At 28.6% G+C, this 109,525-nt stretch carries 114 protein-coding genes, 4 tRNA genes and 1 rRNA gene; 95 read left to right on the plus strand and 24 right to left on the minus strand.

Annotated elements, in window-relative coordinates; translation table 11 throughout:
• The 12 genes from IC214_RS06895 to dnaA all read right to left on the minus strand — a co-directional run.
• A 16S ribosomal RNA gene (locus IC214_RS06895) occupies window positions 1-67 on the minus strand; the annotation flags it as partial.
• A gap of 181 nt (window positions 68-248) precedes the next feature.
• Entirely contained in the window at window positions 249-1,022 is a 774-nt protein-coding gene (locus IC214_RS06900) for a SigB/SigF/SigG family RNA polymerase sigma factor (RefSeq protein ID WP_227436593.1), read from the minus strand.
• Window positions 1,022-1,429, minus strand: coding sequence for an ATP-binding protein (locus IC214_RS06905; protein ID WP_227436592.1), 408 nt, complete (start codon window positions 1,427-1,429; stop codon window positions 1,022-1,024). Before IC214_RS06905 ends, IC214_RS06900 begins: the two co-directional genes overlap by 1 nt.
• 3 nt (window positions 1,430-1,432) lie before the next feature.
• Window positions 1,433-1,750 carry an STAS domain-containing protein gene (locus IC214_RS06910; RefSeq protein WP_227436590.1) on the minus strand — a complete coding sequence of 106 codons (318 nt, stop codon included), beginning with the start codon at window positions 1,748-1,750 and terminating at the stop codon, window positions 1,433-1,435.
• Between the two features lie 11 nt (window positions 1,751-1,761).
• The gene (locus tag IC214_RS06915; protein ID WP_054272124.1) at window positions 1,762-2,022 is read right to left on the minus strand and encodes a hypothetical protein; all 261 of its coding nucleotides are present in this window, start codon (window positions 2,020-2,022) and stop codon (window positions 1,762-1,764) included.
• Window positions 2,022-2,318, minus strand: coding sequence for a YtxH domain-containing protein (locus IC214_RS06920; protein ID WP_227436588.1), 297 nt, complete (start codon window positions 2,316-2,318; stop codon window positions 2,022-2,024). Before IC214_RS06920 ends, IC214_RS06915 begins: the two co-directional genes overlap by 1 nt.
• Window positions 2,319-2,386: 68 nt before the next feature.
• A complete protein-coding gene (gyrA, locus tag IC214_RS06925; RefSeq protein WP_227436586.1) occupies window positions 2,387-4,813 on the minus strand; it encodes a DNA gyrase subunit A in 2,427 nt (808 codons plus the stop codon).
• A gap of 19 nt (window positions 4,814-4,832) precedes the next feature.
• Complete coding sequence (gene gyrB / locus IC214_RS06930) at window positions 4,833-6,734, minus strand: DNA topoisomerase (ATP-hydrolyzing) subunit B (protein ID WP_227436584.1); 1,902 nt, start codon at window positions 6,732-6,734, stop codon at window positions 4,833-4,835.
• Window positions 6,735-7,850 carry a DNA replication/repair protein RecF gene (gene recF, locus IC214_RS06935; RefSeq protein WP_227436582.1) on the minus strand — a complete coding sequence of 372 codons (1,116 nt, stop codon included), beginning with the start codon at window positions 7,848-7,850 and terminating at the stop codon, window positions 6,735-6,737.
• 16 nt (window positions 7,851-7,866) lie between these two features.
• A complete protein-coding gene (gene yaaA, locus IC214_RS06940) occupies window positions 7,867-8,073 on the minus strand; it encodes a S4 domain-containing protein YaaA (protein WP_227436580.1) in 207 nt (68 codons plus the stop codon).
• Window positions 8,074-8,210: 137 nt separating this feature from the next.
• Window positions 8,211-9,317, minus strand: coding sequence for a DNA polymerase III subunit beta (dnaN, locus tag IC214_RS06945; RefSeq protein WP_227436578.1), 1,107 nt, complete (start codon window positions 9,315-9,317; stop codon window positions 8,211-8,213).
• Between the two features lie 241 nt (window positions 9,318-9,558).
• Window positions 9,559-10,878, minus strand: coding sequence for a chromosomal replication initiator protein DnaA (gene dnaA / locus IC214_RS06950; RefSeq protein ID WP_255613010.1), 1,320 nt, complete (start codon window positions 10,876-10,878; stop codon window positions 9,559-9,561).
• 658 nt (window positions 10,879-11,536) lie between these two features.
• Here dnaA and rpmH point away from each other — a divergent pair.
• The 12 genes from rpmH to IC214_RS07010 all read left to right on the plus strand — a co-directional run bounded on the left by rpmH (window position 11,537) and on the right by IC214_RS07010 (window position 21,838).
• Window positions 11,537-11,674 carry a 50S ribosomal protein L34 gene (gene rpmH, locus IC214_RS06955; protein WP_003420485.1) on the plus strand — a complete coding sequence of 46 codons (138 nt, stop codon included), beginning with the start codon at window positions 11,537-11,539 and terminating at the stop codon, window positions 11,672-11,674.
• A gap of 77 nt (window positions 11,675-11,751) precedes the next feature.
• Window positions 11,752-12,096, plus strand: a complete 345-nt coding sequence (gene rnpA / locus IC214_RS06960) for a ribonuclease P protein component (protein ID WP_227436576.1) — start codon at window positions 11,752-11,754, stop codon at window positions 12,094-12,096.
• A 32-nt stretch (window positions 12,097-12,128) separates the two neighbouring features.
• Window positions 12,129-12,380: a membrane protein insertion efficiency factor YidD gene (yidD, locus tag IC214_RS06965; protein WP_227436574.1), complete on the plus strand. Its 252-nt coding sequence runs from the start codon at window positions 12,129-12,131 to the stop codon at window positions 12,378-12,380.
• A 31-nt stretch (window positions 12,381-12,411) separates the two neighbouring features.
• A complete protein-coding gene (locus IC214_RS06970; RefSeq protein WP_227436572.1) occupies window positions 12,412-13,119 on the plus strand; it encodes a YidC/Oxa1 family membrane protein insertase in 708 nt (235 codons plus the stop codon).
• The gene (gene jag, locus IC214_RS06975) at window positions 13,088-13,717 is read left to right on the plus strand and encodes an RNA-binding cell elongation regulator Jag/EloR (protein WP_227825086.1); all 630 of its coding nucleotides are present in this window, start codon (window positions 13,088-13,090) and stop codon (window positions 13,715-13,717) included. Before IC214_RS06970 ends, jag begins: the two co-directional genes overlap by 32 nt.
• A gap of 109 nt (window positions 13,718-13,826) precedes the next feature.
• Window positions 13,827-15,206, plus strand: a complete 1,380-nt coding sequence (gene mnmE / locus IC214_RS06980) for a tRNA uridine-5-carboxymethylaminomethyl(34) synthesis GTPase MnmE (RefSeq protein WP_227866425.1) — start codon at window positions 13,827-13,829, stop codon at window positions 15,204-15,206.
• A gap of 122 nt (window positions 15,207-15,328) precedes the next feature.
• Complete coding sequence (gene mnmG / locus IC214_RS06985) at window positions 15,329-17,224, plus strand: tRNA uridine-5-carboxymethylaminomethyl(34) synthesis enzyme MnmG (RefSeq protein ID WP_227831491.1); 1,896 nt, start codon at window positions 15,329-15,331, stop codon at window positions 17,222-17,224.
• Window positions 17,217-17,936, plus strand: a complete 720-nt coding sequence (rsmG, locus tag IC214_RS06990) for a 16S rRNA (guanine(527)-N(7))-methyltransferase RsmG (protein ID WP_227831490.1) — start codon at window positions 17,217-17,219, stop codon at window positions 17,934-17,936. Before mnmG ends, rsmG begins: the two co-directional genes overlap by 8 nt.
• Before the next feature lie 164 nt (window positions 17,937-18,100).
• Window positions 18,101-18,886 carry a nucleoid occlusion protein gene (gene noc, locus IC214_RS06995; protein WP_227436562.1) on the plus strand — a complete coding sequence of 262 codons (786 nt, stop codon included), beginning with the start codon at window positions 18,101-18,103 and terminating at the stop codon, window positions 18,884-18,886.
• A 135-nt stretch (window positions 18,887-19,021) separates the two neighbouring features.
• Complete coding sequence (locus tag IC214_RS07000; protein WP_227436560.1) at window positions 19,022-19,795, plus strand: ParA family protein; 774 nt, start codon at window positions 19,022-19,024, stop codon at window positions 19,793-19,795.
• A 1-nt stretch (window position 19,796) separates the two neighbouring features.
• Window positions 19,797-20,663 (plus strand): ParB/RepB/Spo0J family partition protein, encoded by an 867-nt coding sequence (locus IC214_RS07005; RefSeq protein WP_227436557.1) that lies wholly within the window; start codon window positions 19,797-19,799, stop codon window positions 20,661-20,663.
• Window positions 20,664-20,695: 32 nt separating this feature from the next.
• Window positions 20,696-21,838: an aminotransferase class V-fold PLP-dependent enzyme gene (locus tag IC214_RS07010; protein ID WP_227825083.1), complete on the plus strand. Its 1,143-nt coding sequence runs from the start codon at window positions 20,696-20,698 to the stop codon at window positions 21,836-21,838.
• 78 nt (window positions 21,839-21,916) lie between these two features.
• Here the strand turns inward: IC214_RS07010 and IC214_RS07015 are convergent, their stop codons facing one another.
• On the minus strand, window positions 21,917-22,498 hold the full coding sequence (locus tag IC214_RS07015) for a GerMN domain-containing protein (protein WP_227436554.1): 582 nt from the start codon (window positions 22,496-22,498) through the stop codon (window positions 21,917-21,919).
• Window positions 22,499-22,756: 258 nt separating this feature from the next.
• On the opposite strand from IC214_RS07015, the gene rstA reads away from it, so the two are divergent.
• From rstA to IC214_RS07110, 19 genes are all read left to right on the plus strand, one after another.
• Complete coding sequence (gene rstA, locus IC214_RS07020; RefSeq protein ID WP_227436552.1) at window positions 22,757-24,049, plus strand: toxin production/motility transcriptional repressor RstA; 1,293 nt, start codon at window positions 22,757-22,759, stop codon at window positions 24,047-24,049.
• A 104-nt stretch (window positions 24,050-24,153) separates the two neighbouring features.
• Window positions 24,154-24,741, plus strand: a complete 588-nt coding sequence (yedF, locus tag IC214_RS07025) for a sulfurtransferase-like selenium metabolism protein YedF (RefSeq protein ID WP_227436550.1) — start codon at window positions 24,154-24,156, stop codon at window positions 24,739-24,741.
• A 78-nt stretch (window positions 24,742-24,819) separates the two neighbouring features.
• Entirely contained in the window at window positions 24,820-25,083 is a 264-nt protein-coding gene (locus IC214_RS07030; RefSeq protein WP_227436548.1) for a DUF3343 domain-containing protein, read from the plus strand.
• Between the two features lie 14 nt (window positions 25,084-25,097).
• The gene (locus IC214_RS07035) at window positions 25,098-25,283 is read left to right on the plus strand and encodes a DUF951 domain-containing protein (protein WP_054275506.1); all 186 of its coding nucleotides are present in this window, start codon (window positions 25,098-25,100) and stop codon (window positions 25,281-25,283) included.
• 102 nt (window positions 25,284-25,385) lie between these two features.
• Window positions 25,386-26,582, plus strand: coding sequence for a PLP-dependent aminotransferase family protein (locus IC214_RS07040; RefSeq protein ID WP_227851740.1), 1,197 nt, complete (start codon window positions 25,386-25,388; stop codon window positions 26,580-26,582).
• Window positions 26,583-26,801: 219 nt separating this feature from the next.
• Window positions 26,802-27,080 carry a 30S ribosomal protein S6 gene (gene rpsF, locus IC214_RS07045; RefSeq protein WP_227436544.1) on the plus strand — a complete coding sequence of 93 codons (279 nt, stop codon included), beginning with the start codon at window positions 26,802-26,804 and terminating at the stop codon, window positions 27,078-27,080.
• 36 nt (window positions 27,081-27,116) lie between these two features.
• Entirely contained in the window at window positions 27,117-27,551 is a 435-nt protein-coding gene (locus tag IC214_RS07050; protein WP_227436543.1) for a single-stranded DNA-binding protein, read from the plus strand.
• 18 nt (window positions 27,552-27,569) lie between these two features.
• A complete protein-coding gene (rpsR, locus tag IC214_RS07055; RefSeq protein WP_021386573.1) occupies window positions 27,570-27,797 on the plus strand; it encodes a 30S ribosomal protein S18 in 228 nt (75 codons plus the stop codon).
• Window positions 27,798-27,938: 141 nt separating this feature from the next.
• Window positions 27,939-28,259, plus strand: coding sequence for a MazG-like family protein (locus tag IC214_RS07060; RefSeq protein ID WP_227436541.1), 321 nt, complete (start codon window positions 27,939-27,941; stop codon window positions 28,257-28,259).
• Window positions 28,260-28,266: 7 nt separating this feature from the next.
• A complete protein-coding gene (locus IC214_RS07065; protein ID WP_227866426.1) occupies window positions 28,267-29,223 on the plus strand; it encodes a YybS family protein in 957 nt (318 codons plus the stop codon).
• Window positions 29,224-29,233: 10 nt separating this feature from the next.
• Window positions 29,234-31,228: a DHH family phosphoesterase gene (locus IC214_RS07070; RefSeq protein WP_227436537.1), complete on the plus strand. Its 1,995-nt coding sequence runs from the start codon at window positions 29,234-29,236 to the stop codon at window positions 31,226-31,228.
• Window positions 31,229-31,678: a 50S ribosomal protein L9 gene (gene rplI / locus IC214_RS07075; RefSeq protein WP_054275501.1), complete on the plus strand. Its 450-nt coding sequence runs from the start codon at window positions 31,229-31,231 to the stop codon at window positions 31,676-31,678. It abuts the gene before it with no gap.
• Window positions 31,679-31,696: 18 nt separating this feature from the next.
• The gene (gene dnaB / locus IC214_RS07080) at window positions 31,697-33,025 is read left to right on the plus strand and encodes a replicative DNA helicase (RefSeq protein ID WP_227483326.1); all 1,329 of its coding nucleotides are present in this window, start codon (window positions 31,697-31,699) and stop codon (window positions 33,023-33,025) included.
• Window positions 33,026-33,229: 204 nt separating this feature from the next.
• Complete coding sequence (locus IC214_RS07085) at window positions 33,230-33,538, plus strand: hypothetical protein (protein ID WP_227436532.1); 309 nt, start codon at window positions 33,230-33,232, stop codon at window positions 33,536-33,538.
• Between the two features lie 81 nt (window positions 33,539-33,619).
• On the plus strand, window positions 33,620-34,909 hold the full coding sequence (locus IC214_RS07090; RefSeq protein ID WP_227866427.1) for an adenylosuccinate synthase: 1,290 nt from the start codon (window positions 33,620-33,622) through the stop codon (window positions 34,907-34,909).
• Between the two features lie 307 nt (window positions 34,910-35,216).
• Window positions 35,217-35,292: transfer RNA gene (locus IC214_RS07095), tRNA-Lys, on the plus strand.
• A 6-nt stretch (window positions 35,293-35,298) separates the two neighbouring features.
• Window positions 35,299-35,373, plus strand: a tRNA-Glu gene (locus IC214_RS07100).
• 4 nt (window positions 35,374-35,377) lie between these two features.
• Window positions 35,378-35,453 (plus strand) — tRNA-Val (locus tag IC214_RS07105).
• A 26-nt stretch (window positions 35,454-35,479) separates the two neighbouring features.
• A tRNA-Thr gene (locus tag IC214_RS07110) sits at window positions 35,480-35,554 on the plus strand.
• Between the two features lie 365 nt (window positions 35,555-35,919).
• Here IC214_RS07110 and IC214_RS07115 read toward each other — a convergent pair.
• Together IC214_RS07115 and IC214_RS07120 are read right to left on the minus strand one after the other, a co-directional pair.
• The gene (locus IC214_RS07115) at window positions 35,920-36,912 is read right to left on the minus strand and encodes an ATP-binding protein (protein WP_227436528.1); all 993 of its coding nucleotides are present in this window, start codon (window positions 36,910-36,912) and stop codon (window positions 35,920-35,922) included.
• Window positions 36,913-36,920: 8 nt separating this feature from the next.
• Window positions 36,921-37,979, minus strand: coding sequence for a DnaD domain protein (locus IC214_RS07120; protein ID WP_227436525.1), 1,059 nt, complete (start codon window positions 37,977-37,979; stop codon window positions 36,921-36,923).
• A 124-nt stretch (window positions 37,980-38,103) separates the two neighbouring features.
• Here IC214_RS07120 and IC214_RS07125 point away from each other — a divergent pair, with 124 nt between their 5' ends.
• The 6 genes from IC214_RS07125 to IC214_RS07150 all read left to right on the plus strand — a co-directional run bounded on the left by IC214_RS07125 (window position 38,104) and on the right by IC214_RS07150 (window position 44,339).
• On the plus strand, window positions 38,104-39,567 hold the full coding sequence (locus IC214_RS07125) for a M1 family metallopeptidase (protein WP_227831486.1): 1,464 nt from the start codon (window positions 38,104-38,106) through the stop codon (window positions 39,565-39,567).
• Between the two features lie 84 nt (window positions 39,568-39,651).
• Entirely contained in the window at window positions 39,652-40,449 is a 798-nt protein-coding gene (locus IC214_RS07130; RefSeq protein WP_227436522.1) for an MBL fold metallo-hydrolase, read from the plus strand.
• Window positions 40,450-40,461: 12 nt separating this feature from the next.
• On the plus strand, window positions 40,462-42,564 hold the full coding sequence (locus IC214_RS07135) for an EAL domain-containing protein (RefSeq protein ID WP_227866428.1): 2,103 nt from the start codon (window positions 40,462-40,464) through the stop codon (window positions 42,562-42,564).
• A gap of 68 nt (window positions 42,565-42,632) precedes the next feature.
• Window positions 42,633-43,112: a 23S rRNA (pseudouridine(1915)-N(3))-methyltransferase RlmH gene (gene rlmH / locus IC214_RS07140; RefSeq protein WP_227825079.1), complete on the plus strand. Its 480-nt coding sequence runs from the start codon at window positions 42,633-42,635 to the stop codon at window positions 43,110-43,112.
• A 204-nt stretch (window positions 43,113-43,316) separates the two neighbouring features.
• Window positions 43,317-43,598, plus strand: coding sequence for a hypothetical protein (locus IC214_RS07145; protein WP_227866429.1), 282 nt, complete (start codon window positions 43,317-43,319; stop codon window positions 43,596-43,598).
• 558 nt (window positions 43,599-44,156) lie between these two features.
• A complete protein-coding gene (locus IC214_RS07150; protein ID WP_227866430.1) occupies window positions 44,157-44,339 on the plus strand; it encodes a hypothetical protein in 183 nt (60 codons plus the stop codon).
• 86 nt (window positions 44,340-44,425) lie between these two features.
• Here IC214_RS07150 and IC214_RS07155 read toward each other — a convergent pair whose 3' ends face one another.
• Complete coding sequence (locus IC214_RS07155) at window positions 44,426-45,169, minus strand: PHP domain-containing protein (protein ID WP_227831484.1); 744 nt, start codon at window positions 45,167-45,169, stop codon at window positions 44,426-44,428.
• Between the two features lie 165 nt (window positions 45,170-45,334).
• Between IC214_RS07155 and IC214_RS07160 the strand changes: the two genes are divergently transcribed.
• From IC214_RS07160 to IC214_RS07200, 9 genes are all read left to right on the plus strand, one after another.
• A complete protein-coding gene (locus IC214_RS07160) occupies window positions 45,335-47,902 on the plus strand; it encodes a sigma-54-dependent transcriptional regulator (RefSeq protein WP_227825076.1) in 2,568 nt (855 codons plus the stop codon).
• Window positions 47,903-48,132: 230 nt separating this feature from the next.
• Entirely contained in the window at window positions 48,133-48,537 is a 405-nt protein-coding gene (locus IC214_RS07165) for a PTS sugar transporter subunit IIA (RefSeq protein WP_227436507.1), read from the plus strand.
• A 23-nt stretch (window positions 48,538-48,560) separates the two neighbouring features.
• Window positions 48,561-49,058, plus strand: a complete 498-nt coding sequence (locus tag IC214_RS07170; RefSeq protein WP_227436505.1) for a PTS sugar transporter subunit IIB — start codon at window positions 48,561-48,563, stop codon at window positions 49,056-49,058.
• Window positions 49,059-49,060: 2 nt separating this feature from the next.
• A complete protein-coding gene (locus tag IC214_RS07175) occupies window positions 49,061-49,462 on the plus strand; it encodes a PTS sugar transporter subunit IIA (RefSeq protein ID WP_227436503.1) in 402 nt (133 codons plus the stop codon).
• 17 nt (window positions 49,463-49,479) lie between these two features.
• Window positions 49,480-49,968 carry a PTS system mannose/fructose/N-acetylgalactosamine-transporter subunit IIB gene (locus IC214_RS07180; protein ID WP_227825074.1) on the plus strand — a complete coding sequence of 163 codons (489 nt, stop codon included), beginning with the start codon at window positions 49,480-49,482 and terminating at the stop codon, window positions 49,966-49,968.
• Window positions 49,969-49,995: 27 nt separating this feature from the next.
• Window positions 49,996-50,751, plus strand: a complete 756-nt coding sequence (locus IC214_RS07185; protein ID WP_003425166.1) for a PTS mannose/fructose/sorbose/N-acetylgalactosamine transporter subunit IIC — start codon at window positions 49,996-49,998, stop codon at window positions 50,749-50,751.
• Window positions 50,751-51,614 carry a PTS system mannose/fructose/sorbose family transporter subunit IID gene (locus IC214_RS07190; protein ID WP_227436499.1) on the plus strand — a complete coding sequence of 288 codons (864 nt, stop codon included), beginning with the start codon at window positions 50,751-50,753 and terminating at the stop codon, window positions 51,612-51,614. The genes IC214_RS07185 and IC214_RS07190 overlap by 1 nt, the downstream gene beginning before the upstream one ends.
• A 46-nt stretch (window positions 51,615-51,660) precedes the next feature.
• The gene (locus tag IC214_RS07195; protein ID WP_227436497.1) at window positions 51,661-52,140 is read left to right on the plus strand and encodes an L-2-amino-thiazoline-4-carboxylic acid hydrolase; all 480 of its coding nucleotides are present in this window, start codon (window positions 51,661-51,663) and stop codon (window positions 52,138-52,140) included.
• Window positions 52,141-52,204: 64 nt separating this feature from the next.
• Window positions 52,205-53,512, plus strand: a complete 1,308-nt coding sequence (locus IC214_RS07200) for a M20 family metallopeptidase (RefSeq protein WP_227436496.1) — start codon at window positions 52,205-52,207, stop codon at window positions 53,510-53,512.
• Window positions 53,513-53,820: 308 nt separating this feature from the next.
• Here the strand turns inward: IC214_RS07200 and IC214_RS21005 are convergent, their stop codons facing one another.
• The 3 genes from IC214_RS21005 to IC214_RS07210 form a co-directional block, all read right to left on the minus strand.
• Window positions 53,821-53,943: a hypothetical protein gene (locus IC214_RS21005; RefSeq protein WP_413926651.1), complete on the minus strand. Its 123-nt coding sequence runs from the start codon at window positions 53,941-53,943 to the stop codon at window positions 53,821-53,823.
• On the minus strand, window positions 53,940-54,173 hold the full coding sequence (locus IC214_RS07205) for a transposase (protein ID WP_255606218.1): 234 nt from the start codon (window positions 54,171-54,173) through the stop codon (window positions 53,940-53,942). The genes IC214_RS21005 and IC214_RS07205 overlap by 4 nt, the downstream gene beginning before the upstream one ends.
• A 108-nt stretch (window positions 54,174-54,281) precedes the next feature.
• On the minus strand, window positions 54,282-55,163 hold the full coding sequence (locus IC214_RS07210) for a LysR family transcriptional regulator (protein ID WP_227436494.1): 882 nt from the start codon (window positions 55,161-55,163) through the stop codon (window positions 54,282-54,284).
• 342 nt (window positions 55,164-55,505) lie between these two features.
• Here IC214_RS07210 and IC214_RS07215 point away from each other — a divergent pair, with 342 nt between their 5' ends.
• From IC214_RS07215 to IC214_RS07320, 22 genes are all read left to right on the plus strand, one after another.
• Window positions 55,506-56,894, plus strand: coding sequence for a hypothetical protein (locus tag IC214_RS07215; protein ID WP_227436492.1), 1,389 nt, complete (start codon window positions 55,506-55,508; stop codon window positions 56,892-56,894).
• A 26-nt stretch (window positions 56,895-56,920) separates the two neighbouring features.
• Window positions 56,921-57,877 carry a flavodoxin family protein gene (locus IC214_RS07220; RefSeq protein ID WP_227436490.1) on the plus strand — a complete coding sequence of 319 codons (957 nt, stop codon included), beginning with the start codon at window positions 56,921-56,923 and terminating at the stop codon, window positions 57,875-57,877.
• Window positions 57,878-57,927: 50 nt separating this feature from the next.
• Window positions 57,928-58,197 (plus strand): hypothetical protein, encoded by a 270-nt coding sequence (locus IC214_RS07225; RefSeq protein ID WP_227436488.1) that lies wholly within the window; start codon window positions 57,928-57,930, stop codon window positions 58,195-58,197.
• Window positions 58,190-58,702 carry a DUF1097 domain-containing protein gene (locus IC214_RS07230; protein WP_227436486.1) on the plus strand — a complete coding sequence of 171 codons (513 nt, stop codon included), beginning with the start codon at window positions 58,190-58,192 and terminating at the stop codon, window positions 58,700-58,702. The genes IC214_RS07225 and IC214_RS07230 overlap by 8 nt, the downstream gene beginning before the upstream one ends.
• 31 nt (window positions 58,703-58,733) lie before the next feature.
• Window positions 58,734-59,588: an acetyl-CoA hydrolase gene (locus IC214_RS07235; RefSeq protein ID WP_227436485.1), complete on the plus strand. Its 855-nt coding sequence runs from the start codon at window positions 58,734-58,736 to the stop codon at window positions 59,586-59,588.
• A 196-nt stretch (window positions 59,589-59,784) separates the two neighbouring features.
• Window positions 59,785-59,913, plus strand: a complete 129-nt coding sequence (locus IC214_RS07240) for a winged helix-turn-helix transcriptional regulator (protein WP_227436484.1) — start codon at window positions 59,785-59,787, stop codon at window positions 59,911-59,913.
• A 50-nt stretch (window positions 59,914-59,963) separates the two neighbouring features.
• The gene (locus tag IC214_RS07245; protein WP_255606536.1) at window positions 59,964-60,170 is read left to right on the plus strand and encodes a MerR family transcriptional regulator; all 207 of its coding nucleotides are present in this window, start codon (window positions 59,964-59,966) and stop codon (window positions 60,168-60,170) included.
• Window positions 60,171-60,398: 228 nt separating this feature from the next.
• Entirely contained in the window at window positions 60,399-60,920 is a 522-nt protein-coding gene (locus IC214_RS07250; RefSeq protein WP_227436482.1) for a cysteine hydrolase family protein, read from the plus strand.
• Between the two features lie 494 nt (window positions 60,921-61,414).
• Window positions 61,415-63,496, plus strand: coding sequence for a PTS sugar transporter subunit IIA (locus tag IC214_RS07255; RefSeq protein WP_227866431.1), 2,082 nt, complete (start codon window positions 61,415-61,417; stop codon window positions 63,494-63,496).
• Between the two features lie 15 nt (window positions 63,497-63,511).
• Window positions 63,512-63,799: a PTS sugar transporter subunit IIB gene (locus tag IC214_RS07260; RefSeq protein WP_227436477.1), complete on the plus strand. Its 288-nt coding sequence runs from the start codon at window positions 63,512-63,514 to the stop codon at window positions 63,797-63,799.
• A gap of 27 nt (window positions 63,800-63,826) precedes the next feature.
• Window positions 63,827-65,098 (plus strand): PTS ascorbate transporter subunit IIC, encoded by a 1,272-nt coding sequence (locus IC214_RS07265; protein ID WP_227436476.1) that lies wholly within the window; start codon window positions 63,827-63,829, stop codon window positions 65,096-65,098.
• A 63-nt stretch (window positions 65,099-65,161) separates the two neighbouring features.
• Window positions 65,162-65,764 (plus strand): KpsF/GutQ family sugar-phosphate isomerase, encoded by a 603-nt coding sequence (locus IC214_RS07270; protein WP_227436474.1) that lies wholly within the window; start codon window positions 65,162-65,164, stop codon window positions 65,762-65,764.
• A gap of 4 nt (window positions 65,765-65,768) precedes the next feature.
• Complete coding sequence (dapA, locus tag IC214_RS07275) at window positions 65,769-66,674, plus strand: 4-hydroxy-tetrahydrodipicolinate synthase (protein WP_227483334.1); 906 nt, start codon at window positions 65,769-65,771, stop codon at window positions 66,672-66,674.
• Between the two features lie 105 nt (window positions 66,675-66,779).
• On the plus strand, window positions 66,780-67,412 hold the full coding sequence (locus tag IC214_RS07280; RefSeq protein WP_227436597.1) for a ketohydroxyglutarate aldolase: 633 nt from the start codon (window positions 66,780-66,782) through the stop codon (window positions 67,410-67,412).
• Window positions 67,413-67,695: 283 nt separating this feature from the next.
• Window positions 67,696-68,121, plus strand: a complete 426-nt coding sequence (locus IC214_RS07285; protein ID WP_227483304.1) for a helix-turn-helix domain-containing protein — start codon at window positions 67,696-67,698, stop codon at window positions 68,119-68,121.
• 1,001 nt (window positions 68,122-69,122) lie between these two features.
• Window positions 69,123-71,633 (plus strand): diguanylate cyclase domain-containing protein, encoded by a 2,511-nt coding sequence (locus IC214_RS07290; protein WP_227831476.1) that lies wholly within the window; start codon window positions 69,123-69,125, stop codon window positions 71,631-71,633.
• A 326-nt stretch (window positions 71,634-71,959) separates the two neighbouring features.
• Window positions 71,960-72,304 carry a zinc ribbon domain-containing protein YjdM gene (locus tag IC214_RS07295; RefSeq protein ID WP_227436468.1) on the plus strand — a complete coding sequence of 115 codons (345 nt, stop codon included), beginning with the start codon at window positions 71,960-71,962 and terminating at the stop codon, window positions 72,302-72,304.
• Between the two features lie 104 nt (window positions 72,305-72,408).
• The gene (locus IC214_RS07300) at window positions 72,409-72,648 is read left to right on the plus strand and encodes a hypothetical protein (RefSeq protein ID WP_227436466.1); all 240 of its coding nucleotides are present in this window, start codon (window positions 72,409-72,411) and stop codon (window positions 72,646-72,648) included.
• A gap of 350 nt (window positions 72,649-72,998) precedes the next feature.
• On the plus strand, window positions 72,999-73,865 hold the full coding sequence (locus tag IC214_RS07305; protein WP_227483302.1) for a pentapeptide repeat-containing protein: 867 nt from the start codon (window positions 72,999-73,001) through the stop codon (window positions 73,863-73,865).
• 116 nt (window positions 73,866-73,981) lie between these two features.
• Entirely contained in the window at window positions 73,982-74,386 is a 405-nt protein-coding gene (locus tag IC214_RS07310; protein ID WP_227436462.1) for a YmaF family protein, read from the plus strand.
• 314 nt (window positions 74,387-74,700) lie between these two features.
• Window positions 74,701-75,150 carry a GNAT family N-acetyltransferase gene (locus IC214_RS07315; RefSeq protein ID WP_227483301.1) on the plus strand — a complete coding sequence of 150 codons (450 nt, stop codon included), beginning with the start codon at window positions 74,701-74,703 and terminating at the stop codon, window positions 75,148-75,150.
• Window positions 75,151-75,642: 492 nt separating this feature from the next.
• Window positions 75,643-77,478, plus strand: coding sequence for a glycerophosphodiester phosphodiesterase (locus tag IC214_RS07320; protein ID WP_227436458.1), 1,836 nt, complete (start codon window positions 75,643-75,645; stop codon window positions 77,476-77,478).
• A gap of 90 nt (window positions 77,479-77,568) precedes the next feature.
• On the opposite strand, the gene IC214_RS07325 is transcribed toward IC214_RS07320, so the two are convergent.
• Entirely contained in the window at window positions 77,569-77,895 is a 327-nt protein-coding gene (locus IC214_RS07325) for a winged helix-turn-helix transcriptional regulator (RefSeq protein ID WP_227436457.1), read from the minus strand.
• Window positions 77,896-78,127: 232 nt separating this feature from the next.
• Here IC214_RS07325 and IC214_RS07330 point away from each other — a divergent pair, with 232 nt between their 5' ends.
• The 6 genes from IC214_RS07330 to IC214_RS07355 all read left to right on the plus strand — a co-directional run bounded on the left by IC214_RS07330 (window position 78,128) and on the right by IC214_RS07355 (window position 84,054).
• Window positions 78,128-78,532 carry a pyridoxamine 5'-phosphate oxidase family protein gene (locus tag IC214_RS07330; RefSeq protein WP_227866432.1) on the plus strand — a complete coding sequence of 135 codons (405 nt, stop codon included), beginning with the start codon at window positions 78,128-78,130 and terminating at the stop codon, window positions 78,530-78,532.
• A gap of 278 nt (window positions 78,533-78,810) precedes the next feature.
• Window positions 78,811-79,719: a DUF2268 domain-containing protein gene (locus IC214_RS07335; protein WP_227834993.1), complete on the plus strand. Its 909-nt coding sequence runs from the start codon at window positions 78,811-78,813 to the stop codon at window positions 79,717-79,719.
• Window positions 79,720-80,192: 473 nt separating this feature from the next.
• Window positions 80,193-81,605, plus strand: coding sequence for a potassium/proton antiporter (locus IC214_RS07340; protein WP_227436450.1), 1,413 nt, complete (start codon window positions 80,193-80,195; stop codon window positions 81,603-81,605).
• 81 nt (window positions 81,606-81,686) lie between these two features.
• Window positions 81,687-82,499, plus strand: coding sequence for a MerR family transcriptional regulator (locus tag IC214_RS07345; RefSeq protein ID WP_227436449.1), 813 nt, complete (start codon window positions 81,687-81,689; stop codon window positions 82,497-82,499).
• A gap of 284 nt (window positions 82,500-82,783) precedes the next feature.
• A complete protein-coding gene (locus tag IC214_RS07350; RefSeq protein ID WP_227436447.1) occupies window positions 82,784-83,389 on the plus strand; it encodes a hypothetical protein in 606 nt (201 codons plus the stop codon).
• A gap of 47 nt (window positions 83,390-83,436) precedes the next feature.
• The gene (locus IC214_RS07355; RefSeq protein WP_227436445.1) at window positions 83,437-84,054 is read left to right on the plus strand and encodes a DUF488 domain-containing protein; all 618 of its coding nucleotides are present in this window, start codon (window positions 83,437-83,439) and stop codon (window positions 84,052-84,054) included.
• A gap of 159 nt (window positions 84,055-84,213) precedes the next feature.
• Here the strand turns inward: IC214_RS07355 and IC214_RS07360 are convergent, their stop codons facing one another.
• On the minus strand, window positions 84,214-84,666 hold the full coding sequence (locus tag IC214_RS07360; RefSeq protein ID WP_227436443.1) for a staygreen family protein: 453 nt from the start codon (window positions 84,664-84,666) through the stop codon (window positions 84,214-84,216).
• 511 nt (window positions 84,667-85,177) lie between these two features.
• Here IC214_RS07360 and IC214_RS07365 point away from each other — a divergent pair.
• From IC214_RS07365 to IC214_RS07385, 5 genes are all read left to right on the plus strand, one after another.
• Entirely contained in the window at window positions 85,178-86,536 is a 1,359-nt protein-coding gene (locus tag IC214_RS07365) for an MATE family efflux transporter (protein WP_227863207.1), read from the plus strand.
• A 272-nt stretch (window positions 86,537-86,808) separates the two neighbouring features.
• Complete coding sequence (locus IC214_RS07370; RefSeq protein WP_227436439.1) at window positions 86,809-87,189, plus strand: VOC family protein; 381 nt, start codon at window positions 86,809-86,811, stop codon at window positions 87,187-87,189.
• Between the two features lie 124 nt (window positions 87,190-87,313).
• The gene (locus IC214_RS07375) at window positions 87,314-87,514 is read left to right on the plus strand and encodes a hypothetical protein (RefSeq protein WP_003420681.1); all 201 of its coding nucleotides are present in this window, start codon (window positions 87,314-87,316) and stop codon (window positions 87,512-87,514) included.
• A 194-nt stretch (window positions 87,515-87,708) separates the two neighbouring features.
• Complete coding sequence (locus IC214_RS07380) at window positions 87,709-88,437, plus strand: ATP-binding cassette domain-containing protein (RefSeq protein WP_227436438.1); 729 nt, start codon at window positions 87,709-87,711, stop codon at window positions 88,435-88,437.
• Between the two features lie 21 nt (window positions 88,438-88,458).
• A complete protein-coding gene (locus IC214_RS07385; RefSeq protein WP_227436436.1) occupies window positions 88,459-89,376 on the plus strand; it encodes a SufB/SufD family protein in 918 nt (305 codons plus the stop codon).
• On the opposite strand, the gene IC214_RS21130 is transcribed toward IC214_RS07385, so the two are convergent.
• Complete coding sequence (locus tag IC214_RS21130) at window positions 89,368-89,475, minus strand: hypothetical protein (RefSeq protein WP_227436595.1); 108 nt, start codon at window positions 89,473-89,475, stop codon at window positions 89,368-89,370. The two genes, IC214_RS07385 and IC214_RS21130, sit on opposite strands and share 9 nt — an antisense overlap.
• Before the next feature lie 43 nt (window positions 89,476-89,518).
• Here IC214_RS21130 and IC214_RS07395 point away from each other — a divergent pair, with 43 nt between their 5' ends.
• From IC214_RS07395 to IC214_RS07415, 5 genes are all read left to right on the plus strand, one after another.
• The gene (locus IC214_RS07395; RefSeq protein WP_227436434.1) at window positions 89,519-90,703 is read left to right on the plus strand and encodes an amidohydrolase family protein; all 1,185 of its coding nucleotides are present in this window, start codon (window positions 89,519-89,521) and stop codon (window positions 90,701-90,703) included.
• A 98-nt stretch (window positions 90,704-90,801) separates the two neighbouring features.
• Complete coding sequence (locus IC214_RS07400; protein WP_227436432.1) at window positions 90,802-90,990, plus strand: ferredoxin; 189 nt, start codon at window positions 90,802-90,804, stop codon at window positions 90,988-90,990.
• Between the two features lie 150 nt (window positions 90,991-91,140).
• The gene (locus IC214_RS07405; RefSeq protein ID WP_227436430.1) at window positions 91,141-91,791 is read left to right on the plus strand and encodes an HAD family hydrolase; all 651 of its coding nucleotides are present in this window, start codon (window positions 91,141-91,143) and stop codon (window positions 91,789-91,791) included.
• 102 nt (window positions 91,792-91,893) lie between these two features.
• The gene (locus IC214_RS07410) at window positions 91,894-92,832 is read left to right on the plus strand and encodes an SDR family oxidoreductase (RefSeq protein WP_227436429.1); all 939 of its coding nucleotides are present in this window, start codon (window positions 91,894-91,896) and stop codon (window positions 92,830-92,832) included.
• Window positions 92,833-92,953: 121 nt separating this feature from the next.
• On the plus strand, window positions 92,954-93,709 hold the full coding sequence (locus tag IC214_RS07415; RefSeq protein WP_227855744.1) for a metallophosphoesterase: 756 nt from the start codon (window positions 92,954-92,956) through the stop codon (window positions 93,707-93,709).
• Between the two features lie 292 nt (window positions 93,710-94,001).
• Here IC214_RS07415 and IC214_RS07420 read toward each other — a convergent pair whose 3' ends face one another.
• Window positions 94,002-94,742 (minus strand): ATP-binding protein, encoded by a 741-nt coding sequence (locus tag IC214_RS07420; protein ID WP_227866433.1) that lies wholly within the window; start codon window positions 94,740-94,742, stop codon window positions 94,002-94,004.
• A gap of 124 nt (window positions 94,743-94,866) precedes the next feature.
• On the opposite strand from IC214_RS07420, the gene IC214_RS07425 reads away from it, so the two are divergent.
• The 6 genes from IC214_RS07425 (at window position 94,867) to IC214_RS07450 (ending at window position 101,385) form a co-directional block, all read left to right on the plus strand.
• On the plus strand, window positions 94,867-95,583 hold the full coding sequence (locus IC214_RS07425) for a M15 family metallopeptidase (protein ID WP_227831470.1): 717 nt from the start codon (window positions 94,867-94,869) through the stop codon (window positions 95,581-95,583).
• 131 nt (window positions 95,584-95,714) lie between these two features.
• Entirely contained in the window at window positions 95,715-96,407 is a 693-nt protein-coding gene (locus IC214_RS07430) for a response regulator transcription factor (protein WP_227436423.1), read from the plus strand.
• The gene (locus tag IC214_RS07435) at window positions 96,397-97,581 is read left to right on the plus strand and encodes an ATP-binding protein (RefSeq protein WP_227436421.1); all 1,185 of its coding nucleotides are present in this window, start codon (window positions 96,397-96,399) and stop codon (window positions 97,579-97,581) included. The genes IC214_RS07430 and IC214_RS07435 overlap by 11 nt, the downstream gene beginning before the upstream one ends.
• A 280-nt stretch (window positions 97,582-97,861) precedes the next feature.
• Complete coding sequence (locus tag IC214_RS07440) at window positions 97,862-98,317, plus strand: S-ribosylhomocysteine lyase (RefSeq protein WP_227436419.1); 456 nt, start codon at window positions 97,862-97,864, stop codon at window positions 98,315-98,317.
• A complete protein-coding gene (locus IC214_RS07445) occupies window positions 98,307-99,032 on the plus strand; it encodes a vitamin B12 dependent-methionine synthase activation domain-containing protein (protein WP_227436417.1) in 726 nt (241 codons plus the stop codon). Before IC214_RS07440 ends, IC214_RS07445 begins: the two co-directional genes overlap by 11 nt.
• On the plus strand, window positions 99,004-101,385 hold the full coding sequence (locus tag IC214_RS07450; protein ID WP_227436415.1) for a homocysteine S-methyltransferase family protein: 2,382 nt from the start codon (window positions 99,004-99,006) through the stop codon (window positions 101,383-101,385). The genes IC214_RS07445 and IC214_RS07450 overlap by 29 nt, the downstream gene beginning before the upstream one ends.
• A 203-nt stretch (window positions 101,386-101,588) precedes the next feature.
• Here the strand turns inward: IC214_RS07450 and IC214_RS07455 are convergent, their stop codons facing one another.
• Window positions 101,589-102,818 (minus strand): aminopeptidase, encoded by a 1,230-nt coding sequence (locus IC214_RS07455; protein ID WP_227483285.1) that lies wholly within the window; start codon window positions 102,816-102,818, stop codon window positions 101,589-101,591.
• Between the two features lie 367 nt (window positions 102,819-103,185).
• Between IC214_RS07455 and IC214_RS07460 the strand changes: the two genes are divergently transcribed.
• From IC214_RS07460 to carB, 5 genes are all read left to right on the plus strand, one after another.
• On the plus strand, window positions 103,186-104,103 hold the full coding sequence (locus IC214_RS07460) for a nitroreductase family protein (protein ID WP_227863209.1): 918 nt from the start codon (window positions 103,186-103,188) through the stop codon (window positions 104,101-104,103).
• Between the two features lie 23 nt (window positions 104,104-104,126).
• Complete coding sequence (locus IC214_RS07465; protein ID WP_227436409.1) at window positions 104,127-104,762, plus strand: DUF1847 domain-containing protein; 636 nt, start codon at window positions 104,127-104,129, stop codon at window positions 104,760-104,762.
• A 380-nt stretch (window positions 104,763-105,142) separates the two neighbouring features.
• Window positions 105,143-105,859 carry an orotidine-5'-phosphate decarboxylase gene (gene pyrF / locus IC214_RS07470; protein ID WP_227436407.1) on the plus strand — a complete coding sequence of 239 codons (717 nt, stop codon included), beginning with the start codon at window positions 105,143-105,145 and terminating at the stop codon, window positions 105,857-105,859.
• Window positions 105,860-105,884: 25 nt separating this feature from the next.
• Entirely contained in the window at window positions 105,885-106,928 is a 1,044-nt protein-coding gene (carA, locus tag IC214_RS07475) for a glutamine-hydrolyzing carbamoyl-phosphate synthase small subunit (RefSeq protein ID WP_227845260.1), read from the plus strand.
• A 52-nt stretch (window positions 106,929-106,980) separates the two neighbouring features.
• Window positions 106,981-109,525: carbamoyl-phosphate synthase large subunit (gene carB / locus IC214_RS07480; RefSeq protein WP_227866434.1), on the plus strand; the 2,545-nt coding region annotated here is incomplete at its 3' end.

The following is a 109,525-nucleotide window of genomic DNA, read 5'->3' on the forward strand; positions in this document are numbered from 1 at the left end:
GCTCAACTTGCATGTGTTAGGCACGCCGCCAGCGTTCATCCTGAGCCAGGATCAAACTCTCAAATAAAAGTTTATCAGGCTCAGATACTATTGTTATCTAAATATCTGGCTTTATGGTTTGTTTCTTAATATAAATTAACCTACTGTTTAATTTTCAATGTTCGTATTTTTTCTTGTTCCTTTTTTTCAAGGACAAGTAATACTATACCATCATTCAAACAGTAGGTCAATACTTTTTTTATTATTTTTTAGAAATTTTTTTCATATTCTTTTTTTAGCTTTTCTACGACCTTTTTTTCTAAGCGAGAAACAGTCATTTGAGATATATCTAATTCTTTAGCTATACTAGACTGGGTTTTATCGAAGAAAAATCTATCTTTAAATATTTTTACTTCTAACTCATTTAAAGTTTCAATAAACTTATTAATAAAATCTTCGTATTCTATACTTCCGAAATTACCTTCTTCTTTTCCTATTTTATCAATAAGAGTTATGTCTTTGTCTTCTGAATCATCATTACTTGATGAATCTAAAGACATAGGTTGATAACCATAAGATGCTTCCATAGCCTCTAGTACATCTTCTTCACTAACTCCTATATAGTCAGCGATATCTTTTACCTTTGGATGTTTTTTATTTTCTTGCTCTAGTTTAATTTTCGCATCACTTATCTTTTTGCTTAATTCTTGTATTCTTCTTGGTACTCTAAGTGTCCATACTTTATCTCTAAAATATTTTTTAATTTCTCCTACTATAGTTGGTGTTGCAAAACTGGAGAATTCAAATCCCTTTTCAACATCATATCTATCAATAGCATAAATTAATGCTAATGAAGCAACTTGATATATGTCTTCAAAATCAACACCCTTGTTTATATACTTTTTAGCTAACAACCTTGCTAAATATAGATGTCTTTCAATAAGAATATTCCTGATATCTACGTTTTTATTTGTATTATATAAATTAAATAGCTCTTTTGTATCCATATTTAGGTAATGTGTAGCATTAGCTACATTTTTCATTAAATATCAACTCCTAAATACTTAGTCATTTTTATTTTTGTTCCTTGATTACATTCTGATTCAATATCTACATCATCCATTAAAGTTTTAATTATAAATAATCCAAGACCACTTTCTTTTGGATTCTCTAAATCTGGTGTACTTATTGAGCTAACATCATATCCTTTTCCATTATCTTGAATCTCTATATTAATTGCATCGTCTAAAATATTAAATACTATATTGAATACATCATCATTACTATGTTTTATTGCATTGGTACATGCCTCTGATACTGCTACCTTTATATCTTCTATATCATCTATTGGAAACCCCATTTTATTTGCAATCCCAGACGCTGTTAATCTTATTATGCCTACATAATCTGGATTTGTAGTAATTTCCATCTTTATAGTTTCACAAGCCAAAATTTATCCCTCCACTTTAAATATTTTATCTAGACCTGTTATAGTAAAAATTTTCCTAACATTACTCTTAGGATTTACTATGTATATCTCTTTTTCATTTATTTTTAGTTTTTTTAAAACACCTATCATAGCTCCTAAACCTGTAGAATCTATATAATCTAAATCTTTAAGATTAATCTTTACATCCAACATGTTTCTTTCTATTAAACCATGTAAATGTTCTTTTAATTTATCTGCTGTAGAGACATCAAGTTCTCCATCAATACAAACATTCCAAAACTTATTTTGAGAATCTAAATTTGAATCTATATTCATAGACATGTAAAAACCTCCTATTTTCTCTTAATAATTTTAAATATATTACCTATACTCAATATCTTATTAATTACATAAACTATATCATCTATTCCCTTTGATATTGATGATGCATTTTCAACAATATCTTGTATATGTCTTTCATTGTAATCTACAATCTTATAAGCTTTTTCAACAACTTTATTTAAACTATTTAGAGTTTTAGCTAAATAAATTGCTACTATAAGAGCCGAACTACCTACTAACACTGCTCCTATTTGCCACCCCCATGCATTCATTAGTTAACATCTCCCTCGTCGTCAAAACTTTTACTTATTACTATATCTTCTTCTGAAATTTTTATATCTTCTTCATTATTATCATCATCTACTAAAGTTATTATTCTCTCTTTAACATCATTAAATGTTTCATGTAGAACTTCTTTTGGGTTTTCTTTCACTTTATCAAACTTATCTTTTGTCTCTTTTCTTAACTCAGAACCTTTTTTTGGTGCAAGAAACATACCAAATATAAAACCTAAAATGGCTCCTATTAATAAAAATCCACCTTTTTTACAACCTCTTTTATTACACATAACAACTACTCCTTTCAATTTTAAATTTTTATCTAAGTACATTATACAAAAAGAATAGGATATTTATCCTATTCTTCTTCAATATTTATTTTAGCAATCGAAACTACATTCACTTCTTCATTAGTCTTCATTAATTTAACACCACTTGTAACCCTTCCAAATAGTGAAATTTCATTAACTCTTATTCTAATAAGAACTCCATCAGAATTTATAATCATTATCTCATCATCTTCATTGACCATCTCTGCACCAACAATTGTACCAGTTTTTTCAGATATGTTATAAGTTTTAATTCCTTTTCCAGCTCTTATTTGGCTTCTATATTCTTCTATATTTGTTCTTTTACCAAAACCATTTCTACTGACAACTAATACATCTGTACCTTTACTACAAAGATTCATAGATACAACAAAGTCTTTTTTACTTAAAGTTATACCTTTTACACCCATTGCTGTTCTACCCATATATCTTATATCATTTTCATCAAACCTTATAGACATACCTTCATTAGTTACTAAAAGTACTTCCTGTTTTCCATCTGTTAGCTCTACTCCAATAAGTTCATCATCATCTCTTAAACCTATAGCAATAAGACCAGATTTGTTTATATTTTTAAACTCTTCTCGTTTAGTCTTTTTAACGATACCTTTTTTAGTTGTAAGTAATAAATATTCATTTTCATCATTACCATCTATAGGTATTAAAGTTGCAATCTTTTCGTCTGCTGACAATTGAAGTAAGTTTACTATAGCAGTACCTTTTGCTTGTCTCTTACCTTCAGGTATTTCATATGCATTTAATTTAAATACTCTACCCTTATTTGTAAAGAACAGTAATCTACTATGAGTAGTTGTAGTTATCAAATGTCTTACAAAGTCCTCTTCTCTAGTTGTAAGTGCTGAGATACCTCTTCCACCTCTTTTTTGGCTCTTATAAGTATCAGATGGAAGTCTTTTTATATATCCAAAGTGAGTAAGAGTTATGGCTATTTCCTCATCACTTATAAGATCTCTCATATCTATCTCGCCTTCAGCATGTCTTATTTCTGTTCTTCTTTCATCAGAATAATTTTCTTTTATTATTGTCATTTCATCTTTTATTACATTTAAAAGTAATCTTTCATCAGCCAAAATTTCTTTTAATCTATTTATTTTCTTTATTAAGTCTTCATACTCAGCTTCTATCTTATCTCTTTCTAGACCTGTAAGTCTTTGAAGTCTCATATCTAGTATAGCTTGAGCTTGAATCTCAGTTAGATTGAATTTTTCTACTAAACCTATCTTAGCTTCTTGGCCTGTTTTTGAAGCTCTTATCAAGCTTATAACAGCATCTATATTATCTAAAGCAATTTTTAATCCTTCTAAAATATGTGCTCTTGCTTCAGCTTTGTTTAATTCAAATTTAGTTCTTCTTGTAACAACATCTTCTTGATGTTTAATATAATGATATAGTATTTGCTTAAGATTTAAAACTCTTGGTTGACCATCTACAAGAGCAAGCATTATTATACTAAATGTATCTTCCATTTGAGAATGTTTATACAGATTATTTAATACTATATTAGCATTAGCATCTCTCTTTAATTCTATAACAATTCTCATACCATTTCTATTACTTTCGTCTCTTAAATCTGATATACCTTCTATTCTTTTTTCTTTAACTAACTCAGCTATTCTCTCAACTAATTTAGCTTTATTTACTTGATAAGGTATTTCTGTAACTATTATCTGTTGTTTTCCTTTTGGAAGTTCTTCTATAAAAGCTCTAGATCTAACCTTAACTTTACCTCTTCCAGTTCTATATGCCTCTGCTATATTCTCTTTTCCCATTATAATTGCAGCTGTAGGAAAATCTGGACCTTGTATAAATTTTATTAAGTCCTCAACACTACAATCTGGATTGTCAATCAAATGTACAGTTGCATCAATTACTTCAGCTAAGTTATGTGGAGGTATTGAAGTTGCCATCCCAACAGCTATACCATTAGACCCATTCACTAATAGATTGGGATACCTTGCTGGTAGTACTGAAGGTTCTTTTAATGATTCATCAAAGTTTGGTTTAAAATCTACAGTTTCTTTTTCTATATCTCTTAATAATTCTAATGATAATTTACTCATCTTAGCTTCTGTATAACGCATTGCCGCTGGTGAATCTCCATCAACAGAACCAAAGTTACCATGACCATCTACTAAAAGTGCTCTAGTTGAAAAGTCTTGAGCCATTCTAACCATTGCAAAATAAACAGCAGTATCTCCATGTGGATGGTACTTACCTAAAACGTCCCCAACAATACGGGCTGACTTTCTATATGGTTTATCTGGTGTTAAGTTTAATTCACTCATTGAGTATAGTATTCTTCTGTGAACTGGCTTTAGACCATCTCTAACATCAGGAAGAGCACGTCCAGCTATAACACTCATCGAATAATCGATATAAGATTTTTTCATTTCTTCCGCTATTTCAATAGGGAGTATTTTGTTATTTTCTTCCATGTATACTAATCCCCTCTCTCTATATATCTAAGTTTCTAACGAATCTTGCATTTTCTTCTATAAATTCTTTTCTTGGAGCAACCTTATCACCCATAAGCATTGAAAATACTTCATCTGCAATTGCAGCATCTTCTACAGTTACTTGCAATAAAGTTCTTGTATCAGGATTCATAGTGGTATCCCATAATTGTTCTGCATTCATCTCTCCAAGACCTTTATATCTTTGAAGTTCTGCACCATTTCTTCCAATTTCATCTAATAAAACATTTAATTCTTTATCTGAATAAACATAATGTTCCTTTTTTTGCTTTGTTACTTTATATAAAGGAGGTTGTGCTGCATAAACATACCCCTCATCTATAAGAGGTCTCATGTATCTAAAGAAGAATGTTAATAGCAAAGTTCTTATATGAGCTCCATCTACATCGGCATCGGTCATAATTATAATTTTATGATATCTAGCCTTATCTATATCAAAATCTTCTCCTATACCACAACCATAAGCTGTTATCATATTTTTTATTTCGTCTGAAGATAATATTCTATCTAGTCTTGATTTTTCGACATTAAGTATCTTACCTCTTAATGGAAGTATCGCTTGGCTATTTCTATCTCTACCTTGTTTTGCGGAACCTCCCGCTGAATCTCCTTCGACTAAGAATATTTCACTTTTAGCAGGATCTTTTTCTGCACAATCTGCTAATTTTCCAGGTAAAGATGTGCTTTCTAAAACACTCTTTCTTCTTGTTAATTCTCTTGCTTTCTTTGCAGCTTCTCTAGCTCTTTGTGCTCTCAAAGCTTTATCAACTATTATTCTAGCTGTTGCTGGATTTTCCTCTAAGAAAGAGCCAAGTTCATCAACTGTTACACTATCAACTACACCTCTCATAAAACTATTACCTAGTTTTGTTTTAGTTTGTCCTTCAAATTGAGGTTCTGGTAATTTAACTGATACTACAGCTGTAAGTCCTTCTCTTATATCTTCACCTAATAAGTTAACATCATTTTCTTTTAAGAATTTATTTCTTTTAGCATAATCATTTACAGTTTTAGTAAGAGCTGCTTTGAATCCACTTAAATGAGCTCCTCCTTCATGCGTATTTATATTATTTGCAAAAGAATATATGTTCTCTGTATAACCATCCGTATATTGCATAGCTAATTCGACAATACAATCATCAACTTTTTTATCTATATAAACTATGTCATCATGTATTCCAGTTCTAGATTTATTTAAATACTTAATATATTCTACTAGACCACCTGTATAGTGAAATTCTTTTCTTTTTTCTTGATTTTCTCTTTTATCTTCAAATACTATTTTTATTCCTTTATTTAAAAAAGAAAGTTCTCTAAGTCTATATTCTAATGTTTCATATTTAAACTCTATTTCATCAAATATAGTAGCGTCAGGCATAAATTGAATTATTGTTCCTGTACTTTGAGATTCTCCAACTATCTCAATCTTAGATGTTGGTAGACCTTTTTCATATGTCTGCTTATATATTTTTCCATTTAAATAAACTTCTGCTATCATCCATTTTGATAATGCATTAACTACAGAAACACCAACTCCATGAAGACCTCCAGATACTTTATATCCTCCGCCTCCAAATTTTCCTCCTGCATGAAGATTAGTTAATACTGTTTCTAAAGTCGATTTTCCAGTCTTAGGATGTGTTTCGACTGGGATACCTCTTCCGTCATCTTTTACTAAAATACTGCCATCTTCATTAATAGATACATATATATTTGAACAATAGCCTTGTAAAGCCTCATCGATACTATTATCTACAACTTCATAAACTAAGTGGTGTAAACCTCTTGGGCTTGTACTACCAATATACATACCTGGTCTTTTTCTAACGGCCTCTAATCCCTCTAATACCTGTATCTGACTTGCACCGTATTCTTGTTTCATTTAATTTCCTCCATTCTCTATGCTAATAACATTGCCGTTTTCAATATTAAATATTGTAACATCCTTTTCATCAAATATTTTTTTATGTGAAATTTCAGCACTTGTTATAAACATTTGAACATTGCTTAAATTATTTACTAAAAGTTTTTGTCTTGCTTCATCTAACTCACTAAAAACATCATCTAAAATTAATACTGGATATTCTTCAACCTCATTTTTTATTAATTCTATCTCTGATAGCTTTAATGATATTGAAGCAGTTCTTTGTTGACCTTGTGAACCAAAAAGTCTTGCATCTAAATCATTTATGAATATATTTAAGTCATCTTTGTGTATACCATATCTAGTAGTTCTAGATTCTATATCATTAGGTCTATTTGATGACAACTTGGCTAAAAATTTATTATATACTGTTTCTATAGTATCTTCGTCAGTTATATTTATTTGAGTTTTATATTTGATTGATAATTTTTCAACTCCATTAGTCAAATTCATATGCATATGTTCAGATATATTAGCTATCTTTTTTATAAAGTCTCTGCGTAAAATATAAATATAACTTCCGTATTTTGCTAGTGTATCATCATATACATCTAATAAAGCTTCATCAACATGCATGCTTTTTAGAACTCTACTTCTTTGAGAAAGTATTTTATTGTAATTAGTAAGATAATTATAATATTTAGGAATAATTTGGCTAATCTCTTTATCTATGAAAGTCCTTCTCTCTTTAGGACCTTCTTTAACCAGTCTTAAATCTTCAGGTGAAAATATGACAACATTTAAGTTGCCAAGTAATTCCTGCATTTTTTGCAAAGGAACTTTATTTATTCGTATCCCCTTTTTATCTTTTCCAATAATTAGCTCTATTAGACTATATTTATTATATTTTGAAAAACTTCCTCCAACATATAAATTTTCACTATTAAATCTAACCATTTCTCTATCTTTGTTGGTTCTAAATGACTTGCCAAAAGAAAGCATATAAATAGATTCTACTATATTTGTCTTTCCTTGACCATTTTTTCCAACAAGAAGATTCACTTTACCATTAAATTCCAGATGCAACTTTTCATAATTTCTAAAATTAACAAGCTGCAAACTTTTAAGTTTCACAAAAAGTTCTCCTTTTTTACAATACTTTTATTTTAGTTCCTTCTATCTCAACTATATCTCCTGATTTTATCTTTTTCCCTCTTCTTAATTCTATTTCATCATTTACAGTCACTAAACCTTCTTGAATTAAAAATTTTGCATGACCTCCGGTTGATGCAATCTCTGCTAGTTTTAGGAATTGATCTAACTTTATATAGTCTGATTCTATAGTTATTTCAGTCATAAGAGTTCCTCCTTGCCATTATTTTAGGTAAATAGGTATTAATATACTAAAAGTATATTATATCATAAAAATACTTGCAAAAGGAGTTGCCTAAGATTAGAAAAATTTTTCTACAAAAGACAACTCCTTAATATCTACTATATATTAGATGATATTCTTACTGGAAGTAATAAGTAAATATAATTAATATCATCTGTTGGTTTAATTATACAAGGATTTACATTTGTAGTAAATTCTATAAATATTTCCTCATTATCTATATTTTTCAATCCTTCAATAAAGTATCGAGAGTTAAAAGCTATATCTAAATAATCTCCATCTAAATCTATTTCAACTTCTTCATAGACATTTCCTTTTTCTGTATTAGAAGTAATTGCCATTACTTTATCCCTTATAGATAATTTTATAAGGTTATTTTTTTCTGATTGAGACAATAAAGATGCTCTTTCTATACTATTTAAAAGTTCTTTAGTATTTAACTTTACTCTACTATTATGCTCTCTTGGCAATAATTTTTTATAATCAATAAAATCTCCTTCAAGTAATCTTGTAATAATTTTTGTATCATTAATTATAAAAATAGCATTTTTTTCGTTAAATCCAACTTTAACATTATCTTCTCCAGAAAGCAAGCTATTTACATCTATAAGTGTCTTTCCTGGAATTATTACTTTTATATTTTCAGTTAAACTATCAACTGAACAGCTTTTTACAGCTAATCTATAGCCATCAATTGCTACTAGATTTAAATTTTTATCTACAATTTCTAGAAGTTCTCCCATTAAAACAGGTTTTGTTTGGTCTTGTGAAATAGCAAATACAGTTTGTTTAATCATATTTTTTAGGAGTTCTTGAGGTATGCTGTATAAATCTTCTTCATTTAATTCTGGTAGTTTAGGAAATTCTTTAGCTGCATATCCTTTAATTTTAAATCTTGAATTTACACAATTTATGTAAATATTATTTTCTGAATCTGTTTCTATCTCAACAAAAGAATCTGGTAATTTTCTAATTATATCTCCAAATAATCTTGCATCTACAACAACATCACCTTTTTCTATAATCTCTGCTTGTACATAAGTTTCTATTCCTATCTCCGCATCATATCCAGTAAGTTTTAACTGGCCTTCTTCTGTAGATATAAGTATACCCTTTAATAGTTCTATAGTTGTTTTTCCATTAATAGCTTTTTGAGCAATCCCGATTCTATTTGCTAGGATTTTTTGATTACAAATTATTTTCAATGTGGATAACCTCCTCTGGCTTTTTATATAAAAAAATAAGTTAAAATCATAGTAGTAATAGTAGTAGGTGTTGTTGATAATGTTAATAAGTACATGTAACATTATAAATGCAAAGATATCAACATGTGTATAAGATGTTGATATCTTTGTTATTTTATACTTAATTATTTGTTAATAAATTTTAATATAAAAAAGTATAAACAAGTTATTCAATAGATATAAACAGACAATTGTGTATAAATTATCCCTTTAAATCTGATATAATTTTGTCTATTTTAGTCTTAATTTCTTCGCTTTCTTCTATGTCTCTAGATACTTTATCATGAGCATGAATTACTGTTGTATGATCTCTTCCTCCAAATTCTTCACCTATTTTAGGGAGAGACAAATCAGTAAGTTCGCGCGTTAAATACATAGCTATTTGTCTTGGAAAAGCTATTGAACGAGTTCTTTTTTTAGAATTAAAATCTTCCATTTTTAAATTGAATACAGAAGAAACTTTTTCTTTTATTCTAAGCACATTGATTTCTTCATTTTTAGAAGTTGTTATAATATCTTTTAAAGCTTCTGTAGCAAGATCAAAAGATATCACTCTATTACTAAGAGAAGAGTAAGCAACTACTCTAGTTAAGGCACCTTCTAGTTCTCTTATATTTGACTTAATATTTTTTGCTATATATGACATAACTTCGTTTGGCACTTCTATACGTTCTAGTTGAGCCTTTTTTCTAAGGATAGCAATCCTTGTTTCAAAGTCTGGTGCCTGAATATCAGTTATAAGTCCCATTTCAAATCTCGATCTTAATCTATCTTCTAGTGTAGGTATATCTTTTGGTGGTCTATCACTAGAGATAATTATTTGTTTATTTGCCTCATGAAGAGTATTAAATGTATGGAAAAACTCTTCTTGAGTTCTTTCCTTCCCAGCTATAAATTGAATATCATCAATTAATAAGACATCTACATTTCTATATTTATTTCTAAATTCTTCATTTTTATCATCTTTTATAGAGTTTATAAGTTCATTAGTAAATTTTTCTGAAGAAACATAAACAACTTTTGAATCTTTTTTTTGGCTGACAATATGATGTCCAATAGCGTGCATTAAATGAGTTTTACCTAAGCCAACCCCTCCATACAAAAAAAGTGGATTGTAAGCTTTAGCAGGAGATTCAGCAACTGCAACACATGCAGCATGAGCAAATCTATTGCTATTACCAATAACGAACGTATCAAATGTGTATTTTGGATTCAGGTTAGGGTAAAGTACTCTATAATTTAAATCTGCACTATCAGAATTTAGGTCAGCAACTTCTTTTTCGCTCAATACAAATTTAATATTATACTTTTTTAATGACAGTTGATTTATAGCATCTTCAATTAAATGCAAATATCTATTTTCTAGAATATCTTTATTAAAATCACTAGGAGCTAGTAGTATCAAGTCATTAAGATGTATTTTTAATGGTACGATGTTTTTAAAAAAGGTATTAAAACTTACTGAAGTTAAGTCACCTTTTATTAATTGTAGGGTTTTGTCCCATAAAGAAACTATATCCATAATATAAACCTCCGAACAGAATAATTAATATTTTCCACAAAGTTATTAACAGAAAAGCAAAAATATATATAAATTTTACAGAATAACTAAATTTATGGATAATGGTGTTGATAAATTAATAATAGTATAAATTATTAAAAAAATATGAAAAGATATAAACAATATGTAGATAAAGTTATAAATAACATAAACATACAATAAATGGTGATTATAACTAGAGTATTGTCAGTAATCTTAAAAGTTATACACAAAAGTATCCACAAGCTGTGAATAATTTTTAATAAGTTGATAACATTTATACACATTATCAACAAGTATATTTATAATATCAAAATATATGTCAAACTTCAATGATTTGTAACTAATTTATCCACAATATTAACTAATTGTTGATAAAAATATAAACATGTTAAATTTGCTTTATTTGTGTATATAATTGAAAAAAATAATTTAGAATAAAATTAAATAGATTTTTACTAGTATTTTCAATAAAAAAAATACATAATATATATATGGTAGATTTTGTGATGCAAGCATACCAAAAACTCGTTGACAACGATAGTAAAAGTATTTATAATTATATGTGTTATGTTTACTTTGAGGGTAAAGTTATTATTTTTATAAACGGAAAATGAAATCTGAAAGGCGGTGCAAAATAATGAGTAAAAGAACTTATCAACCAAAAAAGAGACAAAGAAGTAAAGAACATGGTTTCAGAAAAAGAATGAAGACGTCTAACGGAAGAAACGTGTTAAAAAGAAGAAGAGCTAAAGGAAGAAATAGATTAACTCATTAATTACAAAAGGGCCGCTGCAAAGGTGGCCTTTTTGTGTAAATAATTACAATGCATAGCTGTGTTTATGGAGGTTAACTATGGACTTTAATAGGACAAAGGGGTTAAAAAAAGACTCTGATTTTAGAAAAGTATATAAACACGGCAAATCTTTTGCAAACAGATATTTAGTAATATATATACTTAAAAATAAATCAGATTATAGTAGAATAGGTATTTCTGTTTCAAAGAAAGTAGGAAAAGCTATCACTAGAAATAGAGTAAGAAGATTAATAAAAGAAGTCTACAGATTAAATATTGATGAAAAAATTAAGCCTGGATATGATATAGTATTTATAGCAAGAGTATCTAGTAAAGATGCTAGTTTTAAAGAGATAGACAAGTCTATAAAAAATTTAGTTAAAAGAACGGATATTTCTCTTTAAATTGTATGCTATAAATATGGAGGTTAATAATTTTGAATAAAATAATTTATATATTAAAGGAAATAAGTAGGTATTTATCGAATTTATGTATTTATTTAGTAAAATTTTATCAAAAGTATATATCTCCCTTAAAGGGACCTACTTGTAGATTCTATCCAACTTGCTCACAATATTCAATAGAGGCATTTAAAAAATATGGATTTGTAAAAGGTATGTACTTAACAATAAGAAGACTTCTAAAATGTCATCCTTTTCATCCAGGAGGTTACGACCCTCTAAAATAAAAGAGAGTAACTATTAGGAGGTATAAAAAAATTGAATATAATAGGAAATTTCTTAGGATTAATTCTTAAGGTAATATTTGAATTTGTTAACCACTATGGTATTTCTATAATAATTTTTACTATACTTGTAAAGATTATTTTACTACCATTAACAGTTAAACAGACTAAGTCAACAAAGGCAATGCAAGATATACAACCTCGTATAAAAGAGATACAAGAAAAATATAAAAATAAGCCAGAAAAACAAAATGAAGAAATTGTTAAGTTATATGGAGAAGCTAAAATTAATCCACTATCTGGTTGTTTACCTTTATTAATACAGTTTCCTATATTAATAGGATTATTTAGCGTTTTAAGAGAGCCAGTTGCTCATGGCGTTTTTGCAAATCAAGCTGCATTTATGGCAGCTGACAATGGGTTTTTATGGATAAAAAGTTTAACAGCACCAGATTATGTATTAGCAGTATTTTCAGGAGCAAGTGCATATGTAATGCAAAAGGTAATGACTCCAAAGGACCAACTACAAGGCTCTATGAAAGTAATGACATATGTAATGGCAGGGATGTCTTTCTATTGGGGATTTATATTCCCAGCAGGACTTACATTGTACTGGACAGTAAGTAACTTATTCTCAATAGCTCAGTATTACTTAATAATGAATCCTTTAAAAGCTAAGCTGGCTGCTAACTCTAAGGAGGAAAAAGTTAATGAGAAAAAGCCTAAAATTAATAAAAAGTAAAAGTAAAGAAGAAGCTATAAATAAGGCGATAGCAGATTTAAATTTAAAAGTAGAGGATATAGAGGTAGAAATACTAGAAAATCCAAGCAAGGGGTTTTTAGGTTTTATAGGTGCTAAAGATGGTACCTATGAAATTTTTGTTATTGAAAGGGAACTAGATGTAGCTAAAAATTTTATAGAGGTAATGTTGAAAAATGCAAATGTTGATGCCAAAGTCAATGTATCTCAAAAAGATAATTTAATCATGGTTGATATTGAAGGCAAAGAAGCTGCAAGTTTAATTGGTAGAAGAGGGGAAACTTTAGATTCTATTCAATTTTTAACTGGATTAGCTCTTAATAAAATAAATAAAGACTCTCATACAAGAGTACTTGTAGATATAGAAAACTATAGGTCAAAAAGAGAAGAATCTTTAATAAGATATGCTAATAAGGTTGCTAGAGAAGTAGCGAAAACAAGAAAAACTAAAAAATTAGATTATATGAATCCATATGAGAGAAGAATAATACATTCAGCCCTTCAAAATGACAAATATGTAATTACATATAGTGAAGGAACCGATCCATATAGAAGATTAGTAATTGAGTGTAAAAGATAAAATCAACCTCCTAAACATTAGGGGGTTTTATTTTTTAATCTTATTAAATCATTGTAATTGGTCAAAAATAAATCTATATGTAAAAATTATAAATTAAGAGGTGATAAATTTGTTTATAGATGATACAATAGCGGCTATAGCTACAGCACCTGGAGAAGGTGGTATAGGTATACTGAGAATAAGTGGAGAAAAAGCTTTAAAAGTTGCAGAAGAAATCTTTAAATCCATGTCAGGAAAGAGTATAAAAGATTATAATAAAAGAATATTAATATATGGAAATATTGTAGATAATGAAAATGCAATAGATGAAGTATTATTGGCATATATGAAGGGGCCCAATTCATACACAGGAGAAGATGTTATAGAAATAAATTGCCATGGTGGATTTATTTCAGTAAAGAAAATTTTAGAACTAATATTATCTAAAGATGTTAGATTGGCAGAAGCTGGGGAGTTTACTAAAAGAGCATTTTTAAACGGAAGAATAGATTTATCTCAAGCAGAAGCAGTAATAGATGTTATAAAGGCAAAAACTGATATAGCTCATGAAGTTGCTCAAAACCAGTTAGAGGGTTCTCTATCAAAGAAGATAAGAGACTTAAGAGATAAAGTTACTGAGATACTGGCACATGTAGAAGTTGCTATAGATTATCCTGAAGAAGATATTGAACATATAACATATCAAACGCTTAAGGATAAAACTGGTGAACTTAAAAAAGAAATTAAAAAATTATATGATACAGCTGAAAGTGGGAAAATACTTAGAGAAGGCTTGAAAACAGTAATTGTTGGGAAACCAAATGTAGGAAAATCTTCACTGCTTAACTCTATTTTGGGAGAAAATAGAGCTATAGTTACAGACATACCAGGAACTACTAGAGATGTTATAGAGGAATTTGTTAATATAAAAGGTATACCTCTTAAGATAGTTGATACAGCAGGTATAAGAGATACTGATGATATAGTTGAAAAAATAGGAGTTGAGAAATCTAAAGAATCATTTACAAGTGCTGATTTAATTATAATGGTTTTAGATGCATCAAGAAAGTTGTCAGAAGAAGATATAGAAATATTAAAGAAGCTTAAAGATAAACAAACAATAGTACTATTAAATAAAAATGACTTAAAACAAGAGATTGAAGAAGAAAAAATACTTAAATATGTAGAAAATAATAGTATAATAAGAATATCAGCTTTACAGCAAGAAGGCATAGAAGCATTACAAGATAAGATAGAGTCTATGGTATATAAAGGAAGTATCAAAAACAATTCTAGTTTAATAGTAACTAATTCTAGACATAAGGATGCACTTGGTAAGGCATATAAGTCTGCAACAGATGCTTTAATTGCTCTAGAACAAAGTATGCCATTTGACTTTGTAGAAGTAGATTTAAAAAATATATGGGACTACCTTGGATATATTAATGGAGATACAGTAACAGAAGATTTACTAGATAATATATTCCATAACTTCTGTATAGGAAAATAGGATGTAAAATACAAAAGGAAAGAAAATATAGAAGTAATAAATTTCATTTTTTATTGTAGAAATTATAGATATTTTATAGTGTTTCTCATGAAACATTAATATTAAAAAGAAAGGAATTATAAATGATAAAGTTTGAAGCAGGAAAATATGATGTTATAGTAGTTGGGGCAGGTCACGCGGGATGTGAAGCTGCTTTAGCTACGGCAAGAATGGGATATAAAACTTTGATAATAACAATGTCTTTAGATTCTATTGCATTAATGCCTTGCAATCCATCAATTGGTGGAACGGGTAAAGGTCAATTAGTAAAAGAGATAGATGCTTTAGGTGGTCAAATGGGACTAAATATAGACAAGACATATATACAAAGTAGAATGTTAAATACTGCTAAAGGACCAGCAGTTCATTCTTTGAGAGCCCAAGCAGATAAATTTAAATACCATGAAGAAATGAAAAAAACATTAGAAAATGAGCCAAACCTCGATATAGCTATGGATGAAGTTGTAGAAATATTACATGAAGGAAATGTTGTAATAGGTGTTGGAACTAAGCTAGGATGTTCATTTAAATCTAAAGCTGTAATATTAGCTACTGGAGTTTATTTAAATTCAAAAATATATATGGGTGAGGTGGCATTTTACGAAGGTCCTAATGCACTAGGATATGCAAAATACCTTACAGATAGTTTAGTTGAATTAGGTCTTAGAATGAGAAGATTTAAAACAGGAACACCAGCAAGAGTCCATAGAGATAGTATAGATTTCTCTGTAATGTCTCTACAAGAAGGTGACGAAAAAGTAACTCCTTTCTCATTTATGAATGAAAACATAGAGAAAGAGCAAGAACCTTGTTATTTAACAAGAACCACTGAAGATACTCAAAGAGTTATACTAGATAATTTAAAAAGGTCTGCCATGTATAGTGGAGTTATAGAAAGTACTGGGCCAAGATATTGTCCTTCTATAGAAGATAAAGTAGTAAGATTTAGTGATAAAACTTCACATCAATTGTTTATAGAGCCAGAGGGTTTGAATACTAAAGAAATGTATATTCAAGGGATATCAACTAGTTTACCTTTTGAAGTTCAACTAGATATGTATAAAACTATAAAGGGGCTTGAAAACTGTAAGATAATGAGACCTGCATATGCTATAGAATATGATTGTGTTGACCCAACACAATTAAAAATAAGTTTAGAAATAAAAGGTGTTGAAAACTTATTTAGTGCAGGGCAATTTAATGGAACTTCTGGATATGAAGAAGCAGCAGCTCAAGGGCTTATGGCGGGTATAAATGCTGTTAGAAAGATAGAAGGAAAAGAACCTTTTGTATTAGATCGTTCAGAAGCATATATAGGTGTATTATTAGATGACCTTGTTACTAAAGGAACTAATGAACCTTATAGAATGATGACATCAAGAGCAGAATATAGATTGTATTTAAGACAAGATAATGCGGATATGAGATTGACTCAAAAGGGTTATGAATTAGGCTTAGTTAAAAAAGATAGATATGAAAGATTCATAAATAAAAAGGATGCTGTTGAAAAAGAATTTGAAAGATTAAAGAGCGAAAGAGTTACACCAAAGGAAGTAAATAATTTACTAGAAGAAAAAGGTGCAACGCCAATAAAAGTTGGAATATCACTGTATGAGTTTTTAAAAAGACCAGAAGTATCCTATGAATTGCTTGAAGAAATAGGAAAAGATGCTGGTGAAGATGTTTCAAGAGAAGTTAAAGAACAATGCGTAATAATGACTAAGTATGAAGGTTATATAGACAAGCAATTAAAACAGATAGACCAATTTAAAAAGCTTGAGAATAAAAAATTAGATGAAAAAATAAATTATTCATCAATAGAAGGACTTAGATTAGAAGCAAGACAAAAACTAGATGACATAAAACCTATTTCAATAGGTCAAGCATCTCGTATATCAGGTGTTTCTCCAGCTGATATATCAGTGTTACTTATACACCTAGAACAAGTTAGAAGAACTAGAGGTGGAAAAAGTGAATAATATAGAACTTCTAGAAAATGGAATTAAAAATTTTAATATAGATACAAATGATGATATGTTACAAAAATTTAAAACTTATAGAGATATACTAGTTGATTGGAATCAAAAAATGAACCTTACAGGAATAGAGGATGAAAAAGAAGTATATATAAAACACTTTTTAGACTCTATTTCAGCTGTAAAAAATGGATATATAAAAAATGGTATGTCCATAATAGATGTTGGTACAGGTGCTGGTTTTCCAGGTATACCACTAAAAATATGTTTAGAGGAGTTAGAGTTAACCTTATTGGACTCTTTAAATAAAAGAATAAGCTTTCTAGAAGAAGTTGCTAGAGCATTAGAACTAGAGGGTATTAAATTTATACATGGAAGAGCTGAAGATTTTGGAAAAGATGAAAAGTACAGGGAAAAGTATGATATTGCTACAGCAAGAGCTGTAGCTGGATTACCAATTCTTATGGAATTTTGTGTACCATTTGTAAAAGTAGGAGGATATTTTATTTGTTTAAAAGGTCCAAATGCTAATCTAGAATTAGAGGAATCAAAAAAGGCTATAGATATTTTAGGATTAGAGTTTGTTGAAAAAATAGATGTAGAATTACCAGAAATAGATTTAAATCATAATATATTAGTTTTTAAAAAGATACATGAAACACCAGTTAAATACCCTAGAAAAGCTGGTAAGCCAGCTAAAAATCCTATTAAATAATCAAGATATTAATTAGTAGGCAACCTTAATCATTTCTCAGGAAATAATTAAGGTTGCCTCAAAACAAACAAAAATAAAGGAATTATTAAAGTAGATGCAGAAATAAAATTGTATGTACATATAGAGAACAAAAATATTTATATCTAAAATAAGAGAGGTATGTTATGGAAGATAAAAGAGTTATGGAGATACCTATAGAAGATATAGTTCCAAATCCATACCAACCAAGAAAAATATTTTCACAAGTTTCATTGGAGGAATTGAGCAATTCTATAAAGGTATATGGTATAATTCAACCTATAACAGTTAGAGCAAAAGATGGTAAATATGAACTAATTGCTGGAGAAAGAAGATTAAGAGCAGCTAAGTTAGCAGAGCTTAAAACTGTACCAGCAATTATAAATAATATGAACGATGAATCTTCTGCTGTTCTAGCGTTATTAGAAAATTTGCAACGAGAAGACTTAAATTTTATTGAAGAAGCAATTGGCTATGAAAACTTAATAAAAGAGCATGCTTTTACTCAACAGCAATTAGCAGAAAAATTAGGTAAAAATCAATCTACTGTAGCAAACAAGCTTAGAATATTAAAGCTTCCAAACGATATAAAAATGAAGCTAATAGAGAATAATTTAACAGAAAGACATGCTAGGGCATTCCTTAAATTACCAAGTGAAGATTTAATGAAAAGTGTACTAGAAAAGGTCATAAAGAATGAATTGACTGTTAAAAAAACAGAAAAACTGATACAAGATATACTAGAAGAAATTGAAATTCAAGAAGAGCCTGATAAAAAACAGAATATAAAGGGTGCTATGAGTATAAGAATTTACATAAATACTATAAAGCAAGCCTTTGATGCTATATCAAATACAGGAATTGATGCTAAGTATAATGAAATAGATAAGGGAGATTATATGGAAGTTGTTGTAAAAATCCCTAAAAAATAGAGATTACTGCTTACCAGTAATCTTTTTTTTTAAAACAAGCCTTGTAATATAAATTGATTTATAGACATTATTTATAATTATAAAAGCAACTAGTCAATATTTAAAATTAATTTGATTCTTAAAGGGGGGAACATCATGGGCAAAGTTATAGCTATATTTAATCAAAAGGGCGGAGTCGGAAAAACTACAACAAATGTAAATTTAAGTGCCAGTTTAGGAACCTTAGGAAAAAAGATATTAGTATTAGATTTGGACCCTCAAGGAAATACAACTAGTGGATATGGTATTGATAAAAATGAAGTAGAAAATACAATCTATGAGATTATGTTAGATGGTTTGCATATTAAAGAAGCAATAATAAAAACAGAGTTTGAAAATGTAGATGTAGTTCCATCAGCTACGGAACTAGCAGGTGCAGAGATAGAGCTTGCATCTATAAATAATAGAGAGTATATTTTAAAAAATTCCATAAAAGTAGTAAAGGATGAATACGACTATATATTTTTGGATTGCCCACCTTCACTTGGAATGCTTACAATAAATTGTCTAACGGCTGTAGATAGTGTTTTAATTCCTATACAATGTGAATATTATGCCTTAGAAGGTGTAAGTCAATTAATGGAGACTATAAAATTAGTAAAATCAAGATTAAATACAGATATAGAAATTCAAGGTGTTGTTTTGAGTATGTTTGATGGAAGAGCCAATCTATCAATACAAGTTGTTGAAGAAGTTAAAAAGTACTTTAAAGGTAGTGTATACACTACTCTAATTCCAAGAAATGTAAGACTTGCAGAAGCTCCTAGTCATGGTAAACCAGCAATTTATTATGATAAAAGATGTAGGGGGTCTGTAGCTTATTTGGAACTAGCAGAAGAATTTATAGATTTAGAAGAGGAGGAGTGGTAGTATGGAGAATAAGTCTAAAAGAAGTAATAGATTGGGTCGAGGTCTTAGTGCATTGATACCAGAAATTAAAGGAGAAACTTCAGATAAAGAAATAGTTAATATAGATATAGACAAAATATATCCAAACGAAGTTCAGCCAAGAAAGCAATTTGATGAAGAAAAAATAAAAGTATTATCTGAGTCTATAAAAAATTATGGTGTACTACAACCAATAGTAGTTAAAAGAGATGAAAACAATAAGTACATGATAATAGCTGGTGAAAGAAGATTTAGAGCATCAAAACTTGCAAATAAAAGTCAAATACCTGCTATAATTAAAGATATAGAGATGAAAGACATAATGGAGATAGCTTTAATTGAAAACTTACAGAGAGAAGATTTAAATTCAATAGAAGAAGCACTAGCATATAAAAGTTTAATTGAGCATTATAATGTAACTCAAGAAGAAATATCAGAAGCTGTCGGTAAAAGTAGACCTCATATAACTAACACTTTGAGACTTTTAAATCTAGGACAAGATGTTATAGACATGATAGATAGTGGTAAAATCACAGCAGGTCATGGAAAGGCTCTATTAAGAATTGTAGATAAAAAATTACAACTACAAATTGCAAAAAAGATAGAAGAGGAAGAACTTTCTGTAAGAGAAGTTGAAAACATTGCAAAAAAAATATCTGAAAATAAAGAAGAAGATATGCCAAAGAAGTCTAAGCCTAAAGATGTATTTATTTTAGATGTAGAAGATAAACTTAGAAATATTTTTGGAACTAAAGTAAATATTTCCAAAGGTAAGAAAAAAGGTAAAATAGAGATAGAATACTATAATGATGATGATTTAAACAGTATTGTATCAATGCTTCTTGAATAACACACAAATATAAAATAGAGAGGACGATGAATATGATTTATCTAGACAATGCTGCAACTACATATCCAAAACCAGAAAGAGTTTATGATGCTGTTTTAGATTGTATGAAAAACTATTGTGCAAATCCAGGAAGAGCAGGGCATAAGCTTGCTATGCGAGCTGCTAGAGAAATTTATGATACAAGAGAAAATATAGCTAAGTTATTTAATGTAAGTAATCCTATGAATATAGTATTTACGTCTAATGCAACAGACTCTTTGAATTTAGCAATAAAAGGTGTATTACAAAAAGGAGATCATGTAATAACAACATCTATGGAACATAATTCAGTAATAAGACCTATAAAAGCTCTTGAGAAAAAAGGGGTTGAAAATACTGTAGTAAAATGTGATGATGAAGGTTTTTTAGATTATGAAGAGTTAGAAAAATCAATAAAGGATAACACTAAGCTGATTGTAACTACACATGCATCTAATGTATGTGGAACATTAATAGATATAAAAAAAGTTGGAGAAATAGCTAAGAAACATAATATAATATTCTTGGTAGATGCATCACAAACAGCAGGTGTTTATGATATAGATGTGAAGAAATGTAATATAGATATGTTGGCTATGCCAGGTCATAAATGCTTATTTGGACCTCAAGGAACAGGTATCTTATATGTAAGAGAAGGCCTAAATTTGAATATATTAAAAGAGGGTGGAACAGGTAGTAAATCAGAAGAAATGGTTCAACCAGAACTGTTCCCAGATAAATACGAGTCAGGAACTCATAATACTCCAGGTATAGCAGGGCTTAACCAAGGTGTATTATTTATATTTGAAAGAGGAATCAACAATATAAGACAACATGAAGAAGAATTATGTCAATATATGCTAAATAAGTTAGAAGAAGTATCAGATATAAAGATATATGGACCAAAAGACAGTAAAAAAAGAGCCTCAGTAATAGCTATAAATATAGGAAACATGGATTCTGGAGAGGTTACTTTCTTATTAGATAGTGAATATAATATAGCAACTAGATCAGGAATACATTGTTCTCCATTAGCTCATACTACTTTAGGTACGTTAAAACAAGGTGCGGTAAGATTCAGTATAGGATATTTTAATACGAAAGATGAGATAGATAAAGCAATAGATGCCTTGAAGAAAATTTCAAAAAATAAATAGTATAAATTACAACATAAAAATAGTGTCAACTTTATAGATAGTTGACACTATTTTTGTAGCTTAATATAATTTAAAAACTTACTTTAAATAATCTCCATCTTCAAGAACTATATGACCACTTTCATAGTTAGCGCCATCAACAGTAAGCTTTATTTGTTCAACATTCATGTTTTTTATGTAAGTACGTGCAACTGAATCAAGCATTAAAGTTTCTGCATCACTACCTAAGTTTGATTTTGTAAAATCAGAGTTAACATCTAATATACCAGTTTTTACACCATCAATATCTTTTGTAGTAAATGAATTTAGTTTTGCAGATTCTGGAATTACTTTAAGCTTTTGTAGTTCAGCAAATAAAGTGTTTTCATCAATTTTTTCTAAATCAACCTTATTCTCAATTAAATCTGTTTTGTCTACATCAAAAGAATAAATAACAGCAGACTCCGTCTTTTTTTCTTCCTTTGGAGCTGATGTAGACTTTTTATTAGGAACTTCTTTTTCATCATTATTTTCTTTATTGTTTTCTTCCTTTGGTTGCTCAACATTTGTATTATTTTTAGTTTCTTTTTTAGTTGCTTCATTTTGAGCATTGCTACATCCAACTGCCAATATAGATATAGATAATATACTTAACACTAACATTATTTTCTTGTTTTTCATAAAAATTACTCCTCTCAAGATACTATTCTTATATATAATTATAATCGTTATGACTGAATATATGAATACAAAATAGTAACAAATTTAAAAAATGATTTATTTAAGTTAATTAAATACAAAATAAACTAAATATTAGTTATTTTTATGGGAAATCATTTGATGTATAGAGAAAATATTGTAAAATAAAAGTAGTGTTTTTAAAATAAATATAAGTTATAATTATATTATAAAAAAATGTCTTCAAAAGGTGGGAATAGTATGGAAATTTTGAGCTTAGGAGAAAAGATTAAGAAATTAAGAAAAGAAAAAAATATGACATTAAAAGAGTTAGCTGGAGATAGAATAACAGCAGCACAAATAAGCCATATAGAGAGAGATAAATCTCATACTAGTTATGAACTGTTGGAATATCTAGGTGATAAGTTAGATGTAAGCGTGGAATATTTATTAGAAACAAAAGAAATGCAGTCAAAAAAGATAACAGATAATTTAATACTGCAAAGTGAAATTTATATAAAAGAGAATGAGTTAAACAAGGCTGAGGACCAAATAAAAGAAGTTTTAGATATATGTAAGAGATACGATTTAATGGAGAACTATGGCAGATGCAATTTTCTTATGGCTAACATTAACTTAAAAAAATCTAATTACAATAATGCTATAGAAAACTTTGAAAAGGCTTTATTTTTCTTTATAAAAAACAATGATAGTGAAAACATACTAAAGTGCTATTTAAACATAGGAAAGATATATATGCAAGAAGACTTTTATAAAGGTGCGATAAGTCACTTTAATTTTGCAGAGGAAATTTTGTCAGAGAATAAGTTTGAGGATATTAACGTATATAAGGAATTATATAGTAAGATGGCATATTGTTATATAAAATTAGATAATCCAAATATGTCATTAAAGTACATAGATAAAATAAATGAAATAGATAATAAAAATGATAGAAAAGAAGATGTCGATATTTTGGTGTTAAAAGCAAACAACATGCTTGAGATTGGAAAATATGAGGAATCAAAAGAGTATTTTAAAAAAGCACTAAAAATACTTGAAAATGAAGATAATAAAACTGGAATAGCAAATGTATACTTAACAATTTGTGATGTTTATAGAAAAATAGGTGAGACAGATAGAGTTCTTGAATATTCTCAAAAAGTGTACAACATAAAGAAAAATGATGAAGACGAATATATGATGTCAGGTTTATTCAAGATAATAGAAGCGTACATAGATAAAGAAGATTATGATTTAGCTAGAAAATATTGTAAAATAGCTTTAGCATCATCAATAAAAAATAAAAATAAGTTTAATGAGTATAAGGCATTAAAATTCTATTCTAATATGTATAAGAATCAAAATGAAATTACTCTTGCTATTGAGTATTTAATTAAATGTATAAAAATAGTATCAGACTTAGGTAATAATAAGATATTAGCAAACTTGTACATAGACTTAGGTCAATTATATTCAAGCATATCAAAAGAGAAAGAATTAGAGTACTACCAAAAGGGAGTATTTATGTATAAAAATTTAGAGATAATGTAAGTATAATAAACCTATAATAGTATAGAAACAATCTATAACAAGCAAGATAATATCTATGATAAAATATAAATTGTATGAATAATTTTAAGGAGATGAATCAAACAATGAGTATAAAAATAGATGCTAGAGGGCTTGCTTGTCCTAAACCAGTTATAAATACAAAAAAAGAATTAGATAATATAGAAGAAGGCATTGTAGTTACAACAGTTGACAATGAAACAGCAAAAGAAAATATATTAAAGCTTGCTAAATCTTTAAATTGTGAAGCAAGGATTGTTGATGAAAAAGAAAACTTAATTTCTATAGAAATTAAAAAAGGTAATAATGTTGTAGTTCAAAAAGAAGAAAGCGAACTAGAAGATACATGTGTATTTATATCTTCAGATAAGATGGGATTGGGAAATGATGAATTAGGACAAGTATTAATAAAAGGTTTTATATATACTTTAACAGAATCAAAGCCATATCCTAAACATATACTTTTAGTTAATGGAGGAGTAAAATTAAGTGCTGAAAATGAAGCAACTATAGAAAATCTTAAAATACTTGAAGATGCAGGGGTAGAAATTTTATCTTGTGGAACCTGTTTAGATTACTATAATTTAAAAGAAAAATTACAAGTTGGTTCAGTTACAAATATGTACACTATAGTTGAAACATTAAAAAATGCATCAAATACTATTTCTATATAATGTATGTTTGTTTAACAATATAAAGTTAATAGGAAATATTAAACTAAAGAAAAGTAGATAGTCAGAAAGGATTAAGCAATGAATCAAATGTATATAGTATCATTTAATTCTACACATCATGCAATAAGGTCAGAAAAGCTATTTGGTGAAAATGGTTTAAAAGTAATGGCTCTTCCAACACCAAGAGAAATAACAGCAAGCTGTGGAATATCAATTAAATTTTCTTTTGAAGATATGAAAAAAATAAAGACAATTTTAGTTGAAAATAATGTAGATATAAAGGGAATTTACTGTATAAGTAAATTAGAGGATGGCTCAAGGGAAGCAAAGAAGTTAGATTAGGAGGCTAATTATTTATGCCAATGGATTTAAAAATAGGGGATATTGTTGAATTGAAAAAACAACATGCATGTGGATGTAAAGAGTTTGAAATCGTAAGAACTGGAATGGATATAAAGATAAAATGTACGAAATGTTCAAGGCTAATAATGCTTGATAGAGAGACATTAGAAAAGAGAGTAAAAAAGCTAATAAAAAAATGATATAAATTTAACATTTAAAAAATGTCAAATACCGTATATTAATATCCAAATTTTTGGTATAATAGAAATTGAAGAAAACATTTTCATGGGGGTGCTTTAATTATGGCAGTTAAATATGCAAAAAGAATGGAAGGTTTACAAGGATCTGAAATACGTGAGCTTTTAAAACTTACTCAACAACCACAAATAATATCTTTTGCGGGTGGAATGCCTGCTCCAGAATTATTTCCAGTTGAAGAAATGAAAAAAGTATCAGTTGCAGTGCTTGAAGAAAATGGAAGATCAGCTATGCAATATACTACAACAGAAGGATATGAACCATTAAGAGAAAAAATAGCAGCTAGAATGAATGACAAAAACAAAACTAATGTAAATAAAGATGATATATTAGTTACAAGTGGTTCTCAACAAGGTCTAGATTTTGCAGGAAAAGTATTTATTGATGAAGGTGATGTAATTTTATGTGAAAGCCCATCTTACATAGGAGCTATAAATGCATTTAAATCTTACCAACCTAAATTCATAGATGTTCCAACAGATTCTAATGGAATGATAATGGAAGAACTAGAAAAAATACTAGAAACAACTGATAGAATAAAAATGATTTATGTAATACCTGATTTCCAAAATCCAACAGGAAGAACTTGGCCACTTGAAAGACGTAAAAAATTCATGGAAATAGTAAATAAATATGAAATACCAGTAATAGAAGATAATCCATATGGAGATTTAAGATTTGAGGGAGAATCTTTACCATCTTTAAAATCAATGGATACAAAAGGATTAGTAATATTCTTAGGAACTTTCTCTAAAATATTCTGCCCAGGATACAGATTAGGATGGACTTGTGCTTCTCCAGAAATACTATCTAAATTTAACTTTGCAAAACAAGGTGCAGACTTACAAGCATCAACTATATCTCAAATGGAAGTAAGTAAATTTATGGATATGTATGACTTAGATGAACACGTTGATAAAATAAAAGCTGTTTATATCAAACGTAGAGATGTTATGCTTAAGACTATGGAAGAAGAATTCCCAGAAGGATTAGTATTTACTCATCCAGAAGGTGGATTATTTACATGGGTAGAGCTTCCAAGTAATTTAAATGCTAAAGAATTAATGCCAAAATGCTTAGAAAAGAATGTTGCTTATGTTGCTGGAGGAGGATTCTTCCCTAATGGTGGTAGAGAAAATACTTTCAGACTTAACTATTCAAATATGCCAGAAGAAAAAATAATAGAAGGTATCAAAAACATAGCATCAGTTTTAAAAGAAGCTATGGGTGTTGAAGCTTAATTAAAAATAATAACTTAAGATATATTATAAGGGATGGCAATAGCCATCCCTTGTTAATTTAAAAAATATATTTCACCTTATATTAAATATTAAAATTTGTCCAAAATTTAAATTGACATAAATAAGAAAAAATGATAAAATGTATAGGTATGAGATTTTAGTCTCATTTCTCTGCTCTAAGAGTGTAGAGCCGTTAAGTCCAAAGGGAGGTGAATTATAGTGAGAAATTATGAATTAGTTTATGTAGTAAAGCCAAACTCTGATGAAGAAACAAGAGAAGCTGTACTAAACAAAGTTAAGGAAGTTGTTGCAACTGAAGGAGAAATAGTTAAAGTTGATACTTGGGGAACTAAAAAATTAGCTTATCCAATAGCTAAGTTTACAGAAGGTTTCTATGTGTTAGTTAACTTCAAATCAGCAGTAGACGTTCCTAAAGAAATAGACAGAAACTTAAAGATAAATGAAAACGTAATAAGACACATGATAGTTGTTGCTTAACAACTAGTTTTATTATAAAAAATAGGTGGTGTTTTTATGAATCAAGTTGTATTAGTGGGAAGGTTAACTAAAGACCCTGAATTAAGATACATCCCAGGTACAGGAACACCAGTGGCATCATTTACAATAGCCATTGATAGAGACTATGTAAAAAAAGATGGATCTAAAGAAACTGATTTTATACCTGTTGAAGTAATGGGTAAATCCGCTGAATTTTGTGCCAACTACATAACTAAAGGTAGATTAGTTGCACTTCAAGGATCGATAAGAGTAGACAATTATCAGACACAATCAGGCGAAAAAAGAACTTTTACAAAAGTAAGTACTAGATCGGTACAAGCTTTAGATAGCAAGAATAAATCGGAAAATTCATATAAAGAGAGTGCTCCAGCTTTTGAGCCAAGCTTTGAACCTCAAGGGTTAGACCCACAAGGTTTCCAAGCTATAGATGATGACGATATACCATTTTAAAAAGGAGGGAAAAAAGTCATGATGAATAAAAAAAGACGTAAGAAAAAAAGAGTTTGTCAATTTTGTGCTGACAAAAACGCTAAAATAGATTACAAAAGTACTCAGAGATTACAAAAGTATATAACTGAAAGAGGAAAGATATTACCAAGAAGAATATCTGGAACTTGTGCTAAGCATCAAAGAGAATTAACAGTTGCTATAAAAAGATCAAGAAATATAGCACTTTTACCATATACATTAGATTAAAAAATGAGCCTTGTGCTCATTTTTTATTATAGATATTTATATAAGTAAATGAGACGAGCTATAACGCTCGTTTTTTTGTTTATATACTTAAATATATTATTATTTATGATATAATATTATATATTAAGGAGGGTTGCAAACGTGAAAATAGATAAAGGTTCTGAGATAACAAGAAACATAAAGATAATAGAGTGGATGAAAACAGAAATATTAATGAGTGTAAGTGATTTGTTTAACTTATTATTTAAAGGGGTAAAACCTTTAGATGAGGCAATTCAAGATACTCTAGCAAATATAATAATGATAACATATCTCTTAGCAAAGAGATTAGGAATTAGTTTTAGAGACGTAGATTATAAAGTCAAGGAAAAAATAAAAATTGGTATAGAGGAAGACCATAGTGTTGAAAGATGGTATGGAGATTTATCTAACTTAAAAAAACATATGGATAATAGGGAGTGATATTAAATTGAATAATAAAATTAGACTATCTAAAGCCATGTCTATAATAGTTTTAGCTATAATAATTGCTTTAGTAATAGCCTATATTCCAATGCTAGGAATGTTTAGCATATTAGCAGCTGTCCCATATGTAATTATAGGTGCCATCACTGATAAAAAGTATTCTTTTTTATCTATTTTGATTACATTTTGTGTGCTAGTTTTATTTGCAGACATTTCGTATGCATTAAATATATGTATAATGTATTCTTTGCCAGGCATAGCAATAGGAAAGATGCTAAAGAGAAGTTTTGAGCAAGAAGATAGTAATAAATTTGAACCAATATATGGAGGAACAATAATATTTGTGCTTGCAATGGTTGTGTATTTCTTTGTATTGAAGACATTTTTAAATGTAAATTTATTAGATGAAGTTTCTAAAATGATAACAGAAATCGTAAATATTCAAAAAAATAGTTTTTCTGCAACTGAGCTTAAAGTATTTGATAAAATGAAGCCAGATGAAGTTGTAAGTTATTTTACAAATATGCTACCAATGATGTTATTCTTACAAGGTTTATTATCAGCATTTGTAACATATTATTTAAGCGTATTCTTTATCAAAAGGATTACAAATTTGAATATAAGATTTCCTAAATTTGCTGACTTTTATTTACCAGGAAATGCTATAGTCACAACTTTTTTACTTTATTTATTAGTCTTATTTATTGAAATTATTGGCTCAAAATTATATACAGAATTAATAATGACTAATTTACAGCTAGTTTTTAACTTAATGTTTGTAATTCAAGGAATAGCAGTTTGTATTTATTATTTAAAGAAATGGATAAGACAAGGGCCAAATAAAATTATGTTTCTTTCAGGGATAATTTTATGTTTATTTGGATTTATGGGAATATCTTTTGTTGGTATGGTAGATAGTATAATTGACTTTAGAAAGGTGAGAAGTTATAAATCCACTTAGGAGGATAGAAATGAGTAATAAACAAACCTTTAAATTAAATATGCCAGAAATAAATTTATATATAATTATTATTGGTATTTCTAGTATAATTTTGCTTTATTACAACTTGTATGTAGGGTGTTTATTTTTCTGTATTTTTGCATATATGGTTTTTCACAATTGGAGAACAACTAATATTAGACGTCATGAATGGACAGAGTATATTCAAAATTTATCTTTAGATATAGATGAAACAACTAAGAAAGCTATAATAAATCTTCCAATACCACTATGTATTCTAGAATTTGATGGAAATATATCATGGTATAATGGAAAGTTTTATGATATGATTGGTCAAAAAGATTTACTTGATAAAAATATAGAAGATATAGTTAAAAATCTTAATTTAAGAAAAGTATTAAATGAAAATAAAGAGATGTACACTGAAATAAACTATAAGGATAGAGAATATACAATAGTTTATAATGTTATAAAAAATGATCAAGAAAAAAATCCTAAATATTTAATGATATTATACTGGATAGATAAGACAGAATATTTACAAGTAAAACAAGATTATGATGATGAAAAAGATGCAATGATGTTAATACAAGTAGATGGATATGATGAAGTATTAAAAAGTGCAGCAGAAGATAAGAGAGCTTTAATTAATGTTGAAGTAGAAAAAATACTTTCTGCTTTAGAATTAAATTCAAATGGTGCTTTGAGAAGGACTTCAAAAGATAAATTCTTCTTGGTAATGCATAAAAAAGAGTTAAAAAAATTGGAAGCTGAGAAGTTTTCTATTTTAGATACAATAAGACATATTGATTATGGAAATAATCTTCCTGTTACAATAAGTATAGGAATTGGTATAGATGGAGATACATTAAATGAGAACCTAAAACTTGCTACAGGTGCTCTTGATTTAGCACTTGGTAGAGGAGGAGACCAAGCTGTTGTAAAGACAAAAGATAAGTTTGTATTTTATGGTGGAAAGTCTAAGGCTGTAGAAAAGAAAACAAAAGTAAAATCTAGACTTATAGGTCATGCTCTGAGAGAGGTTATACAAGAAAGCGATCATGTTTATATAATGGGTCATAAATATCCTGACATGGACGCTATGGGAGCCGCAGTTGGGGTTTATGATATATGTAAATCTTGCAATAAGACAGCAAATATAGTTTTACAATCTGTAAATGAATCTATAGAGATATTTATAAACAAAATAAATGAAAGTAATTATTATAAGAAGTTGTTTATTGGAAAAGAGGAGGCTATTGATAACTGTACTAAAAATACACTAGTTGTTGTAGTTGATACTCATAGACCTAATTATACTGAATGTGAAGAACTCTTAAAGTTATCAGAGAAGGTAGTAGTAATAGACCATCATAGAAGAGGTGTAGAGTTTATAAATGATGCAGTGCTTTTATTCCATGAAATATATGTATCTTCAACATGTGAAATGGTTACAGAATTAGTTCAGTATATGGATGAAGAGGTAACAATCAATAAACTTACAGCTGAAGGTCTTTTAGCAGGAATAAGCTTAGATACTAAAAACTTTGCATTTAAAACAGGTGTGAGGACATTTGAAGCTGCTTCTTACCTTAGAAAAGTTGGAGCAGATACAATAGAAGTCAAGAAGTTTTTCAATTCTGATGTAAAAGATTTTATAATAAAGGCTGAAATAATTCAAAGTACAAAGATAATTAATAATAGAATATGTCTAGCATATTCAAGTACAGAAATAGATAGTATAAACGTCATAATAGCTCAAACTGCTGATGAGCTATTAAATATAAAAGAAGTAGAAGCCTCCTTTGTATTAGGAGAAAAAGATGATACTATATTTATAAGTGCAAGGTCTTTGGGGCAAATAAATGTACATGTACTTATGGAAAAATTAGGAGGCGGGGGACATATAGATATAGCTGGTGCACAGTTAAAAAATGTTTCTCTAAAAGAAGCTTACAAGATAGTAAATAAAATAATAGAGGAGTATTTAGAGGAGGAAGAATAGATGAAAGTTATATTATTAAAAGATGTAAAAGGAACTGGTAAAAAAGGGGAAATGAAAGAAGTAAGTGATGGATATGCAAGAAATTTCTTATTTCCTAAGAAAATGGCTGTGCAAGCAGATAGTGTAGCAATCAAGGAATTAAATGAAAAGAATAAATCTAAAGAAATAAAAGCTCAAAAAGAATATGAAGAAGCTGTTTTACTAGGAAAACAAATGGAAGAAATTAATATAGAAATATATTCAAAATCAGGTGAAGGTGGAAGATTATTTGGTTCAATAACAGCCAAAGAGATAGCTGAGCAATTGAAGAAACAAAAAGATATAGATGTAGACAAAAGAAAGATTTTATTAGATGAACCAATAAGAACTTTAGGTTCAACATTTGTAGAAATAAAAATACATCAAAAAGTAACTACTAAAATAAGAGTAGATGTAAAAGAAAAACAGTAATAACTAGAGGTGATAAAGATGGAAGACATGACGAGAATTCCTCCTCACAGTGTAGAATCAGAGCAGTCAATATTAGGTTCTATACTGCTAGACAAAGATGCTATAATAACAGTTACAGAAACTATAAGGCCTGATGACTTCTATAAAGAGGCTCACAAAATAATATATGAATGTATGATAACTTTAAGCAATAAAGGTGAGCCTATAGACTTAATAACATTGACAGAAGAGCTAAGAAAACAAGGGCATCTTAATGATATTGGAGGAATCAGTTATATTACAAGTCTTTCTACAATAGTGCCAACAACTTCAAATGTAAAATACTATGCTGATATAGTAAAAGAAAAGTCTGTACTTAGAAAGCTTATAAAAGCATCTAATGAAATAATAAATCTAGGATATAGTGGAGCAACGAAAATTGAAGATGTTTTGGAACAAGCTGAAAAGAGAATATTTGATATATCACAGGAAAAAACTAGTGACGATTTTAAATCTATAAACTTAGTTTTGATGGATGCCTATGATATGATAGAAAAATTATATACAAATAAAAGCGATGTAACTGGTATAACTACTGGTTTTAAAGATTTAAATAAAAAAATAAATGGGCTTCAAAGAACAGATTTAATATTAGTTGCGGCAAGACCTGCAATGGGTAAAACGGCCTTTTCTTTAAATTTAGTACAAAATGCAGCTTTAAAAGGAGATGCTTCTGTAGCTGTGTTTAGTTTAGAGATGTCAAAAGAACAGTTAGTACAACGTATGCTATCTTCGCAATCTAGTGTAGAATTGAAAAAGATAAAGACTGGAACACTTAATGATAATGATTGGCCTAGGATTATAGATGCAATGGCAGTACTGTCAGATGCAAAAATACACATAGATGATACTCCTGGAATAAAAATATCAGAATTAAGGTCAAAGTGCAGAAAGTTAAAGATAGAAAAAGGTCTAGATTTAGTGCTTATAGATTATCTTCAACTTATGGAAGGTGAAGGTAATAATGAAAGTAGACAACAAGAAATATCTAAAATATCAAGGTCATTAAAAGTATTAGCAAAAGAATTAAATTGTCCTGTAGTAGCATTATCTCAGTTATCACGTGCCCCAGAGCAAAGAGCAGACCATAGACCTATGTTATCTGATTTAAGAGAATCTGGAGCAATTGAGCAGGATGCAGATATAGTTATGTTTTTGTATAGAGATGAATACTATCATGCTGATTCTGAGAGTAAAAATATAGGAGAAATAATAATAGCAAAAAATAGACATGGTGAAACTGGTTCTGTGGAACTAGTTTGGCTTGGTGAGGTTCAAAGATTTGGGGATAAGTTGAGAGACCTATAATTTAACTAATATCCACAGAACATCCTTTCTTTCTACAGGAAAAATGTGGATACATGTCACTAAATATGTCTAAACCTTGAAATTTAGCTAAAAAATTATCCACACTATCCACAGATAGCCTGTTGATAAGTGTGAATAAGTAGATAAAGCAAGCTTTTAGCTTGCTTTATCTGTGTATAAGTATTAATTATCAGGAGGAATAATATGGAAAAAATAAGCTTAAAATGTATATATCCCAATATAATTAAAGTACTTGATGAAATAAACTTATTTAGGATAGTTGATAATAATTTAAAAGAATCAATTGTTGTTTATGCTAGTATTGTGGACAATCAATATCATATAAACATGACTAATACAAACTTTGGAAATATAATTAATGTATGTAAATTAGAAAAACTTTTAGACGTGGACAAGTTTATAGAAAAAGTTATAAAAAATAGCACAGAAATTAAAAAAATAGATGACTTTTCAAAAATAGAAGAGTATCTGTTAAATATTGGAGAACGTTAAAAAAGTTGAAAAAAATACGAATATTTGATAGAATAAATAAGTAAAGCGTTCGAGAGTATATAAAATATAGAGGTGAATTACATGAAAACAGTTGCAATTGTTGGTTCTCAATGGGGAGATGAAGGTAAAGGTAAAGTTATCGATTATCTTGCTACTCAAGCAGATGTAGTAGTAAGAGGACAAGGTGGAAATAATGCAGGTCATACATTAGTTGTTGAAGGTAAAAAATATGCATTACACTTAATTCCATCTGGAGTTTTAAATCCAAAGACAGTGAACATAATCGGAAATGGAATAGTATTTGACCCTAAAGGATTCTTAGAAGAATTAGAAATGTTTAAAGCAGATAATATAAATACAGAAAACATAAAAATTAGCGATAGAGCTCATGTTATATTCCCATACCATAAAGAGCTAGATGCATTATCAGAAGAAGCTAGAGGCGATTTAAAGATAGGTACGACAAAAAAAGGTATTGGACCTTGCTATATGGATAAGACAGAGAGATCTGGAATCAGAATATGTGATTTAATGGATAAAGATAAATTTGCCATAAAATTAAAGGCTCAGATAGAAGCTAAAAACAAATTAGTTAGAAACATATATGGAAAAGAAGAATTATTTGATTTTGAAGCTATATATAATGAATATATTGGGTACGCAGAACAAATAAAAAAATATGTAGCAGATACATCAGTTATTGTATATGATGCAGTAAAAGCAGGTAAAAAAGTGTTATTTGAAGGAGCACAAGGTACTTTATTAGACTTAGACTTAGGAACTTATCCATTTGTTACATCTTCTCATCCAATATCTGGGGGATTTGCTATTGGTGCAGGTATAGGACCAAATATGATAAAGGATGTTGTTGGTATAGTAAAAGCTTATACTACAAGAGTTGGAGAAGGTCCATTTGTTACAGAACAAATAAATGAAACTGGTGATAAGATAAGAGAACAAGGGAATGAATTTGGAGTAACTACTGGTAGACCAAGAAGATGCGGGTGGTTTGATGCTGTTATAGTAAAATATGCAGCTAGAGTTAATGGATTAACTAGTATTTCATTTATGTTATTAGATGTGTTAACTGGATTTGACAAAATTAAAGTTTGTACATCTTATAAAATGGACGATAAAATAATAACAGATTTCCCAGCTTCTTTAGATGATTTAGCAAAATGTGAACCTATATATGAAGAATTAGATGGATGGAATGAAGATATAACTCAAGTAGACAATTTTGATGACCTTCCAGAAAATGCAAAGAAATATATTGCTAAAATAGAAGAGTTGATTGGAGTAAGTGTAGATATGGTTTCTGTTGGGCCTAATAGAGCTCAAACTATAATAAGAAAAAACATATTTGCTTAGTATCTTAAGTAAGTGATTTAAATTATAAATGATTAAAAAAAGAGTATCTCAAGATAATACTTACAATTATTAGAGATGCTCTTTTATATTGAGTTAAAATTATTTATGTATATTTTAATAAAATTAAGGTCGAATTTGTCCCCTTGAATTAGATGTCTTATTTAGATGATTTTGTTGAAAATCAATGATTCAGGATTATTTTAATTATGTACTAAAAAAAATAAAAAAAACTGTTGACTAAAAGTTATACAGCAGTTATAATATAACTTGTGAGTGAAAGAAACGACGAAAAAAGTCGAAAAAATGTGGTCTATTAGCTCAGTCGGTAGAGCACCTGACTTTTAATCAGGGTGTCCCGCGTTCGAGTCGCGGATAGATCACCAAATCATGGCTCGTTGGTCAAGAGGTTAAGACACCGCCCTTTCACGGCGGTAACAGGGGTTCAATTCCCCTACGAGTCACCAATATGGGACTATAGCTCAGCTGGGAGAGCACCTGCCTTACAAGCAGGGGGTCACAGGTTCGAGCCCTGTTAGTCCCACCAGTTTTTAGATGAAAAATACTATATATGCTGGTGTGGCTCAACGGTAGAGCAGCTGACTTGTAATCAGCAGGTTGTAGGTTCGATTCCTATCACCAGCTCCACAAAATACATACATGTAAATTAATATAATTTTCTATGCTACAGGATACTTTTAGGTATCTTTTTTTTAATTGCGTCAAAAATTAATTATAATTAAATTTTTAAATATTATACAATATCATATATTTAGAAACAGAGTCTATAAATGTACTATAATAAATTTAAATAATGCAATATATTAAGAATGATATTAATATATATAAAATTACAAACTAGATAAATGATTAGTATATTAAAAGGTATATTAGGAATATAATTAGAAAAACTGAATGGATAATGTGATTATATAGTATAAGTTTTAAACAGAGAAGCAAGTATGTTCTTACCTCTCTATTTAAAAATAAAAAAATGTTTTTTAAGGGCTACGTTATTTAAATCTCTCCCATCTCAAATCATCTCCAGTAAATTCTAAAATTCTAAACTTATCTAAAATCCTAGATAGAATTCTTTGAGTATAAGTATTTCCTATTTGAGATGGTGTTAAGTTGGTTGATATAATAATCTTTTTACCAGCAACAAGTCTTGTGTTTACAATATTGAAAATCTCTCCACTAGTAAAAGAATTATTAAGTTCAGTGCCAAGGTCATCTATTATTAATAAATCACAATCAAACAAGTTTTTATAATTTTCTTCACTTATTTGATTGTTTGGGTCTCTTCTAAATTTATAGTCTTCAAGAATATCTAAAATTCTAAAAGATGTTTGATAAATTACAACATTACCTTTGTCTAACAATTCTTTTGCAATACAGTTACACATATATGTTTTACCTAGTCCAGTAGAACCATAAAACAATAAGTTTTCACTATTATCTACCTTAAAGTCATGAACAAAATTTTCGCAGATACTTAGATTATTTAACATATTTTCTCTTGGAGATATTTCTCCATCAGGACTCTTTTTAGGAGAAAATATATTCAAGTTAAAATTCGAAAAATTTTCCTGACTTAAAATTCTATCTAAATTAGACATTTTATAAGCCTCATTTACAATTTCTTGTTTTAGACAAGAACATTTTTCACCATTAGGTAAAAATCCTTTGTCTTTACAAGAGTCACATTGAAACTTTATTTCTAAGTAATCAAGAGATATGTTGTTTTTAACTAAAAGTTCTTCTTTTCTCAATTTTAAAGATTCTATAGTTTTCTTAGACTCATTTACAATTTCATCTTTAGATTTAGGATTTAAAAGAACTGTTTTAGCTAAGTTAAGACCTATTTTAGAAATATCATCATCTATAGATTTTATCTCAGGAATTCTATTATAGACCTCATTTTTTCTATGTTCCAATAGTAGCTCATTTTTATCTCTTTTATTGGCATATTTAGCCAGTATTTTTCTTATTTTATCTTCATTCATTTAATCACCTACTTAAACTTTTCTTTTTGACTTTTTTTAATAATTTCATCGAGTTCATCAGATGTATATTGAGTAAATGTTTCGTTGAAATTATGAAACTTAGTTTTCTTGTAAGTATTGTTGTTTTGAGTAGTATTAATCTGCTTCTTATTAATATTCTCCTTAACTATACGTTCTTCCTCTTTTTGCTTTAAATCATTTAAATTTTTTATATTTTTTTCGTGCCAATTTTTAATTATTCCATTTATATAAGATATACTTGGGTTTGGTATATTCTTAGATTTAGAACATGCATTTACTATTAAGTCCATATCCATGTCAAATTTATCAAACCAAGCATCCATGAGTTCTTTTTCTGATTTCGTTGCTTGTCTTGAAAATCCCAATTCATTGAAAATAGTTTTATATAAAATATATCGTTCACTTCTAATCAAGAAGCTGTCTTCAACATCTTTTGGGGTATATAAATTTGAATCATACCAGTTTCTAATAATGCCTTCGATGTATTTAACTGGTTTAGATGTACCAGTTTTATCTTTAACATATTCATAAGCACAAAGTATCATATCAGGGCCCATGTTGTATTTATTCATTATATCCATAATACTTATTTTTTCACTTGGGTCAAGATATCGACCAACTATTTTATTTATAGAATTGAACATCTTTCTAATACTTGGATTTTCAGAAGTAGATACAACTTTATCTGTATTAGATTTTACAGATGAATTATTACCTAATATATTTTCGATATAGAAATTTTTTAAATCTAAAAATTCTATTGAATAATTAAAATTATCATATTCTCCATTATCATGTATTTTTATAATCTTTTTTTCTTCCCAGAATTTCCAAGCAGATAGTACATCAGACAAAGGTATATTTAGGTTCTTGGCTATTGAGCTATTGTCAAACTTAGGATTAGAAGTAATATCACATGCCTGTCTATAGCCTAAAAGATAAACTTTTACGTATAACCCATCCGCCATTGGCATAAATATATCTATAAAGATATTGGGAATAGTGATTTCACCTAAATCTATTTCATTGCTTTCTTTGAAAAACATTTTATCACCTCAGATTAAATTATATCATTTTTTGTATTACATTTGGTTGTAAACAAATAAAAGGTCATAAGATTAGCATGTAAATATTTTCTAAAAGTATTCATTTTAAAAAGGAGGAGATATTTTGGTTATAAAATTCAACCAAAAAGTAAGAAGAACATTATCAGTAGCAATTTTATTTATGGTACTAATAATAGGTTGCTTCATAGAAAAGGATGACAGTTTAGAAACGTACAAAGAAAAATCTAATTCAAAGATAAATCAATATAATATGGATGTTATATTTGATGATGAAACTAAGAGGTTAATGTGCAATCAGAGTGTTGAGTACATAAATAAGACAAAATCAAACATGGATAAAATATATTTCCATATATATCCGAATGCTTTTTCTAAAAAAGAATTTGCTCCTTTTGAAAAAGATGAGATGACAAGAGCCTATCCTAATGGATTCAATGAAGGATATATAGATATAAAAAACATACTAAATAATAGCAGTAAAATGGAATATAAAATCAAAGGAGATAAAAATGATATACTAGAAATAGAATTGGGGAAAGAGTTAAAGCCAAATGAAAAGATATCTCTGGATATAAAATATAACGTAAAAATACCAAACTCAGTGGGAAGATTTGGATATGGAGAAAACACTATAAATATTACTAATTGGTTTCCTATAGCTTGTGTTAATGATGAAAGAGGATGGAATCTAAAGAGTTATGAAACTATTGGGGACCCATTTTATAGTGAAACTAGTGATTTTCATGTGAAACTATTGATTCCAAATAAGTATAAGATTGCTCATACAGGTAAACTTGTTAATGACAAACATGATAACAAGAAAATGTTGTATGAGATAGAAGCTGAAAACGTTAGGGATTTTGCATTTATATTAAGTAGTAAATTTGATGTAAATAAAGTTGATTCAAAAGGTGTAGCTATTAGTACATACAATTTAAATAAGAAACTTTCTAGCAGAGCAACAGAGATTGCAAAAGATTCAATAAATATATTTAGTGAGTTGTTTGGCAAATACCCATATAAAGAATATTCTGTTGTAGCAAGTGATTTCTTTATAGGTGGAATGGAATATCCAATGCTTGTTATGATAGACCAAAGCTTATATAATGAAAAAAATGAGTTTTTACTTGAGTATGTTATAGCACATGAAACAGCACATCAATGGTGGTATTCTGCTGTTGGAAATGATGAAATAAGTGAACCTTGGTTAGACGAAGCACTTACTGAATATTCTACAATAGTTTATTTTGAACAAAAATATGGAAAAGAAATGGCAAATAAACTTATAAAAACTATGCAAATACAAACAAAGAGTTATTTGAGTGAAAACATATTTAAACCATCAAATGAGTATAAAAATTCTACTGAATACAGTTTAAATGTTTATACAAAAGGAGCAACAGCTTTTAATGAAGTAAGAAAAGAAGTTGGAGATAAGGTATTCTTTGAAACACTAAATGAATATTACAATAAATACAAATATAAAAATGCCAATGGAAGAGCTTTTGTAGAGTTATGGAACAGTAAAGGGGTAGATATAAATAAGATTATAAGTGAATACAAGTAAATTTCGTACAGAGTATTAAATTTTATTTAATACTCTGTTTTTTTGGTATAATATAATTTATAAGGCAGAAAAAGAGGTGAAATAATGCTAAAGTATTGTTCAGTGGGAAGTGGTAGTAGTGGAAATTGCCACTATATAGGATATAAAAATACTAATATACTGGTAGATGCAGGATTAAGTGGAAAGAGAATAACTACAGGTCTTAAAGACATTGGAGTAGATTCAGATAAATTAAAAGGGATATTTATAACTCATGAGCATATTGACCATATAAAAGGGGCAGGTATATTGTCAAGAAAGTTTGACATACCAGTGTTTGCTAATATAAAGACATGGTGTTCTATGAAAGACAAGCTTGGTGATATTAAGGACAAAAATATGAAGGTCTTTGAAAATGATAAAACTTATTCATTAGGAGATGTTATAGTAAGACCTTTTTCGATAGAACATGATGCAGCTGACCCAGTTGGATATAATTTCTATACAGAAAACGATGAAAAAATGTCTATAGCTACTGATATAGGGTGTATTACTGAAAATATAAAAAAACATCTATATAAATCTAAATTAGTGGTATTAGAATCAAATTATGACCCTAATATGCTTATGATGGGTTCATATACATATGCTTTAAAGAAAAGAGTAATGTCAGATACAGGACATTTATCTAATGAAGATGCAGCAAATTTCTGTGTTGAACTTATTGATAAAGGTACAGAATCTATATTGTTAGCACATTTAAGTAAAGAAAATAATTTTCCAGAATTGGCATATGAAACTTCAAAGGGAGTATTAGCATCAAACGATATAGTAGTTGGGCAAGATGTAAAACTAGATGTATTATCACGCAATGATGTTTCTAATGTTTATAAGATGAAGTAGAGGTGAATAACTTTGCTAAAAAGAAATTTCGAAAATGTTGAGGATAATAAAATCTTATATTCTATAAAGCAAGGGATGATTTTAGCAATACCTGCTATTATGACTGGTTCAATTGCACTTGTTATTTTGAATCTTCCAATAAAAATTTATCAAGAATATATAGCAAGTTTATTTAATGGTGAGATTTTAAATATGCTTACATTTATAAATGATTCTACCTTAGGAATTATCTCATTAATAATATTGTTGACAATAAGTTATAGCTATGGAAAAATCTATGGGAGCAAGTATACAGTACTTGTTCCTATAGTTGCAATGTGCTCTTTTTTAGTATTTTCACATGGTAGTGAAATAGATTCTTATGTGGAGATATTTAAAACAAAGTGGTTGTTTACAGCTATTATTGTTTCCATAACGTCTTCTATGTTATTTGTAAAGCTCACAGAGTCTTTTATAACAAGTGTAAAGTTTCATACAGAGGGGGCTGATGCTGATTTTAATATGGTGGTTTCAGCTATAATTCCATTTATAACTGTAGTATTTTTATTTTCTATTTTGCGTGTAATAGTAATAAATCTAATTGGAAGTTCAAATTTTCAAGATATATTTTATAATTTATTTTCAAATATATTTAATAGTATGGGAAGAAACCTTATGAGTGCTTTGCTATTTATATTTCTAATGCATTTTATGTGGTTCTTTGGTATTCATGGAAGTAATGTACTTGACACAGTTGCAAAAAATTTATTTGAAAATGGGATGGCAATTAACATAAATTTAGTTAATAATAATCAATTACCAACAGAAATTTTTACTAAGACTTTTTTTGATACAATGGTTTTATTTGGTGGATGTGGAGCTTTGTTGTGTTTAGTAATTGCCATTTTTCTTAGTGAGAAACGTATAAATGTAAGAAAGCTGGCTAAAATTGCTTCAATACCAGCTCTTTTTAATATAAATGAGATGCTAGTTTTTGGGATTCCAATTGTTTTTAACTACATCATGTTTATACCATTTATAATTACACCTATGATTCTAACAATTACAAGTTATGTAGCTATGTCTACAGGTATTGTACCTTGCACAGTTTCTGCAGTAGAATGGACATCACCTATATTTTTAAGTGGATATATGGCTACAGATTCAATAAGAGGAAGTTTGTTGCAATTGTTTAATTTGTGTGTAGGAGTTATGATTTATATTCCATTTATAAAGATGTCACAAAATAGATATATTTACATGTTTAAAAATAATATAGAAAATTTAACAAATTTAGTAAAAAGATGTGAATTAACAGGAGAACAACCAAATATTTTAAATCATAGTGGAAAAATAGGTTCAATATCAAAAATGCTAGCGTCAGATTTAAAGTTTGCTATGAAAAAAGAAGATATAGAGATTTTTTATCAACCACAAGTTAATTATGATGGGAATATTGTAGGAGCAGAGGGGTTACTTAGGTGGAGACATTCAATAGGTGGATTTATTTATCCGCCACTTGTTATACTTTTAGCTAAAGAAGAAGGTTTTTTAGATGAACTTGGAGAGTATATTATTAATAAAACATGTGTTGATTTAAAGAAAAGTGAAAGCTTATTAATAAATCCTATTAAATTTTCTGTAAATATATCTCCAGACCAACTTAATGCTCCTAATTTGCCAGAGCAAATAAAAAATATAATTGAGAATAATAATATCAACCCTAATATGCTTGGTATAGAAATCACAGAGCAGGTTGCATTGTCAGGTTCTCAGATAATTATAGATCGAATAAATGCAATACATAATTTGGGTATAAAGCTTATTATGGATGATTTTGGAATGGGACACAGTTCCCTTGTATACCTCCAAAATAATAATTTTGATATAGTTAAGTTAGATGGTTCACTTGTTAAAGAGATACTTACAAACAAAAGAAGTAGTGAAATCATAATGTCTATTGTAAATCTTTCAAAAAACCTAGATTTTGATATAATCGTGGAGTATGTTGAAAATTTAAATCAGAGAGATAAGTTGTATGGCTTAGGATGTGAAATATATCAAGGATATTATTATAGTAAAGCTATACCTTTTGAGGAGTTTATAGATTATGCAAATCGAGAACTTGCTAAATAGTCTTACTAATAGTTTGTAAGTCATATTAGTATATAAATTTGTAATAAGATTAAGTTTAGGAGAAGTATATGAATATAAGTATAGTTGTAGTAGGTAAAATTAAAGAAAAATATTTAAAGTTAGGTATTGATGAATTTAGAAAGAGGCTTTCTAAGTATTGCAAGTTGGAAATTATAGAGTTAGATGATGAAAAAGCTCCCGAAAATTTAAGTGCTAAGGAAATGGAAATTATAAAAGATAAAGAGGGAAAGAAGATTTTAGGTAAGATAAAGCATAACAGCTATGTTATAGCTCTTGCTATTGATGGAAAGAATTTGTCTTCTGAAGAACTGGCTAAGACTATGAGTGATTTAGCAGTTAGAGGTAACAGTAGTCTTTGTTTTATAATAGGAGGTTCTTTAGGGCTTTCTGATGATGTTTTGGATAGGGCTGATTATAGATTATCTTTTTCTAGGATGACTTTTCCTCATCAGATGATGAGGTTGATATTGTTAGAGCAGATTTATAGGGCTTATAGGATAAATAATGGAGAACCATATCATAAGTAAGGGAGCATGTTAGTCTTAACCACTGAAATGAGTTGGTTAAGGCTACTTTTATTTTACAGGCATATAATAAGTTAAAGTACAAATAATATATAGTATTTTGATATAAATTATCAGATTAGATTTAGTAAAGTATCGAAATTGATTAAAATATAGATAAATAAGTAGATAAAGAGGGATTAAATAATGAAGTATAGAATAAATTAGGTGAGGTCTGATTTAGAAGAAAAAAACTTTGAAAACTTGGCTGAAGTTGAAATTTTAAGAAACTTAGCATCTTGTGTCGGTTTAGGTGTAACTAAAGAAGAAATGAATAAATTAAGAAATTTATCATCAGAGGAATTAAAAAATATTGCGGAGAAATGCAAGAAAGCATATTTACATGCTGTAGACTTTATAACAACAGAACTACCTTTAACTAGTCATGGATATTTGCCTTATTCATTACAGTTAACATATTTCATTTGCATTAAGAAATGTATTAAGTAAAACATATGCTCTTATTCTTTCTAGGAACAACCTTAGAAGCTTACTGGACGGAGCTCTAATAAATACACAGTCAGTACTGTCTATAGTCAATAAAAATGAATATCATCACATTTTCCCAAAAGATTATTTGAAAAATAAAGAGTTTAATAAAAATTAGATTAACTGTAATGGAAATATATGTATAATTAATCTGAATAACAGTAGAACTATATCAAATAAAGTACCTAGTGATTATTTCAAAATAATTAAAAATAATTTAGGTGATAACTTAAAAGATGTGTTAAGTAGTAATTTCATAGATTAAGAAAGCTATGAGTACGCATTAAAAGATGATTATACTGGATTTATAACAGCTAGAATAAATTAATAGTAAAAAAGCTAAGGAATTGTGTGAAGATGACTTAGCTATTTTACCTGGACATGATTTATTTAGAGAACAAGATATTGACGAAACAAGTAACAATGAACAATTAACTCTAATTTAATATTATTTTATAAAATTGTAGCAAAATATATGCTCTGTTGGATTTATAATGGAGCAGTGTTTCAAAGGTAATAATGAATAAGAAAAGAGAAATAGATAGCATAGAGATACAAATAAATGATGATGTGATAATATACTTAATGAAGGATGGGTTGCCTAAAGAACAAGGTAACCCATCCTGTTTGTATTTACTTGGAATAAATTGTGTAAATTTGAAAAGTAAATATATAAAAAGTAGACAAATACGTAAATTATAGTCTATTTGTAGTTAATATGAGATTGGCATTTTAAATAGGATAATACTCTAATTTTTATAAGAGTTAAAGCAAGCATGTATTATTACTTAAATATTTGTATAATCAACATCTAGTAATTTACCTTTTTGGTGAAAATGATTAATAAGTTTTTTAGGATAATTCATTATTAATTCATTTGGAAAATTAATTTCTTTTAAGATATTCTCAGAATACTCATAGTTACCTATATCAAAACAAATGTGAGCATCTGAAGTTAGTATGATTTTAGTACCATGTTTTTTGCAAAGTGTAGCAATATACTTACAATTATCCGAGCTACCATTTCTTGACACTCCTTTGATAGAACAATTATTTATCTCTATTAAGATATTCTTTTCCATGGCTAATTTAATGATTAATTCATAGTCGATTGGGTAGTTTGGGTTTCCAAGGTGGCCTAATATTTCAATATTATCATGCTTATTTATTGCATTTATTAAGGCTTTAGTATTATTCTCTAATGTATTTGGTGAAAAAACGGCTTCATGAAATGACAAAATAAGATAATCTAATCGAGAAATGACAAAGGGTTCTAAATCTATGTTTCCTTCAGTGTCTAGTGTATTTGCTTCACATCCTCTTAAGATTATAATGTTATTTATGATTCTTGGGATATTTTGAATGTTGTGAAAGTACCATTTGTGGGGAGAACCAGGCATCTTAGGACCATGTTCAGATGTACCTAGTATCTTAATTCCATTTTCTTTACAATAATTAATATTTTCTAACAAAGTGCTATAGCCATGACCACTGACTATAGAGTGGGTGTGTAAATCTGATAAAAAATTCATATAAATTCCTCCTCTATAAAAGATGAGGGTAACGTAATTTATATTATAAAATGAACAGGAAAGAAAATCAATAGCTACACAATTAGACAAAAATATTGAAATATTGTAGAATTAAGCTTAATAATAAATATTTAACAGTATTACTGCTTGTAGGGGAGGTTAACTATGACACAAAAGAAGCTATCAAGGAAAGAAAAAGTTTTAATTTGCTTGAAAAGATTAACAGAAGAACACTTGAACCTTAATAATGGCATTAGATTTGGATTTGATGCAGAACATATTGCTACTGAAGTAGGTATAAATAGAAGTAATGCTAGTAAGGAATTAAATCAATTAATAAAGGAAAATATCATTATAAAGATAAAGGGAAAACCTGTTCAGTACTTATATAAAGAACGTATTGAGAGTATTTTAGGAAAGAAACTAAATACAGGGATATTTGATAATATTAACTCTATAAACGAATATAGTGAAAATGATTCTATCAAAGATGAGTATATTGTAGAGGGTATAAAAAAAGAGAACAATATTTTTAATTTAGTAGGATGTGACGGAAGTTTAAAGTCCCAGATAGAGCAAGCTAAAGCAGCAGTAATATATCCACCTAAGGGGTTGAGTACATTAATAATAGGACCTACAGGAGTTGGTAAATCTATATTTGCAGAATATATGTATAAGTATAGTTTAACTATAAAAGAAGATAGTGATAATGCACCATTTATCATATTTAACTGTGCTGATTATTCTGATAATCAGCAATTATTATTAGCACAGCTTTTTGGATATGTAAAAGGAGCATTTACTGGAGCTGATAAAGATAAATATGGTATTGTACATGAAGCTAATAATGGAATATTGTTTTTAGATGAAGTTCATCGACTATCTGCAGAGGGACAAGAAATGTTATTTCTGCTTATGGATAAAGGTATATATAGAAGATTAGGAGAGGCTAATAAGGTACATGAGTGTAGGGTTATGATAATTGCAGCTACTACAGAAGATCCAGAGATAGCAATGTTGGAAACGTTTTTAAGAAGAATACCTGTAACTATAAAGATTCCGTCTTTAGAGGAAAGAGGCTTTCAAGAGAGAATGAAGCTTATATGTTATTTTTTTAAAGAAGAAAGTATTAGGATTGGTGTTAAGTTAAAGGTTTCAAAAGAAGTTATTAAGGCATTTATTTTATATAAGTGTAAGGGAAATATAGGACAATTAAAAAGCGACATACAATTAATTTGTGCAAGAGCTTTTTTAGATTATATGACCTATAAAAGAGAATGTGTATATGTAAGACTCTCTCTTCTACCAAACAATATTAGAGAATCATTATATGGAAATAATAGAAAAGAGGAGTTTGTACAAAACTTCAGTTTTATTGGGAAAGATGATATTATTTTTTTACCAGAAGAAAAGAATTTTGAAAGTGAAAATTTATTAATAGAAAATAAAAAATATGATTTAGATTTCTATGGAATGATAAAAGAAACTTGGAATAAACTTCAACAGGAAGGGATTAAAGAGTCACAAATTAGAAGCGTTATAGATGAAGATATACAGAAGTATTCCTATAATTTAATGAATACTTTTATATATAATAGTAGTAATCAAACAGCTTATAACAATATTGTTAATGATTCAATTGCAACTACTGTGAAGTATATTTTACAAAAGCATGATAAATGGAGCAAAAGAGAAGGATTAGATAAATTAATAAAAGCTATAGCCTTACATATTCAGAATTTAATTGAAAGAATAAAGATTGGGAACATAGTAAAGCATCCTAATAAAGATGAGATTATGAAGGAAAGAGCATATGAATATAACATAGCAAAAGAAATATTATCTAACATGTCGTTAATGTATGGAGTTGAGTTTCCAGAAGATGAAGCAATTTTTTTAGCAACGTTTCTTTATTTATCTTATGTGGGATTAAATGAGGAGAGTATAGCAATATTAGTTATAATGCATGGTGAATCTACGGCATCTAGCATGGTGAATGTAGCTAATACTTTACTGGATTGTAACCATGCGGTGGCAATCAATATGGGATTAGAAGATAGAGTTCAGGATATTTTAGTCCAAGCTGTAGAAATAGCCAATGAAATTGACAAAGGAAAGGGAATTTTAATTCTAACTGATATGGGATCTATTTTAACATTTGCTAAAGTTATTCATGATGCTACTGGAAAAGAAGTAAAAGCAATAGATATGGTAAGTACACCTATTGTAATAGAAGCAACTAGAAAGGCCTTAACTCCGGAAATGACATTAGAGAAATTATATTTTAATATTATAGAATCTATAAAGAAACATTATGGAGATATGGAAATTATGTATGCTGAAAAAGATAATGGTGGTAGATATTTTGATAGATTACTAATTGATAATATTAGTAAAACTTTGACTTTTTTAAATGGGGAAAAGGCTTATTTTATATTAAAAGAAGTAATTAATAGAATTAGCGAACATTATTCTTTAGTAATTCAAGATGAGCTTTTAGTAAAGTTTATATTTCATTGTTCATGTATGATTGAAAGAGTAATAATAAAAGAGTCTTTAGTTTATAAATTATATGAAGAAAGAATTAGTAGAAGTAAAGAATTATATTTAGTTATAAAAGAAAGCTTTAAGCTTGTAGAAGAGACATTCGATATAATTATTTCAGATATGGAATATGCAAATATATTAGATATATTTGAATCACAGTATGATACAGATAAATTCAAAAGTTGATACAAAATTTAAATATAGCCAAAAGGCTATCTTTTTTTTACCTATTTTTGATACAGATTTGATACAGGTTTGAAAAAGATTTTGATACATATTGAAAAAGTGAGTTTTTTTTATAAATTAAGTAAAAAGATTTGATTAAATCCTGTAAAATAGCCATTTGTTATTGATACACATAAGTTGGCACAACAATTGCTTATATAAAAAGTGACAAGAAAAGTGAGGTGAGATTGGTGATTGGGATAATAGTTATGACTCATGGGAATTTTAGTGAAGAAGTTATAAAAAGCTGTGAACTTATTGCAGGACCAGCAGAAAGAACAGCAGCAATTAAACTAAATAGGAATGATAATATTGAAGACTTAAATAGAAATTTTGTAGAAAAGTTAAATGAATTAGATGAAGGTGACGGAGTTTTAGTATTAGCTGACCTATTAGGAGGTTCACCAAGTAATGTTGCAAGTTTAAACCTTAAAAAAGGTGGAAAGTTTCATGCACTTACTGGAGTAAATCTTCCAATGCTACTTGAAGCTTTAATTAATAGAGATGGAAAAAGTTTAGAAGAGTTAGCAGAGACATGTATTGAAGCGGGGAAAACTGGTATAAACCATATTAATAAAGTTCTTGGCTCAATGTAATAGAAAAAGGAGTTCGATTAAAAATGTCTTTAGTAAAATATTGCAGATGTGATGATAGATTAATACATGGTCAAGTGATATATAAATGGGTTAAGCATCTAGGTGTTAAAAAAATAGTAGTAGTAGATGATGAAACAACCAATGATGTTATTGCTAAAGGTTTGATAAAAATGGCAGCACCAAAGAATATTGATTTATCAATATTAACTGTAAGTGAATCAAGGAGGTATTTTTATAATAACCAAGCTGATGATAACGTTTTTGTATTAATTAAAAACTTAGATACTGCAAATAGAATGAAAGAAGAAGGAATTGATATTAAAAAACTTATTATTGGAAGAATACCTACAGGGATAGGAAAAAAGAAAATATCTCAAAGTGTATACATTAATAAAAAAGAATTTCTTTTAATAGATGAATTTATTAAAAAAAATATTAATGTATCAATTCAAATGGTACCTGACGAGGACGAAGTAGAGTTAAATCACATTATTAATCGCTATAAAGGAGAGTTTGTTTAGCAATGAATAAATATAAGGCAATCATACTCTGCCATGGAACTTGGGGAAAAGTATTAGTAGAAGAAGCAAATAAAAACTTTGGATTGTCAAATCAATACGAAGTTTTATCACTAAGCCCTGAAAAAGATGTTTCTGTATTCATGAAAGAGGTTGAAGAAATAGTAGATAAAGAGGATGTGAAAATTATAATATCAGATCTGTATGGGGGATCTACATCAAATGTTGCAATAGCTGTTGCTATAAGAAGAGGGATAGATGCAATAAATGGACTTAGCTTACAGACAATTTTAATCGTAGATGAAGAATTAAGCAAAGAAGATAAAGTACATACATTACCAGAAAGAATCGTCAGAAAAAATAATAGCCTTTGTGTGGATTTAATTAAAGAATTTAAAAAAATATAAATTATGAGGTGGATATAATGGCAAAAATAACATTAGTAAGAGTAGATCATAGATTAATTCATGGACAAGTTATAACAAAATGGGTGAAAATCGCTCAAGCTCAAAAAATAGTAATAGTTGATGACTTCTTAGGTCAAGATGAATTTATGGCTGACGTATATAGGATGGCAGCACCATCAGGAGTAGAAGTGGCTATTTTAACAGTAGAAGATGCAGGGCAAGCATTCCAAAACAATACTTTAGGAGATAAAAATATATTTATTCTATTTAAGAACGTTGATATGGCAAATAAGGCGTATAAGGCAGGTCTTAAATATGAAAAGATTCAATTAGGAGGTATTCCAAATGAAGCAGGAAAGAAGATGGTATTTACAGCTGTTTCATTAGGAAATGAAGATGTAGAACAACTAAATGAACTTAATGAAAATGGGGTTGAAATAGTTCTACAGGTTATACCAGAGGAATCATCTATGACGTATGAAAATGCGTTAAAGAAATTTAAATAAAAATTTATAAATTAGGAGGAATTATAAATGGAATCTGTTTTGATGTTGGCAATTGTAACAGGATTATGGTATTGGTTTGCAGCAGGTCTTGCAGGGTATACCCTTTTCTCAACACTAAAGTCTCCTTTATTTATAGGTTTTAGCCTTGGATTACTTTGGGGTGATGTAACAACTGGTATGATTGTTGGTGCAAGTATAGAAATGGTTTATCTAGGAATGGTAGCAGCAGGAGGAAATATTCCATCAGATAAATGTTTAGCTGCTCTTATTGCAATACCAGTAGCACTTCAAACTGGTGTTAATGCAGAAGTTGCAGTATCTATTGCGGTACCTTTAGGTGTTATAGGAGTATTAGTTAATAACTTAAGAAGAACTGGTAATGCTGTATTAGTTCATAAGGCAGATAAGTATGCCGAAGAAGGTAATACAAAAGGTATCTGGAGATGTGCAACACTTTACTCTTTAATATTTGGGTTTGTTTTAAGATTTCCAATAGTTTTTGTATGTAACTTTTTTGGAGCAGATTTAGTTCAATCATTATTAGATGTTATACCACAATGGTTAATGAATGGATTAACAGTAATGGGTGGTATATTACCTGCATTAGGTTTTGCAACAACAATATTTACTATAGGTAAAAATAAATTCTTACCAATGTTTATTATAGGATTTTTTATGGTTCAATATTTTGAAATATCAATCACTGCAGCTGCAATATTTGGTGTTTGTATAGCTCTTTTAATTACATTTATGAAAGAAGATAAAAGGGTGGGTGAAGTATAATGCAAGAAATAAAAAACAAAGAAGTTAAAAATGAACAAGGTACGACTGAAGTTAATAAGACAAGAGTACTTACGAAGAAAGATGTAACAAAAACATATCTAAGATGGTGGTGGACAGCAGAATTATCTAACTCTTTTGAAAGAATGCAAGCATTAGCAGTTTGTGCAAGTTTCACTCCGGCTTTAGAAAAGTTATATAAGAGAAAAGAAGATTTAATAGATGCGTTAAAGAGGCATTTACAATTTTTTAATACTCAAGCTATATGGGGAGGGTTAATTCACGGTACAGTTTTAGCTATGGAAGAAGAGAAAGCTACTGAAGGAAAAATCCCAGGAGAAGTTATTTCAGGTGTTAAGAATGGGCTTATGGGACCTTTGGCTGGAATTGGAGATACTTTAGATTTTGGTACATTTCAAACAATATTCTTGGCTTTAGGTGCTTCATTTGGAGCAGAAGGAAGTGTTATAGGTGCATTTTTCCCAATAATGTTTAGTATATTACTATTTTGCGAAGGTTATTACTTATTCCATTTAGGATATTCTTTAGGTAGAGATTCAATTAAGAAAATTCTATCAGGTGGTATTGTCAATAAGATAATTGATGGTGCTTCAATTCTAGGAATGTTTATGATGGGAGCATTATCTGCAACTACAGTTAAGCTTTCAACTCCATTATCATTTGATATTGGTGGTAAAGCAATTGTTGTTCAAGACACATTAAATATGATTGCTCCAGGTTTATTACCACTTGGTGTTGTATTCTTCGTATATTGGGGAATGAAATACAAGAAGTGGACAATAACTAAGTTATTAGTAATTTTAGTTGTAGTAGCATTAGTAGGATCATTAATTGGAATATTCTAATTTACAATGATTAAAATATAGAATTTAATTTTAGGAGGAGAAAGACATGTCAGAAAAAATGTATACAGAGAAGGAATATTTAGAAGGAATTAGAGGAGCAACAGGAGAAAGAGCAGTATGGTTCTATCTTCTTATGAAAGAAGCTGAAAAATTAGGAGTTAATCCAGATGATATATGTAAAGAAGCAATATATGGATTTGGCAAAATGAGAGGTCAAAAATATAGCGTAGCAGATACTCCAGGAAAAATGGCAGAAATGTTATATAACAGTAAAGGACAAAAAGTGTTTGAAATGGAATTAGTAGAAAATACAGATGAGAATGGAGTTTTAAAATTCCATCACTGTCCATTAGATGCTGCTTGGAAAGAGTATGGATTAACTAAAGAAGAAAGAAAAGAAATTTGTAGATTAGCTTGCTACGGTGATTATGGAAGAGTTGATTGTGCACAAGGTGTTAGATTAGAGTTTGCTCAAAAATGTGCTCATGATGATGAAGTTTGCGAATTAGTATTCACAAGAAAATAGTTTTTAATGCTAAAAGCCTGTTCTTTAAGAACAGGCTTTAAAAAAACAGAAAGTAGGTTGATTTATGGATATAAGCAGAAGTGTAGATAATAGTTTAAATAGAACAGTAGAATTCCTAAAAGAATTAATAAAAATTGATACACAACAAGGTGAACCTATTTCACAATGTCCTTTTGGTATCGGACCTAAAAAATCTTTAGATAAAACTTTAGATTACTGCACTAGTTTGGGTTTTAGCGTTAAAAATATTGATAATTATATTGGATATGCAGAAATTGGAGAGGGAGAAGAATTAATAGGAATTCCAATGCATTTAGATGTAGTTCCCCCAGGAGATGGTTGGAGTGTAGATCCATTTTCGGGAGCAGTAATTGACAATGTTATTTATGGAAGAGGTGCCATAGATAATAAGGGGGCTGTATCTATGCTTATACATGTATTGAAAAACATAAAGGATATGTACCCTACAATTAATAAAAGAATAAGATTAATTTTTGGTACAAATGAGGAAACAGGTATGAAGTGTATCAAATATTATTTAGATAAAGGTGAAGAAATTCCAAGTATGGGCTTTACTCCAGATGCTATGTATCCAGTGGTTAATGGAGAAAAAGGAAGAGTTCATATAAGGATAGAAAAAGAGATTAAAATTGATAAAAGTAAACCTTACATAATAGTAAGTGGAGGAACTAAAGAAAATGTTGTTCCGTCTTATTGTACTGCAAAGATTATTAATGGAATTATTTCAGAATTAACTACTAAAGGAGTAGCTGTGCATGCAAGTAATCCTGAAAAGGGAGAAAATGCTATATCTAAAATGATAATAAAGATAGTTAAAGATAATATGGATTTTCAGTATAGAGAAGATATAGAATTAGTTTCAAAATACCTTTGTAGTGACTATTATGGAGATGCATTGGGAATTAATCAATATGATGAGGTGTTCAAAAGCACTACTTTAAATTTAGGAATATTAAAAGTGAATGAAGAAAAAATCATATGTGAGTTAGATATAAGGTATGGTAAAAATATAGTTTTAAACAATATAATAGATAGATTCAAAAAGTTTTTTTGTAATGGTTGGAAAATAAAGATTATTGATCATAAAGACTTACATTATGTGGATGAGAGTAGTTTAGTACTTAAAAAGTTATTAGAAGCCTATGAAAAAGTAACAGATGAAAATGGATATACAATTGCTATGGGTGGTGGCACATATGCAAGTTGGTTTAAAGATATGGTGGCGTTTGGACCTAAGTTCTTAGAGTATAAAACTGGTGGTCATGGAGCAGATGAAAGAGTACCAATAGAGCATATACGAAAGAATATGGAGATATATACCTTGGCTTTAATAAAACTATTAGAATTGTAAAAGGAAAATAGAACTTATGTGCAAATATAATTAAGAATACATTAAAGGTAGGTATACCTGGAACTGGGAAAATAGGAATAAAAATAACAGCTGGACTTGGTGGTGTTATTAAAACAATAAGGTTTTTGAGTTTGGAAATATTTATGTGTATTCTTTAAATAAAAGTTTATCTTTTAAGTGATAATTAAATATTTATTGATAAGGCTATGGCTTTAAAAATCATAGGCTTATTTTGATATTTTTTCCATTTTTGCAAAAATTATTATCCCTTTAAGAAAATTTCTTGAATTTTTTGAAATATTTCTTTATTAACTTAAAGTTAAAATTCTTTCTTCAAAGTAAATACTTAAATGAGCTAAAATTTGAGTCCAATTTCTAATTACCTTTGGTTCAAAATCTACATTTCGGTCTCTTGGAATATTTAAAGTTATTTCTCCAAAATCTGATTTAACATTTTTATTTCTATATCCATTTCTAGAGTTTTAGTATTTTTATTCTTATTATCATACCTATCATAACCTAGATGCTCATCAAGCTCCGCTTCTAACATTTGATGAATTGTACTTGCAAATAAATCCTTTAACATGTCTTGAACATCTGTAGTTGTTTTAACATCATATTCTTCAATAAGTTTTTTTAATATTTTGTTTTTGTTAAACATAAAAAGTGTGCACCTTCATTTATATAGTGATATTTAATATTTTAATTATCATTACTTTTTAGAAGAATACACACTTTATTTTAAAGACCAAGTTAATATTAATTAATTTTATATTATAGAAATAAATTTTTCTAATGCTGGATTTGTATTGTTTTTATTCCATACAACTACAACTTCGATTCTATTTTGTACTTCATTTATAGGTACAATTGCAATATCCTGTTTTATCATAGTATCTACAACACAAAATGAAGGTAAAATGGATATACCCATGTTAGAGGCTACTAGTGACTCAATAGTATTAAAATCATTTGAACGTTGTACAACATTAGGTACGAATCCCGCTTCACGATATCTATTCTGTATCATGGATTTTTGCCCATACTCATCTCCTGTTTCCTTTACAAAAATAAACTTCTCATGTTGTAGCTCAATTAAATCAATAGAATCCTCATTGCAAAGTGGATGACCATGGGGTAAAAGAGCTACCAAAGAATATCTTTCTACAGTTTTATATTCAAAATCTTTTAATGGTTGATTCTCTGGATTAATAACAAAGGCAAGATCCATAAAATTATTTTTTACTAAGTTTAAAAGTTCAGTTATCTCGTTAGTACAAATTTCCATAGATATATTAGGGTATGTATTAGAAAATTCTTTTAAATATTGTTGGAATTTGTTTTTTTCATATCCTATTAAGATTCCAATACTCAAAGTTCCAAAAGAACCATGTGCAAATTGTTGTGTCTTTTCAATAGCGTCATTGATATTTTTTATTATAGTACGAGCCTCAGATAAAAAAACTTTTCCAGCTGGTGTTAGCTCAACATGTCGTTTACTTCTTGTAAATAGAGTCACATTTATTTTTTCTTCTAAAGCTTTTATTTGTTGTGTAACAGCAGTTTGGGAAATATAAAACTTTTCTGCTGTTTTGGTAAAACTTAGATTTTCTGCTACAGATATAAAATATTCCAATTGCTTAGTATTCAAATAATCACCCCTATTTAAACTTTATTGTTTGTAGACCTTATTCATATATAATTAAAACTTATTATAGTATAAGAAAATTTACTTTTAAATAATATTGGAAAATATTTGTATAAAAATATATGTTTTAGACATATTTCTATATTAGGTTTTATAAAATTATCAAAGATAGACTAACTACTCCATCCTCAACATAAGTAGGCTGGAAAGGTAGTTAACATGGAGTAGCTCAATAATAAGAATAACTTATATATTCCCATGAAAACGATATTGGATTTAAGTAAGTTTGTCTCATAAAATGAAAGTATAGCAATTAATAATATTTTAAATGAGAAGGGAGAAAAAATGGAAGATAAATTTTATGCAAAAGGAAAAGGAAATAACGGATATGTTAAAAATCTTGAAGTTTGTTCCTTTAATGACTTAGATGGAACTTGTGGAATGTTTCAGATGGCTCTGTACAAAAGAGATGAAAAATACTATTTATATGGATGTTGTTTTGGGGGAAGTAAAAAAAATGGAGTAATGATTAGTGATGTGACAGATCCTTATAATCCACAATTTATAAAACATTTTCAAATGTTAAATCCAAAAGAGTATCCTACAACAACTACTCCAAAAATTCAAATAGCAGATGATTTAATGATAGTAGCTATGAGTTGTGGAAGTGGACCAGGAGCACTTGTAGATCAAGCTAAATTAGCAAGTATTAAGTGTGAAGCAGGAATCAGAATATATAGTTTAAAAGAAGACCCTTTAAATCCTAAGTTTTTAGGTTACTGGGATTGTGGATTAAAGCATGTAATGGGTGTTCATAGATTTATGTACAATGGTGGAAGATATGTACATTTATCAAGTGATTGTGTTGGATTTGAAGGTCTGATTTATAGAGTTATAGATATAATAGATCCAACTAATCCAGTGGAAATAGGTAAGTGGTGGAGACCAGACCAATATGCAGATGGATATCCAGATAGAACTTTTGATGCAGGAGCACCTCATTGTCCAGAATTTATGGATAAAGGATGGCTTCATGGACCACCATTTGTAAGAGATGGAAAAGCATATTGTGGTTATGGAGGAGCTGGTTTAGTTGTATTAGATGTTGAAGATTTAACAAGACCAAGATGCTTAGGTGAATTACCATTTATGCCTGCATTTTCTAGTAAACTCGCAGGAGCAAGAACTCATACAGCACTACCATTACCAGGAAGAGATTTAGTTGTTGTGCAAAATGAGGGAGAACGTTTCCAGTTTTTTAAGCCAGAGAGTATTACAGATGTTCAAGCTATGAATAATATACATATGGTTGATGTTAGTAATCCAACAAGACCAACATTAATTGCTCAATTCCCATATCCTGAAGTACCAAAGGATTTCCCATATCCTAACTTTAATGTTGCAGGGCTAGGAAAACCAGGGCCATTTGGTCCACATAACCTTCATGAGCCAATGGATAATAAACCATGGCTAGAGCAAAGAGGAGATAGAGTATATTGCTGTTATTTCCATGCAGGATTAAGGGTTTATGATGTATCAGATCCATATTACATCAAAGAGTTAGCATATTTTATACCACCAAATCCAAATAAAACGCCAGAAGAATCTTATTTCCCAGGATTCCCTGGACCACGCTTGGCAGTAACAGAAGATCTTATTGTTGACGATAGAGGTTACATCATTGTAGATGCCCTAGATGATGGATTCTATATATTAAAAATGAAAGAAGATTAATAAACACTAAAGAGGGAGAGTTAAAAATGAAAATACTAGGTATTTCTTTTGGAACAAAAAATGGAAATAATGACACCATGTGTAAAGTGGCACTTAAAGGTGCTCAAGAAGCAGGAGCTGAAGTAGAATTTATTCAAATGTCATCTCTTAACATTAAACATTGTACTGGATGTTGTGCATGTGTTAAGACTTTATTATCTGGAAAAGGTAGTATGTGTGTATTAAAGGATGATTTTGAATGGTTACTTGACAAAATGAAAGATGCAGATGGGATAGTAGTTTCAGACCCTATATTTGAGGAAGGAGCATCAGGTCTATTCCATACTATAATGGACCGTTTTGGACCAAGAGCAGATAGAGGAAATAATATTATAGGAATAAAAGTTGCAGAAGCTACAGGAGGAAAAACTCCAGACCCAAGAATGCTTAATGATAAAGTAATATCATTCATGGGAATAGGAGGGTCAGACTGGGGTACAAGAGTTCAATGTGAGCATGCTATGTTAGCATTAATACCAATGTGGAAAGTTATAGATAATGCTTGGTTCCCATGGGCAAAGGAATTAGTAATGGATGGCTCAAAACTTGCTCAAGTTCATCAAATAGGTTTAAACATAGTTGAAGCAGCAGAAGATTTTGAAAAAGCTTTATACAAAGGAGAAGAAGGAGTCTGTCCACATTGTAATAATAGATTATTCTACCTTGAGCCAGGTACTAAAAAATCAATATGTGCTCTATGTGGTATAGTTGGAGAATTAGATACTGCAAGTGGAAAAACTGTATTTAGTTTCCCAGAAGAGCAATTAGGTCATGCTCATGATACTTTAGCAGGTAAGTTTATACATGGTGATGATATTAAGAAAATGGAAGGTCATTATGCAGAAGTTCGTAAAACACCAGAATTTAAAGAAAGAAAAGCCGCTTACAATTTTATAGAACCATTAACCAAAGAAAAGCATGCTGAACTTTCATTAGGAGAATAATTAAAATATGAAGACTCATATTTTAATTAGTGTTATAGGAGATTTATTATATGAATGAAAAGCCACACTTTAAACAAATTGGAATTATTAATATAGTAAATAATATCCAAATAGCACTTATCATATCGACTATAGAAGCAATTATTGCTTTAGTACCTGCATATTACAATGTTAGATTAGCTCCAGTGTTCATTGCTATGTTTATACCACTACACTTAATTTGTTTTGTAGTATCTATGATTGCAAATCCAATAACAATAAGGTTAGTGGGAATGAATCAAGCTATAGAAACTACTAATTATAATATAGGAAATGGATAGAAAGAAAAAAGAAATATTAACACTATCCATAGGGATTGCTTTACTACCTCCTTTATGGGCAGTGCTAGCACCTTATATAGGAATAAAAACTGGAGCAGTAGCATTAATTTGTGCAGGATTATATGTAACAAATGGTAATAAACGAAAAGATGGATTAAAAATAATGTTTGGTTTTTGGTGTGGAGATTTATGGGCAGTGTTGGCTATTATAATTATGGAATACATAAATCTCAACCCAAATCTAGAATTATTTTTAACACTTGGTATATTAGGTTTTTTTGCAGTTATAATTGCATCCTTATTTGAAAAAGTAATTTTCTTACCATCATGGCTTTGTGGTTGGGCCATAGGTCTAACTATTATGACAGGTGAAAGTATTATTAACTTACAAAGTCTTTGTATTCAAGTTGCTGTGGCTATGGCAGTAGGAGTATGGTATGTAGGAGCAGGCGTAGATTTATTTACTGTATGTATTTTGGAGAAAGATAAAAAAACGGGAAATTGAAAGCATATGAATATAATTTGATTATAGGAGAATGTTTATGGGATTTGAATTTAAAATAATGAGAAGTTTAATATATGTAGGACTTGCTAAGGAAGAGTATAGACCTAAATTAATGGACTGGTTATATCGCTACCATATTCCAGATAGTATTAGTAATTTTGGACCATATTGTACTAAATATGCTTTTTATCAAGCATATCCTACACCAGATGAAGGCGAACGTTTTGGTGTACGTAAGATGCAATTAACAGAGCATTATTGGATTGTAGATGAACATATGCCTGAAATGGCAAATAGAATTATGACAGAATACATGCCTATGGATGTTCTCCGTTGGCAAGGGTGTATACCAGATGTGGAGAATAAAAAAGTTCATGAGAATGCAGAAAGTGGAGATGCAGGACGTGCAGTAGGTGGGGATAATGGATGTCCACCATTTATATTTGCTTTTATTCCAATAAACTGGGAAGAAGATTTTAGAGGAAAAGGACGTACTGTACAAGATGGACCAAACTATCGTTGGCAATTTATGATTAAGTACCCAGATGGAATTTCTAAAGAAGAAGGAGAAGGATGGTTCTATGATGAGGTAGTTCCATACTTTACAAACTGCTGTTATGTTAATCGTTTTGTAAGTAGTAAAATCATGATTAACTATGGAGCAACTGCCTTTGATCGTGTAGTAGAACTATGGTTTGAAGGAGAAGAAGAATGGTATAAAGCTGTGGTTGAGGGGACAAAATCATTTATCAAAAAGCCAGAATGGGCACAAGAAGAAGAGTTCCCATATTTAAAACCACAATTTAATATTGCCTCAGTATTCTTAGGCGATATAGCAACTATGGACGCATATTCACAGTATCGTGGATATATTCCAATGAGATAAAATCAAGAAGTTCCTTTTATGATGACAAATAGTTAAAATAATAAAACTGTTATCATGAAGGGAACATTTTTGTGTCTAGAAAAACTTTTGAAGTAAAAGTTAAATATGTGAGAGTGTATCTTAAAGGTAAAGAATCATTGTTAGATACATGTAGATAATATAATATTTACAACGTATCATATTAATAAGTTTATACTTGAGTTATGAAGTAAAAAGAGTAATTCCAAAGATTACAAATGGTATGATGATTGTGATACTTCAAGTTTTAGAAGGTGTTGGAATTGTTAATAGGAAGAAATTTAATGAACATGAAGAACTTATATAACAGTAGGAGGATACAATGTATACAATTGGACAGTATCTAAATTTTTAGGAATATCTAGAGACACGCTAAAATTTTATGAGGATAAAGGATTAGTAAATCCTAAGAAAAATGATGAAAATGGATATAGAAAATATAATCAGTTTGATATATATGATATTACAACAATAAATTTTTATAGAGAGATTGATATCGAAATTAAAAAAATTCAAGAAATAAGAAAAAGCAAGAGTATAAGCAATTTAGAACTTTTACTATAAGAGAAAGAACAAACTCTTTAAGAATGTAAGGGATAATCATATGCTAAGTGAGTGATATGATTATCTCTTATTTATTAATTGAATTTAAGTAAAAATTACTTGTAGATATTCTCTTAAGCTGGAGCCTAGTTTTAATAGGTTTTTCACAATAAAAATTTATAGGCTAATATTTACTTTTATAGTAAAATATAAAGAAATTATTAGAGTAACATTCAAGGAGGAATAGGTATGGTTTTATTAATTGTTGATACACAAAAACTAATAACAAATGAAAAATTATATAAATTTCATGAATTTGTAGTAAATATAGAAAGCTTAATTGATACAGCAAGAAAAAATAATATAGAAGTAATCTATGTCCGTCATGATGATGGAGTTGAAAATGAGTTGACTAAAGGTAAAAACGGATTTGAAATATATGAAAAATTTAAACCATGTGATGAAGAAAAAATCTTTGATAAAGAAGTAAATAGTGCTTTTAAGGGAACAGGCTTATTAGAATACTTAAAAAGTACTAGTGAAAAAAATATAATTATTGCTGGACTTCAAACAGATTACTGTATTGATGCTACTATAAAATGTGGATTTGAACATGGGTTTAATATAATAGTCCCAGCTTATGCAAATACAACTGTTGATAATTCATTTATGTCAGCAGAACAATCATATAAATACTACAATGAATTTATCTGGAATGAAAGATATGCAGAATGTATTTCAGTAGACGAAACACTTAGAAGGATGAAATAAATATAGATTATTACATAAGAAAAAACTTAACTTACTTAGTCTAAAATATTAAAATCATAAGGAACATAGACTGTGACATTTATATTTACATAAGTTGATTTCAAATTTAAGTTCCAACAAAGGATGTTAAATTCCAAATTAAAAATCAGACTTAACATATTAGAGTTATATATAAGGCACATCAATTTTATTTTGAATTAATGTGCTTTTTAGTTGTAGTAATTTATTCATAATCAATATAATTTTTATTATTTAAATCAATTTTTCTTGTGTTTCTTTATTTAAGAAACTCTTTTTTTATCTATAGAATCTATACATGTATTATAGTTTGTATTTTAGATAAGTTTAATTTTTGTCTTAATCTAAAACAAAAGTTAGACTTAAATGAAATTGAAAAGGCTAAAATTATCAAATAAAATAAATATTGTGGAGGTGATGAAAATCTAGTGATAATACAAAGACTAATCTTAACAAGAAAGTAGGGATTAATAGAAGTGGATAAAGAAATTGTATCAATTCTTCAGGTTTTATTAAATAGCACATTGATTACAGCTGACGAACTACAAGAAGAATCTAATGCATCAAAGAGGCAAATTACTTATAGAATAAATAAAATCAATGACATACTTAAAGTAAAAAAAGTACCACTTATATATTTAAGAGCTGATAAAGATATTATTGTTAAAAAAGATACAAAAGATGCAATTAGAGAAATCCTCGAAAAAAACTATTCTAAGAATACTTACTATTTTAGCAAAACAGAAAGACTTTTATATATGTATTTAATGCTTTTTATTAATCTGGAGGATATTTCAATTAATCATTTTATAGATTCTATAAAAGTAAGTAGGTCTACTGTAAATCTTGATTTTAAAGATTTGATACCAGAACTTGAAAAAAAGAACATTAAAGTTAAGAACAATCGTATAAACGGATATTACCTAGTCGGGAATGAGATGGAAATTAGAAGAGTACTTATTAAAAACATTATAGAAACTCTATCTAATGAGAAAAGTTCAAGAGTATTTGATATTTTTATTGAAGAGTATAAGTTAGATAGTTTTGAAGAAGCTAAAAAAATTATATTAAAGCTTGTAAAAAAATATGAAATTACTTTTGTTGAAGATAGATTAATAGAGTTTATATATATCTTTATCTTTCTAAAAGCAAGAATGTATTCAAATAGAATAGTTATTCAAGAAAATATAGATATTCCTAATATTGCAGTCATGAGTTCGATGAAGGAATACAAATTTGCTAGGGAGTTATTAGAAGTATATGAGAGTAAAGAGAAGATAAAATCTCATAATATAATGTATATTAGTGCTTGGATTTTAGGTATATCAGTAGGAAATGATGAAGAAGATACAGAAGATAGAGCTGTTATTTCAAAAATTGTAAATAAAATGATGACAAATTTTGGATATTTAAGTGGAGTTTATTATATAAGTCAAGAAAAAATATTTAAGAGACTATATTCTCATTTTAGACCAGCCTATTACAGACTTTTATTTAAATTACCTATTTATAATCCAATTTGTGAAAAGGTAAAAGAAGAATATAGATTAGTTTATAGAATTGTGAGTAATGCAATGAAAGAGTTTTGTGGGCTATTTGGAGAAGACATTCAAGAAGAGGAATTGGCATATTTAACTATGCATTTTGCAACCCTTTTCTCAGATAAAAAAGAGTTTGATGGACCTAGAAAAAGGAGAGCATTGATAGTTTGTTCAAATGGTGTTGGCAGTTCAGCTATTTTACATGCAGAACTTACAAGCTTGTTCCCTGATTTGCATTTTCTACCAATACTAGAATTCTCTGAACTGGGAAATATTAGTGAATCTGTAGACATTGTGTTTACAACTAATTATAAGGCGGAGGGTTTAAAAACAGATGTGCCAGTGATTAAAGTTAGTCCTGTTATGACCCCAAAAGAAAAATATAAGGTTACACGTGAAGTGTACATTCAATTGGGTGATATTTTTTTAAGGCAACCTAAAATCGATGAGGTTATGGATATAATAAAAAAATATGCGAAAGTAACTTCTGAAAGTATGCTTTCAAGTGAGTTATTAGCCTATTTTACACAGATAGAAAATTTTACGTCTAAGGAAGGAGAAGGACCTATGCTAAGTGACATTACTAATGAAACGCTAATAAAACTAAGGATAAAAGCTAAAGATTGGGAGGAAGCTATTAGACAGTCAGCTTCTGTCTTAGTTGAAAATAATAAAGTAACTGAAGCCTATGTAGATGCTATGGTTAATTCAGCAAAAGCGTCTGGACCATACATAGTAATTACAAAACATGTGGCACTTCCACATGCTAGACCAGAAGCAGGGGCAAAAGAAATTGCAATAGGGATTGCTACTTTAGAAAATCCTGTTGAATTTGGAAATGATAATAATGACCCTGTAAAATATGTATTTTGCTTAAGTGCAATAGATAATAATAGTCATTTACGTGCTATGTCAGAGTTAGTTGAACTATTGGAAGAAGAAGAATTCTTTAGAGTTTTGGATAATGCTAAGGAAGCTAATGAAATTATTGATTTTATAAAAACACATGAATTATAAAAGGGGGATTTAATTATGTATAAAATTTTAATCGCATGTAGAGCAGGAGTTGGCTCAAGTTTGATGTTAAAAATAAAGACTCAACAAATTATTAAGGAAAATAATTTTCCAATTGAAGTAGAGCATGGTTCATTAGACTCCTTAAATGGATTCAATGGAGATGCTGTAGAAACATTAATTGATGTTGCTGAAGAGTTAAAAAATAAAAATTTGAAATTTGATATAATTGGAATTCACAACATTGTTGACCGTAATGAAATTAAAACAGCATTAGAAAAATTTCTTGCATCAAAAGAAAAATAAAATTTAATAGAATAAGGAGGGCTATTTATGGAGTTTATTATTAGTTTATTGAGTACGCCAGCTGTTTTACTTGGTGTAGTTGCATTTATAGGATTGATTCTTCAAAAGAAACCAGCTGTTGAAGTATTTACTGGAGCTTCAAAAACACTTATAGGTTTCTTGATATTTGGTATTGGTGCTTCAGCTATGACTGGAGCATTACAGAACTTCAATAAATTATTTCAACAAGGTTTTGGAATTACAGGTGTTATAGCTTCACCAGAAGCAGCTACTGCACTTGCACAAGGTACATATGGTTTTGCGGTTTCATGTACATTGATTCTTGGATTCATATTAAACTTAGTTTTTGCACGTATTACAAGATTCAAAAATATTTTCTTTACAACAGGTCATAGTTTATTCTTTTCTTGTGTATTAGTTTTGATTATGAAAGCACATGGATTCGATAACACAATTACTATTTTAGTGGGTGGTACTATCTTAGGATTTATGTCTGCTGCATTACCTCAATTCTGTCAACCATTTATGCGTGAACTGACAGGTGGGGATGAACAAGCTATTGGTCACTTCAACATGATTGGTTATGGCTTATCAGGTTATATTGGTCGTTTATTTTCAAAGCATAAAGAAGAAACAACAGAAACGATTAAATTTCCTAAGTGGTTATCAATATTTAGAGATTTCTTAATGGGTCTGTCTATAGTTATGTTAATCTTATTCTATGTAGCAACTTTAAAAGCTGGACACTCATTTACTCAGGAACTTGCTGGCTCAACACATTGGTTAGTATTCCCTCTTATAGAAGCATTTACATTCGTAGCTGGTATGTCAATATTAATGTCTGGTGTTCGTATGTTCTTGGCTGAAATAACTGCAGCATTCGTAATTATTTCAGAAAAATATATTCCAGGTTCACGTCCTGCATTAGATGTACCAACAGTATTTCCATACGCACCAAATGCAGTTATTATTGGATTTATCTCAGCATATGCTGCTGGTCTATTAGCAATTGTTATTATGGCATCATTTCCTAATATATTCCCTGTAGTAATTATTCCAGCTGCTCATATATGTTTCTTCTCAGGTGGTACAGCTGCGGTATTTGGTAATGCATCAGGAGGATGGAGAGGAGCTATTGTTGGCTCATTCGTTGTAGGATTATTTCTTGCATTCTTACCAGTTATACTATATCCAGTTTATGGAACACTTGGTATAGAAGGAGCAACTTTCCCTAATATTGATTATAACGTGGTTGGTTCAATATTACATAATATTTTACAATTTATAAAACCTATCTAAAACATATTAATATTATACAAGGATAATAGGTATTCCTATTATAATTTTAAGGAGGATAAATCTATGGTAGAAAATACATTACCTGTATTTCTAGAGAATCTATCTAATGAAGTTGCAACGTTCATTGCTTCAATAGATGAAGTATCTATAAACAAAGCATGTGATTTAATTTTCGAAGCAGAAAGAAGTTATGGACGTGTGCATGTAACTGGTATTGGTAAACCAGGTCATGTATCAGGGTATATTTCTTCATTACTTTCATCTACTGGAACACCAGCATATGTATTGCATGGTACAGAAGCAGTACATGGGTCAAGTGGTCAAGTACTTGAGGGTGATGTTGTTATTGCAATATCGAATAGTGGTGAAACTCAAGAATTAAAAGCAACTGTTGAAACATTAAAAGCAAATGGAGCAAAAATAATTGGGGTGAGTGGTAATGTTGATTCATACTTAAAAAATTCTTCTGATATATTCCTATTTGCAGGCGTTAAACAGGAAGGAGATTGCCTTAATAAGGCTCCTCGTGCATCAATTCTTGCTGAAACTATAGTATTACAATCATTAAGTGTTGCACTTCAGTACGCTAAAGGTCTTGATGCAAAGCAGTATTTAAAGTGGCATCCAGGAGGAAGTCTTGGAAAGTCTATTAGAGAGGGAATATAATTTTATGAAATATAAAGGTATTATATGTGCAATGATAACTCCATTTGATGAAAATCAAAATATCAATCCACACGCAACATGTGAATTGATTGATTATCTAATTGATAGAGGAATCTATGGATTATTTATTTTAGGAACTAATGGTGAATGTCATGTGCTTACAGATGATGAAAAGGTTGAATTTGCAAAGATTGTTATCAATCACACTAACAATCGTGTACCTGTTTTTGTTGGAACAGGAGGTAATTCAACTCGTGAAGTTATAAGTTTATCCAAGAGAATGGAAGAAATAGGTGCAAGTGCATTATCAATTATTACGCCATATTTTGTAACACCAACACAACAGGAATTAATTTTACATTATAAAACTATTGCTAATGCAGTTAACTTACCAATTATGATGTATAACATGCCAAGTAAGACTGGAATTAATATTGAACCTGAGTCAGTACATGAATTATCTAAGGTAAAGAATATTGTTGGAATAAAGGATAGTAGTGGTAAGCTTGATAATATAAAAGCTTATATTGAAATAACTAGGAATGAAGACTTTAGTGTATTTTCAGGTTCAGATTCCCTTATTCTTGATACTTTGAAATCTGGTGGGCAAGGTGCTGTAGCAGCCACAGCAAATTTTTTAACAGAGATTGATATTGCTATTTATGATAACTTTATTAAGGGTGATTTAAGAGCAGCTCAAAAAGCTCAAAATAGTATTGAAGAACTTCGTCGTATCCTAAAATTTGGGACTATTCCATCTGTTATAAAGAAAACTGTTGTCTTGAATGGAATTAATGTTGGGACTGCACGACTTCCTGTAATTGAGCCAATGGGAGAATTGCTTGAAGAAATTAAGCAAGTAGTTGAAAATTATAAAACTTTATTCAATAAAAACTGTGAGAATAGATAACACAGATAGTGACATCACATTGACATATAACTAATATAGTATTGTAAAATGGGATTGGAATTAATGAAGAATCAAAATGCTTTGATTAATGTAGAGGTGAATGGTATGAAAAAGATGAATATAACTAAAAGAATGGTAGAATGTGGAGCTCTAGCAATTGTAAGAGTGGAAACACTTGAGCGTGCATGTGAGATTGCTGAAGGCTGTATTAAAGGTGGAGTACCAGTTATAGAAATGAGTTATACCTTGAATAATGCTGGAGAAATCATTCAAGGGCTTAGCAAAAAGTATGGTAAAAGACTTTGTGTGGGTGCTGGAACAGTTTTGGATAGTGAAACAGCTCGTCATGCCATTTTACATGGAGCTCAGTTCATTATTGCACCGAATTACAATGAAGGTGTAGCAAAAACTTGTAATAGATATCAAATTCCTTACGCACCAGGGTGTACATCACTAACAGAAGCAGTAGATGCATTGAGTTTAGGAGCTACCTTTATCAAAGCTTTTCCAATATCAGATTTCTATGGACCTAAACTAGTAAAGGTATTTAAAACACCAATACCTGATATGCCAATATTGGCAAGTGGTGGAATTACTCTTGATAACTTGCATATATGGTTGGAAAATGGTGTTGATGTGTGTGGATTTGGTGGGTTATTAACCAAGGGTAGTGTTGAAGATATTGCTGAAAATGCCAGAAAGATTCGTGAAACAATTAAAAATATAAGAAAAGCTTAAAGTTAGAGCTGTTGCTGAACAATTATAAATTGATGTGTAACAGCTTTTTTTTTACGAAGAGTAGCTTATTTTCAAGAAATAAATTTCATTTAAAATTCCAAAAAAGGAGTTGAATTTAAAATTTGATTAGAAAAAAATCAATTTTAAGGCAACTCCTTTATTATTTTTTTATTTGAAATGTAGATAAATTCAGCAATGCAACTAATAGTTAACATGGTGCAACTATATAAGTCTTGTGAATAAATCAATAAATAAATATAATTTAAATTGAGATGAGGTGATTATGTTGAACTTGGGGGAAAGTTTAAAAAGACTAAGAAAAGAAAGAAATCTATCACAAGAACAACTTGCTGAAATGCTAAATGTATCTAGGCAAGCTATATCAAAATGGGAATCCAATAAAACATATCCAGATATAGAAAATTTAATACTATTAAGAAATCTATTTAATGTAACTTTAGATGATTTGATAGTTAATACAAATAAAACTGAAGCTGAAGATACGATTGTACCAGGTAAATTACCTACTGATAATATCGCAGATTATGATAAAAATGAGGAAGAAAATGACCCATCAGATAATTTAATTATAGGTGGTTTTATAATTGGCATCTCAATTGGATTTGTCACAAGTAATTTTATGTGGGGGATAGTTGGTAGTTTTATAGGTATGGGAATTAGTTATATACTTGACTATGTAAAAAAATAGAATAAATTAAATTTTAAAAAAGTTAAACCTACAGATTTACTTTTAGTTGAAGATTGAGGTAGTTTTTCTGATGCTATATTAGATAATAATTATCTAGGTATAACCACTTACTTTTTAATTATTGATAAGAAAGAAAATAAATTTATTAAACAATTTTAGTACATTTACTGTAGTACACTTAAAAATAAAACTTTATAATAATGAATAATTAACATAGACCATATAAGATAATTACTTATGTGGTTATTTTTTAGTGAAGAAATTACTTTTAAAAGTATAGCAAATAACTATACTATAAGTAATAGATACAGTTTTTATGTGTATAGTATATAACATAGAATAAAAAACAAAGAATATATTTAATTGATATTAAAAAGAATTTAAGAATAGATAGTATCTCTAAGTTTAAAAAAATGAATATTAATATATAATTAACTCGAAAAACATATAGTTTTATAAGATAATTTAGAAGAATATTTAAAAATACGTATTAAAAATAGCAATGGTCAATCAGACTTGTAGAGTTAATACAAAACACTGTAGATAGTATATTTAAATTGATATGATTTTCTATTATTTTTTCCATAATTTCAATGGTTTTATCTTATTTTTCTATTTAGAAAAGGACTGATTTAAAGTTCAAGTTATGATATAATTTCATTAAAAGAAGGCAAATTTTAGATAAATATCAGAAAATTATGGTTAAGAAACAATAAGTTCCACCCTATATATAAAATTAATCAAGTTTTGTTTGCAATAAATCAAACCTATTGCCTAAATTAGAAGAAATCAATTTGTATAATTTTTGAAGTTGTAGCATTAGGGAAATCAACAATAGCCATACCTTTAGAATTCAAGCTGGACGATGTGTGAAAATTTAAAAGTTAAATAAAACAATATTGTAAATAAAATAATTTGACACACTGATTATTCACTTTTATCATTATGCTAATTAGCACAATAGATTAGAAGTGGGTATAAAGAGAGGAGGATAATTAAAAATGAAGCAAGAAGATACTGGGACACATCGAATGTGTAAAGAAGAGAAAGTAACAAATAATGAAGTTATTTCAGAGGACATGCTAAAAGCTATGGATATTGGAGTTAGTAAGCATATTTTAGATGATTCATTTACAATTATCTGGGGAAATACAGCTTTTTATCAGTTGTTGGGATATACAGAGAAAGAATTTTTGTCTCATTTTTCTAGTCTTAGACATTATTATGAAGATAATCTTTATCATTTTGAAGCTATGAAAAGTCATTTTTTAGATGCTTATCAGAATGGTAAGAAAAGTGTAGAATATCAAACTTGCATTCCAGTAAATCATGGAGAATATGTTTGGGTAATAATGACTGGTATATTAGTTGAGCCACAGGAGGATGGAAAAGCAATAGTCTATATCATATATTCAAATATTGATGAGTTAAAAATTAGACAGAATGAACTATATGAGATGGAAAAAGAAAGTACAGAGAGTTTTAAGTGGATGATGTCAGAGTATGCTGGAAATGTATATATAAGTGATATGGATACATATGAGTTGTTGTACGTAAATAAACAGTCATGTAATACTCTACAGGCATCAGCAAATGAGGTGATTGGGAAAAAATGCTATGAGGTAATTCAAGGTAGAACTTCCCCATGTCCATTCTGTACCAATTCATGTTTAAAAAAAGATGAGACATATGAATGGGAGTTTTACAATTCCAAGTTGAAGCGAACATTTATGATTAAAAATCGTATGATAAATTGGGAAGGACACAGAGCACGCATAGAGTTGTCTTATGATATGTACAGTTCTGAGTATAAACTTGCAAAAAAAGATCAGGAAAGAGAATCAATCCTGAAAACTATTCCAGCAGGAATGATTCGAATGGATGCAAGGGATTATCTTACAATACTCTGGTATAATGATATATTTCTGAATATGATTGAATATACAAAGGAGCAGTTTAAAGAGGAACTTAATAGCCAATGTTTATATTTATATCCTGAGGATTATAAGCGTGCGAAGATGATGGCGCAAGATTTAAAAGAGTCTGGAGATAATGTTGTATTTGAAGCAAGAGCATATACGCGCTCAAAAGAAGAACGTATATGGACTATCACTCTATGTTATATTAGTGGAGAAGACAGTTGGGATGGAATACCATCTTTTTATAGTGTAGGACTTGATATTACAAAAGAAAGAAAACAGATTGAGAAATTGCAATACATAGCAGAGAAAGATGCATTGACAGGAATTTATAATCGTGCTGAAACAGAAAAGCAGATTAAGGAATATGTTGAACAAAATTTAGATGCTATGGGTGCGCTATTTATGATTGATACAGATAATTTCAAACATATTAATGATACAGAAGGTCACATGATTGGAGACATAGTGCTCACAGAGATGGCATCAGGCATGAAAAAAATAATGCGCGATAGTGATGTTGTTGGCAGAATAGGTGGAGATGAGTTTGCAATTTTTATGAAGAACATTTCTTCAACTAAAGATGCAGAAAAGAAAGCAGAAGAATTGCTGTATATGTTCCGTCATCTATTTCAGAAAGAAAAAAGCTCTGTAAAAGTAACCTGTAGTATTGGAATCTCTATATATCCGAAAGATGGTAATACATTCAAGGAAATGTATACAAGAGCTGATAAGGCTTTATATCAGGCAAAAAGTTTGGGTAAAAACAATTATGTCATCTATAATCATGATGCCTTTAAAGGCTTGGAAGAATTGAATTACTCTTCTCTTGGGACAGCTATTGATTCAGAAAAAAAATACGTCGAATCTTCTGATAATCTTACACGTTATATATTCCGTGTTCTTTATCAGACCGATAATATAGACCAGACGATTAATATGATACTTGAAATTATTGGTAAGCAGTTTAATGTGAGTCGTGCTTATATCTTTGAAAATTCAGAAGATGGTCGATACACTTCTAATACTTATGAATGGTGTAATGAGGGAATCATTCCTCAAATAGAATACTTGCAAAATGCTGATTATGAGGACTATGGAGATTATGAAAAACTCTTTGAAGATGATTCTGTTTTCTATTGTCGTGATGTACATACATTAAGTCCTGAATTAGAGGAATTGTTTTCTAGTCAAGACATACATTCCACACTTCAATGTGCATATAGAGAAGATGAGGTATTCAGAGGATTTGTTGGATTTGATGAATGTACTGGTCTACGTCTATGGACACAAGAAGAAGTCAGTACATTAGCTTTGATTTCTCAAGTTCTATCAATATTTTTGCAACGTAAGAAAAAGAAGAAATTAAATCAACAGATGCAGCAATACCAGGCTATTATAGATAGTATTGATCAATGTATTTATGTTGTTGATAAGGAAGATAATTTGTTATTGTATGGAAATAAAAGATTTAAGAGTACATATCCTAAATTACATATTGGGCAGTATTGTAATTATGACTCTATAGATATTAATAAGACTCTTATAACATGGAATCAAAAGGAAGCATATTTATGTGTCAGTATGATTTAGTAGTAAAAGAAGTACTATGTTGGGCATAAATTAAATTTTACTTTAGACAAAATATTTTCGTTGACTATAGGAAATATTAGAGTTCTTATTTAAGGAATTAGGTAAATTTTGTAATGATATTGAAATATCAATTTATAAAAAATAGTATTAGTTTTAAAAGCAGTTGATTATAACAGATTGACTGTTTTTTCTTTTATAAATATTTAAAACTATAAGTACAAGGCTATATTTGTCAATATAATTATAATGTGGTATCATATAGGCTCAAAAGAAATTTTATATATTTAAAAATAAAATTAAAAATAATAAATGGAGGACATATGAATATGGAAAATTTGCCAAATTGCCCGAAATGTAATTCAGAATATACTTATGAAGATGGAACTCTTCTAGTTTGCCCAGAATGCTCTCATGAGTGGACTTTAGAACTAGATACAGAAGAAGATACAAACATTATTAAAGATGTAAATGGAAATGTGTTAAATGATGGAGATGCTGTGACAGTAATCAGAGACCTTAAAGTAAAAGGAAGTTCATCATCTATAAAAATAGGAACAAAAGTAAAAAGTATACGTTTAATTCATGACCCATCTGATGGGCATGATATAGAATGTAAAATAGATGGTTTTGGAGCTATGAAACTAAAGTCTTCTGTTGTCAAAAAAGCATAGTATAAAAAATTTGTGGTATTTATGAAATAATCTATATAGCTATTATACAAATATAAATTTAAGACTTTAATGTAGTAATAGAAAATTCATTAGGAGGGTAACGTATGTGTTATTTTTTAAAAGGTGAAGAACAAGATTATTATGTAAATAAAGTAATGGAAGAAATGAAAAAAGTAGTACCTATAGTATACAGATGCTGTGAAGATAGTGAAGATGGAGAAGCAGTAGTTGGGTGTGACGAAAATGGGGAAGCAAAGTTATGGATAACATTTGGCCCAAATGAAAGATTAGAAATGGATAAACACATAGAAAAAGGTACATTACTAGAATATATTATTGGTTAAGAAAGAAATCTTATGATTTCTTTCTTTTTTTGTGACAAATTTAGATTATATATTTAAAAAGAAAATTAATGATGCAATACAAACATCAATTCACATTGGAGAATAAAAAGCGAAAAATTTTTAGTTTATTCTGCAATGTGTAATATTAGACTATTGTGGATGCAAAAACTATTGGCATGAAAAAGGCATTGTCACAAATATTAATATTGATAGATTACTGTATACTATTGGAATAAAGGACACTTTAACTTATAATTAAGAAGAAGTAATTTTGTATAAATAGTTTAAAAATGACTTGTTAATAAATATTAATTTATATTATAAAATGTAAAAATAAAAGGAGAGTAAATATGAAAGCTATACATAGAGATACATATAATAATCAATTATTTAAAGATTTAAAAATTGATTGTGAAAAGTGCTTTGGACTTTGTTGTGTGGCACTTTATTTTTCTGCTTCAGAAGGTTTTCCTGCTGATAAGGAATCAGGTAAGCCATGCACTAACTTACAATCAGATTTTAAATGTTCTGTACATAAAAATCTTAGAAATCAAGGATTTAGAGGCTGTACTACGTATGATTGCTTTGGTTCGGGTCAAAAGGTAGCACAGGTAACATACAAGGGAAAAAACTGGATACAAGAGCCAGAATTAGCAAACCAGATGTTTGAAGTATTTTTAATTATGAGGCAGTTACATGAAATGTTATGGTATCTTAAAGAAGCATCTACATTAGATATACCTAATTCAATCAAAGAAAAACTCAATCTAATAATTGAAGAAACTGATGAGCTAACTAATATGAGTCCAGAACAACTAATAGATTTAGATATAATATCACATCGAACAAAAGTTAATTCATTATTGTCACAAGCTAGTGACTTTGTACTAGAAAAAGCTAAATCCTTTGTAAAGACTTCTAATTTTAAAAATAAGAAAAAATTAAGTAAAAGTATAGATTTAATAGGAGTAGACCTTAGAAAAACAAATTTAATAGGAGCAGATTTAAAAGGTAAATTTCTTATAGCGGCTAATTTAAGGGAAACAGATTTAAGTGGTGCTAATTTGATAGGGGCAGATTTAAGAGACTGCGATATTAGAGGGGCAAATCTTAAAAATAGTGTATTCCTTACACAATTACAGATTAATACTGCAAAGGGAGATTCTAATACGAAGTTACCAGATACACTAGTACATCCTAAATACTGGGATAAATAATTAAATTATTACATAACTTTACAAAATATGAACATTTTTGACTCCAGTTCATAGTATATATTAGAGATTCTTTAGAGGAATTTCTTAATATATAATATAATAGGAGAGATATAAAAATGAGTTGTCAAAATTGTAAATGTGAAAAAAATTATATGTATGAGGATTATAAATATAATAAGTGTAATAAGTGCTATAATGACTATGAAGAAATGACACATGTCCATGAATACTCAGAAAGTGTTAAATTAGCAGAAGAATGTGAAGATAGACATAATCATCGTGCTGCAGGAGTTACAGGTGAAGTTATACCAATAAATGGCGGAACAAATCATGTTCATAAAATAAATGATAATGTAGATTTTCTTGACCATTTCCACAAGATATGTGTTACAACAGGTCCAGCAATTAATATACCAGGAACTAATAAGCATGTTCACTTAGTATGTGGAAATACTACTGTTAGTGATGGTCATTGCCATAAATTCCTTTTTACTACTCAAATAGAAGCACCTTTAGTATAAACTAAGGTAAATTATTGTAGCAAATTTATTGAATGTAAGTAAAGTATAAAAGTGTATTATATACAATGTTTAAACTTAATGAGGACTATGATATTAGCTTTCATAGTCCTTTATAACTTCTATCTTTGATAAAAAAGAATATTCATTTATAAGTATCAGAGGCATTTTAACTAGTATTCAACAGTGAATTTATTTGCCCAAAATACATGATTATAAATTATAATAAACTATTTACAAAATAAAATTTTATTGTGATTATACTTAACATAAGGTTGTACTATGTAATTAAAATATACTATGGAGAGGAGACTATTATGAGCTCTGAAATAGTTTTTGAAGTTAAACAAAGGAGTGCAAAAGAGCTTCAAGAGATGTTACAAATTTGGGAATCATCAGTAAGAGCAACACATGATTTTTTGACAAAAAAAGATATTGAATCTTTGAAGCCAGTAGTTAAAATTGGTTTGACACAAGTAGAAACTATGGTTTGTTTAAAAGTTGATAACATGATTAAAGCTTTTATGGGAATAGATAAAGATAAAATTGAAATGTTATTTATAAAAGATGAATATAGGGGTAATGGTATTGGAAAAAAACTAATATTATATGCTATAGATAAATACAATATAAAATATGTTGATGTAAATGAACAAAATAAAAAAGCAGTGGGATTTTATATTCACTTAGGATTTAAAGAGTTTGATAGGTCTGAAATAGATGGGCAAGGGAATCCATTTCCAATATTACATATGAGGCTAAGTTAATATAGATATAGTTAAATGAAAAAATATGCATATGAAAATATAAATATGCATATAGAGAATTCTACAACTTAAATAAAATTGTAATTGTCCTAATCTATTTGGGTAAATATGATACTATATTTGCTACAGAACTTACAAATGATAATACACTAAAATATGACTGTAAAGAAGGAAGAAAGTTATATTTAGTTATTGTTTGATATGTCCAATAAAATAATATTATAAAATGATAAACCTTATAATTTTAATTCTAGCAATTAAATTTGAAAATAATTTATTTTATTTTCTATAGATTCAGCACTATATTAAATATATAAGCAAATACAAGTTAATAGTAAAAAGCACTTTCTTAAGAAGAAGAAAGTGCTTTTTTATTTGTGAATAGTTGTAAATATAATAATTTGAGAGATATTAAATTATAAATTATTAAAAGATAATATATATTTAAGTGATTTACAGGTTAAAATATAATAAAAAGATTAAGGGGATATCATGAAAAAGAAAGTTTTAAATAATTTTATAAAATTGGTGAAATATAACTGGAGTACATTAATTCTATTTGAGCTATTTCATAAAGGATTAGCTTTGTTGATTATATTACCATCAATCAAACTTGTATTAAGTAGCTCTATGAAAAGTGCAAATATAGTGTATTTAAGTACTGATAACATAGGAGAAATATTAACGAATCCTCTATCAATAGTATTAGCTATACTGTCAATTATAATATTGGCGTTTTATATGTTTTTTGAATTTACTTCAGTGATTATTTGTTTTGATAAATCACGAATTTCTGAAAAAATTACTTTGTTTAAACTTATTAAATTATCCTTAAGAAAATCTATAAACATATTGAATCCTAAAAATATATTATTATTTGTGTTTGTATTACTAATAGTTCCATTAACGAATATAGCCCTAACCTCAGGCTTTATAGGGAAAATAAAACTTCCTGAATATATATTGGATTATATAAGTTCTAATATTGTTCTGAATATAATTTATATGGTTTTAATTTTAATATTATATATATCAGTCATTAGATGGATTTTTAGTATACATGAGGTAACTCTAAATACAAATAGTTTTAAAGAAGCAAGGAAAAAAAGTGCTAGCCTTACAAAAGGAAAAGCAATAAAATTAATACTTTATTCCTTAGGATTATCTCTAATAATTACTGTTATGGGGTATATAATTTATCATGTTATTATTATATTGATAGGAATATGGACTAAAAATTACACAAATGCAAACTTTTTAAAAGATATATTTATTAGTAGATGCATTATGTTTAATGATTATGCAGCATTTATTTCATCAATAGCTATATTTATAATTAGTACTGGATTTATTTCTGCATTTTATTATGAATATAATGACATTCGTGTCTATAAAAAGAATCTAGAAAAACAAAAAAACTCAATAAAGTCAGTATTAAAAGTTACTTTGAAAATAGTAGTAATTTTATTTATCTTACATATTGAGTCAATGATGTACTCTTTAAATAATGATATTTTATTTAATACTTCATTTTTTTACAACACAACAGCAACGGCTCACAGGGTTTCAGCGTTGGTTGCTCCAGAAAACACTATAGCAGCATTTAAAGAAACCTTCATAACTCAAGCTGAATATGCTGAAATTGATGTTCAAGAAACTAAAGATGGAGAGTTGATTTTATTTCATGACTCTAATTTTGAAAGAGTCGCTGGTGTAAATAAAAATGTTTGGGAAGTGAATTATGATGAAATTAAGACATATGATGTAGGAAGTCATTTTAGGTCAGATTTTGCTGGGGAGAAAATACCAACTCTTGATGAGGCAATGAAGTATTCTAAAGGTAAAATAAAATTGCTAATAGAAATAAAGCTTAATGGTCATGAAAAAACTGATGTAGAAAAAAGAGTATTAGAGCTAATTAAATCAAATAGAATAGATAATCAATGCGTTGTAGCATCCATGAATAAAAATGTATTAAAAAGGGTTAAAAAATTAAATCCCAATATGGTAACTTGTTATTTAACGGCAGTTGCATATGGGAATTTTTATGACTGGGACTATGTTGATATATATGGAATAGAGTCCACATTTATAAATAAAAAGGTAGTAGATAACATACATCAAAAAGGAAAACAAGTTTTTGTATGGACTATTAATAACAGTAAATTAATGAAAAAAATGATTATTTTAAATGTAGATAGTATAATTACAGATAATCCATTTTTAGTAGATGATGCAATTTATTGGCAGAAAAATGGATTCATAAATAGAGTAGCTAATTATTTATTTAGGCATGATTCTGATAAAGATATAATTGAAGTGTATTAGACTAAAAAATGTGCAAATTGCAAAATAATAATATATTTATTTTATAATATTTTTAAATAACCGTATCATAGTGAAGAGATACGGTTATTTTTATTTGTTAATAACTTTGTGTCTGTAATCATTTCCCCATTCATGCATTGAATTTAGAACTGGCTCAAGACTATAACCAGTTTCTGTTAGAGTATATTCTACCTTTGGAGGAACTTCTGGATAAACTTTTCTAGTTACTAAATCACTTTCTTCCATAGACCTTAAGTTTGATGTTAAAACTTTTTGAGTTATATCTCCAATAGATTTTTTGATTTCACCAAATCTTTTAGTACCATCTAATAGCTCTCGTATAATTAATACCTTCCATCGATTACTGATGAGTTGTAAAGTAATCTCTACAGGACATTCAGGTAAATCTTTTTTCATAAATCACAACATCCTTTCTTTAATAATCTTCTTTAAAGTATTATATCATTTTAGGGAATATGTATAAAAATTTCTTTTAAATATATAAGTATTAAAAAAATAAACTGTGCCAATAGTTTCTATTAGGTAACTATAGTACTTTAAAGTGCTTACTATACAATAGATACTAATGAGTTTATTATATTATTAAAGAAATAAAAAATACAACAAATTATTTTAGGGGGTAGATGAAATGAATGAAGTAGTAAAATTTTTAAAGGAAAATCCAGTTCAATATTTTGCAACAATAGGAGCGGATGGAAAGCCAAAAGTTCGCCCATTCCAATTTATGATTGAAGAATGTGGAAAATTATATTTTTGTACAAGTAATGAAAAAGATGTATTTAAACAAGTTAAAAAAAGTCCATATGTAGAAATAACTACATCAACTCCTGAATTTGCTTGGATAAGACTATGTGGAAAAGTCATATTCTCAGACAATAAGGATATAAAGAAAAAAATAATTGAATCTAGTGAACTTGTTAAATCAATCTATAAGAATGAAGATAATCCTACTTTTGAAATATTTTATCTTGAGGACGCTAAGGTTGTAATCTCAGATTTTTCAGGCGAGCCACCAAAAGAATATAGTATTTAATACAAAAAAATAATTAATATCAAGAGCTAGCAATATTATTTTAACAACATTAAAATAGAATTTAAGTTAGATGATAATATTATCCTTGTTTTAACATAATTAATTTTAAGAAATAAAATAAATGTTTAAAAATCTTATACAAATCCATCACATTACAAATATATAAGAGAGTCATATTATATGAAATTAAATGATTCTCTTGTTTATTTGTATAAGTTTATATATTGACATTGACGCTACGTAATTCTATATACTTTATTTTAAAGGAGATGATAAAAATGAATATTGTAGAGGTACGCTCAGATAAAATATATAAAAAAATAATGAATGCACCTGCAAATAAGAAAGAGGATATATACAGATATGAGTTGATGAAGCCTTTTGAGTTTAAATGGATGTGTATAAATGTTCCAATCACTGCAAAACAAGAAGGTGGATATGATGTAATTATGGCAAGTGATATGATGGGGGTTTTGTCTCCAAAAGATATTAATGAAAGTCAAATAAATAACATAGATATTCTATCCAATGACAAACTTTGGAACAAGTGTAAAGAAACTATTGAAAGTTCCATAAAGCCTTTTATAAAAGAGGGGTATAAATTGAACACTGAGGAGTATAAATTTTCAATATTATTAGCAAATCCAGAAAACCCTTATACAATATTAAGTGATGGATATTTTGGTGATGGTGGAATTCCAGGATATATATTTTTATCAATAGTCCCAAATGAGTATACTATTAATAGGTTACCAGCAGCACTAGCACATGAATGTAATCACAATATTCGATTTCAATTTATAAATTGGAGTAATAACATAACTTTAGAAGAAATGATGATAAATGAAGGTCTTGCAGAAAACTTTGCAACATGGATGTTTGGGGATGATATGGTAGGGCCTTGGGTTAGTAAAACTGACATTGAAACACTGAATAGCTATATAAAGCCAATAATCAAAAGTGGCTTAAAAGAAACTGGATTTCAAAATATAATATCATATCTTTATGGTGATGATATAGCTAAAATGCAAGGATATTTTCCAGTAGGACTACCTTATTGTGCAGGATATGCCTGTGGTTACTATATGATTAAGTATTATTTAGAAAAAACAAACAAGTCAATAGTGGAGGCTACTTTATTACCATATAGTGAAATCATAGAGGAAGTAAGGAAATTTTGGGATTAAATCTATAAGTTGCATAATCTAAAAAAGATTATGCAATTATTCTATTTTTGAGAAAAATAAATTGACAATGATTTGTAAAAAATATACAATAATATATATAAAGAAATATTTCAATGATAAAATTTTGAAGATTTCATATCTAGTGTATCTAATACTACATGCTAGTTTCTTATTACTTATCTAAATATTATGTATTTCATAGTTACCTGTAAACTTACTATAAAAATATGAAATACACTAAATAATCGACTGAAAAATGAAATATTAATTAAATAAAATTCAAACTATAAAGATTAAATGAATATAATTAAAGTAAACATATGAGATTGAGTATAGTAATCAACTTTTAATAGATTGTTAAATTTTAATTATACTTTGCACAATATAACTTATATCATATTGATACTTAAAGAATCAGTATAATTATAGATATAATTTAATCTGTAAAATTTATATGAAATGGAGATGATGCTATGACAGAATTGATGATTGTAAGTGGGTTAGTACTATTGATTTGTATAACCTCAAGTAAGGTATTATATAAATTTGGAGTACCAATATTATTAATTTTTATCTTATTGGGTATGTTATTTGGGTCTGATGGAATGGTAGGAATCTATTTTGATAACTATGAGTTAACAAAACAATTATGTTCTATTGGATTGATATTTATAATGTTTTTTGGAGGATTTGGAACAAACTGGAATATGGCTAAACCAGTTGCAGTACCTTCTATACTGATGTCTTCATTAGGTGTAATAATTACAGCAGGTGTTACAGGTATATTTTGTTACATGGTAATAGGAACTACTTTATTTGAAGGTTTGTTAATTGGAGCAATTGCAGCTTCAACAGATGCTGCATCTGTATTTGCTGTATTACGTTCTCAAAAACTAAACCTAAAAGGTTCTCTTGCTTCATTATTAGAAGTTGAAAGTGGAAGTAATGACCCAATAGCATATATGTTAACATTAATTATTTTGACATTGATGAATAATTCTGGTGTAGAACTTATTATTCCAATGGTAATAAAACAAATAACTTTTGGGTTGGCAATAGGATTTATATTGGCAAAATTATCTGTTTATATTTTGAGAAATTCAAATTTTGAGATAGAAGGATTTTATACTATATTTATTACAGCTATTGCGTTACTTTCTTATGCACTTAGTGAATATGTTGGGGGAAATGGATATTTAAGTGTATATATTTCAGGTATTATTATAGGCAATAGTAAGATACCTCATAAAAGGAGTCTAGTTCATTTCTTTGATGGAATTTCATGGATTATGCAAATAATGTTATTCTTTATGTTAGGATTGTTATCCTTCCCTTCAAAACTACCAAGTGTATTTGGTATAGCAATGGCCATATCTGTATTTATGATAATTATTGCAAGGCCATTAGCCACATTTATAACTCTAGCAAAATTTAAATTTTCAAACAGAGAAAAATTGTTTATATCATGGGTAGGTCTTAGAGGTGCTGCATCAGTAGTTTTTGCAATTTATGCAGTTACTCAAGGAGTAGTCATAGAGAATGATATATTTCATATAATATTTTTCATAGCGTTACTTTCAGTAGGACTACAAGGTACGTTGATACCAACTGTAGCAAGGAAGTTAGACTTAGTTGATGATAATACACCTGTATTAAAAACATTTAATGACTATGATGGTGAAATTAGTTCTAAACTTATAGAAGTAAATATAGATGATGATAATAAGTGGGTTAACAAGAGTATAATGGATTCTAATATACCAGAAGAGATATTAATAGTTATGATAAAACGAAAAGAGCAGGTTTTAGTACCTAAAGGGTCAACTGTTATAAAAAGAGGGGATATTTTAGTATTAAGTGGAGACAAAATTGAAGAATTAATATAATTATAATTTATTTAATATTGACTTTGACCTAAGGGTAAGGTTTAAACTTAAATTAATCAAATCTAATGCGCAGGTGATGAGATGTTTTCTATAGGAATGTTTTCTAAAATAAATAAAATAACTACAAAGACATTAAGGTATTATGAAGATATAGGGCTGTTAGAGCCAGAATACGTAGACGAATTTACAAAATACAGATACTATACAACAGAACAATTGCCAAAATTGCATCAAATAATCACCTTAAAACAAATGGGCATATCACTAGTTGAAATAAAAGAAATAATAGAAAAGCCTGAAGAAGTGGAAAGGATTTTAATAAACAAAGAAAAAGAGATATTAGATGTAATGAGGAATGAAGAATATAAGCTTATTAAACTACGTAATTACCTTAAAAACTTAAAAGGAGAAGTCGATATGAATAATGTAATTATTAAGTCTCTACCAAAAGTTAAAATTGCTTCTATGAGAAAAGTATTAAAGAATTATGATGAGCTTTTCAATTTGTTTCCAAATGTAATGGCTGGAGAAATGATGAAATCAGGGTGTACATGTATGGTTCCAGACTATTGTTTTAATATATATCATGATGGTGAATATAGAGAAACAGATATGGATGTTGAGATGTGTCAGGCGATAAATGACCTAAAAGAAGACACAGATTTATTAAAATTTAAAGAAATAGACGAAGTTGAAAATGCAGTTTGTATATTGCATAATGGACCATATTCAACATTAGGAAAAACTTATGCAGATGCATTTAAATGGATACAAGATAATAAATATGAAGTAATAGGGCATTTTAGGGAATCTTATATAGATGGTATATGGAATAAAGAAAATGAAGAAGATTGGTTAACAGAAATTCAGATACCCGTGAAACATATTTTATAATAAATTAAAATAATATATAAGTAATTAAGTAAGGTCTGTCTAAATAAAAAGATAGACCTTATTTTTATATTTAATATATTTTACTAGATTTTTATGTATTTAAATATGCAATTTAAAATAGAGTTTTATACAACTAAGCTTAGAAAAACTGGTCTAACATAAGAAATACAATTAATTGTTTAATTTTAATTAATTAATGATAAGATATGAAAATATACAACTTTATAAATAAAATATATTGATATTTTATTTATAAAGTTGTATATTTTCGTTGAGGTGATAAAGTGGAAAAATATAAAGTATTAACTGATAAAGTAAAACAAGTATTTAATGGATTTTATATTGATTATGAAAATGAAGATTTACCATATATAGATTTAGATAGAACTGACAAGATAATACTAAATGAAAGGTATTTTAAAATAGATAGTTTTCCTAAAACGATGGATAAGGAATCTCCACATAGTATCCTTGATGTATTTTGGGATTTAGATAAAGTAAAGGATAAGTATTTTATACAGGAAAATAAGTTTTTAAGAGCACTATTAATTATAATGAGTTACAGTAAAGAAATAATAATTGTAAGTGAATATTTTGTAAGTGAAAATAAAAAACATATAAAAAGAGTACTAAGTAAAAAGGAGAGTACATATCTAGAACAATTAAGCGATACCTTATTTGATTTTAAAGAAATAGGGTATAATTACTATATAATTGATGCTCTTATGAAGTTGGCACTAAGAGAAAGAGTTTATCTCTCTATATATATGTTGGATTTGGGAATAGGATTAGAAATAAATGGATTATTTAGCAATGTATATATAGGGTTAAATGGAAGTATAGATATAGTTAAGTATATTTGCAATGTAGAGGGCTTGTATGTAAGATAGATTATCAATTGTATAAAATAGTAATTTTAAGAATAGTAGGTGATTGTATGGAAATATTTGCAATAGGTCATTCAAATTATCCATTTGATAAGCTTATTAATATGATAAAAAAATATAATATAAACTGTGTAGTTGACATTAGAGAAACACCATATTCTAAATATAATATTCAGTATAATAGGGAGGCATTCAATGAATCCCTGAGAAAGGCTGGATTTGTATATATATACATGGGCAAGGAATTTGGGGCAAAAAGAACTAATAAAGATGTATATACAAAAGAAGGTTATGCAGATTTTGAAGAGGTAATAAAGGAAGAAGTATTTTTAAAAGGAATCGAAAGATTAAAAAAGGGATGTCAAATTGGTTATAAAATAGTTTTATTAGGTGCAATGCAAGAGCCTATAAGGTGTCATAGAAGTATTTTACTAGGAAAAATATTAAATAAAGAAGGTTTCAATGTAAAATATATAATGCATGAAGGACATTTAGCATCTCAAGAAGATATAGAAGAGTCATTATTAGATAAGTATTTTAGTGATAGAAAACAACTGAGTATTGATAATTTATTAGGAAATGCATTAACAAGAGAAGATATGATACAAGAAGGCTATAGATTAGCTAATAAAGAAATAGGATATAGAACAGAAAAAATAGGTAAGTAAAATATATGAACTACCCAAAAACTTAAACACCATTTGATAAGAAAAATTATTATAAATTTGTAACAGTTAAACATGATGTACTAGCTAAGGTTTTTATGTTAAATTAATATCATTATCTAAAAGGTTACGTTGTTTTAAATAGCACATCATGTTGTACTGTTAAAAAATAAAATCTCTAATATTACCATAATCAACTGTTCTATTAAGAGTAGGATGGCTAGATATAAATCTAACTGTAATTTTTGAGTTTAATAAACAAGGATTCGAAGTTAAAAACACTCTGTCTCCATTGACAATAGAAGTAATAGCCACTGGTAAAATATCAACAAATGTATCATATCTACTTTTAGCAATTTGATAAGGATAGTTTCCTACAAAAACAAATAGATTTAAGTCATATATATCATCAACGAACCAAGCCCATTGACCATAAACTTTGTCAATACTTACTGTACCTAAACCAAGTGTATCAAAGTATGTTGCTATAGTTAAATAAATATTTTCCATGTTTTCTAAGTATGAAACAGTATATCTTCTGAAACGTATAGGTGCTGTGGCAGAAATAGGGTAAACCATATTTACATTTAAATTATTCGCATTCAAATTAACCAAAGTATCACATCCTAAAAATAGTCTATAAGATACAATATTTAAATTGATGTGATTTTGTTACAGATATCTTATAAGATTTTATAAATGATTAGAATTAGGATACAAAGTGAATTAACAAGCCTAATAAGATATTCTACACTAATAGGTACAGGTTGGTAATAGTGTCAAATTGTTATTACAGGACTTATATGTGATAATATTATGAAATTGTTATTATTGTACAATAGTGGTACAATATTATCGAAATACAGTGATTGCGTTTGATGTCCAGCTATATTAACTGGTTAATTTAACTCATAAATATTTTAAATCTAGTATCCATAAAGAATAATAAACATAAGATAATTATAAAGATATACTGTGTTCAAATGATATTAAACAAGATTTATATTATTTGAATACAGTATATTATAACGTTGAAAATACAATTCTAAACCTTATGATATCAATTCATAGTTTGATAAACTAATTAAAAATTAAATTTATATAAAGAGGGAAAAGAGGAAAAGGAATGTTTATAAGGAAGAATGTTATAAGATTAGCAATTCCTATAATGATAGAGCAGACATTTGTTATGCTTTTAGGGGTATTTAATACAATGATGGCAGGTCATATTGGGGAAGAGGCTGTATCTGCAGTTGGAATAGTTGATTCAATCAACAATATATTTATATCTGTATTTGCTGCGCTATCTGTTGGTGCTACTGTTGTTGTAGCTCAACAAATAGGGAAAAGAGATAATGAAAAAGTAAATGAAACTATCAAGCAAGCATTAATATCTGGTGTAATATTATCATTTACAATAACAGTATTAATGTGGATTTTTAGAACAGGTGTAATCAATTTGTTTTATGGTTCAGCAGAAGAATTGGTAAAATCAAATGCAAAACTATACATAGAGTTTACATTATTCACCTATCCATTTATTGCAACACAGCAGATAGCAAATGGTATTCTAAGGGGTTGTGGAGATGTAAAGAAACCTATGTATGTGACTATGTTTATGAATATAGTAAATGTAACATTAGGATATATACTTATATATGGTGTTGATTTAAATACTTTAGGAATAAATTTACAGACACCTTCTTATGGCATAACAGGAGCAGCTATGTCTATTGCCATAGCCAGAATAATCGGATGTATAGTTATTGTAAGGGCTTTGTTTAAAGGGAATGAATTTATATCTATAGGTAAAATATTTCCATTTAAGATTGATGTTGAAACTCAAAAATCTATATTCAATATAGGTATACCAGCAGGGGTTGAACAATTACTTTTTAATGCAGGTAAATTGATTGTTCAAATATTTATAGTTACTATGGGAACATCAGCGATTGCATCAAATGCAATAGGAATGTCAATTGCATCTATTATAAATGTAATTGGAAATGCATTGGCCTTGTCTGCTACGACTTTGGTGGGTCAATATATAGGACGGGGAGACATCAAAGGGGCTAAGAGTACTTTATTGTATCTAACTAAATTTGCAACGGTTTGCTTATTTGCAGTAGGTGCTATATTTATACCAATTGCACCATGGATTTCAAGCATGTATACTCAAAACTCGAATGTAATTGATGTATCAACACAATTGATTCGAAGTGATTGTTTAGCTATGGTAATATGGCCTATATCCTTTGTATTATCAGCAGGGCTGAAAGGTGCTGGAGATACTAGATATACAATGATGACAGCCGTAATAGGAATGTGGATTTTTAGAATTTTTACAGGTTACGTATTAGGGGTTGTATTAGAATTTGGAGTGCTAGGAATTTGGATAGGTATGTATACAGATTGGCTTGTTAGAGGAACATTATATTGTTTGAGATTAAGAGGAACGAAGTGGCTAAAACACAAAGTTGCATAGAATATATAAAATCACTTTTAGATAGTAAATTCTATTTAAAAGTGATTTTTTATTTAGAGAATATCATAATTATAAGTATGATATATAGAAAAATTAAAATATGTAAATTAAGTATATAATTATATGGACACTATAAATTATATACTGTAGAGAATTACATAATTTGGCGACAAATATTAGAAATATATATCTATATTTAATAATATATATGGGTATATTATTAAATATAAAAAATATTAGATATTTATTTAATAATAAAGGTGGGTATTTTTATGATAAATAAAATAGGAAAAATAACTCTCTATGTAAATAATCAAGAGGATGCAAAATTGTTTTGGACAGAAAAATTAAATTTTGTGGTAACTTATGAAAAAGAAATGGGTCCAGATATGAAATGGGTGGAAGTAGCACCAAGTAAAAATGAATTTACAACATTTGTATTGTATGATAAAAATCTGATGATGAAGCAAAATCAAGATGTAAATTTATTGCATCCATCAATAATTTTAAGTACAAGAGATATTCATGGAACTTATGAACAGATAGCAAAGAATAAAGTTGAAGTAGGGGAATTAATGGAGATGCCTTATGGAAGAATGTTTTCTTTTAAAGACCAAGATGGAAATTCTTACTTAGTCAGAGAAGATAAATAATTTTGTAAAGTGTTAAATTTACTCAATATCTGATATAATTAGATACAATAATTATTATAATTTAGTATTAAACGATAATTATATAATTAAAAATCAATTGTAAAATTTGAGTAGAGGTGATAAAATGTTTAAGAAAATGGCAGTACTAAAAGATATAGCAACTAAAATAGGACGTAAAAAAGCGTATGAATTATTAGAAATGGTTGAAGGTAATGACGCTTTTGTAGCTGAAGTAAAAATAAAAAAGAATGGGATTGAATCTAAAAAAGAAGAAATCATGTTAAAAGATAATCAAAAAATAATATTAGAGTATATAGAAGGTTAATTTTTAGATACATATATAATTAAATAATACTGATTTTTAAAGATGAGTTATGAAAACTCATCTTTTTTATTTTTTCATAACTTTGTTTTATATTTAATATATATTTTATCCCTTAGAGTTGCTGAGATATAAAAAGTACTGATATAATAAAAGAATGGATATAAATGTAATATTTTACAGAAAAGAGGGGTATTATGCTTGAAATAAAAAATCTTTCCTTTAATGTTGAGTCTAACAATGAGGAGCTAGGAATAATAAATGATGTTAGCCTTTCATTTGAAAAAGGCAAACTTATTGTTATCACAGGACCAAATGGTGGAGGAAAATCCACAATTGCTAAGCTTATTATGGGAATTGAAAAAGTCACTAGCGGTCAAATACTTTTAGATGGAGAAGATATAACTAATCTTAGCATCACAGAAAGAGCAAAAAAAGGAATAGGATATGCATTTCAACAACCACCAAGAATAAAAGGTATGACAGTTGAAAACCTGCTTACTCTTGCTCATGGAAAACCATTGTCTACTGATGTGTGTTGTCAATATCTTACAGATGTTGGATTGTGCTCAAAAGACTATTTAAATCGTGAAGTTGATAACTCTCTTTCTGGAGGGGAAATGAAAAGAATCGAGATAGCAACTCTTTTTGCTAGAGATTTAAAGGTTTCTATATTTGATGAACCTGAAGCAGGTATAGACCTTTGGAGTTTTGGAAAGCTTAATGAAAGTTTTAAGAAAATTCATGGGGAATCTGACCAAACTATAATCATAATTTCTCACCAAGAAAGAATACTAGAGTTAGCTGATGAAATAATTGTTTTACAAGATGGTTCAGTAAAAAGCCATGGAACAAAAGATGCTATATTACCTGAAATCATGTGCCAAGTTAATTCAAACTGTGAATTAATGAAAGATATGAATTAATTAGAAAGGAAGGCAAATTAAATGAACAAAATAGACTTAAATCTTTTAGAAAAAGTTGCTGAACTTCGTGGAACTCCATTAGGAGCATACAATATACGTAAAAATGGACAAGGTATAGAAAGACATTCAACTGAAAATGTAACTATAGCTCCAAAGACTGATAAACCTGGAATTGATATTATAGTAAAACCAAACACTAAAGGAGAAAATGTTCATATACCAGTAATAGTAACAGAAGCTGGTGTACAAGACATGGTTTATAATGATTTTGAAATTGGAGAAAATGCAGATGTTGTTATAATTGCTGGTTGTGGTATACATAATTGTGGTAATGATGACAGTGAACACAATGGAATACATAGATTCTTCTTACATAAAGGAGCTCGTCTAAAATATGTGGAAAAACATTATGGCGAAGGTGATGGAGAAGGAAAAAGAATTTTAAATCCAGTTACGATTGTTAATATGGGTGAAGATTCATATTGTGAAATGGAAACAATTCAGATTAAAGGCGTTGATTCAACTAAAAGAGAAATGGATGCCACTTTAGGTAAAGGAGCAAAGATAGTTGTATTTGAAAAGTTGTTAACTCATGGAAATCAAGTTGCAGAATCTAATATGAAGGTTATATTGGAAGGTGAAAATTCTTCTGCTCAAGTAATTTCTCGTACAGTTGGTCAAGACAACTCTAAACAAAAATTTAATCCTTGTGTTATTGGGGATTCTCTTTGCTCTGCACATGTTCAATGTGACTCAATAATTATGGGAAATTCTCAAATTAGTGCTATACCTGAAATTGCTGCAAACCATCCAGATGCTCTTTTAGTACATGAAGCAGCAATTGGAAAGATTGCAGGAGACCAAATTTTAAAGATGATGACATTAGGACTTACAGAAGAAGAAGCAGAACAACAAATACTAAATTGTTTTTTAAAGTAAGTCCAAGTTTTTATTTAATTTAATATAATTAATATAGTATAATATAATGAATAAGTCTAAAATTTTTTTATTTTTAGACTTATTTTCTTTATGTAAGATAAAACTATTAGAGAAATTATACTGTAATTAGGATGTGGAATAAATGAAAAACTTACTTATAAGAAATGGCACAATAATATCTCCAAAAGATGGTATCAAATTTGAGAAAAGAGATATCTTGGTTTTACATGGAAAGATATGTGATATTGGATTAAATCTTAAAGAAATGATAAGAAAAGAAAAAATACTCATAAACAAAGAGTTTGAGATAATAAATGCTAACAACATGTATATTTCTCCTGGATTTATAGATGTTCATACCCATTGTTATAAGAGAAAATTACCTACAGGTATGGATTCTGATTCAATTGGAATTGAAAAAGGTTCAACAGTTATATTTGATGCAGGTACAGCAGGTCCTGTAAATTACTACGATTTTAAGAAAAAATATATGGATGAATGTAAGACTGAAGTGTATTCATTTTTAAATGTAACTAATGAGGGATTAAATATATTGAATGAATCAACATCTTTAGATGTTATAAATTTTGATAACATTGAGTCTATTGTAGAAAAAAACATGGAAAAGATAAAAGGTATAAAAGTAAAAGCAAGTAAATTTCAATCTAGTACAGATGGTATAGATATAATTAAGAAGTCAAAGCAAATTGCAGAAAAGTTAAATTTACCATTAGTGGTATATATAGGGGAGTATCCATCATATATAGATGAAGTAATGAATATTTTGGGAAAGGGAGATGTAGTTACGCCTGTATATGGAAATAGCACAAATGGAATATTTAATGAATCTGGCAGTTTGAGAGAATCTGTATTAAATGCAAAAGATAAAGGTGTATTATTTGATGTATGCCATGGATTAGAGCAGTTTGATTTTGAAGTCTTTAAAAAAGCAGTAAATCAAGGATTAGAGCCAGATTTAATAAGTACAGATATGCATATAAAAAATATGAAAGATATACATTATTCTCTTTTAAATGTTGTAAATAAAATCATGGAACTTGGTATACCTCTAGAAAAATGTATAGAAAAAGTAACTGAATATCCAACAAAAGTTTTTAATTTGCAAGGAAGTCAAGGGAGGATAAAAATTGGTGGAGAAGGTGATTTTACAATATTTACAATAGATGATAGTGAAGAAATTATAACAGATTATAATAATAATGAACTAATGCTAAATAAAAAATTGAACTTACAATATACTATAAAATCATGGATGAAAAGTAGTGAAGTTTATAGACATTCGTATGATGGCACTGTAATAAATTAAGTTATATTGAAAAAAAAGGAAAAATATGTTTAAATTAGTATATATTGGATAAATATGTAATGGAACAATAATTATAATTTTAGGGGAGGTATTTTAGTATGAAAGCATTTGTTGATAAAGATGTATGTGTAGCTTGTGGAGCGTGTATAGGAACATGTCCAGACGTTTTTAGTATGAGTGATGAAGGACATTCAGTTGCAATTGAAGGAGAAATACCAGCAGAATTACAAGATTTATGTAAAGAAGCAGAAGAAGGATGTCCAGTTTCAGCTATAACAGTTAAATAAGACTGTTTAGATTTAGTTTCAAGACAACATATAAGATTTGATTATTATTTAAGCTATAGTATTAGATTAAGATTCTATTACTATAGCTTTTTAAAATATATAAACTCAAAAGATAATATATTATTTTTATAAAAAGTGGAGGACTTATATATGAAGAAAAATTATGAAATAGTGCTGTTTGACCTAGATGGAACACTTACAGACCCTAAAGAAGGAATAACAAAGTCTATTCAATATTCTTTAAATAGTTTTGGTATAGAAGAAGAATTGGATAACTTAGAACAATTTATAGGGCCACCCCTACATTCTACTTTCAAAGACTATTATAAATTTGAAGATGAAAAGGCAACAGAAGCTGTTGAAAAATATAGAGAATACTTTTCTGACAGAGGAATATTTGAAAATAAAATCTATAAAGACATAAAGGAGACTTTAAAAATACTTTATGAGAATGGGAAAACATTATTATTAGCTACTTCTAAACCAACAGTTTTTGCAGAAACCATACTTAAATATTTTGGTATAGATAGTTATTTTAAATATATCGCAGGTAGTAACCTTGATGGTACAAGAGTAAATAAAAATGAAGTTATAGAATATGTGTTAGATTTGTGTGGTGTAACAGATAAAGATAAGGTCATTATGATTGGTGATAGAAAATACGATATAATTGGAGCTAATAAAATAGGTGTAGATTCTATAGGGGTATTGTATGGATATGGTTCTTTTGATGAAATTAGTAAGAGCAATCCTACCTATATTGTCGAAAGTGTTAAATCTATAAAAGATATTTTGCTATAAATATCTTTTATAGACAAAAACAATACAAAATGGTGTAGCATATTTAAAAATATGATATTATAATTAAGGAAGCCATTTAAAAAAGAGGAGGATGCACTTGAAATGAAATCTATTTTAATCATGGGTGGAAGCGACTTCATAGGTTCTGCACTTGCTAAGCGTTTAATTAAATGTGGGTATCAAATAGATATACTTACGAATGGTAAAAAGGAAATAGATTATAAAGGATTTAGAGAGCACTTAATTTGCGATAGAAAAGTACGCAAAGATATGGAAAACATTATCAATGGAAGACAGTACGATTACATATATGATATGACAGCATATACAAAAGAGGATGTTGGTAATCTTATTGATTTTGTGAACTTAGATAGCTTAAAAAAATACATAGTATTGTCAGCAGGAGCCGTATACAAAGATAGTGGAAGAAATGTAAAAGAAGATAATGAAAAAGGTGAAAATGAAAACTGGGGTAAATATGGACTTAACAAAAAAGAAACAGAAGATTTTGTTATAAATAGTTCTATACCATATATAATTATTAGGCCAACTTATATATATGGTGAAAATAATAATTTGTATAGAGAATACTATTTCTTTGAAAAAATAGAAAAAAACGAAAAAATACCAGTACCTAAAGGAAAACAAGTAAGCAATCAATTTATATATATTGGGGATTTAGTAAAAGTGTTAGAAAGTGTAATGAAAAATTCTCATGTGAGAGAAGCGTATAATGTAACAAATCCACAGTTAATATCTTGGGATGAACTTATATATACATGTGGAGAAGTTATTGGGAAGGAACCTATTATAAAATATGTAGACATGGAAAAAGTTGAGTTTAGAGAGAGAACTTACTTCCCGTTTAGAAATATAGACTTTAATCTAGATATAAATAAGCTTATTGAACATGGTCTTTATATACCAAATGTTTTATTAAAAGAAGGCCTTACAACAACATATAAATGGTTCTTAGCCAATAAACCAAAATTACATGATAGAAAAATGGATAAAGTTGAGTCTGTAATGCAAATAGTTTAAGATAATAAATAAGTAGGTAGATACTTTGAAATTAAAGATAAAGCGTTTTTTAAAATTTTTTATATTGATATTTGTTTTAATTTTTATATACTCAGTTGCAATAGAACCGAGTCTATTAATTGTGAAAAAATATAATATAAATGAAGATGGAAACATGATTAAAGAAGATATAGTAAAAAATGAGAATGAGATTATAAAAGTAGTTCAGATTTCAGATACTCAAATAGGCAGTTTTTATTCGACTAATAAACTTAAAAAAGTAGCTAATAAGGTGAATGCCTTAAATCCAGATATATTAGTATTTACTGGAGATTTAATTGATTATTCTAATAAAAATCCAGATATAGATGAAATTACAAAGATTTTATCTAGTATGAATGCAAGGTTAGGAAAGTTTTCAGTATTTGGTAATCATGATTATATGTATAAACTTCCTAGGTATTATAGACAAATTATGAAAAACTCTAACTTTCATCTTTTAGTTAATGAAAATAAGAAAATAAGACTTGAAGACAATAAGTATATTAATATACTTGGAGCTGATGAGATATTAAATGGTAATCCAAATATACGAGATTTGGAAAGCAAAACTGATTATAATAGTTTTAATTTATTATTAGCACATGAACCAGATTTGGTAGATATGCTCAGTAAAGATACAATGAATTTAGTTTTATCTGGACATAGTCATGGTGGTCAAATAAGGTTGCCTTTCAAGGGTGCTTTAGTTACTCCTCCATATGGAAGGAAATACACTAAAGGATTTTATGATATAAAGGGAAATCATCTATATGTGAGTTCTGGTCTTGGAAGTACAAAGTTGCCATTTAGATTTTTTAATGTACCAGAGATAGTCGAATTTAATATTCTAATCTAGTATAAAATATTGTTTTTATGAAATATAGAGGGATAGAAATTTTAAGAATAAATTGAGTTAAGAATATAAAAAGTTTAAGTTATAGTTAATACATTTATTAGAATTGATAATAATATTAATAACTATTAAAATATAGATATAAAAAATAATAAAAATATAAAAGATTATAATATAGCAAGATTGTATTGATTATAAATAGAGAGTATTTATAATTAATACAATCTTGTGTTTCTTTATATAAAGATATTAATTTTTATACAATGTATGAAAATGATTTAATGTTATATTTAAATTACTTTAAATAAATATTTTTTATATTTTCCTTATCCCATATAAAAAGTTTTTCTGAATTATTTAAAGCTCCAAATACATTTCTTTTAAAATCTGGCATTTCTTTATTTAAATTCGCAATAAGGTTTTTTATGTATTCTCTCCTAGTATGGCCATTTGCAGGACATGGGTTTGCTATGATAGGATAGTTACACTCCTTTGAAATCTTCTTAGTCATATATTCTTCTATGTAAATCATTGGTCTTATAACAGTTAAATCTTGTCTATCTAAGTATGTTTTTGGCGAAAAACAATTAACTCTTCCTTCATAAAACATAGACATTAAAAATGTCTCAATAGCATCATCCTTATGGTGTCCAAGAGCTACTTTGTTGCACCCAAGTTTCTTTGCGTTGTCATTTAAAGCACCTCTTCTTAAATTAGCACATAGTGCACAAGGATTTTTTTCTTTTCTTATATCAAATACAATTTCTTTTATATTAGTTTGAAATTCATAAAAAGGTACATTTATTTCCTCACACAATTTGTTTAATGGTGAGTTATCAATTCCACTAGTATTTAGTGTTACAGCTATTAATTCAAACTTTTGTGGAGAAAATCTTTGATAATTTTTAAGTATATGAAGTAATGTCAAACTATCTTTTCCACCAGAAAGACCAACTGCAATTTTATCATTTTCTTGTATCATATCAAAGTCTTGTATAGCCTTACGGGCTTTACTAAGAAGTTTTTGCATAGACATTTTTAGCACCATCCTTTATTTGAAAATATAAACTTAAGAATAACTTAAGGTTTACTTATAAAATACTTAAAACTTATACTCTAAAATTAACGTTAATAAACATAACGAAGGAGACGATTCAACCATGAAAAAATTAAAATTGATGTTAGGCATTATAGTAGTAGTATTTATAAGTATGTTTATAGTTAAAGATAAAATTCTGAAAGATGAAGAACCAACTGGAGCTGCTCAATTTGCTTCATCTCAAGATGTTAAAACAGATTCTCAGAAAAAAAATCACTCAAATAGTATAGCAGATAATATATTATTGGTAAACAAGACAAATGAACTTAGTAAAGATTATATGCCGAAAGACATTACTAAGGTAAATATAGAATTTGTTCCAGAAGCTACTGAAGAGGAAAAACAAATGGCAGGAGAACCTGCAAAAGCAGTAGAAGACTTAGTTAGACAAGCTAATGAAGAAGGAATACAGTTTTTAGGGTCTTCAGCATATAGGTCTTATGAGACTCAACAAGATACTTATACAAGAAGAGTAAATTCTCAAGGTCAGGAAAAAGCTGATGCATATGTAGCAAAACCTGGACATAGTGAACATCAATCTGGACTGTGTATTGACTTGACAAATCCAGAGAGATGGTTTGTTGGAAGTACAAAAGAAGCTATATGGTTGGCAGAAAATGCTCATAAATTTGGATTTATAATAAGATATCCTAAAGGTAAAGAAGATATAACAGGTACAGCATATGAGCCATGGCATATTAGATATGTGGGTAAGGATGTTGCTGAGGAAATTTATTCAAAAGGGTTAACCTTGGAAGAATATTTGCAAAACAAATAATAAAACAACATAACATAAATTGTATGATATTACTAAATGTAATATAAATAAATTTGATACTAGACTACTTTAAGTATAGTATAATTTTAGATGAGTAAAAACTATATTAAAGTAAGTTAGGATGTGAAAAAGTGAAAGATACAATTCTTGTTGTGGATGATGAAAAGGAAATAAGAGACCTTGTAGAGATATACCTTTTAAATGATGGATATAATGTAATTAAGGCTAAAGATGGACAAGAAGCTTTAGATATTTTAGAAAAAGAAAATATTCATCTGATGGTATTGGATATAATGATGCCAAAGATGGATGGGATAGAAGTTTGTAGAAGAGTTAGAGTAAGTTTAAATATACCAATACTTATGTTGAGTGCCAAATCAGAGGATATGGATAAGATACAAGGAATAATGACAGGTGCGGATGACTATCTAACAAAGCCATTTAATCCACTTGAACTTACTGTGAGAGTAAAAGCATTACTTAGAAGAGCGTATTATTTTAGTGGTACTAACAAAGAAAATAAAGATGTCATAGAAGTTGGAGTGGTATTAATAGATAAGGAAAAGCATAGTGTAACAGTAGCTGGAAAGGATATATTTTTGACATCGAGAGAATTTGATATCTTGTATTTACTAGCAAATAATAAAGGTAGAGTATATAGTACAGAAGAGATATTTGAAAAAGTATGGAAAGAACAATACTACCAATCTAACAATACTGTAATGGTTCATATGAGTAGGATAAGAGATAAAATTGAAAAGTATACAGATGGAGAAAAAATAATTCATACTGTATGGGGGGTAGGATATAAAATTGAAAAATAAGAGTGTATTAAATTATATGTTTCGTCCTATAGTAGACTTTATAATAAGCTGTATTATAACCCTAATTATTATGTTAACAAGTGCATATATAATAAAGATATTATATATAAGAACTACTTTATCTACAATTAATTACTTTATGCTTAGTTTAAGAAATATTAGATCTGTTATAGGAGACAGCACATTATATTCAGTTTTATTTCTGACAGCATCATTATCAATTTATTCATTAATGTCATACAAGAGAAATAAAAAACTTGTAAATTTTCTAAAAGATACTGATAACAAAAATAAAAAACTAGAAATTATCATGGATGCTGTAAACTCAATGGAGGAAGGCGATTTAGAAAAAAGTATAGATATTGAGTATGAGTCAAATGGATTAAGTGATAAAAAAATTGATGAGATTGATGAACTTGCAAATAAAATCAATAGTATAGTTTATCAACTTAGAAATATAACTGTTGAAGAAAGACAGGCTCAACAAACTAAGACAGATTTAATAACAAATGTTTCACATGACCTAAGAACTCCTTTAACCTCAATAATGGGTTATTTAGGATTGATAGAAGATGGTAAGTATAAAGATGAAGTTCAGTTGATGTATTATGTTAATATTGCATATGAGAAATCAAAAAGTTTAAATATACTTATAAATGATTTATTTGAACTTACAAAAATGCAAAATAATACAATAAGATTAAAAAAAATAGACATAAACTTGGTAGAGCTATTAAGCCAAATAGTATCTCAACTTGGATTTTATTTTAAAAAAGAATTTATGGTTAGTAGAGTTAATTTCAATGAAGAAAAATTAATTATAAATGCTGACCCAAATAAATTGGTGAGAGCTTTTGAAAATCTTATAACCAATGCTATGAAATATGGAAAAGAAGGAATTTATGTGGATATAGTAACAGCAAAAAAAGGAAATATGGCTATTGCAAAAGTTATAAATTATGGAGAACCCATTCCAGTATTAGATTTACCAAATATATTTGATAGATTCTATAGAGTTGAAAAATCAAGAAATAGCAATGATGGAGGTTCTGGATTAGGTCTTGCAATTACAAAAAATATTGTGAATTTACATGGTGGGGAAATTACTGTTTCAAGTAATATACATCAAACTGTATTTGAGGTACAACTACCAATAATACAAGAAACTGTGTAATAAGATAAAAGTATGATTTAGATACACAAATATTTATAGCATAAAGTGTTTACAAAAATAAAAAAGTAATATATAATTTAAGTCAGTTTAATAAGATACTTATCAAGAATTAGGGGAGAGAGTTAGCTCAGCGATCCTATACCAACCTTTTATTAGGTGGTCCTGCTAACAACGATGAGATGATTGGAAATAATATACTCTTCTTATCAATAGTGGATAGGGGGAGTTTTTTTATAGATTTAAAGTAATAAATTTTTAAGTGATGATGGAGGATTCAAAAATGGAAAAAGTAGAAAGTTTTAAATTAGATCATACAAAAGTTAAAGCTCCTTTTGTGAGAAAGTGTAGTGTACTTGATGGAGTTAAAGGAGATAAAATAACTAAATTTGACTTGAGATTTTTACAACCAAATGTAGAAAGCTTTGGAACTGCTGCTATGCATGGTTTAGAACATTTATTAGCAACTTATTTAAGAGAGACATTAGATGGAGTGATAGATTTATCTCCAATGGGGTGCAGAACAGGATTTTATTTAATATTATGGGGAGATATAGATGCTAAAACAGTTAAAGATGGCTTAGAAAAGGCATTAAAGAAAGTAATTGAATCTGATAAAATGCCAGCTGCTACAGCTTTAGAATGTGGAAATTATAGAGACTTATCTTTATTTGGAGCAAAAGAATATGCAAAAGATGTTTTAGATAAAGGATTTTCTCTTAATATATATGGAGAATAATGTAATTGAAAGAGAACGTATAAGCATAAATCAAAGTGAGGTTCTAAGGTATTTACAATATAAAGGACAAGAAATAGATAAAGAACTTAAAGAAACTATTGATGAATGTATAGAAATAGCCAAAAACAAGATAAATCCTAGATATATATCTAGGATTTATCCTATCAAAATAAATAAAGATAAGATTGTAGAACTAGAGGGAACAAATTTAACCTTAAAAAGTAAGGATATATATGAACTTCTAAAAGACTGTGATGAATGTGTAATTATGGCAGCTACTTTGGGAATAGAGGTAGAAAAGGAAATAAAAAGATACTCTTACTCAGACTTAACAAGAGGACTAATAATTGATTCATGTGGAACAACAGCAATAGAAGAAGTATGCGATATTGTTCAAAATGATATAGAAAAGGTTTTTTTAAAACAAAACAAATTTATAACTATGCGATATAGCCCAGGATATGGGGACTTACCAATAGAGAAAAATATAGATATATTAAATGTTTTAAATGCTCAAAAACAAATAGGACTCACAATTACATCAAATGGGATTATGATACCAAGAAAATCAGTAGTAGCTATTATAGGCATTTCTAATTTGAAAATAGATAAATCAAAGAAAGAAAAATCGTGTGAAAATTGTAAAAACTACAGAAATTGTACATATAGAAAAGGAGCGAATTCTTGTGGAAATAAGACAATATCTAAAGGATAATATATTAATATTTGATGGTGCAATGGGAACAATGCTTCAACAAAAGGGGTTAAAAATAGGTGAAAATCCAGAAGTATTTGGTCTTCAAAATCCAGAAAAACTTATAGAGATACATACATCATATTTAGAAGCAGGCTCAAATGTAATTCTTACAAATACTTTTGGGTGTAATGAATTAAAATTAGATAGTGAATATACAGTAGAAAAAGTTATTGACAATGCTATTTTAGTAGCTAGAAAAGCTATAGAAAATGTAGATAACACTAAACCTAGATATGTAGCACTAGATATTGGTCCTATAGGAGAAATGTTAGAGCCTATGGGAACTTTAAGCTTTGACAGAGCATATGAGATATTTAAAAGACAAGTATTACAGGGAGTTAAATCTGGAGCTGATGTAATAGTAATAGAGACTATGATGGATTTATATGAAGCTAAAGCAGCCGTTTTAGCGGCTAAAGAGAATTCTGACTTACCTGTTTTCTGTACTATGACATTTGATGAGAGTGGGAGAAGTTTTACTGGATGTATGCCAGAAAGTATGGTTGCCACAATAGAAGGTCTGGGAGTTGATGCAATAGGAGTAAACTGTTCATTAGGTCCTAAACAGCTTTTGCCAATAGTCAAAAAAATTGTGTCAAGAGCTTCAATACCTGTAATGGTTCAAGCAAATGCAGGTTTACCAAATATAGTTGATGGAGAAGCTATCTATGATGTTGATGCAAAGGAATTTTTTGAGGGAGTCAAAAAATTTGTTGAAGCTGGAGCAACTATAATAGGCGGGTGTTGTGGCACAAATCCAAGCTTTATAAAAGAAATATCTGAAAATATAAGTTCTGTTAAAAAGGGAAGTACCGAAAAGATTGATAAATGTGTAGTTTGTTCGCCCTCAAAATTTGTGGAAGTAGAATCACCTACAGTTGTCGGAGAAAGATTAAATCCAACTGGTAGAAAATCTTTACAAGAAGCTTTAAAAAATGAAAATTTAGATTATGCAATAAATTTGGGGTTGGAACAAGTAAGTGCTGGTGCACAAATATTAGGCGTGAATGTTGGTTTGCCAGAAATAAATGAAAAGAAATTAATGCCAAAGTTGATAAAAGAGATTCAAGCAGTAGTAGATACACCATTACAAGTCGATTCTTCCAATGTAGAGGCTTTAGAACAAGGTCTTAGATATTATAATGGTAGAACAATTGTAAACTCTGTAAACGGCAAAGAAGAGTCCTTAGAAAGCATATTACCAATAGTTAAAAAGTATGGTGCATGTGTGGTTGGTCTTGCATTAGATGAAAAAGGTATACCTAAAAGAGCTGAGGAAAGATTTGAAATAGCAAAAAAAATAGTTGATAGAGCAGTTTCTTATGGAATAAAACCAAAAGATATATTTATAGATTGTTTATCACTAACTGTTTCAGCACAACAAGAGGAAGCAATAGAAACTATAAGAGCCATAACAATGGTTAAGACATTAGGGGTAAAAACTATACTAGGTGTTTCAAATATTTCATTTGGACTTCCAAATAGAAAAGCACTTAATGCTTCTTTTTTAACGTTAGCTTTAGGAGCAGGGCTTGACTTAGCAATTATAAATCCAAACGAATATAGTATGATGGAGGCTATTAATTCTTTTAGAATCTTAAATAATACAGATAAAGGCTGCGTAGATTATATAAATCAATATAGTAATATGAATAATTCAAAACAGTCTGATTCCACTATTAAAGCTAATAAAGACTTATCACTAGATGTTTTAGTTGAAAGGGGATTAAAAGAAGAAGCCAAAAATGAAACGTTGAATCTTTTAAAAGAGAAGGATGAAAATTATATATTAGATAAAATTTTAATTCCAGCTCTTGATAGAGTAGGAAAGAAATATGATAGTGGAGACATCTTTTTACCACAACTTATTCAATCAGCAGAAACAGTGAAAACTGCACTAAATACAATAAAAGAAACCTTAATAAGTAGAAGTAGTGATAATGTATCTAAAGGAAAAATAATAGTTGCTACAGTAAAAGGAGATATTCATGATATTGGAAAAAATATAGTAAAAATAATGCTAGAGAATTATGGATATGAAGTTATAGACTTAGGAAAAGATGTTCCAATTGAGGAAGTAGTAGAGGTTGCTAAAAAAAGAGATATAAAGTTAGTAGGGTTAAGTGCACTTATGACTACAACTGTTCAAAGTATGAAAGATACAATTCAAGCATTAAGAGATAATGAAATAAATGCAAAAGTATTTGTAGGTGGTGCTGTTTTGACAGAAGAATATGCTGAGGAAATGGGAGCTGACTATTATTCAAAGGATGCAAAATCTGCTGTTGAGATAGCAAAGCTAAATTTTTAGCATGTAAATCGAAATAAAGGTTTTACTAAATAGGATATTTTATATATAATATAAATATAAGTTTTAGAAACTTATGTCCAAAATAATAGGAATTAATCTATAATAATGAGATTAATTAATATAAAAAAATATTTATCATCAACATTAAAAAGGGCTGGGAAGTCTGGTATAACTTCCGTCAGCCCTTTTTAGTATAACAACACTTAAAAAGCCCAATTGCCATCTTTAAAAATCTGTATATGTTTTCCATCATGAGTTTCTCCGACAATATCCATATCTGAAGAACCAACCATAAAGTCAACATGTGTTAGACTATCATTTACTCCATACTCATCTAATTCTTCATCTTTCAAATCATTTCCACCATCTAAGCAAGTCTTATATGCAGAACCAATTGCAAAGTGGCAAGAAGCATTTTCATCATATAAAGTATTATAAAAAATAATATTTGTATCAGATATTGGAGAGTTATATGGAACAAGAGCAACCTCTCCTAGATAATGAGAACCCTCATCTGTTTCAATAAGTTTCTTTAATGTTTCTAGTCCCTTTTCAGCAGAGAAATCTACTATTTTACCATCTTTGAAAGTCAAAGAGAAATTATCAATTATATTTCCTCCATAAACAAGGGGTTTAGTACTGTATACAGTTCCATTGACTTTAAACTTGTGTGGCATTCCAAAAATCTCTTCAGTTGGAATGTTAGGATTAAAACTTACTCCGTTAGGGTCTTTAGATGCTCCACTTAACCAAATATGACCTTTTGGTAAATCTAAAGTTAAATCAGTTTTTGAAGATTTATACTTTAAAGTTTTAAAATTACTTTCATTTAAAAAATCCATTTTAGACTTTAGATTTTCATTATGTTCTTTCCATGCTTTTATAGGGTCTTGTCCATCAACTCTTGAACACTTAAATATGGCATCCCATAATTTATCTATTGCTTCATCTTCTGATAAACTTGGAAATACTTTTTTTGCCCAATCTTTTGTTGGTACAGAAACTATGCTCCATTTACATTTATCTGTTAGCGTATAAGAACGCCACTCTTTTAAAGCCTTTCCAGAAGCTTTTTGAAAGTTAGCAACTTTCTCAGGGTCAACATCTTTTAATAAATCAGGGTTTTGAGCATATACTGATAAAAATGCTCCACCTTCTTTAGCTATATCTACATATTGATCTGCTGTCCATTTTGGAAACTCATGAAATGCTTCGTTTGGAGCATATAAATATTTAATGAGAGTACTTTCTTCATCAGACCATTCTATATATACATTTTTAGCTCCACATTTATATGCTTCCCTCAGTGCATTTCTTGCAAAATCAGCACATTCGATTGGTGATTTTATAAGTAAAGTTTGACCTGGCTGTATGTTAACTCCGACCTTAATTGCTAACTCAGCATATTTTTCTAAATTTTTATTGAAATCCATATCTATCCTCCTGTATTTTTAACATTAAATAACTTATAAATATTATATCATTACTTAGATTTTGGGTCATATTTAAAATATTTATACTTAATAGACTGAGAAATAAAAAATATGTATTCTAATTAAAATAGATTGTTTAGATATATAATTGTAACTAAGACGTTATTTTTTGTTGATAATAGTATTAAAGTAGAAATAAAAATACTTTTTTAGTGAAAGGCTATACAAGAATACCGAAAAAAACTTATAATATAATAATGAGATAGATATTTATAATGAAATAAAAAATTTTCTGGCAAAGCTTATATATGTTTAAATATAGTAGTTTATATATTATGAACAGAAGATTTCAGTTAGGAGGGCATAAATGGAGCTTTATGAAGCCATTTTTTATAGAAAATCTGTAAGAAATTTTTCCAGTACAAAACTAAAAAAGCCATTAATGGAAGAAATAAAAAGAAGTTGTAAAAATTTAGAATACTTAAATGAAGATTTAAATATTAAAGCACATGTTGTTGATAGAGGTCATATAATACACTTTTTAATGGGGAAAGAGTGTAAAGTAAAAGCACCTCATTATATAGTAGTCACATCAGATAAGGGAAAAGACTATTTACAAAATATAGGTTTTGCTACTGAAGGTATAGTATTACGTCTTACAACATTAGGAGTAGCTACTTGTTGGCTGGAGTCCACATTAAAAAGAGAAGATATCTTGGAATTTGTAGATATTGGAAACAAAGACCCAAGAGAAGATGAAGAAGACGATTTAGATTATTTAGCTGGAATAAAAACAGAAGAAGATGATGAAAACAAAATAGAAAATCCATATATAATAATAGCTTTTGGATATCCGGCAAAAAATGAAGATTTATTTAGGACAAGATATGCTAGACCTGATAGAAAACCAGTAAAAGATATTATAAATAAAATAAATAGAAATAGAAAATGGAAAGAAATATTAGAATTTACAAGAAGAGCTCCATCTGTGAAAAACTCTCAACCTTGGTATTTTCACAAAGATGAACGAGGTCTTCATCTATTTGAAAAGAAACCTAAGAAACATTATGAATATATGAATAAGGTTAGCTTAGGTGTAGGTTTAAGACATTTTGATATAGCATGTATAAAAAATAAAATAGATGTTTCATATGAAAAACTTCCTATAAAGAATAAAATAGGAAAATCATATTTTATAACTGTAGTTGAACATGTAAAACCAGAAGAAGAAGAAACTCAAGATGAAAATTTAAGTTTGGAAAAAGAAGAATCACAAAATGAATAAAATTTTGAGAGGGGATAGTAGACATGTATAAGTGTGGGAAATGTAATCTTAGAGGCTGTTCAGATGGAGATATGGATAAGCTAATGAAGATATGCCCAACTAGGGAAGTTGAGTTACAAGAAAAAGCAAAAAAACTTTATGAAGAGGAAGAAAATAGAAAAATAGCTTATAATGCTGGATTAATTGAAACAGAGGGATACTGTCAATATACTAGGTTAAAAGAGATTATAGAGTTTGCTAAAAAATGTGACTATAAAAAAATTGGTATAGCATTTTGTATTGGTTTAAAAAGAGAAATGCAAACAGTACAAAAGGTATTTGAACATCATGGATTTGAAGTGTTTTCTGTTATATGTAAAAATGGAGCGATTCCTAAGACTACAGTTGGATTGAAGCCATCACAAACAATATCAAAATGTAAAGATGAAATAATGTGTAATCCAATAGGGCAAGCTTTATTTTTAAATGAGGCTAAAGTTGACCTTAATATAATTCTTGGATTATGTGTTGGTCATGATACATTAGCCATGAAATATATGGAAGCTCCTATAACAACTCTAATTGTCAAAGATAGAGTAACTGGGCATAATCCAGCTGCTGCTATATATAATGCAGAGTCTTATTTTGAAAAAAAATTATTTGATAAAGATGAAGAATAATTCAAAGACTTATTGACATAAAAAGCAATTAGTGGTTTAATTATAAAAAAGATGAAACTTTAAAATATCCTTAAGATACATAAAGTTATATAAATAAAGAAAAAATATTATGACTAAATTCCTTAAACTAGTCCAGAGAGACTAAAGGGTTATAGATAGTGTTAATATATAACCTCTAGTAAATCACCTAGAGGTTTTTGATGAGTATAAAATAAAAAATTTAAATATAATAAAGTCTTTTAAACTAGTCCAGAGAGACTGGGAAAGATATCTCATAGCTAATTAATATCAAAGTTATGTATAGATAAAATCCTTGTGCCTCTTTTGGTGTAAGGATTTTTTTATGAGGATTTAGGCTTTATTAAAAAGGAGATATAAAAATGATAAATGGTAAAGAGAAGCTAATAGTTGCAATTGATACTGACGAATTTGATAAAGCTAAAGAACTAATAGACAAATTGGAAGATAGTGTAGATATATTTAAAGTAGGACTAGAACAATATGTGGCTACAAAAGGAAAGACAATAGACTATTTAAAAGAAAAAGGTAAAAAAATATTTCTAGACCTTAAATTCCATGATATTCCAAATACTATGAAAAGTGCAGTAAGAGCTGCAGTAAGAGATAATGTTTGGTTAATGACAATTCATGTATCAGATATGGAAGGGATGAGACAATGTGCACTAGTTGCTAAAGAAGAAGCAGAGAGATTAAATATAGAAAAACCTTTGGTGGTTGGAGTAACAGTTTTAACTTCATTAAGCAACCAAGACTTACAAGATATAGGATGTAATATGACAACAGAAGAATTGGCTATAAAGAGAGCTAAATTAGCAAAAGAATCAGGAATAGATGGAGTTGTTTGCTCAGCTCAAGAAGTAGATAAGATAGTAGAGGCATGTGGAACTGATTTTATAACAGTTTGCCCAGGGATAAGACCTAAGTCAGCAGAAGTTGGAGACCAAAAAAGAGTTGTTACTCCATCAGATGCAATAAAAAGAGGAGCTCATTATTTAGTTGTTGGAAGACCTATAACAAAAGCAGAAAGTCCAAGAGAATCAGCTATTAATATTGTAAAAGAAATAGAAAATGCTTAGATAAAACATTTGGGAGGTAGCTTATATGAAGGGGAAATTAATTTTAGAAGATGGAACAGTATTTGAAGGAAAAGCATTTGGATATTTAAAGGAAGCTGTTGGTGAAGTTGTGTTTAATACTTCAATGGCAGGATATGGTGAACTACTGACAGATGCAACTTATTATGGACAAATAGTGACAATGACATATCCACTTATAGGGAACTATGGAATAAATTTAGAAGATGTTGAATCAAATAAAGTACAAGTAAAAGGACTTATAGTAAGAGAAAAAAGTGACAACCCAAATAATTTTAGATGTGAAATGGATATAGACACATATCTAAAGCAAAACAAAGTAATTGGACTTGAAGGAATAGATACAAGAGCATTGACTAAGATTATTAGAAATAATGGAACAAAAAAAGGTATTATAACTTTAGAAAATGTATCATTACAAGAAATTCAGTCTAAATTAACAGAGTGTTGTAATAAAGATTCTGTTAAAAGTGTTACAAGAAAAGAAATTGAAAATATTAAAGGGACTGGTGTTAAAGTCGTAGTTGTAGACTTTGGTGTTAAAAATAGTATATTAGACTCACTGAAAGCTTGTAACTGTGACATAATGGTAGTACCAGCAATGACTACTTCAGAAGAAATTTTAAATATAAACCCTGACTTGATATTATTATCTAATGGGCCAGGTAATCCAGAAGATATAAATGATATAGTTGAAAATATAAAGAAATTAGTAGGCAAAAAACCACTAGCAGGAATCGGTTTAGGACATCAAACTTTGGCATTAGCATTAGGTGGAAAAACTTCAAAACTTGCATTTGGACATAGAGGAGGAAATCATCCAGTTAAATGTTTAGAAACAGGAAAAGTATTTATAACTTCTCAAAATCACGGATACAATGTTTCAGAAATGCCAGAAGATACAGAGATAACTCATGTAAATTTAAATGACAATACTATAGAAGGAATGAGACATAAGGAATTACCAATATATAGTGTTCAGTACATTCCAGAATACACAACAAAAGAAGATTTAGATTGTATATTTAATAAATTCTTAGCATTAATATAGATTTAGTATTATTTACAGATAGTAAAAACCATTTAGATAAGGAGAAAAATTTATGCCTAAATTAGATAGTATAAAGAAAACTTTAGTATTAGGGTCAGGTCCAATAATAATAGGTCAAGCGGCAGAATTTGACTATTCAGGAACTCAAGCATGTCAATCTTTAAAAGAAGAAGGAATTGAAGTTGTATTAATAAATAGTAATCCAGCTACAATAATGACTGATAAAGAAGTGGCAGATAAAATATATATAGAACCATTAACAATAGAATTTATAGAAAAAATAATAGAAAAAGAAAGACCAGATAGCTTACTTGCAGGTATGGGTGGACAAACAGGATTAAACTTAGCAGTTGAGCTTTATGAAAAAGGCATACTAGATAAATATGGAGTAAAAATAATAGGTACTTCAGTAGAATCTATTAAAAAAGGTGAAGACAGAGATATATTTAGAGATGTAATGAAAGAAATAAATCAACCTGTAATAGTTAGTGATATAGTTACAGATTTACAAGCAGGTCTTGATTATGCACTTACAATAGGGTATCCAGTAGTTGTAAGACCAGCATATACATTAGGTGGAACTGGTGGAGGTATCGCTGATACTGAGGAAGAATTAAGAGAGATACTTTCACATGGATTGCAATTAAGCCCAGTTGGACAAGTATTAATTGAAAAAAGTATAAAAGGTTGGAAAGAAATAGAATATGAAGTAATAAGAGATTCAAAAGGAAACTGTATAGTTGTATGTAACATGGAAAATATAGACCCAGTTGGAGTTCATACAGGAGATAGTATAGTTGTTGCTCCAACACAAACTCTAAGCAATAAAGAATGTGCGATGCTTAAAAAAGCATCTTTAGATATATTAAATGCAGTAGAAGTTCAAGGTGGATGCAATGTTCAGTTTGCATTAAACCCACATAGTTTTGAATATGCAGTTATAGAGATAAATCCAAGAGTTAGTAGATCATCAGCATTAGCATCAAAAGCTACAGGATATCCAATAGCAAAAGTTTCATCAAAAATAGCTTTAGGATATACTTTGGATGAAATAGAAAATGCAGTAACTAAAAAAACTTATGCTTGTTTTGAGCCAACTATAGACTATGTAGTTGCTAAGATACCAAAATGGCCATTTGATAAATTTAAAAAGGCAAATAGAAAATTAGGAACTAAGATGATGGCAACTGGTGAAATAATGAGTATAGGAAGTAACTTTGAAGCTGCTATTCTTAAGGGAATAAGATCACTAGAAACAGGAAAATATTCATTAGTTCATGCTCCATCAGAAGAGAGAAGTATTGAAGCGTTGAAGAAAAGAGTTGTAGTACCTGATGATGAAAGATTGTTTGATTTAGCTGAAATGATAAGAAGAGGCTATAAAGTAGAAATGATAGAACAAATCACAGGAATAGACAAATGGTTTATAAATAAATTTAAATGGATAGTTGAGCAAGAAGAAAAATTAAAAGTTATGAAGATTGAAGACTTAACTAAAGATTATCTTCTTGAGTTAAAGAAAAAAGGATTCTCTGATAAAGGTATATCTGACTTAATGAAGATAAGCCCAGAAAAATTATACGAATTAAGAAGTCTATATAACATAAAACCAGCATACAAAATTGTTGATACATGTGCAGGAGAAATAGATGCGATATCTCCATATTATTACTCAACTTATGAGCAATATGATGAAGTAGTTGTAAGTGATAAGAAAAAAGTAATAGTGTTAGGCTCTGGACCAATAAGAATAGGTCAAGGTATAGAATTTGACTATTGTTCAGTTCACTGTGTAAAATCTTTGAGAAAGATGGATATAGAAACTATAATCATAAACAATAACCCTGAAACAGTAAGTACAGATTTTGATACATCAGATAAACTATATTTTGAACCATTAACAGAAGAAGAAGTTTTAAGTATAATTGAAAAAGAAAAACCAGAAGGTGTAATACTACAATTTGGAGGACAAACAGCTATAAAACTAGCTAAGTTCTTACATGAGAAAAATATACCTATATTGGGAACTGATTTTGATGATATAGATGCAGCGGAAGATAGAGAAAAATTTGATGATTTATTAGAAAAACTAGACATAAACAGACCAAAAGGAAAAGGTGTATGGTCACTTAATGAAGGTATTGAAGTTGCTAATGAATTAGGTTATCCAGTATTAGTTAGACCATCTTATGTACTTGGTGGTCAAGGTATGGAAATAACTTACAATGAAGAAAAATTATCTCAATACCTACAGGATGCATTTGATAGAGACCATAAGAATCCAGTACTTATAGACAAGTATTTAACTGGTAGAGAAATAGAAGTAGATGCCATATGTGATAAAGAAGATATATTAATACCTGGAATAATGGAACACTTAGAAAGAGCTGGAGTTCACTCTGGAGATAGTACGACAATGTATCCAAGCCAAAATATATCTGATAAGATAAAAGAAAAGATAGTAGAATACACTAAAAAAATAGCTTTAGACCTTAATGTAATTGGTATGGTTAATATACAATTTATAGAATTCCAGAATGAATTATATATAATAGAGGTTAATCCTAGAGCCAGTAGAACAGTACCATATATAAGTA

Source organism: Clostridioides sp. ES-S-0190-01 (assembly GCF_020658275.1).
Classification (GTDB): Bacteria; Bacillota; Clostridia; order Peptostreptococcales; family Peptostreptococcaceae; genus Clostridioides.

Excerpts from the sequence above, each read along its gene's own strand:
- IC214_RS06900 (WP_227436593.1), bottom strand. The coding sequence starts at position 1,022 with ATGAAAAATGTAGCTAATGCTACACATTACCTAAATATGGATACAAAA.
- IC214_RS06910 (WP_227436590.1), bottom strand. The coding sequence starts at position 1,750 with ATGTCTATGAATATAGATTCAAATTTAGATTCTCAAAATAAGTTTTGG.
- IC214_RS06915 (WP_054272124.1), bottom strand. The coding sequence starts at position 2,022 with ATGAATGCATGGGGGTGGCAAATAGGAGCAGTGTTAGTAGGTAGTTCG.
- IC214_RS06920 (WP_227436588.1), bottom strand. The coding sequence starts at position 2,318 with ATGTGTAATAAAAGAGGTTGTAAAAAAGGTGGATTTTTATTAATAGGA.
- gyrA (WP_227436586.1), bottom strand. The coding sequence starts at position 4,813 with ATGGAAGAAAATAACAAAATACTCCCTATTGAAATAGCGGAAGAAATG.
- gyrB (WP_227436584.1), bottom strand. The coding sequence starts at position 6,734 with ATGAAACAAGAATACGGTGCAAGTCAGATACAGGTATTAGAGGGATTA.
- yaaA (WP_227436580.1), bottom strand. The coding sequence starts at position 8,073 with ATGACTGAAATAACTATAGAATCAGACTATATAAAGTTAGATCAATTC.
- dnaA (WP_255613010.1), bottom strand. The coding sequence starts at position 10,878 with ATGGATATAGTTTCTTTATGGGACAAAACCCTACAATTAATAAAAGGT.
- rpmH (WP_003420485.1), top strand. The coding sequence starts at position 11,537 with ATGAGTAAAAGAACTTATCAACCAAAAAAGAGACAAAGAAGTAAAGAA.
- rnpA (WP_227436576.1), top strand. The coding sequence starts at position 11,752 with ATGGACTTTAATAGGACAAAGGGGTTAAAAAAAGACTCTGATTTTAGA.
- jag (WP_227825086.1), top strand. The coding sequence starts at position 13,088 with ATGAGAAAAAGCCTAAAATTAATAAAAAGTAAAAGTAAAGAAGAAGCT.
- mnmG (WP_227831491.1), top strand. The coding sequence starts at position 15,329 with ATGATAAAGTTTGAAGCAGGAAAATATGATGTTATAGTAGTTGGGGCA.
- noc (WP_227436562.1), top strand. The coding sequence starts at position 18,101 with ATGGAAGATAAAAGAGTTATGGAGATACCTATAGAAGATATAGTTCCA.
- IC214_RS07000 (WP_227436560.1), top strand. The coding sequence starts at position 19,022 with ATGGGCAAAGTTATAGCTATATTTAATCAAAAGGGCGGAGTCGGAAAA.
- IC214_RS07005 (WP_227436557.1), top strand. The coding sequence starts at position 19,797 with ATGGAGAATAAGTCTAAAAGAAGTAATAGATTGGGTCGAGGTCTTAGT.
- IC214_RS07010 (WP_227825083.1), top strand. The coding sequence starts at position 20,696 with ATGATTTATCTAGACAATGCTGCAACTACATATCCAAAACCAGAAAGA.
- IC214_RS07015 (WP_227436554.1), bottom strand. The coding sequence starts at position 22,498 with ATGAAAAACAAGAAAATAATGTTAGTGTTAAGTATATTATCTATATCT.
- rstA (WP_227436552.1), top strand. The coding sequence starts at position 22,757 with ATGGAAATTTTGAGCTTAGGAGAAAAGATTAAGAAATTAAGAAAAGAA.
- yedF (WP_227436550.1), top strand. The coding sequence starts at position 24,154 with ATGAGTATAAAAATAGATGCTAGAGGGCTTGCTTGTCCTAAACCAGTT.
- IC214_RS07030 (WP_227436548.1), top strand. The coding sequence starts at position 24,820 with ATGAATCAAATGTATATAGTATCATTTAATTCTACACATCATGCAATA.
- IC214_RS07035 (WP_054275506.1), top strand. The coding sequence starts at position 25,098 with ATGCCAATGGATTTAAAAATAGGGGATATTGTTGAATTGAAAAAACAA.
- IC214_RS07040 (WP_227851740.1), top strand. The coding sequence starts at position 25,386 with ATGGCAGTTAAATATGCAAAAAGAATGGAAGGTTTACAAGGATCTGAA.
- IC214_RS07050 (WP_227436543.1), top strand. The coding sequence starts at position 27,117 with ATGAATCAAGTTGTATTAGTGGGAAGGTTAACTAAAGACCCTGAATTA.
- rpsR (WP_021386573.1), top strand. The coding sequence starts at position 27,570 with ATGATGAATAAAAAAAGACGTAAGAAAAAAAGAGTTTGTCAATTTTGT.
- IC214_RS07070 (WP_227436537.1), top strand. The coding sequence starts at position 29,234 with ATGAGTAATAAACAAACCTTTAAATTAAATATGCCAGAAATAAATTTA.
- rplI (WP_054275501.1), top strand. The coding sequence starts at position 31,229 with ATGAAAGTTATATTATTAAAAGATGTAAAAGGAACTGGTAAAAAAGGG.
- dnaB (WP_227483326.1), top strand. The coding sequence starts at position 31,697 with ATGGAAGACATGACGAGAATTCCTCCTCACAGTGTAGAATCAGAGCAG.
- IC214_RS07085 (WP_227436532.1), top strand. The coding sequence starts at position 33,230 with ATGGAAAAAATAAGCTTAAAATGTATATATCCCAATATAATTAAAGTA.
- IC214_RS07090 (WP_227866427.1), top strand. The coding sequence starts at position 33,620 with ATGAAAACAGTTGCAATTGTTGGTTCTCAATGGGGAGATGAAGGTAAA.
- IC214_RS07115 (WP_227436528.1), bottom strand. The coding sequence starts at position 36,912 with ATGAATGAAGATAAAATAAGAAAAATACTGGCTAAATATGCCAATAAA.
- IC214_RS07120 (WP_227436525.1), bottom strand. The coding sequence starts at position 37,979 with ATGTTTTTCAAAGAAAGCAATGAAATAGATTTAGGTGAAATCACTATT.
- IC214_RS07130 (WP_227436522.1), top strand. The coding sequence starts at position 39,652 with ATGCTAAAGTATTGTTCAGTGGGAAGTGGTAGTAGTGGAAATTGCCAC.
- rlmH (WP_227825079.1), top strand. The coding sequence starts at position 42,633 with ATGAATATAAGTATAGTTGTAGTAGGTAAAATTAAAGAAAAATATTTA.
- IC214_RS07150 (WP_227866430.1), top strand. The coding sequence starts at position 44,157 with ATGAATAAGAAAAGAGAAATAGATAGCATAGAGATACAAATAAATGAT.
- IC214_RS07155 (WP_227831484.1), bottom strand. The coding sequence starts at position 45,169 with ATGAATTTTTTATCAGATTTACACACCCACTCTATAGTCAGTGGTCAT.
- IC214_RS07160 (WP_227825076.1), top strand. The coding sequence starts at position 45,335 with ATGACACAAAAGAAGCTATCAAGGAAAGAAAAAGTTTTAATTTGCTTG.
- IC214_RS07170 (WP_227436505.1), top strand. The coding sequence starts at position 48,561 with ATGTCTTTAGTAAAATATTGCAGATGTGATGATAGATTAATACATGGT.
- IC214_RS07175 (WP_227436503.1), top strand. The coding sequence starts at position 49,061 with ATGAATAAATATAAGGCAATCATACTCTGCCATGGAACTTGGGGAAAA.
- IC214_RS07180 (WP_227825074.1), top strand. The coding sequence starts at position 49,480 with ATGGCAAAAATAACATTAGTAAGAGTAGATCATAGATTAATTCATGGA.
- IC214_RS07185 (WP_003425166.1), top strand. The coding sequence starts at position 49,996 with ATGGAATCTGTTTTGATGTTGGCAATTGTAACAGGATTATGGTATTGG.
- IC214_RS07190 (WP_227436499.1), top strand. The coding sequence starts at position 50,751 with ATGCAAGAAATAAAAAACAAAGAAGTTAAAAATGAACAAGGTACGACT.
- IC214_RS07195 (WP_227436497.1), top strand. The coding sequence starts at position 51,661 with ATGTCAGAAAAAATGTATACAGAGAAGGAATATTTAGAAGGAATTAGA.
- IC214_RS07200 (WP_227436496.1), top strand. The coding sequence starts at position 52,205 with ATGGATATAAGCAGAAGTGTAGATAATAGTTTAAATAGAACAGTAGAA.
- IC214_RS07205 (WP_255606218.1), bottom strand. The coding sequence starts at position 54,173 with ATGTTTAACAAAAACAAAATATTAAAAAAACTTATTGAAGAATATGAT.
- IC214_RS07215 (WP_227436492.1), top strand. The coding sequence starts at position 55,506 with ATGGAAGATAAATTTTATGCAAAAGGAAAAGGAAATAACGGATATGTT.
- IC214_RS07220 (WP_227436490.1), top strand. The coding sequence starts at position 56,921 with ATGAAAATACTAGGTATTTCTTTTGGAACAAAAAATGGAAATAATGAC.
- IC214_RS07225 (WP_227436488.1), top strand. The coding sequence starts at position 57,928 with ATGAATGAAAAGCCACACTTTAAACAAATTGGAATTATTAATATAGTA.
- IC214_RS07230 (WP_227436486.1), top strand. The coding sequence starts at position 58,190 with ATGGATAGAAAGAAAAAAGAAATATTAACACTATCCATAGGGATTGCT.
- IC214_RS07235 (WP_227436485.1), top strand. The coding sequence starts at position 58,734 with ATGTTTATGGGATTTGAATTTAAAATAATGAGAAGTTTAATATATGTA.
- IC214_RS07250 (WP_227436482.1), top strand. The coding sequence starts at position 60,399 with ATGGTTTTATTAATTGTTGATACACAAAAACTAATAACAAATGAAAAA.
- IC214_RS07260 (WP_227436477.1), top strand. The coding sequence starts at position 63,512 with ATGTATAAAATTTTAATCGCATGTAGAGCAGGAGTTGGCTCAAGTTTG.
- IC214_RS07265 (WP_227436476.1), top strand. The coding sequence starts at position 63,827 with ATGGAGTTTATTATTAGTTTATTGAGTACGCCAGCTGTTTTACTTGGT.
- IC214_RS07270 (WP_227436474.1), top strand. The coding sequence starts at position 65,162 with ATGGTAGAAAATACATTACCTGTATTTCTAGAGAATCTATCTAATGAA.
- dapA (WP_227483334.1), top strand. The coding sequence starts at position 65,769 with ATGAAATATAAAGGTATTATATGTGCAATGATAACTCCATTTGATGAA.
- IC214_RS07280 (WP_227436597.1), top strand. The coding sequence starts at position 66,780 with ATGAAAAAGATGAATATAACTAAAAGAATGGTAGAATGTGGAGCTCTA.
- IC214_RS07285 (WP_227483304.1), top strand. The coding sequence starts at position 67,696 with ATGTTGAACTTGGGGGAAAGTTTAAAAAGACTAAGAAAAGAAAGAAAT.
- IC214_RS07290 (WP_227831476.1), top strand. The coding sequence starts at position 69,123 with ATGAAGCAAGAAGATACTGGGACACATCGAATGTGTAAAGAAGAGAAA.
- IC214_RS07295 (WP_227436468.1), top strand. The coding sequence starts at position 71,960 with ATGGAAAATTTGCCAAATTGCCCGAAATGTAATTCAGAATATACTTAT.
- IC214_RS07300 (WP_227436466.1), top strand. The coding sequence starts at position 72,409 with ATGTGTTATTTTTTAAAAGGTGAAGAACAAGATTATTATGTAAATAAA.
- IC214_RS07305 (WP_227483302.1), top strand. The coding sequence starts at position 72,999 with ATGAAAGCTATACATAGAGATACATATAATAATCAATTATTTAAAGAT.
- IC214_RS07310 (WP_227436462.1), top strand. The coding sequence starts at position 73,982 with ATGAGTTGTCAAAATTGTAAATGTGAAAAAAATTATATGTATGAGGAT.
- IC214_RS07315 (WP_227483301.1), top strand. The coding sequence starts at position 74,701 with ATGAGCTCTGAAATAGTTTTTGAAGTTAAACAAAGGAGTGCAAAAGAG.
- IC214_RS07320 (WP_227436458.1), top strand. The coding sequence starts at position 75,643 with ATGAAAAAGAAAGTTTTAAATAATTTTATAAAATTGGTGAAATATAAC.
- IC214_RS07325 (WP_227436457.1), bottom strand. The coding sequence starts at position 77,895 with ATGAAAAAAGATTTACCTGAATGTCCTGTAGAGATTACTTTACAACTC.
- IC214_RS07330 (WP_227866432.1), top strand. The coding sequence starts at position 78,128 with ATGAATGAAGTAGTAAAATTTTTAAAGGAAAATCCAGTTCAATATTTT.
- IC214_RS07335 (WP_227834993.1), top strand. The coding sequence starts at position 78,811 with ATGAATATTGTAGAGGTACGCTCAGATAAAATATATAAAAAAATAATG.
- IC214_RS07340 (WP_227436450.1), top strand. The coding sequence starts at position 80,193 with ATGACAGAATTGATGATTGTAAGTGGGTTAGTACTATTGATTTGTATA.
- IC214_RS07345 (WP_227436449.1), top strand. The coding sequence starts at position 81,687 with ATGTTTTCTATAGGAATGTTTTCTAAAATAAATAAAATAACTACAAAG.
- IC214_RS07355 (WP_227436445.1), top strand. The coding sequence starts at position 83,437 with ATGGAAATATTTGCAATAGGTCATTCAAATTATCCATTTGATAAGCTT.
- IC214_RS07365 (WP_227863207.1), top strand. The coding sequence starts at position 85,178 with ATGTTTATAAGGAAGAATGTTATAAGATTAGCAATTCCTATAATGATA.
- IC214_RS07370 (WP_227436439.1), top strand. The coding sequence starts at position 86,809 with ATGATAAATAAAATAGGAAAAATAACTCTCTATGTAAATAATCAAGAG.
- IC214_RS07375 (WP_003420681.1), top strand. The coding sequence starts at position 87,314 with ATGTTTAAGAAAATGGCAGTACTAAAAGATATAGCAACTAAAATAGGA.
- IC214_RS07380 (WP_227436438.1), top strand. The coding sequence starts at position 87,709 with ATGCTTGAAATAAAAAATCTTTCCTTTAATGTTGAGTCTAACAATGAG.
- IC214_RS07385 (WP_227436436.1), top strand. The coding sequence starts at position 88,459 with ATGAACAAAATAGACTTAAATCTTTTAGAAAAAGTTGCTGAACTTCGT.
- IC214_RS07395 (WP_227436434.1), top strand. The coding sequence starts at position 89,519 with ATGAAAAACTTACTTATAAGAAATGGCACAATAATATCTCCAAAAGAT.
- IC214_RS07400 (WP_227436432.1), top strand. The coding sequence starts at position 90,802 with ATGAAAGCATTTGTTGATAAAGATGTATGTGTAGCTTGTGGAGCGTGT.
- IC214_RS07405 (WP_227436430.1), top strand. The coding sequence starts at position 91,141 with ATGAAGAAAAATTATGAAATAGTGCTGTTTGACCTAGATGGAACACTT.
- IC214_RS07410 (WP_227436429.1), top strand. The coding sequence starts at position 91,894 with ATGAAATCTATTTTAATCATGGGTGGAAGCGACTTCATAGGTTCTGCA.
- IC214_RS07420 (WP_227866433.1), bottom strand. The coding sequence starts at position 94,742 with ATGTCTATGCAAAAACTTCTTAGTAAAGCCCGTAAGGCTATACAAGAC.
- IC214_RS07425 (WP_227831470.1), top strand. The coding sequence starts at position 94,867 with ATGAAAAAATTAAAATTGATGTTAGGCATTATAGTAGTAGTATTTATA.
- IC214_RS07440 (WP_227436419.1), top strand. The coding sequence starts at position 97,862 with ATGGAAAAAGTAGAAAGTTTTAAATTAGATCATACAAAAGTTAAAGCT.
- IC214_RS07445 (WP_227436417.1), top strand. The coding sequence starts at position 98,307 with ATGGAGAATAATGTAATTGAAAGAGAACGTATAAGCATAAATCAAAGT.
- IC214_RS07455 (WP_227483285.1), bottom strand. The coding sequence starts at position 102,818 with ATGGATTTCAATAAAAATTTAGAAAAATATGCTGAGTTAGCAATTAAG.
- IC214_RS07460 (WP_227863209.1), top strand. The coding sequence starts at position 103,186 with ATGGAGCTTTATGAAGCCATTTTTTATAGAAAATCTGTAAGAAATTTT.
- IC214_RS07465 (WP_227436409.1), top strand. The coding sequence starts at position 104,127 with ATGTATAAGTGTGGGAAATGTAATCTTAGAGGCTGTTCAGATGGAGAT.
- pyrF (WP_227436407.1), top strand. The coding sequence starts at position 105,143 with ATGATAAATGGTAAAGAGAAGCTAATAGTTGCAATTGATACTGACGAA.
- carA (WP_227845260.1), top strand. The coding sequence starts at position 105,885 with ATGAAGGGGAAATTAATTTTAGAAGATGGAACAGTATTTGAAGGAAAA.